This window comes from Azospirillum lipoferum (genome assembly GCF_024170005.1).
Classification (GTDB): domain Bacteria; phylum Pseudomonadota; class Alphaproteobacteria; order Azospirillales; family Azospirillaceae; genus Azospirillum; species Azospirillum lipoferum.
This window is the reverse complement of record NZ_JALJXJ010000009.1, coordinates 288,358-381,545: the sequence shown is the minus strand read 5'-3', so window position 1 is coordinate 381,545 and position 93,188 is coordinate 288,358. Positions and strand designations below refer to the sequence as shown.

89 protein-coding genes and 1 pseudogene (1 of these 90 running past the window's edge) are annotated in these 93,188 nt (G+C 67.9%); 43 read left to right on the top strand and 47 right to left on the bottom strand.

Annotation, left to right across the window (positions count from 1 at the left end):
* Window positions 1-734, bottom strand: a 734-nt coding sequence (locus tag J2848_RS21615) for a HAMP domain-containing protein (RefSeq protein WP_253568709.1), incomplete at its 3' end; no start/stop codon positions are given.
* 340 nt (window positions 735-1,074) lie between these two features.
* Between J2848_RS21615 and J2848_RS21610 the strand changes: the two genes are divergently transcribed.
* The 3 genes from J2848_RS21610 (at window position 1,075) to msrQ (ending at window position 3,207) form a co-directional block, all read left to right on the top strand.
* Window positions 1,075-1,398 (top strand): hypothetical protein, encoded by a 324-nt coding sequence (locus J2848_RS21610; protein WP_170307143.1) that lies wholly within the window; start codon window positions 1,075-1,077, stop codon window positions 1,396-1,398.
* Window positions 1,399-1,510: 112 nt separating this feature from the next.
* Entirely contained in the window at window positions 1,511-2,458 is a 948-nt protein-coding gene (msrP, locus tag J2848_RS21605) for a protein-methionine-sulfoxide reductase catalytic subunit MsrP (protein ID WP_149233282.1), read from the top strand.
* Window positions 2,459-2,460: 2 nt separating this feature from the next.
* Window positions 2,461-3,207 carry a protein-methionine-sulfoxide reductase heme-binding subunit MsrQ gene (gene msrQ, locus J2848_RS21600; protein ID WP_149233281.1) on the top strand — a complete coding sequence of 249 codons (747 nt, stop codon included), beginning with the start codon at window positions 2,461-2,463 and terminating at the stop codon, window positions 3,205-3,207.
* Here the strand turns inward: msrQ and J2848_RS21595 are convergent.
* The 3 genes from J2848_RS21595 to J2848_RS21585 form a co-directional block, all read right to left on the bottom strand.
* A complete protein-coding gene (locus tag J2848_RS21595) occupies window positions 3,119-3,796 on the bottom strand; it encodes a dienelactone hydrolase family protein (RefSeq protein ID WP_149233280.1) in 678 nt (225 codons plus the stop codon). The two genes, msrQ and J2848_RS21595, sit on opposite strands and share 89 nt — an antisense overlap.
* 156 nt (window positions 3,797-3,952) lie before the next feature.
* Window positions 3,953-5,956: a methyl-accepting chemotaxis protein gene (locus tag J2848_RS21590; RefSeq protein ID WP_246194057.1), complete on the bottom strand. Its 2,004-nt coding sequence runs from the start codon at window positions 5,954-5,956 to the stop codon at window positions 3,953-3,955.
* 201 nt (window positions 5,957-6,157) lie between these two features.
* Window positions 6,158-7,822 (bottom strand): FAD-dependent oxidoreductase, encoded by a 1,665-nt coding sequence (locus J2848_RS21585; protein WP_149233278.1) that lies wholly within the window; start codon window positions 7,820-7,822, stop codon window positions 6,158-6,160.
* A gap of 355 nt (window positions 7,823-8,177) precedes the next feature.
* On the opposite strand from J2848_RS21585, the gene J2848_RS21580 reads away from it, so the two are divergent.
* The 6 genes from J2848_RS21580 (at window position 8,178) to J2848_RS21555 (ending at window position 14,651) form a co-directional block, all read left to right on the top strand.
* A complete protein-coding gene (locus tag J2848_RS21580) occupies window positions 8,178-8,951 on the top strand; it encodes an amino acid ABC transporter substrate-binding protein (RefSeq protein WP_149233277.1) in 774 nt (257 codons plus the stop codon).
* A gap of 94 nt (window positions 8,952-9,045) precedes the next feature.
* Window positions 9,046-9,726 (top strand): amino acid ABC transporter permease, encoded by a 681-nt coding sequence (locus J2848_RS21575; RefSeq protein WP_149233276.1) that lies wholly within the window; start codon window positions 9,046-9,048, stop codon window positions 9,724-9,726.
* Entirely contained in the window at window positions 9,723-10,490 is a 768-nt protein-coding gene (locus tag J2848_RS21570; protein WP_149233275.1) for an amino acid ABC transporter ATP-binding protein, read from the top strand. The genes J2848_RS21575 and J2848_RS21570 overlap by 4 nt, the downstream gene beginning before the upstream one ends.
* Window positions 10,491-10,835: 345 nt before the next feature.
* A complete protein-coding gene (locus tag J2848_RS21565) occupies window positions 10,836-12,698 on the top strand; it encodes a right-handed parallel beta-helix repeat-containing protein (protein WP_149233274.1) in 1,863 nt (620 codons plus the stop codon).
* 236 nt (window positions 12,699-12,934) lie between these two features.
* A complete protein-coding gene (locus J2848_RS21560; protein ID WP_149233273.1) occupies window positions 12,935-13,354 on the top strand; it encodes a CopG family transcriptional regulator in 420 nt (139 codons plus the stop codon).
* Window positions 13,355-13,409: 55 nt separating this feature from the next.
* On the top strand, window positions 13,410-14,651 hold the full coding sequence (locus J2848_RS21555; RefSeq protein WP_149233272.1) for an extracellular catalytic domain type 1 short-chain-length polyhydroxyalkanoate depolymerase: 1,242 nt from the start codon (window positions 13,410-13,412) through the stop codon (window positions 14,649-14,651).
* 33 nt (window positions 14,652-14,684) lie between these two features.
* On the opposite strand, the gene J2848_RS21550 is transcribed toward J2848_RS21555, so the two are convergent.
* The 7 genes from J2848_RS21550 to J2848_RS21520 form a co-directional block, all read right to left on the bottom strand.
* Entirely contained in the window at window positions 14,685-15,434 is a 750-nt protein-coding gene (locus J2848_RS21550) for a TlyA family RNA methyltransferase (protein WP_149233271.1), read from the bottom strand.
* Between the two features lie 65 nt (window positions 15,435-15,499).
* Complete coding sequence (locus J2848_RS21545) at window positions 15,500-16,534, bottom strand: sensor histidine kinase (RefSeq protein ID WP_149233270.1); 1,035 nt, start codon at window positions 16,532-16,534, stop codon at window positions 15,500-15,502.
* 178 nt (window positions 16,535-16,712) lie between these two features.
* A complete protein-coding gene (gene dxs / locus J2848_RS21540) occupies window positions 16,713-18,626 on the bottom strand; it encodes a 1-deoxy-D-xylulose-5-phosphate synthase (RefSeq protein WP_149233269.1) in 1,914 nt (637 codons plus the stop codon).
* A 25-nt stretch (window positions 18,627-18,651) separates the two neighbouring features.
* Window positions 18,652-19,554, bottom strand: a complete 903-nt coding sequence (locus tag J2848_RS21535; protein ID WP_246194056.1) for a polyprenyl synthetase family protein — start codon at window positions 19,552-19,554, stop codon at window positions 18,652-18,654.
* Window position 19,555: 1 nt separating this feature from the next.
* Window positions 19,556-19,849 (bottom strand): exodeoxyribonuclease VII small subunit, encoded by a 294-nt coding sequence (locus tag J2848_RS21530; protein WP_149233268.1) that lies wholly within the window; start codon window positions 19,847-19,849, stop codon window positions 19,556-19,558.
* Window positions 19,850-20,024: 175 nt separating this feature from the next.
* Window positions 20,025-20,954 carry a histone deacetylase family protein gene (locus J2848_RS21525; protein ID WP_149233267.1) on the bottom strand — a complete coding sequence of 310 codons (930 nt, stop codon included), beginning with the start codon at window positions 20,952-20,954 and terminating at the stop codon, window positions 20,025-20,027.
* A gap of 208 nt (window positions 20,955-21,162) precedes the next feature.
* Window positions 21,163-21,390 (bottom strand): sulfurtransferase TusA family protein, encoded by a 228-nt coding sequence (locus J2848_RS21520; protein WP_149233266.1) that lies wholly within the window; start codon window positions 21,388-21,390, stop codon window positions 21,163-21,165.
* 334 nt (window positions 21,391-21,724) lie between these two features.
* On the opposite strand from J2848_RS21520, the gene J2848_RS21515 reads away from it, so the two are divergent.
* Window positions 21,725-22,102, top strand: coding sequence for an ArsR/SmtB family transcription factor (locus tag J2848_RS21515; protein WP_149233264.1), 378 nt, complete (start codon window positions 21,725-21,727; stop codon window positions 22,100-22,102).
* Between the two features lie 26 nt (window positions 22,103-22,128).
* Here J2848_RS21515 and J2848_RS21510 read toward each other — a convergent pair whose 3' ends face one another.
* Complete coding sequence (locus J2848_RS21510) at window positions 22,129-22,506, bottom strand: DUF423 domain-containing protein (protein WP_149233263.1); 378 nt, start codon at window positions 22,504-22,506, stop codon at window positions 22,129-22,131.
* Between the two features lie 115 nt (window positions 22,507-22,621).
* On the opposite strand from J2848_RS21510, the gene J2848_RS21505 reads away from it, so the two are divergent.
* Window positions 22,622-23,386, top strand: a complete 765-nt coding sequence (locus J2848_RS21505; RefSeq protein WP_149233262.1) for a glycosyltransferase family 2 protein — start codon at window positions 22,622-22,624, stop codon at window positions 23,384-23,386.
* On the opposite strand, the gene J2848_RS21500 is transcribed toward J2848_RS21505, so the two are convergent.
* Entirely contained in the window at window positions 23,377-23,604 is a 228-nt protein-coding gene (locus J2848_RS21500; RefSeq protein WP_149233261.1) for a hypothetical protein, read from the bottom strand. The genes J2848_RS21505 and J2848_RS21500 overlap by 10 nt on opposite strands.
* A 188-nt stretch (window positions 23,605-23,792) precedes the next feature.
* Here J2848_RS21500 and J2848_RS21495 point away from each other — a divergent pair, with 188 nt between their 5' ends.
* The 6 genes from J2848_RS21495 (at window position 23,793) to J2848_RS21470 (ending at window position 30,340) form a co-directional block, all read left to right on the top strand.
* Complete coding sequence (locus tag J2848_RS21495) at window positions 23,793-24,137, top strand: hypothetical protein (RefSeq protein WP_246194055.1); 345 nt, start codon at window positions 23,793-23,795, stop codon at window positions 24,135-24,137.
* Between the two features lie 128 nt (window positions 24,138-24,265).
* The gene (locus J2848_RS21490) at window positions 24,266-24,733 is read left to right on the top strand and encodes a hypothetical protein (RefSeq protein ID WP_246194054.1); all 468 of its coding nucleotides are present in this window, start codon (window positions 24,266-24,268) and stop codon (window positions 24,731-24,733) included.
* Window positions 24,734-24,861: 128 nt separating this feature from the next.
* Window positions 24,862-26,049: a phosphoserine transaminase gene (locus J2848_RS21485; RefSeq protein ID WP_149233260.1), complete on the top strand. Its 1,188-nt coding sequence runs from the start codon at window positions 24,862-24,864 to the stop codon at window positions 26,047-26,049.
* A gap of 483 nt (window positions 26,050-26,532) precedes the next feature.
* Entirely contained in the window at window positions 26,533-27,477 is a 945-nt protein-coding gene (locus tag J2848_RS21480) for an NAD-dependent epimerase/dehydratase family protein (RefSeq protein WP_149233258.1), read from the top strand.
* A 207-nt stretch (window positions 27,478-27,684) separates the two neighbouring features.
* On the top strand, window positions 27,685-28,455 hold the full coding sequence (locus J2848_RS21475; RefSeq protein WP_149233257.1) for an HNH endonuclease family protein: 771 nt from the start codon (window positions 27,685-27,687) through the stop codon (window positions 28,453-28,455).
* Between the two features lie 109 nt (window positions 28,456-28,564).
* Window positions 28,565-30,340 (top strand): ABC transporter ATP-binding protein/permease, encoded by a 1,776-nt coding sequence (locus tag J2848_RS21470; protein ID WP_149233256.1) that lies wholly within the window; start codon window positions 28,565-28,567, stop codon window positions 30,338-30,340.
* Window position 30,341: 1 nt separating this feature from the next.
* Here the strand turns inward: J2848_RS21470 and gcvA are convergent, their stop codons facing one another.
* On the bottom strand, window positions 30,342-31,247 hold the full coding sequence (gene gcvA / locus J2848_RS21465) for a transcriptional regulator GcvA (protein ID WP_149233255.1): 906 nt from the start codon (window positions 31,245-31,247) through the stop codon (window positions 30,342-30,344).
* Window positions 31,248-31,374: 127 nt separating this feature from the next.
* Between gcvA and J2848_RS21460 the strand changes: the two genes are divergently transcribed.
* Window positions 31,375-33,033, top strand: coding sequence for a thiamine pyrophosphate-binding protein (locus tag J2848_RS21460; protein ID WP_149233254.1), 1,659 nt, complete (start codon window positions 31,375-31,377; stop codon window positions 33,031-33,033).
* Window positions 33,034-33,218: 185 nt separating this feature from the next.
* Window positions 33,219-34,715 (top strand): L-piperidine-6-carboxylate dehydrogenase, encoded by a 1,497-nt coding sequence (gene amaB, locus J2848_RS21455; RefSeq protein ID WP_149233253.1) that lies wholly within the window; start codon window positions 33,219-33,221, stop codon window positions 34,713-34,715.
* Window positions 34,716-34,778: 63 nt separating this feature from the next.
* Here amaB and J2848_RS21450 read toward each other — a convergent pair whose 3' ends face one another.
* The 3 genes from J2848_RS21450 to J2848_RS21440 form a co-directional block, all read right to left on the bottom strand.
* Window positions 34,779-35,612, bottom strand: a complete 834-nt coding sequence (locus J2848_RS21450; RefSeq protein WP_149233252.1) for an anti-sigma factor family protein — start codon at window positions 35,610-35,612, stop codon at window positions 34,779-34,781.
* Window positions 35,609-36,082 (bottom strand): RNA polymerase sigma factor, encoded by a 474-nt coding sequence (locus J2848_RS21445; protein ID WP_211103243.1) that lies wholly within the window; start codon window positions 36,080-36,082, stop codon window positions 35,609-35,611. The genes J2848_RS21450 and J2848_RS21445 overlap by 4 nt, the downstream gene beginning before the upstream one ends.
* Window positions 36,083-36,307: 225 nt before the next feature.
* Window positions 36,308-36,853 carry a tetratricopeptide repeat protein gene (locus tag J2848_RS21440; RefSeq protein WP_149233250.1) on the bottom strand — a complete coding sequence of 182 codons (546 nt, stop codon included), beginning with the start codon at window positions 36,851-36,853 and terminating at the stop codon, window positions 36,308-36,310.
* Window positions 36,854-37,061: 208 nt separating this feature from the next.
* On the opposite strand from J2848_RS21440, the gene J2848_RS21435 reads away from it, so the two are divergent.
* The 11 genes from J2848_RS21435 to J2848_RS21385 all read left to right on the top strand — a co-directional run bounded on the left by J2848_RS21435 (window position 37,062) and on the right by J2848_RS21385 (window position 45,432).
* A complete protein-coding gene (locus tag J2848_RS21435; RefSeq protein WP_149233249.1) occupies window positions 37,062-38,123 on the top strand; it encodes a type III polyketide synthase in 1,062 nt (353 codons plus the stop codon).
* An 11-nt stretch (window positions 38,124-38,134) separates the two neighbouring features.
* The gene (locus tag J2848_RS21430; RefSeq protein ID WP_149233248.1) at window positions 38,135-38,695 is read left to right on the top strand and encodes an isoprenylcysteine carboxyl methyltransferase family protein; all 561 of its coding nucleotides are present in this window, start codon (window positions 38,135-38,137) and stop codon (window positions 38,693-38,695) included.
* Window positions 38,696-38,923: 228 nt separating this feature from the next.
* A complete protein-coding gene (atpD, locus tag J2848_RS21425; RefSeq protein WP_149233247.1) occupies window positions 38,924-40,381 on the top strand; it encodes a F0F1 ATP synthase subunit beta in 1,458 nt (485 codons plus the stop codon).
* On the top strand, window positions 40,378-40,836 hold the full coding sequence (locus J2848_RS21420; RefSeq protein ID WP_149233246.1) for a F0F1 ATP synthase subunit epsilon: 459 nt from the start codon (window positions 40,378-40,380) through the stop codon (window positions 40,834-40,836). Before atpD ends, J2848_RS21420 begins: the two co-directional genes overlap by 4 nt.
* Window positions 40,833-41,111, top strand: coding sequence for an AtpZ/AtpI family protein (locus J2848_RS21415; RefSeq protein WP_149233245.1), 279 nt, complete (start codon window positions 40,833-40,835; stop codon window positions 41,109-41,111). Before J2848_RS21420 ends, J2848_RS21415 begins: the two co-directional genes overlap by 4 nt.
* A 1-nt stretch (window position 41,112) precedes the next feature.
* Entirely contained in the window at window positions 41,113-41,400 is a 288-nt protein-coding gene (locus J2848_RS21410; protein WP_149233244.1) for an N-ATPase subunit AtpR, read from the top strand.
* Complete coding sequence (locus J2848_RS21405) at window positions 41,397-42,071, top strand: F0F1 ATP synthase subunit A (RefSeq protein ID WP_149233243.1); 675 nt, start codon at window positions 41,397-41,399, stop codon at window positions 42,069-42,071. Before J2848_RS21410 ends, J2848_RS21405 begins: the two co-directional genes overlap by 4 nt.
* 5 nt (window positions 42,072-42,076) lie before the next feature.
* Window positions 42,077-42,316: a F0F1 ATP synthase subunit C gene (locus J2848_RS21400; RefSeq protein WP_012977203.1), complete on the top strand. Its 240-nt coding sequence runs from the start codon at window positions 42,077-42,079 to the stop codon at window positions 42,314-42,316.
* 23 nt (window positions 42,317-42,339) lie between these two features.
* On the top strand, window positions 42,340-43,113 hold the full coding sequence (locus J2848_RS21395; protein WP_149233242.1) for a F0F1 ATP synthase subunit delta: 774 nt from the start codon (window positions 42,340-42,342) through the stop codon (window positions 43,111-43,113).
* Complete coding sequence (locus J2848_RS21390; protein WP_149233241.1) at window positions 43,076-44,596, top strand: F0F1 ATP synthase subunit alpha; 1,521 nt, start codon at window positions 43,076-43,078, stop codon at window positions 44,594-44,596. Before J2848_RS21395 ends, J2848_RS21390 begins: the two co-directional genes overlap by 38 nt.
* The gene (locus J2848_RS21385; RefSeq protein WP_149233240.1) at window positions 44,593-45,432 is read left to right on the top strand and encodes a F0F1 ATP synthase subunit gamma; all 840 of its coding nucleotides are present in this window, start codon (window positions 44,593-44,595) and stop codon (window positions 45,430-45,432) included. Before J2848_RS21390 ends, J2848_RS21385 begins: the two co-directional genes overlap by 4 nt.
* On the opposite strand, the gene xdhC is transcribed toward J2848_RS21385, so the two are convergent.
* The 9 genes from xdhC to J2848_RS21340 all read right to left on the bottom strand — a co-directional run bounded on the left by xdhC (window position 45,383) and on the right by J2848_RS21340 (window position 55,356).
* The gene (xdhC, locus tag J2848_RS21380) at window positions 45,383-46,240 is read right to left on the bottom strand and encodes a xanthine dehydrogenase accessory protein XdhC (protein WP_149233239.1); all 858 of its coding nucleotides are present in this window, start codon (window positions 46,238-46,240) and stop codon (window positions 45,383-45,385) included. The two genes, J2848_RS21385 and xdhC, sit on opposite strands and share 50 nt — an antisense overlap.
* Entirely contained in the window at window positions 46,237-48,660 is a 2,424-nt protein-coding gene (gene xdhB, locus J2848_RS21375; RefSeq protein ID WP_149233238.1) for a xanthine dehydrogenase molybdopterin binding subunit, read from the bottom strand. The genes xdhC and xdhB overlap by 4 nt, the downstream gene beginning before the upstream one ends.
* Entirely contained in the window at window positions 48,653-50,137 is a 1,485-nt protein-coding gene (gene xdhA, locus J2848_RS21370; protein WP_149233237.1) for a xanthine dehydrogenase small subunit, read from the bottom strand. The genes xdhB and xdhA overlap by 8 nt, the downstream gene beginning before the upstream one ends.
* Before the next feature lie 230 nt (window positions 50,138-50,367).
* Window positions 50,368-51,069, bottom strand: coding sequence for a hypothetical protein (locus J2848_RS21365; protein ID WP_149233236.1), 702 nt, complete (start codon window positions 51,067-51,069; stop codon window positions 50,368-50,370).
* A 106-nt stretch (window positions 51,070-51,175) separates the two neighbouring features.
* On the bottom strand, window positions 51,176-51,850 hold the full coding sequence (locus J2848_RS21360; RefSeq protein ID WP_149233235.1) for a hypothetical protein: 675 nt from the start codon (window positions 51,848-51,850) through the stop codon (window positions 51,176-51,178).
* Window positions 51,851-51,906: 56 nt separating this feature from the next.
* The gene (cydB, locus tag J2848_RS21355) at window positions 51,907-52,926 is read right to left on the bottom strand and encodes a cytochrome d ubiquinol oxidase subunit II (RefSeq protein ID WP_149233234.1); all 1,020 of its coding nucleotides are present in this window, start codon (window positions 52,924-52,926) and stop codon (window positions 51,907-51,909) included.
* A gap of 5 nt (window positions 52,927-52,931) precedes the next feature.
* Window positions 52,932-54,329, bottom strand: a complete 1,398-nt coding sequence (locus J2848_RS21350; protein ID WP_149233233.1) for a cytochrome ubiquinol oxidase subunit I — start codon at window positions 54,327-54,329, stop codon at window positions 52,932-52,934.
* Window positions 54,311-54,592 (bottom strand): oxidoreductase, encoded by a 282-nt coding sequence (locus tag J2848_RS36295; protein WP_211103242.1) that lies wholly within the window; start codon window positions 54,590-54,592, stop codon window positions 54,311-54,313. Before J2848_RS36295 ends, J2848_RS21350 begins: the two co-directional genes overlap by 19 nt.
* A gap of 41 nt (window positions 54,593-54,633) precedes the next feature.
* Window positions 54,634-55,356 carry a hypothetical protein gene (locus J2848_RS21340; protein WP_149233232.1) on the bottom strand — a complete coding sequence of 241 codons (723 nt, stop codon included), beginning with the start codon at window positions 55,354-55,356 and terminating at the stop codon, window positions 54,634-54,636.
* 121 nt (window positions 55,357-55,477) lie between these two features.
* Between J2848_RS21340 and J2848_RS21335 the strand changes: the two genes are divergently transcribed.
* A complete protein-coding gene (locus tag J2848_RS21335) occupies window positions 55,478-55,960 on the top strand; it encodes a winged helix-turn-helix transcriptional regulator (RefSeq protein WP_149233231.1) in 483 nt (160 codons plus the stop codon).
* A gap of 24 nt (window positions 55,961-55,984) precedes the next feature.
* On the opposite strand, the gene J2848_RS21330 is transcribed toward J2848_RS21335, so the two are convergent.
* The 6 genes and pseudogenes from J2848_RS21330 to J2848_RS21305 form a co-directional block, all read right to left on the bottom strand.
* The gene (locus tag J2848_RS21330; RefSeq protein WP_149233230.1) at window positions 55,985-56,611 is read right to left on the bottom strand and encodes a MarC family protein; all 627 of its coding nucleotides are present in this window, start codon (window positions 56,609-56,611) and stop codon (window positions 55,985-55,987) included.
* A 173-nt stretch (window positions 56,612-56,784) separates the two neighbouring features.
* A complete protein-coding gene (locus tag J2848_RS21325; protein ID WP_149233228.1) occupies window positions 56,785-57,522 on the bottom strand; it encodes a DUF2161 domain-containing phosphodiesterase in 738 nt (245 codons plus the stop codon).
* Window positions 57,523-57,789: 267 nt separating this feature from the next.
* Window positions 57,790-57,969 carry a type II toxin-antitoxin system CcdA family antitoxin gene (locus tag J2848_RS35970; protein ID WP_149233227.1) on the bottom strand — a complete coding sequence of 60 codons (180 nt, stop codon included), beginning with the start codon at window positions 57,967-57,969 and terminating at the stop codon, window positions 57,790-57,792.
* On the bottom strand, window positions 57,969-60,122 hold the full coding sequence (scpA, locus tag J2848_RS21315) for a methylmalonyl-CoA mutase (protein ID WP_149233226.1): 2,154 nt from the start codon (window positions 60,120-60,122) through the stop codon (window positions 57,969-57,971). The genes J2848_RS35970 and scpA overlap by 1 nt, the downstream gene beginning before the upstream one ends.
* A gap of 141 nt (window positions 60,123-60,263) precedes the next feature.
* Window positions 60,264-62,257: pseudogene (locus tag J2848_RS21310) on the bottom strand (acetyl-CoA carboxylase biotin carboxylase subunit).
* Between the two features lie 11 nt (window positions 62,258-62,268).
* The gene (locus J2848_RS21305; protein WP_149233225.1) at window positions 62,269-63,801 is read right to left on the bottom strand and encodes an acyl-CoA carboxylase subunit beta; all 1,533 of its coding nucleotides are present in this window, start codon (window positions 63,799-63,801) and stop codon (window positions 62,269-62,271) included.
* Window positions 63,802-64,031: 230 nt separating this feature from the next.
* Here J2848_RS21305 and J2848_RS21300 point away from each other — a divergent pair, with 230 nt between their 5' ends.
* The 6 genes from J2848_RS21300 (at window position 64,032) to J2848_RS21275 (ending at window position 72,515) form a co-directional block, all read left to right on the top strand.
* Window positions 64,032-65,483 (top strand): helix-turn-helix domain-containing protein, encoded by a 1,452-nt coding sequence (locus J2848_RS21300; protein WP_149233224.1) that lies wholly within the window; start codon window positions 64,032-64,034, stop codon window positions 65,481-65,483.
* A 134-nt stretch (window positions 65,484-65,617) separates the two neighbouring features.
* The gene (locus J2848_RS21295) at window positions 65,618-66,487 is read left to right on the top strand and encodes a response regulator (protein WP_149233223.1); all 870 of its coding nucleotides are present in this window, start codon (window positions 65,618-65,620) and stop codon (window positions 66,485-66,487) included.
* A 300-nt stretch (window positions 66,488-66,787) separates the two neighbouring features.
* Window positions 66,788-67,132, top strand: coding sequence for a hypothetical protein (locus tag J2848_RS21290; protein WP_149233222.1), 345 nt, complete (start codon window positions 66,788-66,790; stop codon window positions 67,130-67,132).
* A gap of 10 nt (window positions 67,133-67,142) precedes the next feature.
* Window positions 67,143-68,444 carry a hypothetical protein gene (locus J2848_RS21285; RefSeq protein ID WP_149233221.1) on the top strand — a complete coding sequence of 434 codons (1,302 nt, stop codon included), beginning with the start codon at window positions 67,143-67,145 and terminating at the stop codon, window positions 68,442-68,444.
* 85 nt (window positions 68,445-68,529) lie between these two features.
* Window positions 68,530-70,032, top strand: coding sequence for a hypothetical protein (locus J2848_RS21280; RefSeq protein ID WP_149233220.1), 1,503 nt, complete (start codon window positions 68,530-68,532; stop codon window positions 70,030-70,032).
* A complete protein-coding gene (locus J2848_RS21275; RefSeq protein WP_149233219.1) occupies window positions 70,029-72,515 on the top strand; it encodes a hypothetical protein in 2,487 nt (828 codons plus the stop codon). The genes J2848_RS21280 and J2848_RS21275 overlap by 4 nt, the downstream gene beginning before the upstream one ends.
* A 130-nt stretch (window positions 72,516-72,645) precedes the next feature.
* Here J2848_RS21275 and J2848_RS21270 read toward each other — a convergent pair whose 3' ends face one another.
* From J2848_RS21270 to petA, 4 genes are all read right to left on the bottom strand, one after another.
* On the bottom strand, window positions 72,646-73,197 hold the full coding sequence (locus J2848_RS21270; protein WP_149233218.1) for a DUF924 family protein: 552 nt from the start codon (window positions 73,195-73,197) through the stop codon (window positions 72,646-72,648).
* Window positions 73,198-73,311: 114 nt separating this feature from the next.
* The gene (locus tag J2848_RS21265) at window positions 73,312-74,073 is read right to left on the bottom strand and encodes a cytochrome c1 (RefSeq protein ID WP_149233217.1); all 762 of its coding nucleotides are present in this window, start codon (window positions 74,071-74,073) and stop codon (window positions 73,312-73,314) included.
* Window positions 74,073-75,341, bottom strand: coding sequence for a cytochrome b (locus J2848_RS21260; RefSeq protein ID WP_149233216.1), 1,269 nt, complete (start codon window positions 75,339-75,341; stop codon window positions 74,073-74,075). The genes J2848_RS21265 and J2848_RS21260 overlap by 1 nt, the downstream gene beginning before the upstream one ends.
* A 30-nt stretch (window positions 75,342-75,371) precedes the next feature.
* A complete protein-coding gene (gene petA, locus J2848_RS21255; RefSeq protein WP_109075514.1) occupies window positions 75,372-75,941 on the bottom strand; it encodes a ubiquinol-cytochrome c reductase iron-sulfur subunit in 570 nt (189 codons plus the stop codon).
* Window positions 75,942-76,214: 273 nt separating this feature from the next.
* On the opposite strand from petA, the gene J2848_RS21250 reads away from it, so the two are divergent.
* Both J2848_RS21250 and hemF read left to right on the top strand, forming a co-directional pair.
* Window positions 76,215-76,694, top strand: coding sequence for a tRNA (cytidine(34)-2'-O)-methyltransferase (locus J2848_RS21250; protein ID WP_149233329.1), 480 nt, complete (start codon window positions 76,215-76,217; stop codon window positions 76,692-76,694).
* On the top strand, window positions 76,691-77,578 hold the full coding sequence (gene hemF, locus J2848_RS21245; RefSeq protein ID WP_149233215.1) for an oxygen-dependent coproporphyrinogen oxidase: 888 nt from the start codon (window positions 76,691-76,693) through the stop codon (window positions 77,576-77,578). The genes J2848_RS21250 and hemF overlap by 4 nt, the downstream gene beginning before the upstream one ends.
* 15 nt (window positions 77,579-77,593) lie before the next feature.
* On the opposite strand, the gene J2848_RS21240 is transcribed toward hemF, so the two are convergent.
* Window positions 77,594-77,923, bottom strand: a complete 330-nt coding sequence (locus J2848_RS21240; protein ID WP_149233214.1) for a hypothetical protein — start codon at window positions 77,921-77,923, stop codon at window positions 77,594-77,596.
* A gap of 127 nt (window positions 77,924-78,050) precedes the next feature.
* Here J2848_RS21240 and J2848_RS21235 point away from each other — a divergent pair, with 127 nt between their 5' ends.
* Window positions 78,051-79,175 carry a DNA topoisomerase IB gene (locus tag J2848_RS21235; RefSeq protein WP_149233213.1) on the top strand — a complete coding sequence of 375 codons (1,125 nt, stop codon included), beginning with the start codon at window positions 78,051-78,053 and terminating at the stop codon, window positions 79,173-79,175.
* A gap of 25 nt (window positions 79,176-79,200) precedes the next feature.
* Here the strand turns inward: J2848_RS21235 and J2848_RS21230 are convergent, their stop codons facing one another.
* Window positions 79,201-81,207, bottom strand: coding sequence for a PP2C family protein-serine/threonine phosphatase (locus tag J2848_RS21230; RefSeq protein ID WP_149233212.1), 2,007 nt, complete (start codon window positions 81,205-81,207; stop codon window positions 79,201-79,203).
* A 247-nt stretch (window positions 81,208-81,454) separates the two neighbouring features.
* Between J2848_RS21230 and J2848_RS21225 the strand changes: the two genes are divergently transcribed.
* Window positions 81,455-81,829 (top strand): hypothetical protein, encoded by a 375-nt coding sequence (locus J2848_RS21225; RefSeq protein WP_149233211.1) that lies wholly within the window; start codon window positions 81,455-81,457, stop codon window positions 81,827-81,829.
* A 13-nt stretch (window positions 81,830-81,842) separates the two neighbouring features.
* On the opposite strand, the gene J2848_RS21220 is transcribed toward J2848_RS21225, so the two are convergent.
* The 3 genes from J2848_RS21220 to wrbA form a co-directional block, all read right to left on the bottom strand.
* Complete coding sequence (locus tag J2848_RS21220; RefSeq protein ID WP_149233210.1) at window positions 81,843-82,208, bottom strand: hypothetical protein; 366 nt, start codon at window positions 82,206-82,208, stop codon at window positions 81,843-81,845.
* A gap of 67 nt (window positions 82,209-82,275) precedes the next feature.
* Window positions 82,276-83,235, bottom strand: a complete 960-nt coding sequence (locus tag J2848_RS21215; RefSeq protein WP_149233209.1) for a glutathione S-transferase family protein — start codon at window positions 83,233-83,235, stop codon at window positions 82,276-82,278.
* A 33-nt stretch (window positions 83,236-83,268) separates the two neighbouring features.
* Window positions 83,269-83,871 (bottom strand): NAD(P)H:quinone oxidoreductase, encoded by a 603-nt coding sequence (gene wrbA, locus J2848_RS21210; protein ID WP_149233208.1) that lies wholly within the window; start codon window positions 83,869-83,871, stop codon window positions 83,269-83,271.
* A gap of 143 nt (window positions 83,872-84,014) precedes the next feature.
* Between wrbA and J2848_RS21205 the strand changes: the two genes are divergently transcribed.
* The gene (locus J2848_RS21205) at window positions 84,015-84,980 is read left to right on the top strand and encodes a LysR family transcriptional regulator (protein WP_149233207.1); all 966 of its coding nucleotides are present in this window, start codon (window positions 84,015-84,017) and stop codon (window positions 84,978-84,980) included.
* Between the two features lie 21 nt (window positions 84,981-85,001).
* On the opposite strand, the gene J2848_RS21200 is transcribed toward J2848_RS21205, so the two are convergent.
* The 4 genes from J2848_RS21200 to J2848_RS21185 all read right to left on the bottom strand — a co-directional run bounded on the left by J2848_RS21200 (window position 85,002) and on the right by J2848_RS21185 (window position 90,616).
* A complete protein-coding gene (locus J2848_RS21200; protein WP_149233206.1) occupies window positions 85,002-85,394 on the bottom strand; it encodes a hypothetical protein in 393 nt (130 codons plus the stop codon).
* A gap of 149 nt (window positions 85,395-85,543) precedes the next feature.
* On the bottom strand, window positions 85,544-86,344 hold the full coding sequence (locus J2848_RS21195) for a DUF4384 domain-containing protein (RefSeq protein ID WP_246194053.1): 801 nt from the start codon (window positions 86,342-86,344) through the stop codon (window positions 85,544-85,546).
* A 41-nt stretch (window positions 86,345-86,385) separates the two neighbouring features.
* Window positions 86,386-89,697, bottom strand: coding sequence for a caspase family protein (locus J2848_RS21190; RefSeq protein WP_253568706.1), 3,312 nt, complete (start codon window positions 89,695-89,697; stop codon window positions 86,386-86,388).
* 103 nt (window positions 89,698-89,800) lie between these two features.
* A complete protein-coding gene (locus tag J2848_RS21185) occupies window positions 89,801-90,616 on the bottom strand; it encodes a YMGG-like glycine zipper-containing protein (protein ID WP_149233204.1) in 816 nt (271 codons plus the stop codon).
* 244 nt (window positions 90,617-90,860) lie between these two features.
* Here J2848_RS21185 and J2848_RS21180 point away from each other — a divergent pair, with 244 nt between their 5' ends.
* Window positions 90,861-92,462 carry a caspase family protein gene (locus J2848_RS21180; protein ID WP_246194051.1) on the top strand — a complete coding sequence of 534 codons (1,602 nt, stop codon included), beginning with the start codon at window positions 90,861-90,863 and terminating at the stop codon, window positions 92,460-92,462.
* Window positions 92,463-92,477: 15 nt separating this feature from the next.
* Here the strand turns inward: J2848_RS21180 and J2848_RS21175 are convergent, their stop codons facing one another.
* Together J2848_RS21175 and J2848_RS21170 are read right to left on the bottom strand one after the other, a co-directional pair.
* Window positions 92,478-92,936 (bottom strand): GyrI-like domain-containing protein, encoded by a 459-nt coding sequence (locus J2848_RS21175; protein WP_149233202.1) that lies wholly within the window; start codon window positions 92,934-92,936, stop codon window positions 92,478-92,480.
* Window positions 92,937-92,957: 21 nt separating this feature from the next.
* A protein-coding gene (locus J2848_RS21170; protein ID WP_149233201.1) for an aminotransferase class IV crosses the window boundary here: on the bottom strand, window positions 92,958-93,188 show its end. 576 nt of this gene lie beyond the right edge of the window; the window shows 231 of its 807 coding nt (coding positions 577-807); the start codon falls outside the window, past its right edge; it ends in the stop codon at window positions 92,958-92,960.

Genomic DNA, 93,188 nt, shown 5'->3' with positions numbered 1-93,188 from the left:
GATTTCAGTTCCAGGATCTCGCCCTTCACATCGACGGTGATCTTCTTCGACAGGTCGCCCTTGGCGACGGCGGTGGTCACCTCGGCGATGTTGCGGACCTGACCGGTCAGGTTCGCCGCCATCACGTTGACGTTCTCGGTCAAATCCTTCCAGGTGCCGGCAACGCCCTTCACCTGCGCCTGACCGCCCAGCTTGCCCTCGATACCCACCTCGCGCGCCACGCGCGTCAGTTCGGTGGTGACGGTGACGAGCTGCTCCACCATGGTGTTGACGTTGCGGGCGGTACGCAGGAATTCACCTTGCAAGGGGCGGCCTTCAATTTCCAGCGCCATGGTCTTGGACAGGTCGCCCTTGGCGACGGCACCAATGACGCGGGCGATTTCCGTCGTCGGCTGGATCATATCGCCGACCAGCGTGTTGATGCTGTCGACGCAGGTTTCCCATCCGCCGGACGCATTGTTCAGCTTGGCGCGCTGGCTGATGCGGCCTTCCTTGCCGATGGCGACGCTGAGTCGGCTGACCTCGGTGGTCAGGTTCTGGTTCAGTTCGACCACGTCATTGAAGGCAGCGGCGATTTCGCCGTCGATTCCGGTGAGGTCCAGCGGCAGCCGCACCGAGAATTCACCCTTGCGCAGTTGCCGCAGGGCCATCAGCAGAACCTTCGGATCCAACGCGTCCGCCGTCTCGACCATCGCCGTCATGCTGTTCCCCAATCGCCGCGCCGTGCCCACCATGGACCGCGCTCCGCCCATCTGTAGGATCGCTCCAAGGACCGCCCCACTGCGCGGTCGAAGAAAACGCAAGCCACCACAACCGGGATTCCGAACGTCCGCACCAGCAGCGTGCGCACTCCATCCTCATCCGGAGCGTGACTGCGCAGTCCTACAGCCCCGCACGATGAAGTAAAGGCGATTCCGGTCAACTTGGCCTTTGGTAGGCACTCCGCCTTCCGGCGTAAGGATTATGCCTATGACTTAGGACGGAGGAGGCGTTTTCTTGAGCTTGGCGGGCTTTGTCACCGGCTTAACTCAGCCGGACGGCAGACGCACGAAGCCCAGGCTTCGGAACGATTCCATGGCCGCCATCGTTATGGATCCAGCCACGGCGGGCCCCTCCGGCACCGGCCGCCTCCCGCAGGGCAAAACGATCCGACACATCACAGCCCGAGGCTCGGCGATGAATCTTTGGACTTTTACCATGCAGGCTTCGATGTGCTGCATGCTCTCTTGGATGCGCGCCTGCCACCAGGGCGCTGCGCTTGCCCATTCCTTCACCGGGCTGCCGCTGCTCAGCCCGCCGCGTCCGCCCGCCGACGTGCTGCCCTTTCCCACACGCCGCGCAGTGCGTGGCGGCGGGTTCGGTGGACCGGCCGTGGTGATTCCGCTCGGCCGACGCTGATAATCCCCGGTTCACGCACCCGCTCACGCAATCGTGTAGACCCTGTGATTTGCCGACAGCCCGCCGCAGCCCTATGGTTAGTGGCAGGAATGGTCCGTTCGGGAGAGGGTCGATGCTGTTCAGGTTCCCTGCCGCGTCGCAGGCGCGCGAAGACGAGGTGACGCCGCGGGACTTGTTCCTGTCGCGCCGCAGCCTGATGGTTGGTGGTGCCACCGCCATGGCGCTGGGCAGCCTGCCGGTGTGGAGCGGCAATGCGCTGGCCGCTGCCTTCGAGGCGCAGACGACGATCAAGCCGGCCGATCCGAAGTTCGACCCGACGACTCCGATGAAGTCGGCAACCACCTACAACAACTTCTATGAATTCGGCACCGGCAAGAGCGACCCGGCCGAGAATGCCGGCACGCTGAAGACCCGCCCGTGGGAGATCGCCATCGGTGGCGAGGTCGCCAAGCCGATGACCATCGGCATCGAGGATCTGCTGAAGTTCCCGATGGAGGAGCGCATCTATCGCCTGCGCTGCGTCGAAGGCTGGTCGATGGTGATCCCCTGGGTCGGCTTCCCGCTGGCCGAGCTGCTGAAACGGGTGGAGCCGACCGGCAACGCCAAATATGTCGCCTTCCAGACCCTGAACGACCCGAAGCAGATGCCGGGCCTGCGTTCCTGGGTGCTGGACTGGCCCTATACCGAGGGGTTGCGGCTGGACGAGGCGATGCACCCCCTGGCCCTGCTGGCCGTTGGCATGTATGGCGAGGTGCTGCCCAACCAGAACGGCGCGCCGATCAGGCTGGTGGTGCCGTGGAAATACGGCTTCAAGTCGATCAAGTCGATCGTCAAGATCACGCTGACGAAGGACCAGCCGGCGACCGCCTGGAACAAGTCGCAGCCGCGCGAATACGGCTTCTATTCCAACGTCAATCCGGAGGTCGACCACCCGCGCTGGAGCCAGGCGACGGAACGGCGGGTCGGCGAATTCTCCCGCCGCAAGACCCTGCCCTTCAACGGCTATGGCGAGGAGGTCGCGTCGCTCTATGCCGGGATGGACCTGAAGGCGAATTACTGACCATGGCCACCCCGATCGCGTCCCCTAGCGGCGATTGGCGCGCCGCCGCCAACGCCGCCCTCACCTCGCACTGGGCCAAGCCCGCCGTCTTCACCCTCGCCCTCGTCCCGTTGGGCTGGACCGTCTGGCTCGCCTATACCGGCGAGCTGGGGGCGGAGCCGGTGCTGGAAAGCGTCAAGACCAGCGGGTTGTGGGCCCTGCGCTTCCTGCTGATCGCGCTGGCGCTGACCCCGTTGCGGATGCTGACGGGGGTGGCGGGGCTGGCGCGCTTCCGCCGGATGCTGGGGCTGTTCGCCTTCTTCTACGCCCTGGTCCATCTGTCCACCTATGTCGGGCTGGACCAGTTCTTCGACTGGCCGGCGATCTGGAAGGAGATCGTCAAGCGGCCCTACATCACCGTCGGCATGGGCGCCTTCCTGATCCTGACGGCACTGGCCGCCACCTCCACCGACGGCATGGTGAAGCGGCTGGGCGGCAAGCGCTGGCGCGCCCTGCACAAGGCGGTCTTCGTCGCCGGGCTGGCCGGCTGCCTGCACTTCGTCATGCTGGTGAAGGGCTGGCAGACGGCACCGCTGGTCTATGCGCTGATCTGCATCGGGCTGCTGGCCTTCCGCCGCTGGCCGATCCGGCTGGGGCGGAAGGAAGCTCGGCAGGCTCCGGTCAGAACACGGCCCGCAGCAGCCCGACGGTCCGGCGAAGCGCCAGAACCGCACTTTCCGGATGGAAGCTCCCCCGCTCGTCGCAGTTGAAGCCGTGGCCAGCCGGATAGACATGCACCGGCGCCCATGGATAACGTGATCGCACGCCCTCGGCGACCGACAGCGGGATGGCGTGGTCCTGTTCGCCGAAATGCAGCAGGGTCGGCACCCGCGGGGCGCTGTCCAGCGTCTTGCCGATATCGCCGCCGTAATAGCAGACGGCCGCCCGCACCGGCAGCACCGCCGCCGAGGCCCAGGCCATGCTGCCGCCCCAGCAATAGCCGACGATGGCCGCCGCCCCCTCACCGCCCAGGTGGGCCAGCGCTGCCGCAATGTCCTGCAAGGCGTCGGCGGTCGCCACCGCTCCCTTCAGGGCGATGCCCCGCTGGATGCCGGCATCGTCATAGGGCAGTTCCACGCCGCGTTCGGCCCGGTCGAACAGGTCCGGCGCCACGGCGGTGAAGCCCTGCTGGGCGAAGCCGTCGCAGACGCTGCGGATGTGATGGTTGATGCCGAAGATTTCCGGCGCCACGATCAGACGTCCGATCTCCTCGCCCTTGGCCGGCGCGCGATAGGCGCGCATCCGATGGCCGTCCGCCGCCGTCAGTTCGATCCAGCCGGCAGCCGTCGCGTCACTCATGTCCCGACCCCTCATCCTTGTCAGACCGCTCACGGACGTCCGGGCGGTCGTTGCAGACAATCATAAGGGTCTGAAACGTCAGGGCAACTGGTGACAGGGCGGCGCGCCGATTGGTCATATCGGCCTTGCCGTTCGTATTACGGCGCCGTCAGCGGTTCAGGCGGCGCGGATGCCGGACAGGAAGGTCTCGATCTCCCGACGCAGGTCCGACGCCTGACGGGTCAGGCCGGTGGAGGCGTCGAGAACCTGGGATGCCGCCTGCCCGGTCTGCGCGGCGGCCTCATGTACCTGCGCGATGTTGCCACTGACCTCGCCGGTGCCCTGGGCCGCCTGCTGGACGTTGCGGGAAATCTCCGCCGTGGTGGCGCTCTGTTCCTCGATGGCGGCAGCGATGGTCGCGGCGATTTCGTTCATCGTGCCGATGGTACCACCGATCCCCTCGATGGCGCTGACCGTGCCGTGGGTAGCGGTCTGGACGCTGTCGATCTGGGCGGAAATGTCCTCCGTCGCCTTGGCGGTCTGGTTGGCGAGCTGCTTCACCTCGCTCGCCACAACGGCGAAACCCTTGCCCGCCTCGCCAGCGCGGGCGGCCTCGATGGTGGCGTTGAGCGCCAGCAGGTTGGTCTGGCTGGCGATGTTCTGGATCAGCTTCACCACCTCGCCGATGCGCGCGACCTCTCCGGCCAGATTGCGGACGGACCCGGTAGTGTCCTGCGCTTCCCGCACCGCCCGGGCGGCGACGCTGTTGGAGCGGGAGACCTGTTCGCTGATCTCGCGGATCGACGCCGTCATCTCCTCGGTCGCGGAGGCCACGGTCTGCACGTTCATCGAGGTCTGCTCCGCCGCCGCGGTGGTGGCGGACGCCTGCCGGTTGGTCTCCTCCGCCAGCGTGGCCATGGAACCGGCGGTGTCGCTCAACTGGGCGGAGGCGCCGGAGACGCTGCTCAGGATGGCCGACACGGTGCGATCGAAGTCCTGCACCAGCCGTTCGACCGAAGCGGTACGCTTTTCGCGGGCGGCGCGCTGGGTTTCCTGTTCGGTCTCCAACCGAACGCGCTCCACAGCACTTTCCTTCAGCACCTGGATGGCCCGCGCCATCGCACCGATCTCGTCCGGCAGCTTTGAGTAGGCGATATCGACGCCGAGGTCGCCGTCGGCGAGCCGCACCACGGTTGAGGTCAGCGAGCCCAGGCGGCGCGTCACCTGCACCGACAGCATGATCAGCACGATGCCAAAGGTGATGCATACCGCGGCGAGAACCAGACCGGCGAGGATCAGCTGTGTCCAGGCTTCGGCAACGCTCTCGTCGTTGCGCTGATGGGCCACGGCAATGGCCGCATCGCGCATCACCAGGATGTTGTTCAGCATCGGCGTCACCCAGGGACGCCAGTCGGCCAGCGCGACCGGAGACGGCACGCCTTTCCGCGCCGCGTCGAGCACGCTCTGGAAACGCTGCTCCCCCTCCGTCATCATGGTGGAGCGCACATGGTCAAGCGCCTTTGTCAGTTCCGGCGGATTGCCGAGATTCAGCACCGCCTGCTGCATCATCTGCCACAGGACGGCGACCTTGCCGGTCATCTCCGTCGCGGCCTGCAAGCGGTCCGGTCCAAACGGCATGCCGGCAACGAACAACCCGACCGACGCTGAGCGGGTGCCGCCGATGTCGCGCATGTCCTGTGCCAGCCGCGCCAGATTGACGTGTCCGAACAGGTCGGAGCCGTTGACGATGGTGGACCGGTAGGTGTCGTCGATCGCCTTGCCGACACTCTGATTGGCTGCAGCGATGGCATCGATGGTGACCGCGGCGATGGTTGCCGGGCGGGCGGGCTTCGCCTGCTCCGCCGCCTGCCGGGCCGCCGTGCGGGCGGCCTTCATCTGGTTGGCGGCGTTCAGGATGGGGCCGGTAGACAGACCGGCGGCCTCGATCTGCACCCGCGCCTTTTCAATCGCTGCGTCGGTGACGGCGACGGCATCGTCCAGCGGCTTGGCCGCGGCAGCTTCCAGCGGCTTGTCATTGTCGAACGCCACCGCCCAGCGCCCGCGCTCGCTCGCCAGCAACGGGCCGATCTGCAACGTCGCCTCGAAGGCATAGAGCGAGCGTTCCGTCCGATGGCGCTGCTGCAAGGCGCCGACCGCATCCCATGCGAGGACGACCGCCATGCAGATCGGAAAAGCGGCAATCAGGATATTCGCGCACAGAATTTTCGTACGAATATTCATGCGACTCCCCCCAAGCGGCTGAATCCGGATTCTGCTGTGTCCGGTAACTGTCGGGAGTTTAAAGACACTTCGTCGGCCGGTCACTTAGGGGGCATCCTGACCCGGGACAAGCCGCTTGGAAGCCGGGAAGCGGTTCTGCGGTCAGCGGACCTGGGCAAGCACACCATGGATTTGCGAGACGACCGCCGCCCCTTCCCCCACAGCGGCAGCGACACGCTTGGTTGATCCGGCGCGGACGTCACCGACCGCGAATATGCCGGCCCGGCTGGTTTCCAGCGGCAGACGGGGGACAGCATCGCCGATCTCGGCGCCGGTCAGCACGAATCCCCTGCGGTCCAGCGTCACGCAGTCCTTCAGCCATGCGGTGTGCGGGTCGGCGCCGATGAACAGGAACAGATGGCCCACCGGCAGGCGATGTTGCGCGTTCGTTGTGCGGTCCCGCAAAGTGACGGCGCTCAAGCCCCCAGCGCTGTCTCCCTCCATCGCCGCCACTTCGGTTCCGGTGTGCAACACCACGTTGGGAAGCGCCATGATGCGGTCGATCAGATAGCGCGACATCGACAGCTCCAGACCGCCGCCGCGCACGATCAGGTGAAGCGTCTCGACATGAGGGGCAAGGAAGACCACCGCCTGCCCGGCCGAGTTGCCGCCGCCGATCAGGGCGACCGTCTGGCCGGCGCACAGCTTGGCTTCGATGGGCGAGGCCCAATAGGAGGCCCCCGCCCCCTCGAACCTCTCCACCCCCGGAATATCCGGCCGGCGATAGCGAGCGCCCGACGCCACCACCACGGTTCTCGCCTGGATCACCGAACCGCCGTCCTTGCCACCGTCGCAATGGATGCGGAAGGGACCGCCGTCACAGCAGTCGATCTCTCCGACTTCGACAGGAATCGCGATGTCGGCCCCGAACTTCTGCGCCTGGTTGAAGGCCCGTCCCGCCAGCGCCTGCCCGGAGATGCCGGTCGGAAAGCCCAGATAATTCTCGATGCGGGCCGACGCCCCGGCCTGCCCGCCGATGGCACGGCTGTCGAGGACGAGGACGGACAACCCCTCCGACGCGGCATAGACGGCGGTCGCCAGTCCGGCCGGCCCGGCGCCGACCACGGCGACGTCATACAGCTTGCCCAACTCCAACCCAGCGGTCATGCCGAGCGCGAATCCGGCCTGGGCGTTGGTGGGGCGGCGCAGCGTCGTACCGTCGGGGCAGATCATCAGCGGCAGGTCGTCCTCCCGGACCGCGGCACGCTCCACCAGCGCGCCGGCCTCGGCATCCCCGTCGGGGTCGAGGACGGAGCAGGGATGCCCGTTGCGAAGCAGAAAGCCCTGGAGCCGGACGACATCCGGCGCGTCCGCCCGCCCGACCAGCACCGATCCGGCATCCCCGGACTCCAGAAGGCCGACGCGCCGCAGGATCAGCGCCCGCATCACCATCTCGCCGATCTCAGCCGATCCGACCAGCAATGCGCGCAGATGGGCGGCATCACAGGGGAAGGCCATGCATCCATCGGGGCCGGCGGTTCCCGCAGCCAGTGACGGACGGTCGCCCAGTTGGCTGAGTTCCCCGGTGAACTGGCCGGGACCGACCGGGGCAATCGCCGTCTCATGCCCCAGCCCATTGCGATGGCTGGTCTCGATGCTGCCCTCCAGCACGAACCAGGCCGGTGGGTGACGGTCGCCAACCCCGTACACCGGCTCGCCCGGCGCGAAACGGCGCGACCCGGAACCGGCGAAGCGCCGGACGGTCTCCAGCTGTCCGACGCTGAGCGTCGGGAACATCTGCCGCCTGCGGGTGTCGATCAGGGACATGGAACCTCCATGGGAGAAGCTCTATGGGGCAACCTTGATGGTTTGGAGCCTACAAGCCCCGGCATCGCCCGACCCACTATACAAGGGTCTTGCACCGGGTAGACGGTGGCTCAGCCTGGGCCTCTCCACGCGGCAACACAGATTCTCCACTGCCTCCCGAATGCAGCAAACAATAAATACAGTTTATTTTCGCTAAATAAGTTCTATATTCCCTTGTTAGGATATATTCTTTCCTGTAGCGTAGCCACAGCCGCCCAACGCCATACAGAGCATCCGCTGGAAGGCTTCGGCCGGAACGCACCAAGGGCGGCGGACCAACCTAACCTCGCACGCAAGAAACATTGGGCATCAACCGATGAAATGGCTGAAATCGCTTCTCATCGCCGGCCTCCTTCAGGTCGCCGCCGTCTCCGCCGCTCACGCTCAGGCCGATTTGGACCGCATCAAGGCCGACGGCGTGCTGAAGATCGGCACCGAAGGGACCTACGCCCCCTTCACCTATCATGACGCCTCGGGCGCGCTCGTCGGCTTCGATGTGGAGATCGGGCGCGAGATCGCCAAGCGCATCGGCGTGAAGGCGGAGTTCCTGGAGGGCAAATGGGACGGGCTGATCGCCGGCCTGGACGCCCGCCGCTATGACGCCGTCATCAATCAGGTCGGCATCACCGAGGCGCGCAAGGCGAAGTATGATTTCTCCGACCCCTACATCACCAGCCGCGCCGTGCTGATCGTGAAGGGCGACAACAGCGCGATCAAGAGCTTCGCCGACCTGAAGGGCAAGAAGTCGGCCCAGTCGCTGACCAGCAACTTCGGCAAGCTGGCCGAGGCGTCGGGCGCGCAGCTGGTCGGTACCGACGGCTTCGACCAGTCGATCCAGTTGGTCCTGAACGGCCGGGCCGATGCGACGGTCAACGACAGCCTGTCCTTCCTCGACTTCAAGAAGCACAAGCCCGATGCCAATGTGAAGATCGCCGCGACCCAGGACAATGCCGACCAGTCCGGCATCATCGTCCGCAAGGGCGAGGCCAAGCTGGTCGCCGCCATCAACGAGGCGCTGACCGCCATGAAGGCCGACGGCACCTACACGGCGATTTCGCAGAAGTATTTCGGCGCCGACGTTTCCAAGTAACCTTCCCGCTTTATATCCAAGCCTTCCACGATGCCCCCTGCCCTCTCCGGGCCGGGGGCATTGTCGTTCCATCTTCATAAGAGGCACCTTCCCCGTGCTGCACTGGCTTACCCTGATGGCGGACTCGCTTCCGTCGCTGCTGTGGGCGGCGCTGGTCTTCACCGTTCCGCTGACGCTGGCCTCCTTCGCGCTGGGCCTGATTGTCGGGCTGGTCGCGGCGGTGGTCCGGCTGTTCGGGCCGGCTCCGCTGGCCGCCATCGTCCGCTTCTATGTCTGGATCATCCGCGGCACGCCGCTGCTGGTGCAGTTGTTCCTGATCTTCTACGGCCTGCCCAGCGCCGGCATCGTGCTGGACGCCTTCCCGGCGGCGCTCATCGGCTTCACGCTGAATGTCGGCGCCTACACCTCCGAGATCATCCGCGCCGTCATCGGCTCGGTGCCCAAGGGCCAGTGGGAGGCCGCCTATTCCATCGGCATGAGCTGGTCGCAGGCGATGCGCCGCACCATCCTGCCGCAGGCCGCTCGCGTCGCCGTTCCGCCGCTGTCCAACAGCTTCATCTCGCTGGTGAAGGACACCTCGCTTGCCGCCGCCATCACGGTGCCGGAGCTGTTCCAGGCCGCCCAGCGCATCGTCGCCACCACCTACGAGCCGCTGATCCTGTATGTGGAGGCGGCGCTGATCTATCTCGCGCTCAGTTCCGTCCTATCGGCGTTGCAGGTCCGCTTGGAAAAGCGGCTCAACCAGTATGGCGGTTTCCTGGAGGCCAAGTCGTGATCCGGCTGACGAACATCGAAAAGCGCTTCGGCGACCTGACCGTGCTGAAGGGCGTGTCGGTCACCGTGGCCGAAGGCCGCGTCACCGCCCTGATCGGCCCGTCCGGCGGCGGCAAGAGCACGCTGCTGCGCTGCATCAACCTGCTGGAGATCCCGACCTCCGGCACTGTCCGCATCGGCGAGGAGGAGCTGTCCTTCCAGCCCGGCGGCAAGCCCGGCTGGAGGGACATCCAGCGGCTGCGCGGCCAGACCGGCATGGTGTTCCAGAACTTCCAGCTCTTCCCGCACCGCACGGCGGTGGAGAATGTGATGGAAGGGTTGGTGACCGTGCAGAAATGGCCGGCGGAGAAGGCGCGCGACCGCGCCATGGCCCTGCTGCGCAAGGTCGGCATGGACCACAAGGCCGATGCCTGGCCGGCGACCCTGTCGGGCGGCCAGCAGCAGCGCGTCGCCATCGCCCGCGCGCTGGCCCCGTCACCGCGGGTGCTGCTGTGCGACGAGCCGACCTCCGCCCTCGATCCGGAACTGTCGGGCGAGGTGGTGGAGGTGCTGGGCACGCTGGCCGCAGAGGGCACCACCATGGTGATGGCAACCCACGACCTGCGCCTCGCCTCGCGCATCGCCCATGAGGTGGTGTTCCTCGATACCGGACAGGTCGTGGAATCCGGCCCGTCGCACACCCTGTTCACCCATCCCGCCCGCGAACGCACCCAACGCTTCATCGCCACCCTGACCCAGCAGGGACAGCAGGGCGAAGGAGTGTAGGGAGCGTTACCAGCCATTCTCGGCAGCCGGCGCCAAGCAGCATTAGACAGAGGAACACTGCTTCGCCGGCTTCCACAGAACGAATCGGCAAGCTCCCGCCCCATAGTCGCCGATCATCCCGTCGCCTCATTCAGAATAGAAAAAGCATCATACGGTCTACAGAGGTGCTACTTACCGATTCTATTCAGGACTATGCGTACTATACCCAAAGATAGTTTATGTTTAGTCGCAGAGTTATAACAGAATTTACCCCTTATTCGTCAAATCTACGGAAAATGCCTCACCATTGCCCCAGCCGTCTTGACCATCTTGGCGCCGCATCAAAACCGCTAAGGATACGGATCAATGGCCACGACCTCCGGGAACTCGACCATCACGGTGAGCGCGAAGGGCACTCTCGACGCGCATTTCAACCTGCTGGTCGACGGCAAGAAGATCGGTGAGGGCACCACGGATGCCACGGCCAAGGACTTCGTCTTCAAGACGGACATCGTTCAGGGCCAGGGCCATAAGGTGGAGGTTCAGTACGACAATGACGGAATCTTCCACGGGACCGACCGCAACCTGATCGTCAACGAGATCACCATCAACGGCAAGTCGGTCCTGCCGACTGCCGACCATGTCACCTATGACAAGGGCGCCCTGGACGGCCACGACGTCGCCGACGGTCAGGCCGGCCTGTGGTGGAACGGCACCCTGGTCGTCGATGCGGACAAGGGTTATTTCCCCGCATCCGGCGTGACGCCCCCCACCATCCCGCCGGTCAGCGAAGTGCCTCCGAGCGAGCCGACACCGTCCACGCCCGCGCCGTCCGTGCCGAAGCCGACCGAACCCGGCTTCTATGTCGCCACCAACGGCAACGACAGCTGGTCGGGGAAGCTGGCCGCTCCCAACGCCGACGGCACCGACGGTCCCTTCGCCTCGTTGCAGAAGGCGCAGCAGGCGATGCGCGCCGACCCGAACATCGACACCACATACATCCGCGGCGGCGACTATCACCAGAACGGGCTGTGGCTGGACGGCCAGGATTCCGGCGTCACCTTCACTAGCTACGGCAATGAGAAGGCGGTGATCCACGGCGGTTCCAACGCCACGGTGTCCTTCGGCCTCGGCGGCGCCAAGAACGTCACCATCGAAGGGCTGACCTTCGCCGACGGTGTCGTCGGCGGCCACTATGTCTTCGCCGACAATGCCTCCGGTCTCACTTTCGCGAACAACGCGGTGAAGGGTGGCGGTTACGGCATCACGGTGCAGAACAGCGCCAACAGCAAGGTCGTCGGCAACCAGTTCGACAGCACCGGCGCCGAGTCCATCTTCGTCAAGGCTGGTTCCAACGCCACAATCGTGTCGGACAACCACATCACGCACCCCAACGCCGCCGACCGCGGCGATGCCGGCATCTGGATCAACGGCAGCTCCGACGTCAAGGTCACCCACAATCTGGTCGAGGACTCACCGGAGAAGGCCATCGCCGTTGGTTCGGTCCAGACGGACGGCAGCGACGCCACCCACCGGGTCACCATCGCCAACAACAAGGTGGTCGACGCCAATCTGGAGTCCAACGACGGCGGCGGCATCTACCTGATCAACCGCCAGCAGGACCTGACCGACCACACCGTGGTCAACAACGAGGTGACCGGCACCACCGCGACAAACCCGTCGGGTGACGTCGCCAGCTGGGGCATCTATCTCGACGACTGGACCAGCGGCGCCACGGTGAAGGGCAACATCGTCCACGGCAATATCGGCGGCGTGTTCCTCCATGGCGGCTGGGACAACACGGTCACCGAGAACGTGATCGCCGACAACAGCGGCGCCCAGATCGGCCTTCAGCAGCCAGTCGCCTGGAGCGGCTGGCAGGGTCATCAGATGACCGGCAACGACATCTCCGGCAACGTCGTCGATGTCCGCGACGGCACCGCCGTTCACATCTACGGCCCGGCCAATGTCGGCAGCTTCCACAACAATTTCTACAGCAACCTGGACACGTCGAAGGACATGTTCGACGTCTGGCCGCAGGTATTGGCCGGCGGCGGCAAGGGCGATCTGGCGGAGTGGAAGGCCGCAGGCTACGACAACGGCTCGGTGCAACTGGATCCGGGCTTCGTCAATCCGGGGGCGCACGACTACAGCCTCGCATCGAACTCGCCGGTCTACGGGATGGGCTTTGACCACATCCCCACCCACGACATCGGGCTGATCGGCTGATCGGCGGCATTCGGTCCACCGATAACCCCGACCCGTTTGCCTTGCGGGCCGCCCGGTTGATCGTGGCGGGGCGAGACGAGCAGATCAGGCGCGGTCCTTGGGGGCCGCGCCTTTTCTATTGGCGCTCTGAACCCGCGCCGGACGCCCGTCCGCGGAAACCATGATGCCCACCCTTGAATGGGCCGGCCTTATCCTCCATATACCATCCAGCTGGATGGTTAATGGATGGAATAGCGATGGTCGAGACCGAGCAGACCCCGCGACCCAAGACGGGTGATACCGAGAAGATTACGATCAATCTCGGTTATGTCGATCTTGGCCATATCGACCTCCTGGTTGAGGAGGGGTTCTATTCCAACCGCACCGACTTCATCCGCACCGCCATCCGCAATCAGGTGGACCGGCACGCCGAAGTCGTCCGGCAGACCGTGGCGCGCAAAAGCGTCGATCTCGGCCTGCGCCATTTTACCCGCACGGATCTGGAAGCGGTTCAGGCGGCGGGACAGATGCTGGATATCCGTGTCCTCGGCCTCGCAACCATCGCCCAGGATGTCACCCCGGATCTGGCCCGCGCCACCATTGCCTCGCTGAGCGTGCTGGGCGCGCTGCATGCCCCGGCCGCCGTCAAGGCCGCCCTCGCCGACCGCATCCGCTGAACATTTCGGCCCCAGGCCGACGCCTGCGCCCGACCCGAACCAGGAAAGCATGGACATGCGCCACATCGTTCCGCCCGGCCTGCCCCCCAACCTGCCCACGGGCATGGCCGAAGCCGCCCGCCTGACCCGGGCTGGCAAGCTCACGGAGGCGACGACCCTCCTCCAGCGCCTCCTGCGGGGAGAGGGCAAGGCCGAGCCGCCGCCCGACACGGCTGCCCCAGGGGCCACCCTGGAGGGTGAATTCGTAAGGCTCGACCCGGCGCCGCCAGCAACGGAGGACGGTCCACGGCCCTCTCCCAAAAGCGGGAGGCAGAAGACCGCAGCCAGGCCGCGCACCGGACTGGGCGACACCCTTCGCGGCTTAGCCGCACGCTTCAAGCCGACCGGTCTTCATGGCGGCGCTCCACACCCCGCACCCGATCCGCTGCCGGACGGGGCGTCTTTCACGATGCTGTCGCACAGCGGGCCGGCCGGGACGCGGGCCTATAAGCTCTATGTGCCGGCTGCCCTGGGCGATGGGCTGCGTCCGCTGGTGGTGATGCTGCACGGCTGTACCCAGTCGCCCGACGATTTCGCCGCCGGCACCCGGATGAATGCCTTTGCCGAGCGGTACGGCATCCTCGTCGCCTACCCAGAACAGCCGGCTTCGGCCAACGCGCAACGCTGCTGGAACTGGTTCAAGCCGGAGGACCAGCGGCGCGACCAGGGGGAACCGGCGCTGCTCGCCGGCATCACCCGCCAGATCATGCGCGACCATCGCGTCGATCCGCAGCGGGTCTACATCGCCGGGCTGTCGGCCGGCGGGGCTGCGGCGTCGATCATGGCGGCAGCCTATCCAGACCTCTACGCTGCGGTCGGCGTGCATTCCGGTTTGCCCGCCGGCGCAGCACACGACCTCCCATCCGCCCTCACCGCGATGCGCCAGGGCGGCAGCCAAGGCCATCGGGGGACGACACGGAGCGTCCGTGCGGTGCCCACCATCGTCTTTCACGGCGACCGCGACCATGTCGTTCATCCCGGCAACGGCGACGGCGTCGCCGCTCAGGCCACCGGAGGATCCAGCCTGCGACGGGAGGTGCAGCAGGGCCGAATCCCCGGGGGGCACACCTACAGCCGCAACATCCTCCGCGACCGTGACGGTGGGGCCTTGTGCGAGCAATGGACGATCCATGGTGCCGGGCATGCCTGGGCCGGCGGGAGCCCGTCCGGTTCATACACAGACCCGCAAGGCCCGGACGCAACGGCGGAGATGCTGCGCTTTTTCTTTGAGCATCGGCTGGGGACGCCCCCGCGCTGAGCGGGCCGCGACCGACACCATTGCCGAACCCGGTTATGCTGAAGCCCGGTCCTTCACCGCGCCGATCAGGAACTCCTTGTTTCCTTCTGGCCCGGTGATCGGGCTTTCGGTGATGTCCAGCACCCGCCAGCCCGGCAATGCATCGAGCCACACGCGGATACGGTCGCAAACTTCCCTATGCAGTTCGGGTTCGCGCACCACCCCGCCCTTGCCGACGCGGCCCTTGCCGACCTCGAACTGCGGCTTGATCAGGGCGACCAGCCTGCCGCCCGGCCCCACCAGATCGAGCGCCGCCGGCAGCACGATCTCCAGCCCGATGAAGCTGGCGTCGCACACCACGAGGTCGATGGGGTCGGGGATCTCGGCCGTTGTCAGGTGGCGGGCGTTGGTCTTTTCCAGAACCACCACGCGTGGGTCGTTACGCAGCTTCCAGGCTAGCTGGCCATGGCCGACATCAACGGCATAGACCCTGGCGGCCCCGCGGGTCAGCAGTACGTCGGTAAAGCCACCGGTTGAGGCGCCGACGTCAACCGCGGTCAGGCCGGTGGGGTCGATGGCGAAGACGTCCAGGCCCTTCACCAGCTTCAAGCCGCCGCGCGACACCCAGGGATGGTCCTGCCCCTTGACCGCCAGCGGAGCCTCCGCCGCGATCTGGTCGCCGGCCTTGTCGATGCGCCTGGTGTCGGAATAGACCAGCCCGGCCAGGATCAGCGCCTGCGCCTTGGCACGGCTTTCCGCCAGCCCACGCTCCACCAGCGCCACGTCAACCCTCACCCGTGCCATGCCGTCGCCCTTCGCTCTCCCGCAATGGCGCATTCCTGACGCGGAACGGACGGAAGGGCAAGCCCTCAGGCGGGCGGGAACTCCACCACCACACGGGTGCCATAGGGGCTGCTGTCCGCCGTCAACTTACCGCGCAGCTGGCCGACGAAGGCCCGCACCACCTTCAGACCCAGCGTTGTCGCACGGGACAGGTCCAGGCCGGGCGGCAGGCCGATGCCGCGATCGATGACCTCCAGCCGGATGGCGCCCCCCTCCCCATGCCCCAGCCGCACGTCGATAGCCCCAGGCGCCCCGGCGGGGAAGGCATGGCGCGCCGCGTTGCCGACCAGTTCGCTGACAATCAGGCTGAAGGGAATCACAGTGTCCGTCGGCATCTCGGTGGCGTCGGCCGTGACCTGGATGCGGTGGGCGCCGGGCAGAGTCGCCTCAAGCTCCTGGCACAGCTCACGCAGATGAACCGCCATGTCGATGGTTCCGGCGCGCAGGGAGCCGTGGGTGCGCTGATGGGCCTGCGTGACGATGCCGACGCGGCCGCTGGCGCTCTGCAAGGCCCGCCGCACCTCCGGATCCTTGCTCGACAGAGTCTGCAAGGTCAGCAGGCTGGAGACCAGCTGCAAGGTGTTCTTCAAGCGGTGGCTGACGTCACGCAGGCGGCGCTCATGCTCGGCCACCGATTCCGGCGTTTCCTCCGCGGTGACGATCAGGGCCCGGACGACACCGTTGACGCCCAACATCGGGGTGACGCGCACATCCCAGAACCGCTCGCCCTCAGTCGAGCGATCACCGGTGGCACGGTTGCGCTGCAACTGGCCGGTCCGCCGCGCTTCGGCCAACATGGAGGGTGCCAGGGCCGGGAATCGCTCCGTCAGGCCGGCCCCCGCAACCACGCCCAATGCGCGGAAGGCGGCATTGGCGAAGGCACAGTGGTCACCCTCCCCCTCCACCAGGGCGGTGGGCGTCGGCATCTGGTCCAGCAGGCAGCGCAGCATCGCAGGATCGTCGATACCGACCGCAACATCGGTGCCAGCCGGCCAATCCGCTCCCGGATCGGTGCCGAACTCCGCGTTACGGAATGCCGTGACCGCCATGATATGCGCCATCGCCCCTGACCTCGTCGCCGCCCCCCCGCCGCCGGCCCTTCCCTCCGTTACCGGCGGGCTACCATTTCAGCTTGGACACAGTGTAAGGCGTGGCTCGCGCTCCGCACCAGTCCAACAACCCGAAACCTTGCTAGACAAATGGCATTACGACGTTCGGAAGGCTTAATCCGAACAGTGCTCACGCCCGGGCCGCAGCACTCTCGATTCCCAGCGCCTGGAGTGCGGTGTGGACGATGTGCTGGGCGGTCAGCCCGGCGGTTTCATACTGCTTGGCCGGCGAGTCGTGGTCGAGATAGGCATCGGGCAGAACCATCGGCCGGATCTTCAGCCCGCCATCGAGCAGCCCGGCCGTCGCCAGGAACTGCAGCACGAAGCTGCCGAACCCGCCGACCGACCCTTCCTCGATGGTGATCAGCACCTCATGCTCCAGCGCAAGGCGGCGGACCAGATCCTCGTCCAGCGGCTTGGCGAAGCGGGCGTCGGCCAGCGTCGTCGACAGGCCGCGCGCGGCCAGTTCCGCCGCCGCGCGCCGGGCCTCGCCCAGCCGGGTACCGTAGCTGAGGATGGCGATCTTGGTGCCTTCCTGGAGGATGCGGCCCTTGCCGATCGGCAGGATGCTACCGCGGTCCGGCAGTTCCAGCCCCACTCCCTCGCCGCGCGGATAGCGCAGGGCCGAGGCGCGGTCGTCGATGGCGGCCTGGGTCGCCACCATGTGCATCAGCTCCAGCTCGTCGCTGGCCGCCATCAGCACGATGTCGGGCAGGCAGCCGAGATAGGCGGTGTCGAAGGACCCGGCATGGGTCGCCCCGTCCGCCCCCACCAGACCGGCGCGGTCCAGCGCGAAGCGCACCGGCAGATGCTGCAGCACCACGTCATGGATGACCTGATCGTAGGCACGCTGCAGGAAGGTGGAGTAGATGGCGCAGAAGGGCTTGAAACCCTCCGTCGCCATGCCGGCGGCGAAGGTCACCGCATGCTGTTCGGCGATGCCGACATCGAAACAGCGGTCGGGAAAGCGCTCCCCGAACAGGTCCAGCCCGGTGCCCGACGGCATGGCGGCGGTGATGCCGACGATGGTCGGATCGGCCGCCGCCTCGGCGATCAGGCTCTGGGCAAAGACGCGGGTGTAGGTGGGAGCGTTGGATTTCGGCTTGGACTGGGTACCGGTCACCACGTCGAACTTGGCGACGGCGTGCAGCTTGTCGGCCGACTCCTCCGCCGGGCCGTAACCCTTGCCCTTCTTGGTGACGACATGGATCAGCACCGGCTTGTCGTCGTCGGCGTCGCGGACGTTCTGCAGCACCGGCAGCAAATGGTCCAGGTTATGCCCGTCGATCGGGCCGATGTAATAAAAGCCCAATTCCTCGAACAGCGTGCCGCCGGTGACCATGCCGCGGGCATATTCCTCCGCCCGGCGGGCGGCGTTGCGCAGCGGGCGCGGCAGCTGGTCGGCGATCTCCTTCGCCAGATGGCGCAGCGACAGGTAGGGCTTGGACGAGATCAGCCGCGACAGATAGGCGCTCATCGCACCCACCGGCGGGGCGATCGACATGTCGTTGTCGTTGAGGATGACGATCAGCCGCGACTTGGTCGAGGCGGCGTTGTTCATCGCCTCATATGCCATGCCGGCGCTCATCGAGCCGTCGCCAATCACGGCGATGACGTTGCGCCGCTCCCCCTTCATCTTGCTGGCGACCGCCATGCCAAGGCCGGCGGAGATGGAGGTGGAGCTGTGGCCGGCGCCGAACGGGTCGTATTCGCTCTCCGACCGCTTGGTGAAGCCACTCAGCCCGCCGCCCATGCGGAGCGTACGGATGCGGTCGCGTCGCCCGGTCAGGATCTTGTGCGGATAGCACTGATGTCCGACGTCCCAGATCAGCCGGTCAAAAGGCGTGTCGAACACGTAATGCAGCGCCACCGTCAGCTCGACCACCCCCAGCCCGGCGCCGAGATGGCCGCCGGTCACCGAAACGGCGTCCACCGTCTCGGTGCGCAACTCGTCTGCGAACTGGCGGAGCTGCTCGGGCTTCAGGGCCCGCAGCTTGGCTGGCGTCGGACAATGGTCGAGCAGCGGGGTCTTGGTGGCGGTCACGTCTTGATGGTCCTCAAAGCTCTGGTCAGGCGCGGCGCGCGACGACGAAGTCGGCGACGGCCTTCAACATATCGGCACGCCCATCGAAAATGTCCAAGTGCTGTGCCGCCTGATTGGCCAGCATTTCCGCCTGGGCACGGGCGCGGTCGCGCCCCAGGATCGACACGAAGGTCGCCTTGCCGGCCTGGGCGTCGCGGCCGACGGTCTTGCCGGTTTCCTCCGCCGTGCCTTCCACGTCCAGCAGATCGTCGACGATCTGGAAGGCTAGACCGAGGTCGTGGGCATAGGCGCGCAACGCCGTGCGCTGCGGCGGATTGGCCTTGCCCAGGATGCCGCCGGCCTCGCAGGAGAAGGCGATCATCTCGCCGGTCTTCATGCGTTGCAGCCGGGTGGTGGTGCCGAGATCGAAGGTCTCATGCTCCGCGATCAGGTCCAGCATCTGGCCGCCGACCATGCCGTGGCCGCCGGCCGCCTTGGCCAGCGCCGTCACCAGTTGGCAGCGGATGTTGGGGTCCTCGTGCGTCGCCGGATCGGCCAGCACCTCGAAGGCCAGCGTCAGCAGCCCGTCGCCGGCGAGGATGGCGGTCGCCTCGTCGAACTGGCGGTGGCAGGTCGGCCGGCCGCGCCGCAGCTCGCCGTCGTCCATCGCCGGCAGGTCGTCGTGGACCAGCGAATAGCTGTGGACCATCTCCACCGCTGCGGCGGCACGGATGGCGCAGTCCGGGTTGACACCGAACAGGGCGGCGGACTGCATCACCAGGAAGGGGCGCAGCCGCTTGCCGCCGTTCAGGCAGCCGTAGCGCATAGCGTCGAACACGCGCGCCTCCGCCAGCTCGGTGGTCGGCAGCAGGGCGCCGATCTTCACCTCGACGGCCTGCGCGATCTCGGCCATGGCGGACTTCAAATCGGATTGGGAAATGGTCTGCACGTCAGTCGATCCGGGCGGGTTCGGTGCCGAGGGAGCCGTCGGCGCTCACGGTGATGCGGTCGATCTTGGCCTGCGCTTCGCGCAGCTTCATCTCGCAATGGCGCTTCAGCGCCGTGCCCCGCTCGTAGGAGGAGATGGCGTCGTCGAGCTTGCCGCGGCCTTCCTCGAGTTGGCGGACGATCCGCTCCAGTTCGGCGAGCGCATCCTCGAAGCTGAGGGTGGCGATGTCGGGCGGAATGGGAATGCCGGGATTCGGAATGGAAGCGGCGGAAGGGGGCATGTCGGGCAGAACCATCGATGGAACCTCAAGCCCGCGAAGGTATGCCCCGCCCACGTCGGGCGCAAGGCCCGAGGCACTCCCGTACCCCGGCCCTTGCGGACTATGTGCCGCCGCTGTGCGGCCTATGCGTTCGGGCAGCCCCTCCCCCTTTCGGGAGAATGAAACCGCTTCCTCGCCGGGGGCGGCCCGATCAGCAGTACATCAGTTCCCGCACATGGGCCGCACTCGCCGACGCCAGGGCGCGAAGGTTGTAGCCGCCCTCCAGAACCGAGACGATCCGGGCGCCGCAATGGGTGCGGGCCAATTCGCCCAGCTTGCGTGTGGCCCAGACAAAATCGTCGTCGATCAGGTGCAGGCCGGCCAGTGGGTCGCGCGAATGGGCGTCGAAGCCGGCGGAGATGATCAGCAGATCCGGCTTGAAATGGTCGATGGCCGGCAGGATGACGTGCGTCATCGCGTGGCGGAACTCCGGCGACCCGGCCATGGCCGGCAGCGGCGCGTTGACGCAGTTGCCGTATTCCCCCTTCTCCCCCGCGTCGCCCGTCCCGGGATAGAGCGGCGACTGGTGGGTGGAGCAATAGAGCATGTCGGGGTCGAACTGCAGGATGTCCTGCGTGCCGTTGCCATGATGGACGTCGAAGTCCATCACCGCCACCCTTTGCAGCCCGTGGACTGCGCGGGCATGGAAGGCGCCGACGGCGGCATTGTTGAACAGGCAGAAACCCATCGCCTTCTCCCGCTCCGCATGGTGGCCGGGCGGACGGACGGCGCAGAAGGCATTGCGCGACTGGCCGGTCGCCACCGCGTCCACCGCGGCGCAGACCGCACCGGCCGCGCGCAGCGCCGCTTCCCCCGAACCGGGCGAGACGACGGTGTCGGCATCGACGCCCGCATGCTCCACCTCCGGGATCAGGGACAGCACACGGTCGATGTGCGACTGCGGATGCGCACGCAGAAGCTGTTCAACCGTGGCGCGCGGAGCCTCCTGCCGCTCCAGCATGTGGAACTCCTCCGTCTCCAGCGCGGCAAGCACGGCACGCAGGCGGTCGGAGCATTCGGGATGACCGAGACCCGTATCGTGCTCCAGGCACGCCGGGTGGGTGAACAGGGTGGTGAACATCGATTTTTCGGTCGTTATCGTTGGTTTTCGGGCGGTATCGGCGGCGTTTCCGAAAACCATTCTTCCCGCATCGCTAATGAAAGTACAGGCTGATTCCAGGACGATTCGTCACAGCCCACTTTCGGGGGCCGGGGCAATCCGTAACACGGCAGGATTGGGGTACGAACGAATGCGATGAGGGCGGATGCAATGCAGGTTGCGACCGGCGTCAGATCACCCGCTCAATGACGAAGCGCAGGACGCCGTCCTCCTCGGCGATGGACAGCAGGCGGTTGCCGGTCGCCTCGCAGAAGGCGGGGAAGTCCTTGCGGGCACCGGGGTCGGTCGCCTCCACGGTCAGCGTGTCGCCGATGGCAATCGCCTTGATCGCCTTGCGCGCGCGCAGGACAGGGAGCGGGCATTGCAAGCCCTTGGTATTCAATGGATGGTCTGTCATGGGGAAATGCTACCCGACCCGCAAACGACTGTCACGGCAGACGGTGGGCCGGGGGCACGCCCTATTGCGGATGATTATCGATCACAACCGGAAGCTGATATATCTCTGTCGGCTTTGCTTCGTGATGCGAGAAAAACCGGCGCCGGACGATGACGGCGACGCTCAAGCCGCCGCTTGGACCAAGCAGCGGCATGGTCCGAGCGGCGGATTCCCACAGGTGGACAATTCCCGCAATGTACGAATATACTAGGATACGAGCATTTTTCTTTGTCGGGCCGCGCAACGACGGCTCGGGCGCAAAACGAATCGGAACGGACAGGGCGACGGTAAAGCGATGAAGATCGAGGATTTGCAGGCTAACGCCCGCCGGGCGAGTGCGCTGTTGAAGGCGATGTGCAACGAGCGGCGTCTCCTGATCCTGTGCCATCTGAGCCAGGGCGAGCGGTCGGTGGGCGAACTGGAGGATCTGGTCGGCCTCAGCCAGTCGGCGCTGTCCCAGCATCTGGCCCGGCTGCGCAACGACAATCTGGTCCGCACGCGGCGCAGCGCCCAGAACATCTACTATTCGCTGAACGGCCATGAAGCGCAGACCATCATGACCACTCTGCATGGCCTCTACTGCACCCCGGCCGCCGAAGATGCTGACGGCGAGGAGCGCGGCGGCGACCAGACCACCGACCGCTCCGACCTGCGTGCCGCCGCGGCCGGCTGATTTCGCCACATCGAACGGCGCAAGCTTCAGCCGCGCGCCCTGAGCGCCGCGGCCGCCAGCGCCACCCAGCCCAGCATGAAGCTCCATCCCCCGGCCGGCGCCGTCATCGGCACCGGCAGCGGCCCAACGGTCGCCAGCGCATAGAGCGTACCGCAAAACAGCAGGATCCCGGCGACGAACAGCCAGCCTGCGATCCGCAAAGCGGCCCTGTCCATCCGGTCCCCTAATGCCACCAGCAGCATCAGCGCCAACGCATGCGCCATCTGATACTGCCCGGCGATGCGGAACCATTCCTGCGCCTGCGGTTGGGCGGCCAGCGCGTGGCTGGCATAGGCACCGGTGCCGACCGCTATGGCGCCGTTCAGCGCAGCGAAGACGATCCAGATGCGGTCGATCAGTCCCAAGGGGGCGTCCTTCCCTTATCCCAACGCCCTGCCGGCCCCTTGTGCAAGGCGGCAGCGCAGATGCTATCCTGCCGCCTGTCTACACGCAGGCCCTGCGCGCGAGCAAGAAAGCAGCATGACCTCTACCGCATCCGCCCCTCCGGCCAGCCCCCTGGTCAGTATCGTCACGCCCACCTGGCAGCGGGCGGAGTTCCTGCCCCGCCTGCACGCCTGCATCCAGGCGCAGACCCACGGCGAGATCGAGTGGCTGGTGTTCGACGACAGCCCGCGCCCCTCGTCCTACCTGAAGCCGCTGGCGAACCCGCGGCTGAAGTATTTCTACTCGCCCAGCCGCTACTCCATCGGCGAGAAGCGCAACATCCTGGCCGAGCATGCCAGGGGATCGGTGATCGTCCACATGGACGACGACGATTTCTATGCACCGACCTATGTGGAGCGCATGCTGGACTGGCTGGACCAGGGACACGACCTCGTGAAGCTGTCGGGCTGGTTCCTCTACAGCGTGCCGCACCGGCGGTTCGGCTATTGGGATACGGCGCGCGGCGGATCGCACCATCGCTGGGGCCGGCAGGGTTGCAGCTATGTCGAGGCGCCGGACGCCCCGTTCTCCTACGACAATCTCGACGGTTACGGCTTCTCCTATTCCTACCGCCGGTCGGTTTGGGAATCGGTGCGCTTTCCGGCGGTGAACGCCTGCGAGGACGCGCCCTTCGTCAAGGCCGCCCGCGAGCGCTTCCGCGTCGGCGCCTTTCCGGATGCGGAGGGACTGTGCCTGCACACGCTGCACGCCCGCAGCACCAGCCTGTGCCTGCCACAATACGAATTGCCGCCGCTGCTGATGGAGCGGCTGTTCGGCTCCAATGCGGCCGCCTACACCTGAACGTCGAGGAACATGCCGCGGCGATAGTTGCGCGGCAGCGTCAGCACCCCGTTGACCACCAGGGCGGCCAACTCGCGCAGGCTGGGCACCCGCTGCCGCCCCTGAGGGACGACGCCGTCCGCCCGGGCACGTGCACCGGACGCGGGAACCCGTCCGCCGCCGGAGTCTGGGCGGATCGGCTCGTTCGAACGGTCGCCGGTGCGTCGGGTCTCTACCATACCCAATCATTTACTATAAATGCCCGGACCGAAAAAGAGGGAGGCCCGGTGACAATCGGCATCCGCTCCTTACTATGACTAAAGTAGTAAGACGAAATCCTTTTCGAACAGGTGGAATGAAAGCCGGAGCGTCGACGTTCATCGGGTCATGAGGGGAAGAGATACCCCGACACCAGGAGGACGCCGGAATGACTGGCCGCTTTGGTTCTGGATTGAAAGCCGTGGTTCTGGGCGCTCTGGTCGCCGGATCGATGCTGGGAGCCACCGCCGGCACGGCCGCCGCCCATGATGGCTGGCGCGATGGCTGGCGGGGCGACTACGGCCGCGAATGGCGCGGCGGCTGGGACCGCCCGCATCACCGCCACTGGCGCGAGCGCGAGACCTTCTACGCCCCGCCGCGCGTGATCTACGCTCCGCCCCCGGTCGTCTATGCACCACCCCCGCCGCCGCGGGTGATCTACGCCCCGCCGCCCGTCGTCTATGCGCCGCAGCCGGTCGCTCCCGGCTTCGGCCTCAGCGTCAACATCCGCTGATCGGGCGCCGAGCCCTCTGCCTCGCCACCGGCGAAAAGGACGGCTTCCGGAGGGGCGCCCGCCGCATTATGGTGCCCCACGTTCGGTAAAGCCGCCCCGCCGGGGCGCAGCAGCCAGGGAGACGGGTTTTGCGGGTTATCAGTGTGTGCGCCGCGGTGGTGGGCAGCCTTTCGATCGCTTCCGGGATCGTGACCGCCGCCAGCGCGGCGGAGCCGCGCCTGATGGCGGCGCTCGGCAACACCGTGCTGACGATGACCGACATCGGGCCGAAGCACACCCAGGTGGCGGTGAATGACAAGCCGGTGTTCGAGGACAAGGAGAGCGACCTGCTGTCCTTCGTTGGCGCCTATTCGCTGAAGGACCGCTGGATTGCCCTGTTCCAGGCCGACACCGGCGCCAGGGACTGCCCGACCCGCTTCCGCATCCTGGAGGTTGGCGGACCGCAGCCGACGGTCTCCTACCCCTTCGGCTCGTGCAGCGACGCCGCCCAGGTCACCATCGACAACGACACCCTGACCGTCTCCATGCCCCAGCCGGGCGGCGGTGGCGATGCCGCCTGGACCTACCGCAACGGCAAGATCGGCCGCAGCAAGTAATCGGCACAGCTGGGTCCCGCGTCGCTCGCGACGCCCTCGATTGACGACGGCAGGCGCAGCTTTTAAGGTCCGGACCTCCGCACATTCCTGTTTCGGGACAGGAAGTTCGCCCCCAGGAAGTTCGCCCCATGACTGCCAGCAGCGCCAGCCGGCCCAGCCGCCGGCCCAACACTCCGCTCTTCTCCTCGGGTCCCTGCGCGAAGCGTCCGGGCTGGTCACTCGACGCGCTGGACGGCGCGCTGCTCGGCCGCTCCCACCGCTCCAAGCCGGGCAAGGCCAAGCTGAAGGAAGTCATCGACCTCACCCGTGCGGCGCTGGGCATCCCCGGCGACTACCGGATCGGCATCGTCCCGGCCTCCGACACCGGTGCGGTGGAGATGGCGCTGTGGTCGCTGCTGGGTGCCCGTGGCGTCGACATGCTGGCCTGGGAGAGCTTCGGCAAGGAATGGGTGACCGACGTCGCCAAGCAGCTGAAGCTGCCCGACGTCCGCAACCTGATCGCTCCCTATGGCGAGTTGCCGGACCTGTCGGCAGTCGATTTCAGTCGTGACGTCGTCTTCACCTGGAACGGCACCACCGCGGGCGTACGGGTGGCCGACGGCGACTGGATCGCCGACGACCGCGAAGGGCTGACCATCTGCGACGCCACCTCCGCCGCGTTCGCCATGGCGCTGCCCTGGCACAAGATCGACGTCGCCACCTGGTCCTGGCAGAAGGTGCTGGGTGGCGAGGCGGCGCACGGCATGCTGGTGCTGAGCCCGCGTGCGGTGGAACGGCTGGAGAGCTTCCAGCCCGACCGTCCGCTGCCGAAGATCTTCCGCATGACCAAGAACGGCAAGCTGATCGAAGGCATCTTCGAAGGCGACACCATCAACACCCCGTCGATGCTGTGCGTCGAGGACGCCATCGACGGCCTGCGCTGGGCCCTGTCGCTGGGCGGCCTGACCCAGCTGATCCGCCGGTCGGAGCAGAACCTGCGCATCGTCGCCGCATGGGTGGAGACCAGCCCCTGGGCCGGTTTCCTGGCCAAGGATCCGGCCAACCGCTCCTGCACCTCGATCTGCCTGCGCTTCACCGATCCCGAGGTGACCGCCCTGCCGGAAGAGGCCCAGGCCGCCTTCGCCAAGAAGTTGTCCGCCCTGCTGGAGAAGGAGGAGGCCGCCTTCGACGCCGGCTCCTACCGCGATGCACCTCCCGGCCTGCGGCTGTGGGGCGGCGCCACGGTGGAGAACGAGGATATGGAGACAGTGCTGCCCTGGCTCGACTGGGCCTTCGCCACCGTCAAGGCGGAGACCCTCGGTCCCAGGCAGAGCTGAGGCCGGGATAAGCGCGAGCCCGGCCGCAATCCACAGGCCTGTCCAGAGATCGCAAAAGGCCCCGCTGTGGCAGAACCGCCACAGCGGGGCCTTTTGCATGGACAGCTTTTGTGCTTTGCAGCAAAGGATCCGGTCGAGCAGCCGTTCGTACACAGCAGCATTTCTGCACCAGTGTGACCGGCCCGACGCGCGGAGAAGACCCACGAGCTTGACCATGGTTATCCACAGAACCGTGGACAAGGTGGTGGATAAGCCTGTTGAACCATCGGTCCCGCCTGTCCCAAAACCGTCATGGAGGAAGCGGGACCGATTCGCCCCCGTCATCGCCGGATGGGCAGAGTTGTCTCTCCGGTTGAGGCACCGCCCTATCCCGAAGATGGTCTGGCAAGCTGCCGGTTGTGTCCCGACTCTTGGAGGGGATTTCCGGCCACCCCGCTGCAGTGCGGCAAAGCCGGCGCAACGAAGGAAGGGCTTGGACGGACCATGGCGCACTACCTCATCACCGGCGGCTGCGGTTTCATCGGCTCGCATCTGGCCGACCGGCTGCTGGCCGACAGGCATCGGGTGACGATCCTCGACAACCTGTCGAGCGGCCGGCTGGAGAACAAGCCGGCCACCGCAAGGCTGGTGGTCGGCGACGTGGCCGATCCCGACGCGGTGCGCGAGGCGATGGCCGGCGACGATGGTGAAGGGGTCGACGGCGTCTTCCACCTTGCAGCCGTGGCGTCGGTGCAGAAGTCGCGGGAGCTGTGGGCCGAGACCCACCGCACCAACCTCCTGGGCACCGTCACAGTCTTCGAGGCGGCGCGCGACGCCAGGCGCGGCGGTCCGGTCCCGGTGGTCTACGCCTCCTCCGCTGCCATCTATGGCGACAACACCAACACCCCGCTGAAGGAGGACGAGTTGCCGCGCCCGCTGTCCGCCTATGGCGTCGACAAGCTGGGCTGCGAGATGCACGCCCGCGTCGCCTGGACAATCCAGGGGGTGCCGACGGTCGGCTTCCGCTTCTTCAACGTCTACGGCCCCCGCCAGGACCCGATGTCGCCTTATTCCGGCGTGATCTCCATCTTCGCCCGCCGGGTTGCCCGCGGCGAGGATGTGGAGATCCATGGCGACGGCCAGCAGGTCCGTGATTTCGTCTTCGTCGGCGACGTGGTGCGCATCCTGGCGCTGGCGATGGAGCGGCGTTTCGCCGGAGCGCAGGTCTACAATCTCTGCACCGGCCGCGCGACCTCGCTGGTCATGCTGCTGGAGGTGCTGCAGGAACTGTGCGGCAGCAAGGTTCGCCGCCGCCACACCGAACCGCGCGCCGGCGACATCCGCATGTCGATCGGCGACCCGTCGCTGCTGCGCTCTACCTTCGACACGATGTGTCAGGTCGGACTGCTCCAGGGGCTGAGTGCGACCCTCACTGGCCGCATGCCTTGAGGCAGCGACCATAGGCGGGTATGACGGGGGGCGGATTGGATCCAGGTGAGCGGGGCATGACGAAGACGTCGACGCAATCCTCCTCTCCCCCCCGGGGAGAGGGGCGGGGTGAGGGGGACGCGCTGCGGCATGCGTTCGGCCAACGGAACCCCCTCCCCCTAACCCTCTCCCCGGGGGGGAGAGGGGAATTGTTCCGGGGGGGTTGACATGGCCCGCCGCCGATCCCTCCCCCTGCGAGCCCTGTTCGTCATCCTTGCGATCCTTGCTGTCGTCGCGGTGGCAGAGCGGCTTCACGTGATCCCGCCCGGCACGCTCGACCGCCTGCTGGGGGAGGAGACACACCGTCCCCGCCAGCCGCGCAAGCAGGAGCCCACCGAACCGCCTCCTCCGGTCGTCGCCCGCGTCACCGACCGGATCGACTATGCCGACGTGTCCCGCCAGCTCGACAGCATCCGGGTGGAGCCGGAAAAGCGCCGCGGCTACCAGCGGGAGGAGTGGCCGCACTGGCTGGCGCTCGACGGCGGCTGCCTGAACGCGCGCGAGAAGGTGCTGATCCGCGATTCCCGCCGCCCGGCAACGCTCGACGCCAAGGATTGCGGCGTGAAGTCCGGCGATTGGATCGACCCCTATACCGGCGAACATTTCACCGATCCCCAGATGGTCGACATCGACCACCGGGTGCCGCTGGAGGAGGCCTATGCCAGCGGCGGCTACGACTGGAGCAGGGAGAAGCGTGCCGCCTACGCCAACGACACCAGCGATCCCCTGACCCTGCTGGTCTCCAGCCGCGAGGCCAACCGCGCCAAGGGCTCCAAGGGGCCGGAGGAGTGGCTGCCACCCAAGCGCGACGGCATCTGCCTCTATGTCGCCGACTGGGTCCTGGTGAAGGCACGCTGGAGCCTCAGCATGGACGAACGGGAGCGGGTGACGGTCGGCAACATCCTGAACGACTGCCGCGCTTCGGCAGGACAGCGCTGACGGCCAGTTGAGAGGTGATCGGCGCAAGTGACAGCGAATTCACTGCGCAGCCGCGGCAAAGGGTGGTAATCGGCAATCCTCGTCCCGACCGCTTGCGAGTGCCCGACCGATGCCCGCGCGTGCGTATCCCCAGCCTGTATCCACCGGACGCCTGTCCGCCGCCCGCCAATTCCTCGCCGATGTCTGGCGCCTGACCAAGCCCTACTGGTCGTCGGAGGAGAAATGGGCGGCGCGCGGCCTGCTGGCGGCGATCGTCGTCCTCAATCTGGCGGCGGTGTTCATGGAGGTCTGGTTCACCCAGATCAACGCCGACATCTTCAACGCACTTCAAGACAAGGACGAGAACGGCTTCATCCAGGCCCTGCTGGTGTTCGGCGGACTGGCGCTGGTCTTCATCGCGGTGGCGGTCTACCGCCTCTATCTGAACCAGATGCTGCAAATCCGCTGGCGCCGCTGGCTGACCGAGCGTTATCTCGGCGACTGGCTGGAGAACCAGACCTATTACCGCCTGCAATTCGCCGACACCGGCACCGACAACCCGGACCAGCGCATCGCCGAGGATCTGCGCAGCTTCGTCCAGCTGACGCTGAGCCTGTCGCTGGGCTTCATGACCAATCTGGTCTCGCTGGTCTCCTTCCTCGCCATCCTGTGGAGCCTGTCGGGGTCGGTCACCATTCCCTGGCTGGGCATCGACCTGCCCGGCTACATGGTGTGGGTGGCGCTGGTCTATGCCGTGGGCGGCACCTGGATCACCCACAGGATCGGCAAGCCGCTCGCCCGGCTCAGCTTCGACCAGCAGCGCTACGAAGCCGACTTCCGCTTCGCCCTGGTCCGCCTGCGCGAGAATGCGGAGAGCGTCGCCCTGCAACAGGGCGAGACGCAGGAGGCGCGCGGCTTCGGCGACCGCTTCGCCAACGTCGTCGCCAACTGGTGGTCGCTGATGCGCACGCAGAAGCGGCTGGTCTGGTTCACCTCCGCCTATGGGCAGATCGCCATCATCTTCCCGCTGCTGGTCGCCGCCCCGCGCTATTTCAGCGGTGCCCTGCCGCTGGGTTCGCTGATGCAAACCTCGCAGGCCTTCGGGCAGGTGCAGGGGGCAATGTCCTGGTTCATCGACGCTTATGTGAACCTCGCCGACTGGCACGCCACCACCAGCCGTCTGACCGGTTTCCACCATGCGGTGGATGCGGTCCGCGCCGACGCCCGCGATCATGCCGGGGTAGAGCGCGCGGCGGCGGCCGACGGCGCCCTGACGCTGGACGGGCTGGCGCTCACCCTGCCCCATGGCGGTACGCCGCTGGTCCGCGCCGACCTGACGGTGAAGCCGGGCGAGACGCTGCTGATCACTGGCCCGTCCGGTTCCGGCAAAAGCACCCTCCTGCGCGCCATCGCCGGCATCTGGCCCTTCGGCCGCGGCCGGATCGCGCTGCCAAACGGTACCACCGCGTCCAACGGCAGCATGATCCTGCCGCAGAAGCCCTACCTGCCGATCGGTAGTCTGCGCGCCGCCGTCACCTACCCCGCAGCCCCCGATTCCTTCCCGGACGAGGCGGTGCACGAGGCGCTGGACGCCGTCGGCATGGCCGGCTTCGCCGACCGTCTGGCGGAAGAGGACCACTGGTCGCAACGCCTGTCCGGCGGCGAGCAGCAGCGCATCGCCATCGCCCGCGCCCTGCTGCACAAGCCCGACTGGCTTTATCTGGACGAGGCGACTTCGGCCTGCGATCCGGAGACGGAGGAACGGCTCTACGGCCTGCTGCGCGCCCGCCTGCCTGGCACCACCCTGGTCAGCATCGGCCACCGCCCCAGCCTCGCCGCCTTCCACGACCGCCGGTTGGCGGTACGGCGCAATGGCGAGGGGGTCGGCGAACTGGCAGCGGTGTGATCTACGCCGGAGACCGTTCCCCCTGCGCCTCGACCAGTAGCCATTGGCGGAAGGCGGCGAAGGGCGGGTGGTTGGCCTTGCCGCGGGGGTGGACCAGGTAATAGGCCCGCGCGCTGCGGTGTGGCCGGTCGATGGCTGGGACCAGAGTGCCGTCATCCAGTTCGGCACGCACCAGCAGGGTCGGCAGCAAGGCGACACCCAGCCCGGCCTCGGCCGCCTGGGCGGTGGTGGCGAACTGTTCGAACACCATGCCGGCACCGGGGCGGGGAGGCAGACCCTGGGCCGTCAGCCAGTCGTTCCAGGCATCGGCGCGCGTGCTGGTGTGCAGCAGCGGCAGAGACAGCAGGTCCCCCGGCTCTGCGACCGGATGCGCCGCGAGGAAGGCAGGGGAACAGACCGGCAGCACTTCCTCGTCGAGCAGATGGTCGCAGACGGCGTCGGGCCAGTCGCCGAAGCCGTAATGGATCGCCGCGTCCAGGTCGTGCAGGCGGAAATCGAAGGGCGCCAGCTTGGTCGTGAAGTGGATCGTCACCTGCGGGTGGGCCGCCTGGAAGGCCGGTAGCCGCGGCACCAGCCAGCGCGTGCCGAAGGTCGGCAGGATGGCAAGGTTCAGCACGCCGCCCTTGGGTGCGGCGATGGTCCGCACGGTCGCCGCCGCGATCTGGCGCAGCGCGTCACGGATCGGGTCGGCATAGAGCGCGCCGGTCGGGGTCAGCGTCACCCGCTGCCCCTTGCGGATGAACAGCGCGGTGCCGATCTGATCCTCCAACGCCTTGATCTGCCGGCTGACCGCCCCTTGCGTCAGCGACAGCTCCGCCGCCGCGGCGGTGAAGCTGCCGGTACGGGCCGCCGCCTCGAAGGCGGTCAGCATGCTCATCGAGGGAAGGAGGCGGCGCTGCAAATCCATGACCGCTTCATTACCAAAGCTCATGACCTGTGGAAAGAAAGTCGTTTGCGCTCTGGCGCGCGGCGCGGCACGGTCGATATCCTGGAGATCCGGAAAATTCCCATAGTCAGGGCGGGGCGGGATCGCGATGAAGACCGGTGGTCAGTTGATCGTCGAAGCGCTGGAGGCGCAGGGCGTGCGGCGGGTGTTCGGCGTGCCGGGCGAGAGCTATCTCGCCGTGCTGGACGCCCTGCACGACAGCCCGATCGAGATGGTCGTCGCCCGCCACGAAGGCGGTGCGGCGATGATGGCGGAGGCGCAGGCCAAGCTGACCGGCCGCCCCGGCGTCTGCCTCGTCACCCGAGGCCCGGGTGCCACCAACGCCGCATCGGGCATCCACGTCGCCCAGCAGGATGAAACCCCGCTGGTCGTGCTGGTCGGTCAGATCGAGCGCGGAATGCGCGGTCGCGACGCCTTCCAGGAGGTCGAATACGGCAAGCTGTTCGGCGGCATGTGCAAATGGGTCGCCGAGATCGACAGCGCCGACCGCGTGCCGGAGATGATCTCCCGCGCCTTCCACACCGCGATGGCCGGCCGCCCCGGCCCGGTAGTGCTGGCCCTGCCGGAAGACACGCTGACCGAGACCGCCGATGTCGCAGCATCCGCGCGGGCGGAGCCGGTGGACAGCGCCCCCACCCCGGCGCAGATCGCGTCCTTCGGCGCGCTTCTGGCCAAGGCGGAACGGCCGATGCTGGTCGTCGGCGGCTCCCGCTGGACCGCGGAGTCGGTCGCAGCACTGCAAGGTTTCGCCGAGACGCTGTCGCTGCCGGTGGCGGTGACCTTCCGCCGCCAGATGCTGTTCGACCACTGCCACCCACTCTATGCCGGTGACATCGGGCTGGGCATCAACCCAAAGCTGGCGGCGCTGGTCAGGGACAGCGACCTGCTGATTCTGCTGGGTGACCGCTTCTCCGAAGTGCCGTCGCAAGCTTATGAATTGCTGGACATCCCTGACCCCGGTAAGGCAGTCGTGCATATCCACCCCGGTGCGGAGGAGATCGGCCGCGTCTATCGCCCGACGCTGGGCATGGTCGCCACGCCCGCCGCATTCCTGGAGGCGGTGGCCGGGCTGAACGTGACGGCCAAGCCCGGCTGGGCCGCCCGTGCCGAGGCAGCGCATGCCGCCTATGAAGCCTGGAGCACCCCGCCCGACGCCATCCCCGGCGACGTGCAGATGGGCCGCCTCATGGCCTGGCTGGACGAACGGCTGGAGCATGACGCCATCTTCACCAACGGCGCCGGCAATTACGCGACCTGGATCCATCGCTTCCATCGCTTCCGCCGCTTCGGCACCCAGGCGGCGCCGGTCTGCGGGTCCATGGGCTACGGCCTGCCCGCCGCCATCGCTGCCAAGCTTCAGCACCGCACCCGCGACGTGCTGTGTTTCGCCGGCGACGGCTGCTTCCAGATGACGGGGGTGGAGTTCGGCACCGCCGTGCAGGAGGGGGCCGCCGTGATTGTGCTGGTCGTCGACAACGGCATGTACGGCACCATCCGCATGCATCAGGAACGCGAGTATCCCGGCCGCGTGTCCGGCACCCGTTTGCAGAATCCCGACTTCGCCGCCTTCGCCCGCGCCTATGGTGGCCATGGCGAGACGGTGGAGACCACCGACCAGTTCGTCCCTGCCTTCGAGCGCGCCCGCGCGTCCGGCCTGCCGGCGATCATCCACATCAAGCTCGACCCCGAAGCCCTGACCCCGACCCGGACGCTGTCCGAGATCCGCGCGGCGGCAATGGGGAAGTGATTTAACCTTCCCGCCCTTAAGTCCCCTCTCCCCCGGGAGAGGGTTAAGGTGAGGGGGAAGCGCCGCAGGATTTTTGCAAAAGTCCCGCCACCTGTCCCCCTCACCCTGTCCCTCTCCCGGGGGGAGAGGGAGATCTCCGAGATCCTTTCAGTAACGCCTCGCTTTTGATCCAAGGAGCCACCCCGGTGCAGCACAGCGACATCCTCTCCCGTTTCGGCCTGACCTCCAGCGGAGCCGGGCTGACCGCCCGGTCGCCGGTCGACGGCGCCACGCTCGCCACGGTGGCGGAGACCGCGCCGTCGCAGGTGTCGGACATCGTCGCCAACGCCGCCCGCGCCTTCGAGGCGTGGCGCTCGGTTCCAGCCCCGCGCCGCGGCGAGCTGGTCCGCCTGCTGGGCGAGGAACTGCGCGCCGCCAAGGAGGATCTCGGCCGTCTGGTTTCGCTGGAAGCCGGCAAGATCTACCAGGAAGGCCTGGGCGAAGTGCAGGAGATGATCGACATCTGCGACTTCGCAGTCGGCCTGTCGCGCCAGCTCTACGGCCTGACCATCGCGTCGGAGCGTCCGGGCCACTCCATGCGCGAGACCTGGCACCCGGCCGGCCCCTGCCTCGTCATCTCCGCCTTCAACTTCCCGGTGGCGGTGTGGTCATGGAACGCGGCGCTTGCGCTGGTCTGCGGCGACCCGGTCGTGTGGAAGCCGTCGGAGAAGACCCCGCTGACCGCCGCCGCCTGCCAGGTGATCTTCGACCGCGCCGTCGCCCGATTCGGCGATGCGCCGGCCAATCTGTCCCAAATCGTCCAGGGCGGCCGTGAGGTCGGCGAGGCGCTGGTCGCCCACCCCGGCTTCCCGATCGTCTCGGCCACCGGTTCCACCCGCATGGGCCGTGAGGTCTCCAAGGTGGTGGCGGAGCGCTTCGGCCGCTCGATCCTCGAACTTGGCGGCAACAATGCCATGATCGTGGCACCGTCGGCCGATCTCGACATGGCTCTGCGCGCCATCCTCTTCTCCGCCGTCGGCACCTGCGGCCAGCGCTGCACCACGCTACGCCGGCTGATCGTCCACCGTTCGGTCAAGGACCAGTTGCTGCCGCGCCTGAAGGCGGCCTATGCCTCGGTTTCGATCGGCAGCCCACTGGAGTCCGGCGTGCTGATGGGACCGCTGGTCGATGCCGACGCCTTCAAGGCGATGCAGCGCGCCCTGGACTCTGCCAAGGCCGAGGGCGGCACGGTGACCGGCGGCGAGCGCACGCTGGCCGACCGCTTCCCGAATGCCTACTACGTCACCCCGGCCATCGTCGAGATGCCGGCCCAGACCGAGGTGGTCCGGCACGAGACCTTCGCGCCGATCCTCTATGTCCTGACATACGACACGCTGGACGAGGCCATCGCGCTTCAGAACGCGGTGCCGCAGGGCCTGTCCTCCTGCATCTTCTCCACCGACGTCCGTGAGACGGAGCGCTTCCTGTCGGCCGCCGGGTCCGACTGCGGCATCGCCAACGTCAACATCGGCCCCAGCGGTGCCGAGATCGGCGGCGCCTTCGGCGGCGAGAAAGAGACCGGCGGCGGCCGCGAGTCCGGGTCGGATTCCTGGAAGGCCTACATGCGCCGCCAGACCGCGACGGTGAACTACTCCTCCGCGCTGCCGCTCGCCCAGGGCATCAAGTTCGAGATCATGGGCTGAGGCGTTTCCGGCCGGAGCGGGGCCGCCGTTGGCGAGCCTGTCCCGGCCGGATCGGCCATAGCATCAGATCGCCAGCCGCTGCCGGACCGCTTCGGCCTTGGCCGTCAGGTCCGGCAGCGGCAGCCGTCCGATCAGCAGAGCGGCATGGTCCGGCCCGTTCCAATAGGCGATGGACAACCCGCCACGCATCTCCTGCTCCACCCCACGCACGGTGCCGGGACGGCGCAGAATGCAGAGTGCCAGCGGACCGTTGCGCGGGTCGAGATAGGTGATCTGGGCCAGCGGCATGTCGTCGTAGGCCAGGATCTGCGCGCGGCGGAACTCCGCTCCGGCGACCTCCACCGCCTCCGGCGTCAGGGACAGGTTGAGCGGCCGGTTCAGGGCGGCGAGCTGTGCCGACTGGGCGTCGCGGCCGGGCGTGGTCGCGCCCAGCGTTTCCCGCGTGTACAACCCCATATATTGCGCGACCACGCCATGCCAGTGGTGCTCCCGGTCCGGTCCGCCGTCATCGTCGGCCAGATCGTCGCTGTCGCCGGCTCCAAGCAGCCGGACCAGAACCCGGTCCCCCAGCACACCCGCCGCCACCGACGCGGCGATAGCGCCGAACAGGCGGCGGCGGGTCAGCGGAACGACCGCGTTGGCGGCAACCGGCGGCACGGACATCCCGTCAAGCATGCGTTGCAGCTCCGCCGTCGGGGCGGTGTCCAGCAAGGGCTGGAATGCCTCGCCGAAGGGTAGGCTGGCGCGGGAGAGATGCTCGACCCTCGCGGCGACCGCCGGCTCGCGCTCCATCAGGCCGAGTAGGCGGGCGCGATGCTCCTCCTCCAGTTCGCCGTCGATGAAGGCGGTCAGTTCCTCGTCGGAGGGGATCCGGGACTCGTCGCTCTCTCCGGTCATTTTGCCGCTCCGTCGCTCATCCTGTCCGCCAGCTTTGCCCGCGCCGCTGCCAGACGGCTCATCACCGTTCCGACCGGCACGCCGAGAACCGCCGCGACCTCGCGGTAGGTCAGGCCTTCCACATAGGCGAGGAACACCGCCGCCCGCTGCGCTTCCGGCAGGTCGCCGACCAATCTCATCACCTGCCCAGCCAGAACCTTCGCCTCAGCCTCACGCGCGCCGTCCACTTCCAGGCTCGTCTCCGCCTCGACGGTTCCCTGGCCGAAGCGGACCCGCCGCGCCCGGACCTCGTTCAGCCAGACCGAATTCAGGATGGTGAACAACCAATGGTCGATGCGGGAGCCGGGCTGGAACTGGCCGTGCCGCTCCAATGCCCGCAGGCAGGTCTGCTGCACCAGATCGTCCGCCCAGTCGCGCTGGCGCGACAGGACGAAGCCGTAACGCCAAAGGCGCGGCAAGGTGACGGACAAACCGTGCCTGACTTCCGCTTCGCTGGCGATCTCACCGCTCCCTCGCATGGCATCCCGGCCGATCCGGCTTTGACCGATCGGATCTGGCCGGCGCCCTGTCGGCTCCGCCCAACCATATGCCTCACGGCCACTCTCGACGATAGCCATCATCCGCCTTTCCGGTGACCGAACAAAGCGGCGGGAGCGCCTCCCGCATGCGGTGGGAAGCACACCCGCCGATACCCGTCAGCCCCTGGCCGGCGCGGTGATGGCCTCTTCCAGGTCGCGGTACTCCTCGCACCCGGTGCCGCAGATCGAGCGGATCGCCGCCAGTTGCTCCCGCGCCAGATCGGAACGCCCCTTGAGCATGTAGGCTTCCCCGAGATATTCCCGGACCTTGGCGTAGGACGGATCGGCCGCCACCGACTTCAGGTAATAGCCGATGCCCTCGTCGACGCGGCCCAGCTTGCGGGTGGCGTAGCCGCGGTAATTCAGCACGACCGGGCTGTCCTGGTTGCGCGCCGTCGCGAGGATGTCGAGCGCCTCCTGATAGCGCTCCGCCTTCGCCAACGAATAGGCGTAGTCAGCGATGTTGTCGTCAGTGAGGTTGGCGCCGCTCTGCTTGACACACTGCTTGGTCTTCTTGTCGTAGACCTCCCCCGGCTTGCAGGTCGGGGTCGTGTCGTCACCCATGGCGCGGGCGGAGACGGGGGCCAGCAGGCCGGTGCCGAGAACGGCGGCGCACAGCAGACCGGCAAGGACGCTGCTTCCGGCCTTGGAACGAGTGCTCATCATGACTTCTCCTGGATTTCGATGGGTGACGGTTCGGCCATATCGCGGCGCTGGCGGACAACACCCCACCCCCGGCGGCTATTCGGTCGCAGATCGATTTTTTCGGCCCCGTCGCGGCACCGAATAGAGGACCGCCCCGGCGTGTTCCCCACCCGCCGCGCCGCCAGCATCCCGCTTGCGGCCGTGATGTCCCGAATGGAGCCGCCCCTTGTTCCCACCCGTGGCTTTGCTTGGCTTGGGCCTTGGCCTGCCGCCCCATGTCCTGTCCCAGGAGGAGGCCGCCCTCCTCACCATCCGCATCTTCGGCGAGCGGCTTGCCGGCTTTCCCCAATTCGGACGGGTCTTCGCCAACACCGGCATTGCCCGGCGGCACTGTGCCCGGCCGGCGGACTGGTACGTCGCCCCCCATGGCTGGAGCGACCGCATGGGCGCCTACCGGCAGGCGGCCAAGGCTCTGTTCGTCCAGGCGGCGACCGCGGCTCTGGCGGATGCCGGCGTCGATCCCACGGAGGTCGATTGCGTGGTCGTCTCCTCCTCCTCCGGCTTCGCGGTGCCGAGCCTGGAAGCGCAGCTGGCCGAAGCCATGGGCTTCCGGCCGGACATCGAGCGGCTGCCGCTGTTCGGGCTCGGCTGCGCCGGCGGCGTGGCGGGGCTGGCAACCTCCTCGCGGCTGGCGGCGACGGCACCTGACCGTACCGTGCTGTTCGTGACCATGGAGCTGTGCAGCCTCGCCTTCCGGCAGGATGACGGCAGCCGCGCCAATCTGGTGGCGACCGCCCTCTTCGGCGATGGTGCCGCCGCCTGCGTGCTGCGCGGCGGTATGGACGAGCGCGCCTTCGCCGTCATCGACGGCGCCGGCCAGCATCTGTTCCCGCGATCGGAGGACATCATGGGCTGGCGCATCGATGATGCTGGCTTCGGCATCGTCCTGTCGGCGACACTGCCGCAATTCCTGCAAACCCGTCTCCGCCCCGCCCTTGGCCGGCTGCTCACCCAATGCGGCGTGGAGGAGGAGCGGATCGGCCGCTTCATCTGCCATCCCGGCGGCACCCGCGTGCTGGCGGCGCTGGAGGAGGTGCTGCGGCTGGAGACCGGCAGCCTCGACCATGAACGGGCGGTGCTGGCCGATCACGGCAACATGTCCGCCCCCACGGTGCTGTTCGTGCTGGACCGGGCGCGCCGGGCGGGATTGCCGGACCGCGCGGCGCTCCTGGCGCTTGGCCCCGGCTTTGCCGCCAACCTGATCACGGTGCGGCGGGGGCCGCGATGACGGCTCCGGCCATGACCGCGCCGATCGTCATCATGCTGCTGGTGACGGCGCAGCGCCTGAGCGAACTGCTCATCGACCGGCATAACCGTGCGGCACTACTGGCCCAAGGCGCGCGGGAATATGGGCGCGGCCATTACCCGTGGATGGTGCTGCTGCATGTCGGCTGGCTGGCGGGTCTCTGGGACGCCGTCTTGAAAGGTTCCCCGTGGAATCCGGGACCGGGGCCGGTCGAGCCGGTCTGGCTGGCGGTCCTGCTCGCCATGCAGGCGCTCCGCCTGTGGGTGCAGGTGACGCTGGGACGACGCTGGACCACCCGGATCATCGTGCTTGACGGAGCGCCGTTGGTCCGCACCGGCCCCTACCGCTTCACCGACCATCCCAATTATCTGGCGGTCGCAGTGGAGATCGCCGCTCTTCCGCTCGCCTTCGGCATGGTCGGCTACGCCATCGTCTTCTCCATCCTCAACGCAGCGATGCTCGCCGCGCGCATCCGGGCGGAGGACCGGGTGCTCGGCCGGCGGCGGGGGCCGTCCCCCGCTAAGGTCAAGACAATTCGTGGGGACAGGGTTTGATTTGACGCAATGCAGCGACCGGCGGATCGGGTCTATCGTCGGATCCGGTGGTCGAACTGGTTGACGCGTTGCCCTCCATCCCGACAGCGCCGCCTTCATCGGAGACATCCGGGAAGGATGCGGGCGCCCCCTCCCCCGCCCGCCGGGGGAGGGGCGGGTGGAGCTTCCTGTCCCGGCGATGCGGCGAGTGCCACCGCCCTGCACGGTTCCCAGCCGGCTGGAGTGAGCATGTCCGCGCCATCGCCCAACCCCCTTCCATCCTCCACTTCTTTCGGCCCGGCTGAAATTGTCGACGGGCAGGTGGTCGCCGTCCGCGGCTCCGTCATCGACCTCCGCTTTCCCGAAGCGGCCCTGCCGCCGCTGTTCGACGCCGTAGAGATCCTGTGGGATGGCCCGGAGCGGCTGGTGGCGGAGGTGCAGAGCCATCTCGACGCCCGCACTGCCCGCGCCATCGCGTTGCAGGGAACCTCCGGCCTGCGGCGCGGCACGCCGGCCCGTCCAACCGGCGGCCCGCTGACCGCACCGGTGGGCGAGGCGGTGCTGGGCCGGCTGCTTGACGTCATGGGTCTGGCGCGCGACGACGGGCCGGAACTGCCGCCCGACACGCCGCGGGCACCGATCCACCGCGCCCCGCCACCGCTCGCCCGCCGCAGCCCGCGCCGCGACCTGATGGAGACCGGTATCAAGGTGATCGACCTGCTGGCCCCGCTGGCTCGCGGCGGCAAGGCGGCGATGTTCGGCGGTGCCGGGGTCGGTAAGACCGTTCTGGTGATGGAACTGATCCGCAAGATGGTGGAGCGCCACACCGGCATCTCCGTCTTCGCCGGCATCGGCGAACGCTCCCGCGAGGGGCAGGAGCTGTGGGAAGAGATGAAGCGCTCCGGCGTGCTCGACCGCACCGCGCTCGTCTTCGGCCAGATGAACGAGCCGCCGGGCGCCCGCTGGCGCGTCGGCCTGACAGCACTCACCATCGCCGAGCATTTCCGCGACGAGGAAATGCTGGACGTGCTTCTGCTGATGGACAATGTCTTCCGCTTCGTCCAGGCCGGTGCCGAGGTGTCGGGGCTGCTGGGCCGCCTGCCGTCCCGTGTCGGCTACCAGCCCACGCTCGCCAGTGAGATCGCCGAGTTGGAGGAGCGCGTGGCCTCCACCCTCGGCGCGGTGGTGACGGCGATCCAGGCTGTCTATGTCCCGGCCGATGACTTCACCGACCCGGCGGTGGCGGAGTTGTTCAGCCATCTCGACAGCTCCATCGTGCTGTCGCGCGCCATGGCGGCAGAGGGCTTGTATCCGGCGGTCGACCCGCTGGCCTCCACCTCCAGCCTGCTCGACCCGCTGGTGGTGGGGGAGGCGCATTACCGGCTGGCGGAGGAGGTGCGCAAAACCATCGCCCATTACCGTGAACTCCAGGACGTCATCGCGCTGCTGGGCATGGAGGAGCTGAGCGCCGCCGACCGGCTGGCCGTGCGCCGCGCCCGCCGCCTGCAACGTTTCCTGACCCAGCCCTTCCTGGTGACGGAGGCCTTCACCGGCCAGGGCGGCGTCAGCGTGCCGCTGGCGGAGACGCTGAAGGGCTGCCGCGCCATCCTGGACGGGGACTGCGACGACTGGACCGAAAGCGCCTTCTTCATGACCGGCACCCTGGACCAGATCCGCGAGCGCGACCGCGCCGGGAGGGAAGCATGAGCGACCTCTCCCTCATCATCACCACTCCGACCACCGTCGCCGCGAAGCTCACCGGCATCCGCCATCTGCGGGCGGAGGACACCAGCGGCGCCTTCGGCATCTGGCCCGGCCATGCCGATCTGCTGACGGCGCTGGCAATTTCCGTCATCAGCTGGCGAACCGCCGACGGTTGCGAGGGGCATTGCGCCGTGCGCGGCGGCGTGCTGACCATCCGCGATGGCGCGCAGATCGCGGTGGCGACGCGCGAGGCGGTGACCGGCGGCGATCTGCACGCGCTGGAACGCGACGTGCTGGCCCGCTTCCGCCGCAACATGGAGGAGGAGGGGGAGGCCCGTAGCGGCGCCCGCCGCATGCATCTGGCGGCACTCCGCCACATCCTGACCTATCTGCGCCCGGATCGCCGCTCGCCCGGTCCTTTCGCACCCACGCCCGACGGAGGGGAGGACAGGCCATGACCGACGACAAGGATCCGCTTCCCCGCAGCGTCCGACGCCACCGCGAGCGGCGGGAACGGTGGCAGCGCGAAGGCGAACGGCCGATCGGCCGCAATCTCGCCCTGATTGGCGCCCTGGGCTGGCTGGTGATCGTGCCGACCCTGGCCGGCCTGTTCGCCGGGCGCTGGCTCGACGAGCGGGCCGGTGGCGGGATCTTCTGGACGGCGGCGCTGCTGTTCGGGGGTGTCGTGCTCGGCGGATGGCTCGCCTGGAACCGCATCGAACAGGAACGCTGACATGACGACCCTCTTTCTCCTCCCCCTCATCGCCGGGGCCCTGGCCGGATTGGCGCTCGGCACCCTGTTCTTCCGCGGGCTGGCGGCGACGGCGCGGCTCTATGTGCTGGGCGGGGTGCGCCGGGCGATGCCGCTCTACCTGATGCGGCTGACCGGCGCCACCGCCGGCTTCACCATCGCCGCGGTCTGGGGCGGAGCGGCACCGCTGCTGGCGATGCTGGCCGGCTTCCAGCTGGCGCGCAGTCTCGTGGTCAGGCGCGAACGGCGGACTCAGGACGGGACGCCATGACCGAGTCCCCGCTGACGACGCCGGTGGTCTTTCTGCTGGGTCCGGTCCCGGTCACCCTGCCGGTCGTCGTCACCTGGGGATTGATGGCGGCGATGACGCTGGGGTCCGCCCTGGCGGCCCGGCGCCTGCGGGTGGAGCGGCCCGGTGCGGTCCAGACCGTGCTGGAGTTGGTGGTGGAGACGCTGCGCCGGCAGATCGCCGAGACGATGCAGACCGACGCCACACCCTTCCTGCCGCTGCTGGGCACGCTGTTCCTCTATCTGGCCGTCGCCAACCTGTCGGGGCTGGTACCGGGCCTGAAGGCGCCGACCGCCTTTCTGGAGACGGCGGCGGCGCTGGCACTGGTGGTGGTGCTGGCGTCGCAAGCGCTGGGCATCCGCCGGCGCGGCCTGTGGCCCTATCTGAAGGGCTTCGCCCATCCGACCCCGCTGCTGCTGCCGCTGAACATCCTGTCGGAATTGACGCGGGCCTTCTCGCTGTCGATCCGCCTGTTCGGCAACGTGATGAGCGGGGAGTTCGTCATCGCCATCGTGCTGTCGCTGGCCGGCCTGTTCGTGCCGGTGCCGCTGATGGCGCTGGAGGCACTGCTGGGCCTCGTCCAGGCGTACATCTTCACCATTCTCGCCGCGGTCTTCATCGGCGGCGCTGTTGGAACCATCGAGAAGGGGTAGCAACCATGGACGTCCATGCCATCAGCATCCTGGGTGCGGCACTGGCGGTGTCGGTCGGCGCGATCGGCCCGGCGCTGGCCGAGGGCCGCGCCGTCGCCGCCGCGATGGAGGCGATCGCCCGCCAGCCGGAAGCCGCCAATACCCTGTCGCGCACCCTGTTCGTCGGTCTGGCGATGATCGAGACGATGGCGATCTATTGCCTCGTCGTGGCGCTGCTTCTGCTGTTCGCCAACCCGTTCGCCTGAGTGCCGCAACCCCGAGGTTCGTCATGCACATCGACGGTTGGACGCTTCTGCTCCAGGCGATCAATTTCCTGATCCTGGTCTGGCTGCTGCGCCGCTTCCTCTACCGCCCGGTCCTGGCGGTGATCGCCGAGCGGCAGGCCACCACCGAGCGTGTCCGCAGTGAGGCCGAGGCCGCGCGGCAGGCCGCCGAAGCCACGCGCCGCAGCCTGGAGGACCAGCGCACCGCCCTGCCCGCCGAGCGCGACCGCCTGATCGCCGCCGCCCGCGCCGAGGCGGAGACCGAGCGCGACGTCCTGCTGGAGAAGGCACGGGTCGAGGCCGACCATGCGCTGGAGGAGGCGCGCAAGCGGCTGAGCGACGAGCGGGCGCAGGCGCTGGAGGCATTGCAGCGCCATGCCGTCGATCTCGGCACCCAGCTGGCGACCCGGCTTCTGCGCGACGCCCCGGCCGGCTCCCTGACCCGCTCCCTGCTCGACGAGGCCTGCGCGGCGGTAGAGGCGTTGAGCGGCGACCAGCGCCACGCCCTGGTTGACGGGATCGACCCGGTGCCGGTGCGGCTTGCCATGGCCGCCCCGCTGCGGGAAAGCGACACCGCCCGGACGCGCGAACGGCTGGCGGCGGCGTTCGGCCGTCCGGTGGCCTTGGAGCCGGCCGAGGACCCGTCGCTGATCGCCGGGGTGGAGCTGCATTTTGCCCACAGCGTCGTCCGCCGCAGCTGGAAGCAGACGCTGGCCGAGGCGAGGGAGGAGATGACCCGTCATGACTCCGCTAGAAACACGGCCGACGCCGTCGCTTGAGGACGCGCTCGACGCCTGGATGCCGGGCACGTTGCGCCGGCTGGATCGGTTGGATATGGCCGCGCGGCTGGAATCGGTGGGACGGGTGGAGTCGGTGGGCGACGGCATCGCCCATGTCTCCGGCCTGCCCGACGTTAGAGTTGACGAACTGCTGCTGTTCCCCGGCGGCGTCGCCGGGCTGGCGACGGATCTGGACGACCGGATCGGCTGCGTCCTGCTCGGCGATTCCACGACGGTCACCGCCGGCGGCACCGTCCACGGCACCGGGACGGTCCTGCGGGTGCCGGTCGGCGATCACCTGATGGGCCGGGTGGTCGATCCGCTCGGCAACCCGCTGGATGACGGGCCGCCGGTGGAGGCCGAAGACTGGGAGCCGGTCGAACGCCCCGCCCCGACCATCGCCGAACGGGCGGCGGTGTCCGAACCGCTGCTGACCGGCACCGCCGTCATCGACGCCATGTTCCCGCTCGGCCGCGGCCAGCGCGAACTGCTGATCGGCGACCGCGCCACCGGCAAGACCGCCATCGCGGTGGATGCCATCCTCAACCAGACGGACGGCGACGTGTTCTGCGTCTATGTCGCCGTCGGCCAGAAGGCGTCCGGCGTGCGCGCGGCGATCGAGGCGGTGCGTCAGGGCGGGGCGGCGGAGCGCACCCTGTTCGTCATCGCCGCCGCCGATTCCGCTCCCGGCCTGCAATGGCTGGCCCCCTATGCCGGCTTCACCATGGCCGAGCATTTCCGCGACAGCGGCCGGCATGCCCTGGTCATCGTCGACGATCTGAGCAAGCATGCGGCGGTCCACCGCCAATTGTCGCTCCTGCTGCGCCGCCCGCCGGGACGCGAGGCCTTTCCGGGCGACGTCTTCTACCTGCACAGCCGCCTGCTGGAACGGGCGGCAAAGCTGAGCCCCGCCAGGGGTGGCGGATCACTGACGGCGCTGCCGATCGCCGAGACGCAGGGCGGCAACCTGTCGGCCTACATCCCGACCAACCTGATCTCGATCACCGACGGTCAGGTCTGCCTGGACGCCAAGCTGTTCTACGAGGGGCAGAAGCCGGCGGTCGACATCGGCCGCAGCGTGTCGCGCGTCGGCGGCAAGGCGCAGCCGCCGGTGCTGCGCACATTGGCCGAGCCGCTGCGTCTCGCCTATGCCCAGTTCCTGGAGCTGGAGGTCTTCACCCGCTTCGGCGGGTTGGTCGACGAACGGACGCGCAAGGCGGTGGAGCATGGCCGGCGCATGCGGGCCCTGCTGGCCCAGCGCCACCTGTCGCCCCGTCCGCTGGCGGTCCAGGCGGCGCAGCTGCTGGCGCTCGCCGACGGGACGCTGGACAGCCTGCCGCTGGAGGCGATCCCCCGCTTCCAGGCGGCGCTGGCCGGTCTGGCAGCAACCCGCCCGCCACGGATCGCCGGGACGCTGGACGACGCCACCAGAACGGCGCTGCGCGACCTGATCGCCCAGGCAATGGCCGGGGCCGGGCCATGACCGAACGGCTGACGGAGGTCGAAGCCCGGCGGGCCAGCGTGCAGGAGCTGGAGGCGGTGACCGACGTCATGCGCTCCCTCGCCGCAATGCGGCTGCAACAGGCGCTCGGCACGCTGGCCGGCACCAGCACCTATGCTGAGGTGATCGCCGGAGCCCTGGCCCAGGCGGCGGCGCTGCTGGACGACGCGCCGCTGCAGTGGCCGGCCAACGGGCAAGGTCCTTCGGCGCTGGTGCTGTTCGCACCGGAACATGGCTTCGTCGGCGCCTTTGCGGAAAAGCTGGCCGATGCGGCACTGGCCGCCCCGGACGATTGCGCGCTGTGGGTGGTTGGCCTGCGCGGCGCCGCTTTGCTGGAGGAGCGTGGCCGTCCGCCGGACTGGAGCACGGCGATGGCGACCAACACCGACGCCGTGACCGCCACCGCCCGGCGCATCGCCGACGCGCTCTATCACGCTGCGGCAGAGGGGCGGCTGGGCCGGGTGGAGCTGCTCTATGGCCGGACCAACGCGGGGGCGCCGCCGGAACTGGTGCACCGGCCGCTGCTGCCGCTCGGCCTGCCGCGGACCGGTGCCCGGCCGGCACCGCCACTGATCAACATGCCGCCGCGCGACCTGATCGCCCGGCTGGTGGACGAATATGTCTTCGCCCTGCTGGCCGACGCGGCAATGGAAAGCTTCGCCGCAGAGAATGCCGCGCGCTTGACCACCATGATGACCGCTCGCCACAACATCGAAGCCACGCTGGACGAGTTGACCGCCACGGCGCGCCACCTGCGCCAGGAACAGGTCACGAATGAACTGATCGAGCTGGTGTCGGGGGCCGAGGCGATGGGGTGAGAGGACGCGCGAACGCCACCAGCAGTTCCGCCGCCACCAGGGCCGCGATCACCTCCGGCCGCTTGTCGCCGGTCAGGGCGGCACCGATGGGGCAGGTCAGCCCCGCCAGCGCGTTCACCTCCCGCCCGCGCGCCCGGAACCAGCGCTCGAACTTCGCCCGCTTGGTCGCCGAGCCGATCATGCCGACATAGGCGGCATCGCCGCGGCGCAGAGCCGCCTCGGCGATTTCGAAGTCCAGGGCATGGCTGTGGGTCAGCACCAGATAGCCGGCCCCGGCGGGTGCTGCCGCCAGCGGGTCGAGCAGGCTGTCGGTCAGGATGCGCTCCACCCCGGCCGGGATCGTTTCGGGAAACTCCTGCGCGCGGCCGTCGATCCACAGAAGGCGTAGCGGCAGCGGGGCGAAGGCCGCCGCCATCGCGCGTCCGACATGGCCGGCACCGAACAGCAGCAGGGTGGGACGGGCATCGCGCGCCCGGCGTTCGCGCTCCTCCAAGGCAGCGAGGGTGCCAGGATCGGCCCGCTCCAGCCGCAGCACGACATGCCCGCCGCAGCACTGCCCGGTCGCCGGTCCCAGGGCCAAGTCGAGCGTCCCGGCGGCACTGCCGTCCTCCAGCATCCGCCTTGCGGTGGCGATGGCGGTCCATTCCAGCCGGCCGCCGCCGACGGTGCCGGCGCAGGCCTCCCGGCCTACCAGCATGCCGGCGCCCTCCTCCCGCGGGGTGGAGCCGCGCGCCTCGGCGACGGTGACGAGGATGGCCGGCCGGTCTTGAAGCAGCCAGTCGGAGAGGGTGGTGGAAAGCGGGGTCATGGTTGGGGAGACGCCGCCACCCGCTCCCGCCCCTCACGCTCGCACCCATCACGCTCCCGCAACGCCGTCATACAGGCCAGCACCCGCTCCGGCGTCGCCGGCGCGTCCAGCCTCGGACAGACCCGGTGCCCGGCGACGCTCGCCACCGCGTCGGACAGGGCGTGGAAGACCGACATGCCCAGCATGAAGGGCGGCTCGCCCACCGCCTTGGAGCGGAAGATGCTGTCCTCGCGGTTCGGCGCATTCTCCAGCAGCGCCACGTTGAAGATGCGCGGACGGTCCGAACAGGCCGGGATCTTGTAGGTGCTGGGGGCGTGGGTGCGCAGGCGGCCCTGGGCATCCCACCACAGCTCCTCCATGGTCAGCCAGCCCATGCCCTGGACGAAGCCGCCCTCGATCTGCCCCTTGTCGATGGCTGGGTTCAGCGACCGGCCGCAATCATGCAGGATGTCCACCCGGTCGACGACATATTCGCCGGTCAGCGTGTCCACCGTCACCTCGGCACAGGCCGCACCATAGGCGAAATAATAGAAGGGCGTGCCGCGCCCGGCGGCGCGGTCCCAATGGATCTTCGGCGTCTTGTAGAAGCCGGTGGCCGACAGCTGCACCCGCGCCATATAGGCGGCGCGCACCAGATCGGCGAAGCTCATCTCGCGGTCGCCGACCAGCACCCGGTTGCGCTCGAACCGCACCGCGTCGGGTGCCACGTTCCAGTTCTCCGCCGCGAAGGCCACCAGCCGCTCTTTGATGGTGCGGGCCGCCGCCTGCGCCGCCTTGCCGTTCAGGTCGGCCCCCGACGACGCCGCGGTGGCCGAGGTGTTGGGCACCTTGCCGGTGTTGGTGGCGGTCGGGCGGATGGTGGAGATGTCGACCTGGAACTCCTCCGCCACCACCTGGGCGACCTTGGTGTGGAGCCCCTGCCCCATCTCGGTGCCGCCATGGTTCAGCTGGATGCTGCCGTCGGTGTAGACATGGACCAGGGCGCCGGCCTGGTTGTAATGGGTGGCGGTGAAGGAGATGCCGAACTTCACCGGCGTCAGCGCCAGCCCCTTGCGCAGGATGCGGCTTGTGGCGTTGAAGGCGCGGATGTCCTCCCGGCGCTGCCAATAGCCGGACGTCTCCTCCAGCTGCGCCACCAGTTCCGGCAGGATGTTGTCGGTGACGGTCTGGTGGTAGGGCGTCAGGTTGCGGCCGTCCGTCTCGGGATCGCTCCCGTAGAAGTTCCGCTTGCGGACCTCCAGCGGGTCCTTGCCCAGTGCGAAGGCGATCTCATCGATAACCCGCTCCGCCGCCACCATGCCCTGCGGGCCGCCGAAGCCGCGGAAGGCGGTGTTGGATACCGTGTTGGTCTTCAGCGGCAGCGATTCCAGCCGCGCCGCCGGATAGAAATAGCCGTTGTCGGCATGGAACAGCGCGCGGTCGGTCACCGGACCGGACAGGTCGGCGGCATAGCCGGCGCGCGCCGCGAACAGCATCTCGACGCCCTGGATCAGCCCGCTGCCGTCGAAGCCGACGCGATAGTCGATCTCGAAATCATGGCGCTTGCCGGTGATCTGGAAATCGTCGTCGCGGTCGGGGCGCAGCTTGGCGGCGCGGCCGGTGCGTCTGGCGACCAGCGCGGTGCAGGCGGCGAACAGGTTCGACTGCGTCTCCTTGCCGCCGAAGCCGCCGCCCATGCGGCGCACCTCGACCGTCACCGCGGCGCCGGGCAGGTCCAGCACATGGGCGACAATGTGCTGGACCTCCGTCGGGTGCTGGGTGGAGACATGGATCAGCAGCTCGCCATCCTCGCCCGGCACCGCCATGGCGATCTGGCTTTCCAGGTAGAAATGCTCCTGCCCGCCGATGGCAAGCCGGCCCTCCACGCGGTGCGGTGCGGCAGCCAGCGCCGCGCCGGCATCGCCGACCTGCAGCGTCATCGGCGCGGTGACCAGGGTCCGCTCGCCATCGCGGGCGGCGGCGATGGTCAGGACGGCCGGCAGATCCTCATACTCGATCACCGCCAGCCGGGCGGCGCGGCGGGCCTGATCGCGGGTTTCGGCGGCGACGGCGAAGATCGGCTGGCCGACATGCTGGACCAGGGTCGAGGCGAACAGCGGCTCGTCATGCTTGGCCATGCAGCCGATGTCGTTCACCCCTGGCACATCGTCGGCGGTGAAGACCCCCACCACGCCGGGCGCCTGGCGGACCGGCGACAGGTCGATGGAGCGGATGCGGGCATGCGCCCGGCTGCTGAGGCCGAGATAGACATGCAGCAAGCCGGCCGGCTCGGCGATGTCGTCGACATAGACCGCCTCGCCGCTGACATGCTTGTGGGCGCTCTCGTGCCGGCGGGAGTCATGGACGGCGCCCTCGATGCGGTCCGGGGCGGGGGCTGGAGCGATGGGGGTCGTCACGTCAGGCCCCAGTGCATCAGGCATGAGCAAGCCTCCGGTCGCCGACCAGACGGGTCTCCGCCGCCGGGTCGCTGGTCTCGACATACAGCTTCATCAGCAAATTCGCGGCCACCGTGGAGCGGTAGCCGGCGCTGGCCCGCCAGTCCGACAGCGGCGTGTAGTCTCCCGCCAGCGCTTCCATTCCCCGGCGGACGCTTTCCTCGGTCCAGGGACGGCCCAGCAGCACGGCCTCGGCTCCGGCGGCCCGTTTCGGCGTGCCGGCCATGCCGCCGAAGGCGACGCGGATGTCGGCGACGCGGCCGTCGCCGTCGAGCGTCAGGCGGAAGGCGCCGCAGACGGCGGAGATGTCCTGGTCGAAGCGCTTGGCGATCTTGTAGGCACGGAACCGCTCGCCCGCCGCCGGTTTGGGCAGCACCACCGCCTCGACGAATTCACCCTCGCGGCGATCCTGCCTGCCGTATTCGAGGAAGAAGTCCTCCAGCGGCAGCTCGCGCGTCTCGTCGCCGCGCCGCAGCCGCAGGGTGGCGCTGCAGGCGATCAGGGCCGGCGGCGTGTCGCCGATGGGGGAACCGTTGGCGATGTTGCCGCCGATGGTCCCCATGTTGCGCACCTGCTCCGCGCCGATGCGGCGGATCAGCTCGCCGAAATCGGGGTAGAGTGCGGCGATCCGCTCGCCCGCGTCGCTGTAGGTGACGCCGGCGCCGATCACCAGCGCGTCGCCGCGATCCTCGATCCGCCGCAGGGCGCGGACACGGCCGGTGTAGAGGACGGTCGCCAGCACGCGCTGGAACTTGGTCACCCACAATCCGACATCGGTCGCCCCCGCCACGAGGGTGGCGCCGGGATTGTCGAGCAGAAGCTGCGCCAGCTGCGGCACGGTGGCAGGGGCCAGGAAGCGGCGTCCAGCGGCGCCGACGCTGAGGATCTCCTCGTCGCGCAGGGCCTTCAGTTTTTCCGCCATGGCGGCGCGGTCGGCGAAGCGATCGCCCGTCCGGTCACCGCCCTGGCCGCCGATGTCGTACATGGCATGGGCGGCCTGGACGATCGGCTCGTAGCCGGTGCAGCGGCACAGGTTTCCGGCCAAGGCATCGTCGATCCTCTGCCCGTCCGGCCGCTCCTCGTTCAGGTAGAGCGCCAGCAGCGACATGACGAAGCCCGGCGTGCAGAAGCCGCACTGCGAGCCGTGGCAATCGACCATCGCCTGCTGCACCGGGTGCAGCGCGCCGTCCGGTCCCTTCAGATGCTCCACCGTCAGCAGGCGGCAGCCGTCCAGCGTGGCGAGGAAGCGGATGCAGGCGTTCACCGCCTCGTAGCGCAGGGTGTCGCCGTCCAGCCGTCCGACCACCACGGTGCAGGCGCCGCAATCGCCCTCCGCACACCCTTCCTTGGTGCCGACCCGCCGTTCCGACAGCCGCAGCCAGTCGAGCACCGTCAGGGTCGGGTCGACCGCGTCGATCTCCCGAAGCTCGTCGCCGAGATAGAAGCGGAGGCGCTGGCGCATGGCTGCTCCCGATGAACTGGGGACGATATGACGCAGTATTTCACTGACGTTGACTCTGTCACCAGATCGGCAGCGGGGGAAAGAGTTTCAAACGATTTGCAAAAGAGCGGCGTTGCGCGGGCCTCCTTGGCGACGATGCCAACCGCATCCGGCGGGGGATGGAACAGCGTGGAACGGTTTCCGGCGGATGTTCCATCCTGGCCGCCGGTCCATTTGACAGCCCGCCCGCCTTACCGCTTGCCGAAGGCGCCCTTCCCGCCCTGCCGTTCCAGCGCCGAGCCGAGATTGGGATAGGGATCGTCGGGGTTGAAGGTAAAGGGGTAAACACCCTTCGGCCCCTCCGATTCCGGGCGGGCGAGGATGGCGGCGACGGCGCGCGGGTTGGGCGGGGTGCGTTCGCGGAAGGCGCCGGGGATGCTGTCATCGTCGAGTTCTGGGACGACTTCGGCGGACGGGTCTTCCGACGGCTGCGGAGAAACGGAGTCGGCCGGCTGCCGGGTTTGCGGCTGTTGCGCCGGTCGTTGAGCCGGGTGAACGCCTAGCCCGTCGAGAAGGCCGAGCCGTTCGGCCAGCCAGCGCACGGTCGACGGATCGCCGGAGGAGACCAGCCGTTCGATCTGTTCGACGACCAGACTGCGCAGAGAGGACAGGCGCAGGTCGGCCTCGCGGTTCAGCGCCTGCCTTTCCCACCAGACCCTGTGACGAAAATCCTTGGATCCGTAATAGGCCCGCCAGAGAGTCGTCCGGCTGCATCCCATGGCGCGGGCGACATAGAGGAAGCTGCTGCCGCGGGCCAGCATGCCGGCGGCCATGATCCATTGCTCCTCATGGAACTGCGATCCGGGAACTAGCGAGCCTTCGGACGGCACCGGAGGCTCTTCGGCCCAGAGGGGGAAGTAGTCGTTCTGGAAGGTACGGCTGTCGAGGGGCATGGCGTCGCTCCGCAAGGTGGTGGGACCATTTGCGGAGAGATTATGGGATTTTGTTCCTTGATTGGTGGATTTTGTGCAAAACGGGAGAAAGGCGCTCTCAACGCATTTACGCATTCCCCTCCGGTGTCATCCCGGCCAGTCCTCCAGCAGCGCCGCCAGCGGCGCGCACCGACGCCAGCGTCAGCGCATGCCAGTAGAGGTCCAGCAGCGCCGCCGGCATGCCGCCTTCCTCATGGCCCTTCATCGGCAGGATGGCGGCGGCATGGGCCAGCGCCGCGGTGGCGGCGTTGGGGCTGCGCGACACCGCATCGCCAAGCAGCCCCAACGTCTGGCCCAGCGCCGCGGCGTCGAAGCGCAGCAGGGCGGGCGGCACGGTGATCTGCGCCTCGCCGCCGCGCAGGCGACCGACGGCGATGTAGACATGCAGCAGGTCGGACCGCTCCTCCGGCCGCAGCAGGGCGGCGACGATGCGGTTGCCGGTCAGCGGGCCGGTGCCGTCGAACTCGTACATGGCGGCGCGCTCGCCCTGGCGGGTGGCGGCGAGGCCGGCGAGGCGGGCGGTCAGCGGTTCCGCCGCCCGGCGGTTGGCCTCGTCGAACAAAGCGGGGTGGCTGCCGCCCTCGCTCAGCACCACCAGCGGCGCGTCGGTCGCCGCGGCGGCGGCCAGCAGACGGGCCAGCACGGCGAAGGGATCGTCGGTGTCCGCCGCACCCGCTTCGGCTTCCAGCAGGCCGGCGCCACGGCGCAGCATGGCCTCGGCGAAGCTGATGTCGATGTCCATGGCGGATCCCTTTCCCGTCTGAAGGCGCCCTTTTTAGGCCGGGGCGCCCCGTCCGCTCAATGGTAACCGAAGGCGCCCGTCACCTTTCCGCGGAAGATCCAGTAGGAATAGGCGGTGTAGCCCAGGATCGCCGGGATCAGGAAGGCCATGCCGACCAGCAGGAACACCTGGGTCTTGGGCGGCGCCGCCGCTTCCCACACGGTGACGCCGGGCGGGATCAGGTGCGGCCACAGGCTGATGGCGAGGCCGAGATAGGAAAGGGCGAACAGCGCCATCGACAGCACGAAGGGCGCCACCTCCCGGCTGTTGTCGATGGCCCGCCACAGGGCGAAGGCCAGCACGGCGGTGACGATGGGCACCGGCGACAGGAAGATCAGGTTGGGCAGGGAGAACCAGCGCTCGGCGATCTGCGGCAGCAGGAAGGGCGTCCACAGGCTGACCGCCGCAACCCCGGCCAGCACCACCAGCATCAGCCGCCGCGCCATGCGGAAGCACCAGTCCTGCAACGGTCCGATGGTCCGCCAGATCAGCCACGTCGCCCCCAGCAGAGCATAGCCGACCACCAGAGCCACCCCGCAGAACAGGCTGAAGGGCGACAGCCAGTGCAGCATGCCGCCGATGAACTGCCTCTCGTACACCGGGATACCCTGGATGAAGGAGCCCAGCACCACCCCCTGCGCGAAGGTCGCCAGCAGCGAGCCGAGGAAGAAGGAGCGGTTCCACCAGGGACGGCCCGCCCGCGCCTTGAAGCGGAATTCGAAGGCGACGCCGCGGAAGATCAGGGCGATCAGCATGACCAGCAGCGGCAGATACATCGCCGGCAGGACCACGGCATAGGCGATGGGAAAGGCGGCGAACAGCCCCGCCCCACCCAGCACCAGCCAAGTCTCGTTGAAGTCCCAGACCGGCGCCACCGTGTTCATCATGGTGTCGCGGTCCTCCTCCGTCGGGGCGAAGGGATAGAGGATGCCGATGCCGAGGTCGAAGCCGTCCATCAGCACATACATGAACACCGCGAAGCCGACGATCCCGACCCAGATCAGGGTCAGCAGGCTTCCTTCCGCAATTTCCTGCATGGGGGTTACTCCGCGGCTTCGATGGACTGGTCGGCAGCCGACAGCGGCCGCTTGGGCCGCTGCGCCTCCGGCGGCTGCTTCGCATCGTGGATGTGCGTCGGACCAGTGCGCAGCAGGCGGATCAGGTAATAGGTGCCGGCGCCGTAGATGATGGCGTAGGCGACGACGAAGGAGATCAGCGAGACCAGCGCCGCCTCCACCGTCAGCGACGGCGTCACCGCGTCGGCGGTGCGCAGATGGCCGTAGACGACCCAGGGCTGGCGTCCGATCTCGGTGGTGAACCAGCCGGCCAGGATGGCGACAAAGCCGATGGGCATGCAGCCGACCAGGATGCGGTGGAACCAGTCGCTGCTGTAGAGCCGGCCGCGGAAACGCAGCACCAGATGCACCACCGCCACCGTCAGCATCAACATGCCGATGCCGACCATCAGACGGAAGGTCCAGAAGATGATGCGCGGATCGGGGCGCTGATCGGCCGGGAACTGCTTCAGGCCGGGGACCGTGCCGTTGAAGTCGTGGGTCAGGATCAGGCTGGACAGGGCAGGGATGCCGATCTCCAGATGGTTGGTCTCCGCCTTCACGTCAGGGATGGCGAACAGCACCAGCGGCGCACGCGGGCCGCCTTCCCAGTTGCCTTCCATCGCGGCGATCTTGGCCGGCTGATGCTCCAGCGTGTTCAGCCCATGCTGGTCGCCGAGGAAAATCTGCAAGGGCGCCAGCACGGTGATGAGGCCGAGCGCCATGCCGAGCCCCAGCTTCGCATGGTCGGAATGGCGGCGCTTCAGCAGGTAGAAGGCGCTGATGCCGGCGACGACGAAGCTGGTGGTCAGGAACATCGCCGTCACCATGTGGGTCAGGCGATAGGGGAAGGACGGGTTGAACACCACCTGCCACCAATCGGTGACGAAGTAACGTCCGTCCTGGATCTCGAAGCCGGCCGGGGTGTGCATCCAGCTGTTGGCCGACAGGATCCAGAAGGACGACAGCAGCGTGCCCAGCGCCACCAGACAGGCCGCCATCAGGTGGATGCCACGCGGCACCCGGTCGCGCCCGAACAGCAGGATGCCGAGGAAGGCGGCCTCCAGGAAGAAGGCGGTCACCACCTCGTACTGGATCAGCGGACCAAGGACGTTGCCCACCGTGTCGGACCAGCGGCTCCAGTTGGTGCCGAACTGGTAGGACATGACGATGCCCGACACCACGCCCAGCCCGAAGGACAGGGCGAAGATGCGGGTCCAGAACTCCGACAGGCTGCGGTAGATGCCCTTGCCGGTGCCGACCCACAGCGCTTCGAGCAGCGCGATCCAACAGGCAAGTCCCACGGTAAAGCTGGGAAACAGGATGTGGAAGGAGATCGTGAACGCGAACTGGATTCGCGACAGGATCAATGGATCGAGTTCCATGGCCGCCGCCTCTTTTGTTGGGCGCGATGATACGCCGGCACCGGAACAATAGCCGGCGCCGGCGTGGCAGGAGGCGATGTAGGGTGGGCGACTGCCGCGGAAAGGGGGACTAGTCTTTCAGTCTTAAACCCGACAGAACAAGGTATTATCGAGCCGCCATAGCAATCCGTCCGTTGATTCGTGTTCGACCGCAGGACCTGGTCGATGAGGCAGCCGTTCGCCCCGTGAAGCTCGACATCGTCGAACCCGGCGCCGAGCTTCAAAGGTGAAAAGGGAGCTGATCAGGCCATCGACAGATCCCCTCTCACACCACGTCGACGGTGAGGAAGTCGATGGCAACCGCCACGCGCTCACGCAGGGGCAGGTTGTTCTCGCCGATCGCATATACGCGCCGCCTGGTCGGGAAGACGAAACCGCCGAACGTCCTGTGTTCCGTCGCGTAATTGGCGCTCGACGTCCCGCCCAGGACATCCGCGCTGTAGTCATGACGCTGAAGAATCCCCGAGGCGTCGAAATAGAAGGTCTGCTCGGTCGAGTGCGTCTCGATGCCCGACGGGAACGTCACCTTCAGACGGCGCCACGTCTCTCCCTCTTCCGTCACCCAGGGTTCGACTTCCTCGCTCTCGACCCCCGGGAGCTTGAAGAGAAAGGGCGTGGTCAGGTAGGTCCACATGGCGTAGCCGGTGAAGTAGATCAGATGCTGGGCATCCCACGGCGTCGTCAGGGTATGGCCCGCGAACGCCTTCCTCGCTTCCTCACGCTGCTCGACGACCTCCCCTTCATCGGTCACGACCGCCGTGCGCCCGGCGTCGAACAGCGTGCGCCGGCCAGCCTGGACGAAGGGCGAATACTCGGTGTGCTGCCTGTGAGGGTCGATCGAGACCCGAGCGTCCCTGAACACGTCCGGCCAGCCCTTGAGATGCCAGACGCCGCCGCCGATCGAGACATGCGCGCTCACCGTCCTGACCCTCTGCCAGCGGTCCCAACCGCCATGCGCCGAAACAGCAAGTTCCAACAGGTCACTCATTCCATGCCTCCGTTTCCGGCACGGGCATCCGCGCCGAATGGTTTAACTTTGCAACCTCTCGACATCTGACCGAAATGGTTTAACTTTGCAACCCTATTGATCGCGGCGAACGGAGAACCGAATGAAGGGCAAGCGCAAGGACCTGGGGCAGGCGAACTGCGGGATCGCGCGTGCCCTTCAGGTCATCGGCGATTGGTGGTCGCTGCTGATCGTGCGCGAATCCTTCGGAGGAAAGCAGAGATTCGGCGAATTTCAGAAGAGCTTGGGGCTTGCGAAAAATATCCTTTCAAGCCGCCTCAAGAAGCTGGTCGACAATGGAATATTCGTCATCGAGCCGGACCCGGACTCCGCGCTCAGTCACCTTTACGTGCTCACCCCGAAGGGGGAGCAACTCCATGTCATCCTCATTGCGCTCTGGCAATGGGGTGAGGAAAACTGCTTCGAGCCCGGTGAACTTGACATCGCGGTGGTCGACAAACCAAGCGGACTGCCGCTCGCCAAATTGCGGCTGCTGGCCCAGGACGGTCGCGCTCTCGGCTCCCGCGAGTTCCGGCTTGCCCCAAGGCAGGAGCCTGGACTGTCTGCGCGGCCTGCCCGACGGTAGTCTCAGCCCTTAGGCGCCCGGCGATCAGTGGGGCGGATAGACCGCGGTGATGCCGGAAATCACCGTCTGCGCCGCCAGCGCCGCCAGTACGATGCCCAGCACCCGGCTGACCGTGTGGATCACCGTGCGGCCCAGCAGACGGCCCACCCGGTCGGCGCCCAGCAGGATCAGCGTCACCCCGCCGATCACCGTCGCCGCCGCACCCAGGACGCTGACCTGTCCCGCCGCCGTGGTGCCGACGCGGTCCATCAGCAGCAGGATCGAGGTGATGGCGCCCGGCCCGGCGATCAGCGGCACCGCCAGCGGGAAGACGGCGACGTCGTGGGCGTCCTCGTCGGTCATCGCCTCGCCGGTATCGCGCTCCTTGCGTTCGGAGCGTTTGGCGAACAGCATCTCGAAGGCGATCCAGAACAGGAGCGCCCCGCCGGCGATGCGGAAGGCCGGCATCTCGATGGACAGCGTTTCCAGCACGACCTTGCCGAAATAGGCGAAGAAGACCAGGACGACAAAGGCGATGGCGGTGCCGCGCAACGCGATGATCCGCTTGTGCCGGTCGTCGAAGCCGCGGGTCAACGCGATGAACAGCGGCACCAGCCCCGGCGGATCGACGACGACGAAAAAGACGACGAGATTGCTGATGTAGTCCGACAAAGCGGGCTCCAGCTTGGTGTGATTGTGGATTGGGAACACTAATCATAGGCTTGGCTGTGCGGGGTGTCACGCCCTGGCCGGGTATATCCCCCTCTTCCCCCCGGGAGAGGGTCGGGGTAAGGGGGATGCACCGCGTGGATTTCCCAAAGGTCCCGCAACGCGTCCCCCTCACCCTAACCCTCTCCCCGGGGGGGAGAGGGGACTATAACGGATTGGGAACTGTCTTCCGCCAGCGCATGGGCGAAGGCCTCGACCCCCTGCACGCCCGCCGGGGTCAGCGCGTAGGTGCCGCGCCCGACCCGCTCGAACCAGCCATAGACGTTGCGCAGCAGCATCGGTCCGACATCCTTCGGCGCCCCCGCCTTGCGCAGGGCCGCGACGGTCAGCGGCCCGTCGCGCAGCATACGGGCGATGCGCAGCGCGTCCTGGCGATAGGCGGTGACGATGGCGACACGGGTGGAGCCACCCCGGTTGGGATCGCCGACCCGGCGGGCATGCTCCCCCAGCAGGCGGTGGGCGCGCTTTTTGTCCTTGCGCGGGGTGTAAGGAATAGGGTCGAGCAGCACGGTGACCTGCCGCCCCTCCGCCAGCCCCGGATCGACCATCAGCAGGCCGAGCCCCAGCCGCCGGCAGAGCTTCTTCACGTCACCGTCCAGGGGAGAGGCCCCGGTGGCCTTGCGCCCCGGCTGCGGCACGGCGAGATAGACGCTGTCGCTGACCGCCAGCCGGTCAACGCCCTGGAGCACGAGGTCGAGGGTGAAGCGCTTCTTCAGTTCGACGATCACCGGTGGCTCGCCGCCGCGCGTGGCGACGAGATCGCAGCCGCGGATCTCCGCCTTCACGTCGTAGCCCTGGGCTTCGAGAAAGGCTTTGACGGGGGCGTAGAGGTCGGTTTCGGCGGTGACGGTCATCCACCGAAGGTCCGCAAATCCGCCTCTCCCCCCCGCTCACGCGCAAACTTCGTTTGCGCTGATGCGACAGGCGGATCGAAGAACCGCCGAAAGTGGGGAGAGGTCGGCCGGCTGTGCCGGCCGGGTGAGGGGGGCCGACCCTCGCCCGCTTGCGGGAGAGGGTGACTGCGCAGCAGCCGGGTGAGGGACTGCGCGATGGTTGAAGAATCCTCGAAGCGGATCCCCCTCACCCCGACCCTCTCCCCGGGGGGGAGAGGGAGACGGCCTTTAGAACAGGCGCTTACCGTTGCCGAAAAGGCCGTATTTGTCGACCAACTCATCGTAAGCCTTGAAGGCTCCACGGTTTTCCTCAGTCCAGCGTTGCTTCTCGGCTTCGGTCATACGCGCTCGCTCGCGGTGTGTGCAAGCCTCCGAAGCCGAGGGGTCATGCCGATCCTTGGACGACATCACGCCGCCGCCTTCTGCTTGCGCAGGATGCCCAGGATGTCCGACGCCGCCTTCGGGATGTTGGTGCCCGGCCCGTAGATCGCCGCGGCCCCCGCCTTGTAGAGATAGTCGTAATCCTGCGGCGGGATCACGCCGCCGCACACCACCAGGATGTCGCCGGCGCCCTGGCGGCGCAGCTCCTCGATCAACTGCGGCACCAGCGTCTTGTGGCCGGCGGCCTGGGACGACACGCCGATGACATGCACGTCGTTCTCCACCGCCTGCCGTGCCGCCTCGTCCGGGGTCTGGAACAGCGGCCCGATGTCGACGTCGAAGCCGATGTCGGCGAAGCTGGTGGCGATCACCTTGGCGCCGCGGTCGTGGCCGTCCTGGCCCATCTTCACCACCAGGATGCGCGGCCGGCGGCCTTCCTCGGCGGCGAAGGCCGCCACCTCCTCCTGGATGCGCCTGAAGCCCTCGTCGCCCTCATAGGCCGAGCCGTAGACGCCCGACACCGAACGGATGACGGCGACATGGCGGGTGAAGGCCTTTTCCAGCGCGTCGGAGATCTCGCCGACGGTGGCGCGGGCGCGGGTGGCCTCGACAGCCAGGGCCAGCAGGTTGCCGGTCTTCTCCGCCGCCGCCTTGCTCAGTGCGGCGAGCGCCTCCTGGCACTTGGCCTCGTCGCGGCTGGCGCGGATCTGCTTCAGGCGAGCGATCTGCGCCTCGCGGACGGCGGTGTTGTCGATGTCCAGCACGTCCACCCCCTCGGGGTTCTCCGGACGGTACTTGTTGACGCCGACGATCACCTCCTCGCCGCGGTCGATGGCGGCCTGACGGCGGGCGGCGGCCTCCTCGATCAGCAGCTTGGGCATGCCGCTCTCGACCGCCTTGGTCATGCCGCCCATCTCCTCGACCCGGCCGATCAGCTCCAGGGCGGCATTGGCGAGGCTGTGGGTCAGGTGCTCGATGTAGTAGGAACCGCCGAGCGGGTCGACCACCTTGGTCACGCCGGTCTCTTCCGCGACGATCAGCTGGGTGTTGCGGGCGATGCGGGCGGAGAATTTGGTCGGCAGGCCCAGCGCCTCGTCGAAGGCGTTGGTGTGCAGCGACTGGGTGCCGCCCAGCACCGCGGCCATCGCCTCGATGGTGGTGCGGATGACGTTGTTGTAGGGGTCCTGCTCGGTCAGCGAGACGCCGGAGGTCTGGCAATGGGTGCGCAGCGCCAGCGAGCGCGCGTCCTTCGGCTGGAACTTCTCCTGCATCAGGGACGACCACAGCAGGCGCGCGGCGCGCAGCTTGGCGATCTCCATGAAGAAATTCATGCCGATGGAGAAGAAGAAGGACAGGCGCGGCGCGAACTTGTCGACCGGCAGACCCTTCGACATCGCGGCGCGGACATACTCAAGGCCATCGGCGATGGTGAAGGCCAGCTCCTGCACCGCCGTCGCCCCCGCCTCCTGCATGTGGTAGCCGGAGATCGAGATCGAGTTGAACTTCGGCATGTGCTGGGAGGTGTACTCGATGATGTCGGCGATGATCCGCATCGAGGGTTCGGGCGGGTAGATGTAGGTGTTGCGGACCATGAACTCCTTGAGGATGTCGTTCTGGATGGTGCCGCTCAGCTTGTCCTGGCTGACGCCCTGCTCCTCCGCCGCGACGATGTAGCCGGCCAGGATCGGCAGCACGGCGCCGTTCATCGTCATCGACACCGACATCTTGTCGAGCGGGATGTCGGCGAACAGGATCTTCATGTCCTCGACGCTGTCGATGGCGACGCCGGCCTTGCCGACGTCGCCGACGACGCGGGGATGGTCGCTGTCATAGCCGCGGTGGGTGGCGAGGTCGAAGGCCACCGACAGGCCCATCTGGCCGGCCTTGAGGTTGGCCTTGTAGAAGGCGTTCGACTCCTCGGCGGTGGAGAAGCCGGCATATTGCCGGATGGTCCAGGGCTTCACCGCATACATCGTGGCGCGCGGGCCACGGGTGAAGGGGGGGAAGCCGGGCAGCGTGTCCAGCTCCAGCCCTTCCAGGTCGGCGGCGGTGTAGAGCGCCTTGACGTCCAGCCCTTCCGGGGTCTTCCAGACCAGCCTGGAAATGTCGCCGTCGGCGCCGAGATCCTTGGCGGCCAGCTTGTCCCAATCGGCAAGGGTCTTCTGCGGGAACTCGGTCATCGACGCCTCCTGATGGCTTCTTATGGGCGCAGGGTGTTGGCAGTGCGTTTCCCCCCGATGCCCCCTTCCGCCGGACGGACGGCCGGTGGAAGGGGGCAGGGGCGACGCTTCCTCTCGATTGCGTTTCTTATTGTTATACGGTTACGCGAATTCCACGATCTTCTGATCGACCGCCAGGCTGCTGCCCGGAGCTGCGTGGATTTTCGCGACCGTTCCGTCCTGCGCGGCGCGCAGAATGTTCTCCATCTTCATCGCCTCGACCACGGCCAGCACCTCGCCGGCCTTGACCTCCTGGCCTTCCGACACCGCCAGCGACACCAGCAGGCCCGGCATCGGCGACAGCAGGAACTTCGACATGTCCGGCGGCGCCTTGACCGGCATCAGGGCGTCCAGCTTGGCCGCCTTCGGCGTCAGCACCTTGACCACCGCCTGCGAGCCGCTGTGGTGCAGGCGGTAGCCGATGCCGACCCGGTCGATCTGCACGCAGACGGCCGTGCCGTTCACCGTGCCGCGGAACAGCGGCTCGCCGATCCGCCAGTCGCTCAGCACCGTATGGCGCGTGCCGTCGACCTCGACGGTGTAGCCGATGCGCTGCGCATTGCCATCCGCCGGATGCAGGTGCACCGGATGCTGGGTGCCGTCCAGCACCACCACCCAGTCGTCGCGCACGGTCACCTTGTTGCCGGCCATCTTGCCGGAGATCTGGATGTCGCGGTCGTTCAGGCTGCGGTGGATCACCGCCGCCACTGCGATCAGCACCGCCGGGTCTTCCGGCGGCAGGTCGGAGGCGTGGAAGCCGGTCGGATATTCCTCGGCGATGAAGTTGGTGGTCAGCCGCCCGTCGACGAAACGCTGGTTCGCCATCAGCGAGGCCAGGAACGGGATGTTGTGGCTGACGCCGCGGATGTAATACTGGTCCAGCGCCTCGCGCATCTCGGCGATGGCCTCGTCGCGCGTCTGCCCCCAGCTGCAGAGCTTGGCGATCATCGGGTCGTAATACATCGAGATCTCGCCGCCCTCGAACACACCGGTGTCGACGCGGACATGGCTACCGGCGGCCGGTAATGAGTCAGGCGGCCGGTCGAGGGCAGGAAGTTGCGGAAGGGGTCCTCGGCATAGACGCGGGCCTCGACGGCCCAGCCGTTCAGCTGCACATCCTCCTGGCGGAGCGTCAGCTTCTCGCCGGCGGCGACGCGGATCATCAGTTCGACGAGGTCGAGGCCGGTGATCAGCTCGGTGACCGGATGCTCGACCTGAAGGCGGGTGTTCATCTCCAGGAAGTAGAAGTTGCGGTCGGCATCGACGATGAATTCGACCGTGCCGGCCGACTTGTACTGAACCGCGTTGGCGAGTGCCACCGCCTGCTCGCCCATCGCCTTGCGGGTGGCGGCGTCGAGGAAGGGCGACGGCGCCTCCTCGATGACCTTCTGGTGGCGGCGCTGGATCGAGCATTCGCGCTCGTGCAGGTACAGACAGGTGCCCTGCCCGTCGGCCAGCAGCTGGATTTCGATGTGGCGCGGCTGCTGGATGTACTTCTCGACGAAGACGCGGTCGTCGGCGAAGCTGGAGCGCGCCTCGTTGGTGGCCGAGCGGAAGCCCTCGCGCGCCTCCTCGTCGTTCCAGGCGACGCGCATGCCCTTGCCGCCGCCACCGGCCGAGGCCTTGATCATCACCGGATAGCCGATGTCGCGGGCGATGGTCACCGCCTCGCTGTCGTCGGCGATGACGCCGAGATAGCCGGGGACGGTGGAGACGCCGGCCGCCTTCGCCAGCTTCTTGGATTCGATCTTGTCGCCCATCGCCTGGATGGCATGGGCGTCCGGGCCGATGAAGGCGATGCCGGCAGCCGCCAGCGCCTCCTGGAACTCGCGCTTTTCCGACAGGAAGCCGTAGCCGGGATGGACGGCCTGGGCGCCGGTCTGCTTGCAGGCCTCCACGATCTTCTCGATCAGCAGATAGCTCTGGGCCGACGGGGCGGCGCCGATATGGACGGCCTCGTCGGCCATCTCGACATGGAGCGCGTTCCTGTCGGCGTCGGAATAGACCGCGACGGTCTTGATGCCCATGCGGCGTGCCGTGCGGATGACGCGGCAGGCGATCTCGCCACGGTTGGCGATGAGGATCTTCTCGAACATGCTGCCGGCCCTCACAGCGGAATGTTGTCGTGCTTGCGCCAGGGGTTCTGGAGCTGCTTGTTCTTCAGCATGGACAGCGCCTTCGTGATGCGGCGGCGGGTTCCGTGCGGCATGATGACGTCGTCGATGTAACCGCGCGACGCGGCGACGAAGGGATTGGCGAACTTCTGCCTGTACTCTTCCGTACGTGCCTCGATCTTCTCGGCGTCGCCGATGTCGCCGCGGAAGATGATCTCGACGGCGCCCTTGGCGCCCATCACCGCGATTTCCGCCGAGGGCCAGGCATAGTTGACGTCGCCGCGCAGATGCTTGGACGACATCACGTCGTACGCGCCGCCGTACGCCTTGCGGGTGATGACCGTCACCTTCGGTACGGTGGCTTCGGCGTACGCGTACAGCAGCTTGGCGCCATGCTTGATGATGCCGCCATATTCCTGCGACGTGCCGGGCATGAAGCCGGGGACGTCGACCAGGGTCAGGATCGGGATTTCGAAGGCGTCGCAGAAGCGGACGAAGCGCGCCGCCTTCTTGGAGCTGTCGATATCCAGGCAGCCGGCCAGAACCATCGGCTGGTTGGCGACGATGCCGACCGTCGAGCCGTTCATGCGGGCGAAGCCGATCAGGATGTTCTTGGCGTATTCCGGCTGGAGTTCGAAGAAGTCGCCCTCGTCGACGATCTTGAGGATCAGCTCCTTCATGTCGTAGGGCTTGTTCGGGTTCTCCGGCACCAGCGTGTCGAGCGAGAAGTCCTCGCGGTCGAGCGGGTCGGCGCAGGGACGGACCGGCGCCTTCTCGCGGTTCGACGACGGCAGGAAATCGATGAAGCGGCGCAGTTGCAGCAGGGCCTCGACATCGTTTTCGAAGGCCAGATCGGCCACGCCCGACTTGGTGGAGTGGGTGACGGCGCCGCCCAGTTCTTCCGCGGTCACCACCTCGTGGGTGACGGTCTTCACCACGTCGGGGCCGGTGACGAACATGTAGGAGCTGTCCTTCACCATGAAGATGAAGTCGGTCATGGCCGGCGAATAGACGGCACCGCCGGCGCACGGCCCCATGATCAGCGAAATCTGCGGGATGACGCCCGAGGCGTCGACGTTGCGCTGGAACACCTCGGCGTAGCCGCCGAGCGAGGCGACGCCCTCCTGGATGCGGGCGCCGCCGCTGTCGTTCAGGCCGATGACGGGGGCGCCGACCTTCAGCGCCTGATCCATGATCTTGCAGATCTTCTCGGCATGCGCTTCCGACAGCGCGCCGCCGAAGACCGTGAAGTCCTGGCTGAAGACGAAGACGAGGCGGCCGTTGACGGTGCCGTGGCCGGTGACCACCCCGTCGCCCGGAACCTTCTGGTTTTCCATGCCGAAGTCGATGCAGCGATGTTCGACGAACATGTCGAACTCCTCGAACGACCCTTCGTCGAGGAACAGCTCGATCCGCTCGCGCGCGGTCAGCTTGCCTTTGGCGTGCTGGCCGGCGATGCGCTTCTCACCGCCGCCCAGCCGCGCCGCGGCGCGCTTGGACTCCAACTTGGCCAGAATGTCTTGCATCGGGCGTTCCCATTCCTTGTCGTCTCAGTGACGGTCCCCGTTCCGGCGGCAGGCGACGCTATGGTTCACCGGAACGACGCGGATTATTCACAAACTTCGCAGCGCTTCAAACAGCCTCTTCGCAAAAACGTGCGAAGTTGCGAAGCCCTTTGCAAAGGCCGATTTGCGCTTGCTAAGATTGCGAAGAACGGCTGATTTCCAGGGCCGGCGCCGGGCAGGATTTTATACGCATGCAAAAGAAGCTGTTCCTTGGCTACAAGCTGCGCCGCCTGCGCGAGCAGCGCGGCCTGACCCAGGCGTCGCTGGCCAAGACGCTGGAGCTTTCTCCCAGCTATCTCAACCAGTTGGAGAACAACCAGCGCCCGTTGACCCTGCCGGTGCTGATGCGGATCGCCGCCACCTTCGAGCTGGAGCTGTCCGCCTTCCTGGAGGATGAGGACAGCCGGCTGGTCTCCGACCTGCGCGAGGCGCTGGCCGACCCGCTGTTCGCCGGCGCCCCGCTGACCGCGGCGGAACTGCGCAGCGTGGTGGGGTCCAGCCCGGAACTGGCCCGCCGGGTGCTCAGCCTGCATCAGGCCTATCAGAAGCTGCATGAGCGGGTGCAGTCGCTGACCGACAGCCTGTCCAACAGCGAACAACAGGGCGACAGCTTTGCCGGCCCGCAGTTCCCCTATGAGGAGGTGCGGGACTATTTCCATTACTGCAACAACTACATCGGCCCGCTGGACGAGGCGGCGGAACGGCTGTGGGATGCCGAGAAGATCCATTCCGGGTCGCTGCTGAACGAACTGGCCGCCTATCTGAAGCGGCGCCACGACGTGCGGGTGAAGATCGTCGCCGACGAGGCCGGCGACACCGCCATGCGCAGCTATGACGCCACCACCGGCACGCTGCGGCTGTCGGCCCTGCTGACCAGTTCCAGCCGCGCCTTCCACATGGCGAACCAGATCGCCCTGCTGGAGTTCGGCGACCAGATCGACGAGCTGGTGGATCAGGCGAAATTCTCCAGCGAGGACGCCCGGTCGATCTGCCGGGTCGGGCTCGCCAACTATTTCGCCGGGGCGCTGGTGCTGCCCTACCGCGCCTTCGCGGCCCAGGCCCGCGCGCTGCGCCACGATGTGGAGCAGCTGCAAAGCCGCTTTTCCGCCAGCTTCGAGCAGGTCTGCCACCGGCTGTCGACCTTGCAGCGGCCGGGGGCGCGCGGCCTGCCCTTCTATTTCGTCCGGGTCGACATGGCCGGCAACATCACCAAGCGCCATTCCGCCACCCGCTTCCATTTCGCCCGCTTCGGCGGCGCCTGTCCGCTGTGGAACGTGCACGAGGCCTTCGCCCAGCCCGGCAAGATCCTGGTGCAGTTCGCCCAGATGCCGGACCGCACCGCCTACATCAGCATCGCCCGCACGGTGACCAAGCGCGGCGGCGCCTATCTGAAGCCGTCGCGGCAATTCGCCGTCGGGCTGGGCTGCGAGGCGAGCCACGCGCCGGAACTGGTCTATGCCGCCGGCATCGACATCACCGACCTGAAGGCGGCGGTCCCCATCGGCGTCAACTGCCGCCTGTGCGAGCGCACCGACTGCCAGCAGCGCGCCTTCCCGCCGATCGGCAGCGAATTGCGGGTGAACGAGCATCACCGCAGCTTCGTCCCCTACCTCTTCAACCCGCCGGACGCGCCGCCCCGCTGACCACACCACCGCAACGGGCACCCGGTTGGCCCGCGACTTGCTGAGAACAGGTCGCAAGATCGGAAAGGCTGTGCCTTCGGGCATTTCCAAACCCGGTCGCTGCAAGCTGCGTTGCATTTTGCCAATGGCGGGTCATGAACGGTGACAATCTGCATCACGCTCCCGGCGGGAGGGTGACGGCCTTCGCTCCCGAAGCGCTGGCCCGCATGCTGTCGGTATCGAGCGCGGCGCTGGCGCAGGGACGGGGTATCGCGCTGGACGTGAGCGTGCTGACCGGCACGCCGCCACGGCTGCTGGGCGATGCGGAGACCGCGGGCGCGCTGTGCAACGCGCTGACCGCCAGCGCCATCGCCACTGCCGACCCCGGCCGGCTCGCCATCCGCCTGTCGGCCCTGCCGGCGGGGGAGGAGCGGGTGACGCTGCGGACCGAGCTGAGCGGCCGCTTCGACACGACCGGCGAGGATGGGTTCGGTCAGGAACTCGCCCGCCGGCTGCTGGCGGCGCTGGGTGCCCAGATGAGCGTGGAACATGGAGCGGACGGGATGCGGCGGGCGATCCTCGACCTGCCGGTCGCCCTGCCGTCGCGCACCACCGATGCCGAGCGGCTGATGAGCTGGGCGCGCTCGCGCGGCGGCCGGCTGCTGGTGGTGGACGACAGCGCCACCAACCGCATGGTGGTCGCCGGACTGCTCGCCAAGGCCGGCTTCTCGGTCGAGACCGCCACCGGCGGAGCGGAGGCGGTGGAGGCCGTCGCCCAGGCGCCGGTCCCGCCCGAAGCGGTGCTGATGGACGTCGCCATGCCGGACATGGACGGGGTGGCGGCCACCACCACCATCCGCTCGCTCGGCGACGAGCGCGCCCGAATCCCGATCATCGCCGTCACCGCCAACGCCCAGCCCGAGGACCGCCTCCGCTGCCTCTCCGCCGGCATGAACGATTATCTGACCAAGCCGGTGCGGCGCGCCGATCTGCTGGGCGCCCTGGAACGCTGGCTGGCGCCCTGATCCGGCGCGGTCCCGGCCCGGACGGCCGCCAAGCTGCGGCAGTCTGCCGACGGCGACGGCAGCAATGCCGAGGAAAACACCCCGCCGCCGCCCTATAGCCGTGCATCCAGGTCTCCGCCGCCTCCGATGCGGTATTCCATCATTGGAATTGTACTCGCTGGTTGCGCCCCGCCACGCGCCACGCTATGATTTTTTCAAAACATCCCTGGATCGGCAACGCCGAAGACGAGGCAACGAAGAGCCGAAGACGAGGCAACGGAGACGAAGGCAAGCGTCATAAGCGGCGATGGGAGGGGAGCCATGAACGAACCGGCGTTTCAGCATGTCCTGTCGGTGGATCCCGGCATATCCGTCGATGAGGTGCAGGCCCTTATCCAGGCGGTGTGGGAGGACTTCCGCGACGATCCCGAATATCGGCAGGAAAGTGTCGGCGACGACGCGGTGCTCGCGGGACTGGAGCAGGAAGCCGCCGCCCCCCTCCAGGCGAAGCCGAATGCGGAAGGCACGGGGTTGGTGACGACGATCCTGATCGCCGCCGCCGGCGGAATCTCGGCCCAATATGGCGTCCGCGCCTTGGACACACTATGGAACCGCGTCATCCTGCCGCGGCTCCAGAAGAAATTCGGCGATCGCATCAAAGGCTAGTCCGACGGGAATGATCAGCCTCCTGACGTCCAGAGACCGGGATGTGTACCTGGATTTCGCGGAACTCAAGGTGCTGGTCGCGCGCATACTCGTCACACTGCATTTGGACGCTCCGCTGCCGTCCACAGGGACAAGGTTGCTACATCAGCACCATAGCGTGCGTTCGGCCGGAATCCAGCGGGCCTGCAGCGTGCGGAACGTCCGGAACAACGAGCTTCGCCTTGATGCCCACCTGCGCGCAGTGCTGACCGCGCTGGAAGGAGAAATGGCTCCGGGCGCCGCCGCCACGTCCGAGGGCGACAGCGAGGTCCAGACTGGGGATGACGAACTCAAGGCCCGCATCGAACGGCTGAAAGCGGAAATCGGCAGGATCGACTGCGAGACTTGCGCGGGCAAAGCGTCACGTCGGCCGTGCAATGGCCGCTGGCAGGACGGCAAGATACAGCGTGGCAACGCGCGCTGCCTCGACCATCTGCGCGGATTGTTCGAGTTCGCCGTGGCCGTGGGCAACCGGGCCTACGCGGCCGTCCCCCATAGCGGCGGAGACAAGGCCATCACCGTAGGCCTCAAAACCCTGCCGGGGCGCGACCTCAAGGTCAACGCCGCGACGCACTTCCCGCCGGACGACCATGCCGCCGCGCGCGCCGCCGACGTGAGCATCTGGCTGCCCGCCGAGAAGTTCGAGATCGCGAACTACTACCAGACCCTCTATGGGCTGCTGCATGAGGTGATCGTGCACGCACCGCAGACCCTGGGTATTGCCGGTTCGCGCGTACCGCAAGGCGACGACTGTCCATTCAGCGAAGGCTTCATCGACAGCGCCGCCGTGCAGGCGTTCCTCGCCGCGATCGACGATGCGGCGTCCCTGCCGGAGCCGCAACGCGAGCAGGTCGGGCATCTGGACCATGTCGGCCTGACCGCGCGCCTCCGCGACGGCGTGATGAAGGAACACGGCGACCGCACGGACCCGGACAGGATTCCGCCGACCATGCCGTTCGACCCGACCGCCGAACGGGAACGCACCATTCTGGGACAGCGCTGGAGCGGCAGGCAGACCTTCCAGAAGCTCGGGGGATTTGCAGGGTTGGTGGATGAAGCGATATCCGACGCGGCCACCCGCCTTGCCTTGGCTATCAACCTGCTCGACCTCGACCGCGACAAGCGGCTGCAGTTCATCAGGATGCTCGAACAGGCACTCACCCGTGACGCCGAACGGCTCACCCGGAAGGATCTGGAACGCAAAAGAGCGGTCCAGCGCTTTTGTAGGTACGGCGACCTGGACAGCGTGCTGACCGCGTTCAACTTGACATGATTGATTTTTCGTGCGATTGAATGGAAATTAAATCCGGCCGTCCGCGTGACGTCCGGTGCTCCGCGGTACAAGGGGGCGGTTCACCGTGGCCAGCCAAGATTACAGCATCCTCAGCGGTATCCTTGTTCTCGAACGATTCACCGTATCGACGCTGGCCCGCTATGCTGGCCTGTCCGCCAACACCGTCTCCTCCTGGCTGAACCGGCACAAGGAGTGGTTCGTGCTGGAAAGCAGGAGCGAGACCGGCAAACGCGGCCGCCCGCAGAAGATCTGGCGCCTGGCCGACGACCGCAGCGCCCTGGTGAAGCGAGAGTTCGAGGAGCTGTATCCGAAGGTTGCCGCCGCGGTCGCCGAAAGCGAACTGAAGGGGCTGGGTCCGCAGGCCATCTGGCCCGACAGCCTCAAGACGTCGTGGGAAAGCCTCGCCGCGGCCGATCTTGCGCGGCAGGACGACGACGTCGAACTGGTCCGCCTGCACGAACGCAATGCACGCTCCTGGCTCACCCTCGCCTGGGAGGACGTCGAGGATTACGCCGCCTCCGGCGTGGCGATTCCGGACCGGCAGCTCGAAACCATCGTCGACGTCGACATGAGGATCGGCAAGCGCCATCCGCCTCCCTTCCATTCGGTGACGGAAGCCGCCGCCTGGATCACGGGGTGCTGCCGCGAGCGGGGCGAGCCCCGCCTGCCGGACGCCTTCGTCGCCGCTCTGATGGCCGCGCAGGCACGCAGGCTCACCGACAGCCAAAGCGGCTACCTGAGCGGCGGCCTGCTCGTGGCGCTGGCGCGGGCGAGCTGTGCGAATGAACAGCCGGTGGTCCGCGTGGCGACGGCGGTCATGGCGGCGCTCGGGGTGCAGGACATTGCCAGGCCGCTCCGCCTTCTGCAGATCGAGGACGGTATCCTCTACCGCAACCCCGATGAGCTGCTTGCCGTCATCCTCGGCGTCAAGCAACACCCGACGCTGCCGCGGGAGAGCGTCATCATCGACTGGTTGCAGTCGCTGCCGCATTCCAGCAACTGGCAGCCCCGGCTTGCGCCGATCGTCCTCACCATGCTGGCCGAAGCGCCGGCCATGGTGATGCATCGTCTCGTCGCATGGTTCAATGCCGATCTGGACAGGGTGCTCCATGCACCACCCGACATTCCCGACTGGAGCCGGCAGATCTATGAGCAATGCGCCGACTATGCCAGACGGGCGGTCAAATTCACCCGCCCGCTGCCCTGCTTCGGCGTGCTTCCCCTGACGCCGGACAATGCGGCGGCGCCACCGGCGGACGCATGGGCAGACGCATGGGCGGTCGCGGCCTGGTCGGCCCGACAGGCATACGAACTCGCCCCCGACGGCACCGACCTGATGCAACCGAACTCGCTTGCGGCAGCGATCCTGTCCGTGGTGAGGCAGCACGCACACGCCACCTTCGAAGGCGACGACCGGGATCTCCAAGGCGGCGGTCGGGGAGGCGCGCAAGCCGGCAGGACGCCGGCACCCGGCCAGACGGCACCGGAACGGCTGATGGACCAGCCGCGCCTGAGGGCGCTGGCAGATGCCTATACCGTCCCCCTCCGCATGGGCACGGCAGCATGACCAGCTTGCCTCCCCCGCAGAACGAGGACAACTCGCGATATTTCCGCGACGCCGCCGAGTTGCGATTCAATGTCCAGATGAGCAAGGATGACTACGAATTCGCCAAGGAGGGCAACCGCATCGTCTATCTGGTCGATGCCAATGTGGTCAACCTGTTCCTCAATCCGACGAAGCAGGCGCGGCATGTGACGCCGTTCGTTTCGGACAGCCGGTCCGACCATCTGGCCGGGACGGCATTGATCACGGCGGAGTTCCTGTTCTCACGCATGCTGGCGGGGCAGCAGAACACACCGGTCTTCATCACGCCCGCCCATTTTCACGAGGTGGTCGACTTCGTGAACGACCAGGACAGCGAGCCGGAGATGCCGGAACCTGACGAAAGCGTCGGTTCGCGCAAGCGCCTCGCGCTCCAGGATCTGGTCGACAGGCTGCGGGTCGGCGCCGTTACGCGCGAGGCGGTGATCGACCACCTGCGCCGGGACGTGCCCGTCCTGCTGAACCATCTGCTGCACGGCCGGCTCGGCATCGCCAACCAGTTGCTCCGCCTCTATGAAACGGATCTGCTGCGGCCGCTCGACCTGCATCCCGCGGCCACCGCCGGCATCCTCGACCCGCCGCAATCCGAGATCAACGACTGGGTGAATCTGATCAACGAGGAACGCAGGCTGACCGAACGGCGCCGGTTGTTGCAGAAGCAGGCGGCGGCCGAGGCCGCGAACGCGCCGCAGCGCCCGGCCGCCTCCAGAAAGGGCAAGGAGGACACGGACCTCCATCGGCTTCGCGACAATATGACGCGCGACGCCGTATCGATCGTGCAGTTGCTACTGCTCAACAAGGCAGCGGCCGACACCGATCTCGTTCCCCGCACGCGCTACGTCCTGATCACCGCCGATCGTTCCCTGTTCCGCGCCTATGCCTTCTGGTTCTGGACGCAGAACGCGGAAAACCCGGAACCGGCGCATTTCGCCCTCCGGCTTCCGACACAGTATGTGCCCGTGCTCAAAATCGAAGAGATGCCGAACTGCGTCGAGAACTCTGACATCATCAAGCGCACGAGCGAGGCACTCGACGGTCTCCTGAAGAATATCCACACCGTGGACCGGAACAAGTATCCCTACACGTTGCCGTACCACATCGGCCTGGATTTCCGCGACCATGTCCGCAAGCAGATGGGTGACGGAGCGACGCGGCGGGAAACCTTCCGGCAGTTCTTCAATCTCGATCTTTACCGAATCCACGGCGATCCCGAAGTCTTCCGTGGCATCAAGAATGACTGGGCGGCGGCCTACCGCAATGCGGAGGTTCTGAATGCGGAGCTGATGGCGAACCGGGCACGGGCCGAGTTCGAACCTTTGGCGACGCTGCTGAAGGAGAATGCCAGCCTGCGGGACGCCCTGGTCGCCCAGCAGCGCAAGCTGCTGCAGAGCGTGGAAGCACGGCACACGCAATTCAGCATCTTCAACAATTACTTCCGCATGCTGCCGCAGGCGGCCCATCGCGCCGGACGCGGCCCGATGGCCATCCGCGTCGATTTCACCGCATTGACCGGGGCGGTTTCGTTCAACGCCTTCGTCTCGATCCTGGACCGGGAGCCCAAAGAGGAGGGCATCGCGCGGATCACCCGGGTGGCGGAGACCCTGCGCGCCAACTTCAACCATGAAGCAATGCTGTTCGCGGCCTGCGCCGCCTACCGGTGCGAAGACTGGCCCGCCGCCCGCCATTATGCCGAGCGCGCGATCGCCCTTCTCTCCTCGCTCGACGGCATGACCCGGCCCGGCTGCGCCGCCGACCGCCACGAAGCGGAGCACCTGATTGCCTGTACCCTGCGCTTCGCGCTGTCGCTGGACAGCGACTTGGCACAGATCCACCAGTTCACCCAGGAAGCGAAGCGGCTGCTGGAGGCCGGATTGCGCTATTTCGAGCGCATGGACGACGCGCTCGGCTGCTATCGTGCGCAATCCGAGTTGGGCGCACTCAATCTCACGGCCGCCTATGCGATCAGGATGAGGGCGCGCAACCCGTCCGAAACGGCTGCGGACGCGGCGGACCACATCCGTCATACCGTCCGGCAGATCGAAGACGCGGCGACCTCCCGCGCCGGGATCCCGACGGACGCGGCCGACGACATTCTGAAGGTCGTCGATACGCAGTTCTACGCCAACATCATCAGCCTGGAAGCATATCTCCGGCATGTCGGGCCGGAGGACGGGATCCGCGGACTGCCGGTCGGTATGGTCGAGCGTGCGCTGGCGGAGATGGAGCCCCGCGTGACCTCCGGCGGCTATCCCACCGTGCTCGCCGTCGAGCATGCGGTGGTCCGCTGGAGTCTGGAGAGCGACCAGCGCACGCGCCGGATGCTGCATGACCGCTTCTGCGCCCTTTGCGAGGAATCGCTCAAGGCGGGCACGGTGCTCACCGAACTTGACCGCGATGAAGTCGAGTGGCTCCATGCCCGCTGCCAGGGCCTGTCAACGTCACACTGAAGCATCCGGCAGACTCCGGTTTCTTGAGACTCCGGTTTCCTGATTTTCCGCAGGTTTCATGGGTCAAGCAGGCCCGCTTGACCGATCGCGCCCCGGTGGGCCGTCCCGGTGCCTGCATCGGCGCCAAGCGTCAGAACGACGAGTCCGGCTCCTTCAGGAAGGCGTCCTCCTCCACCGTGCCAGGGCGGCCGAGAACCGCGTTGCGGTGGGGAAAGCGGCCGAAGCGCTCGATGATCTCGCGGTGGCGCCGGGCATAGCGCAGCGTGTCCTCATCGCCCACCCGCTCGGTGAACAGGGCGACGGAGCGCTCCTGGCTCGCCATGTCCTCATGATGCTCGTAGGGCAGATAGAGGAAGATCCGCTCGTCGGTCGTGCATTCCAGGTCGAAGCCGTTGGCGACGGCATGGTCGCTCACGCTCCGTGCCTTGTCGTCGGTGGCGAAGGCCCGCGCGTCGTCGCGGAACATGTTACGCGGCACCTGATCCAGCAGCACGCACAGCGCGATGCAGCCGTCGACGTCGTCCATCCAGTGATCGTAGTCGCCACGGGCCGCCGCCTCGTAATGCGGTCCCAGCGTGTCGGCGACCGCCCGGTCGAAGCTGGCCGACTTGCGGAACCAGTAGGGCTTCATCGCCTCGTCGAACCAGAAATCGACGATCTCGTCGATCAGCTTGTCCACCATCATCCTCTCCACACCAATGTCCGACGCCCGACGACCCGTTCCCCCAAACAGGAACAGGGCGCCCGATGGGGCGCCCTGTCCATGTCCTAAATCACTTTACCGAACCCATTAGGCTCAGTGCAGCGTGCTCCACAGCTTGCGCTTGGCGGCGTACATCAGGCCGGCCAGCACCAGCAGGAACAGGATCACCTTGACGCCCATCTGCTTGCGGGCATCCAGGTGCGGTTCCGCGACGAAGGTCAGGAAGGTCGCCACGTCGTGCGCCTGCTGCTCCACCGTCGCCTTGGTGCCGTCGGCGAAGGTGACGCCGTCGGGCTGCAGGATGTTCGGCATGCCGACCTGATGGCCGGGGAACACCTTGTTGTAGTTCATGCCGTCCATCAGCTTGACGTCGGCCGGCGGCTCCTCGAACCCGGTGAGGAAGGCGTAGATGTAATCCTCGCCACCGACGCGGGCCTTCGCCATCAGCGACAGGTCCGGCGGCAGGGCGCCATTGTTCGACGCGCGGGCCGCCTGGTCGTTGGCGAAGGGCGACGGGAAGCGGTCGGCCGGAAGGCCCGGACGCTTGAACATCTCGCCCGCATCGTTCGGACCGGCCGTCATCTCGTAGCCGGCGGCGATGCCCTTCAGCTCGTCTTCCTTGAAGCCGATGCCGGCCAGCGTGCGGATCGGCACCAGACGCATGGAATGGCAGGCCGAACAGACTTCCTTGTAGACCTGGAAGCCGCGCTGCGCCGACGACTTGTCGATGGTGCCGAAGATGCCGGCATGCGGCCAGTTCTGCTTGGGGATGTGCACGCCTTCGGAGGCCTGCGCGGCCCCGGCGATGCCGAGAGCCAGCGCCGCCGAAAGGATTGCAGTCTTCAACGCGCGCATCAGGCCTTCTCCATCGGCTTGGCATGGGCGCCGGCGGCGATGCCACCCCCGCCCTTCAGAACGGACTCGGAGATGCTGTTGGGAAGCGGACGCGTGCGTTCCAGCTTGCCCAGCACCGGCAGCAGGACCAGGAAGTGGAAGAAGTAGTAGAAGGTGCCGATGCGCGCGATCAGCAGCCAGGAGCCCTCGGCCGGCTGCGAACCGGCATAGCCCAGGATCAGGGCGTCGATCGCCAGGATCCAGAAGAACTGGCGGTAGACCGGGCGGAACTTGCAGCTGCGGACCTTGGAGCGGTCGAGCCACGGCAGGAAGGCCAAGAGCGCGATCGAGCCGAACATCGCCAGAACGCCGCCCAGCTTGTCCGGGATGGCGCGCAGCATGGCGTAGAAGGGCAGGAAGTACCATTCCGGCACGATGTGCGCCGGGGTCACCAGCGGGTTGGCCGGGATGTAGTTGTCCGGGTGGCCCATGTAGTTCGGCATGAAGAACACGAACACCGCGAAGACGATCAGGAAGATCACCACCGCGAAGCCGTCCTTGACCGTGACGTACGGGTTGAACGGAACGGTGTCCTGCGGGCCCTTCGGGTCGATGCCGAGCGGGTTGTTCGAGCCGCAGACATGCAGCGCCGCCGTGTGCAGGATCACCAGACCCAGCAGGACGAAGGGCAGCAGGAAGTGCAGCGCGAAGAAGCGGTTCAGCGTCGGGTTGTCGACCGAGAAGCCGCCCCACAGCAGCGTGACGATCGGGTCGCCGACGATCGGGAAGGCCGAGAACAGGTTGGTGATGACGGTGGCGCCCCAGAAGCTCATCTGGCCCCAGGGCAGCACATAGCCCATGAAGGCGGTGCCCATCATGACGAGGAAGATGATGACGCCGAGGATCCACAGGATCTCGCGCGGCGCCTTGTAGGAGCCGTAATAGAGCGCGCGGAACATGTGGATGTAGACGGCGATGAAGAACATCGACGCGCCGTTGGCGTGCACGTAGCGGATCAGCCAGCCGTAATTCACGTCGCGCATGATGCGCTCGACCGAATCGAAGGCCAGCGAGGTGTGCGACGAGTACTGCATCGCCAGGAACAGGCCGGTGGCGATCATGATGACCAGCATGATGCCGGCGATGGCACCGAACGCCCACAGATAGTTGACGTTCCGCGGCATCGGGTAGTGGTTGTACTCGTGATCCAGCATCGTGAAGATCGGCAGGCGGCTGTCGATCCAGTTCACGACCGGATTCTTGAACTTGGTGGCTTGAACCTGAGCCATCTCGGGGGTCTCCAGAACCGTTGGGCCGCGTTAACCGAGCCGGATCTTGGTATCGCCGGTGAAGGCGTACGTCGGAAGGACAAGGTTGGCGGGGGCCGGGCCCTTGCGGATGCGCCCAGCGGTGTCGTAGTGCGAGCCGTGGCAGGGGCAGAACCACCCGCCATAGTCGCCGCGCGGATCGGTGACCTTCTGCCCGAGCGGCACGCAGCCCAGATGCGTGCAGATGCCGATGACGATCAGCCATTCAGGCTTCTTCACGCGGGCATCGTCGGCAACCGGATCGCGCAGGTCGCCCAGATTGACGGTCTTGGCGGACTCGATCTCCTCGGCGGTGCGGTGGCGGACAAAGACAGGCTTTCCGCGCCAGGTGACCGTGATCGCCTGACCGACGGCCACGGGGGCCAGATCGACGTCGATGGAGGCAAGCGCCAGGGTGTCGGCCGCCGGGTTCAGGCTGTCGATGAAGGGCCAGGCCGCCGAGGCCGCCCCGACGACGCCGACCGCACCGGTGGCAAGATACAGAAAATCGCGGCGGGAACCCCCCTCGCCGCCGGAGGCCGCGTGGCCACCCGTCCCGGGCGGATGCGTGGTCTGAGCCATAAGCCTGTTTCTCCTCAAGGCATGCCCGACGCCCTTTGCCCGCGCCGGACGACCGATGGACCGTATCTATTCTATGACGCGGCAAGCCCGCCCGCCGGAAGAAAACCCCCGAGGCACGCCGCGTCCGTCCGGAGTGGGTATCTCCAGTTTCGAACCTGCGGTATACCGTCGCGTCGGCATCTTGGAAAGTCCTTGGCCGGGAGACAATTTGTCGCGTGTGCGAAGGGCAAGAACATTTGTATGCAAAACAAACACTTCGAGGCAAGGCCCACGTTGCGCCTTGTGCTGTTCGAACCCGACATTCCGCAGAACGCCGGGACCCTGATGCGACTCGCAGCGGGGCTGGGCGTGGCACTGGACCTGATCGAACCCTGCGGCTTCGTGCTGGATGACCGCCGGTTGCGCCGCGCCGGCATGGACTATCTCGACCATCTCGACTGGGTCCGGCACAGCTCGTGGGCCGCGTACCGGGCGGCCCCGCAGGCGGGCCGGCTGGTGCTGCTGACCACGCGGGCGGCGATCCCCTATACAGACTTCCGCTTCTCCCCCGGCGACCGCATCCTGGTCGGGCGGGAGAGCGCCGGCGTGCCCGACGAGGTGCATGAGGCCGCCGACGCCCGGCTGGTCATCCCGATGGTGCCGCCCGCCCGGTCGTTGAACGTTGCGGTCAGCGCGGCGATGGTGTTGGGTGAGGCCTTGCGGCAGACTGCCGCATTCGCCTCTTATTCTTGCGCACAGCCGGATACGCCATGACTGCCGCCACGCCCGCAGACGCCAGCATCATCGAAAGCCGCAAGGTCCGCGCCGCCGCCTGGTTCCAGGAACTGCGCGACCGCATCTGCGCCGCCTTCGAGGCGCTGGAGGACGAGCTGACCGGCACCCATGCCGACCTGTCCCCCGGCCGGTTCGAGCGCAAGAGCTGGACCCGCCCGGATCACGGCGGCGGCGAGGGCGGCGGCGGCACCATGTCGGTGATGAAGGGCCGGGTGTTCGAGAAGGTCGGGGTCAACATCTCGACCGTCCACGGCACCTTCAGCCCGGAATTCCGCGGCAACATCCCCGGTGCTGCGGAAACCGGCGCGTTCTGGGCGGCGGGGATCAGTCTGGTGGCGCACATGCGCTCGCCGCTGGTGCCGGCGACGCACATGAACACCCGCCACATCGTGACCACCCAGGGCTGGTTCGGCGGCGGCGCCGACCTGACGCCGATGGTGCCGGACGACCAGGACACCGCCGACTTCCACGCCGGCCTGCGCGCCGCCTGCGACCGGCACGACCCGGATTATTACCCGCGCTACAAGGAATGGTGCGACCGCTATTTCTTCCTGCCCCACCGGGGAGAGACGCGCGGCGTCGGCGGCATCTTCTACGACCAGCTCGATTCGGGCGACTGGGAGGCGGATTTCGCCTTCACCCGCGACGTCGGCACCACTTTCCTCGACACCTACGCCGCCCTGGTGCGCCGGCACATGAACCGGCCCTGGACCGCCGAGCAGCGCGAGCACCAGCTGATCCGCCGCGGCCGCTATGTGGAGTTCAACCTGCTCTACGACCGCGGCACCACCTTCGGCCTGAAGACCGGCGGCAACACCGAGGCGATCCTGATGAGCCTGCCGCCCGAGGTGAAGTGGCCCTGATTTGACCAGGCTGACTTAGCGGCGCTGCCCCATCTGGAGCCAGGGCGCCCAGGCCTGCCGCACCATCTCGCCCCACAGCCGCATCGGTGCCATCCACAGCTCCGCCATCCCGGCGGCGGACGCCATCGGGTTGGCACCGGGCTTCCCTGCGGCGGGACCGGCCAGCAGCAGCGGGTTCATCAGACCGGGGGCGAGCAGCTTTGCGACCGCATCGAAGGACGGGGTGGCGCGGAACTGGATGGCGATCACCTCCGCGCCATCGTCGCCGGCCTCGCGGTGGCGGATCTGGATTTCCAGGTTCGGCAGATGGGCGGTCAGAATCGTCTCGTCCGGCTTGCGGTCCATGGTCAGGCGCTCCAATCGGAAACGGGGCGGATTTGCCCGATCGAGGATAGGGTTTTTGCAACTGCGAAGAAACCCTCTCCGTAAGGGGTAGCGGCAACCAAACCCCGTGCCGGCCGTTGATGGCCGTATGGACAGCACCCTCCCCTCCCCAGAAGCCGACAGCCCCTCGCCCGAACAGGAGGCCGCCTGTGCCGGGCTGACCTACAGCTCCGACGAGATGCCGGGCATCCGGCGACGACGCTACGGCAAGGGCTTCCGTTTCCTCTGGCCCGACGGCAGTCAGGTGACGGAGGAGGAGACGCTGGACCGCATCCGCAAGCTGGCGATCCCGCCAGCCTACCGCGACGTCTGGATCTGCCCCGATCCCGATGGCCATCTCCAGGCGACCGGCCGCGATGCCAAGGGGCGCAAGCAGTACCGCTACCACCGCCGCTGGACCGAGCTGCGCGAGGGCACCAAGTTCGGCCGCATGCTCGATTTCTGCCGCGCCCTTCCCCATCTGCGCGAGCGGGTGAATGCCGACCTCGGCCATCGCGGCCTGCCGCGGGAGAAGGTGCTGGGCGCCGTGGTAAGGCTGCTGGAAACCACGCTGATCCGCGTCGGCAACGAGACCTACGCCCGCGAGAACCAGAGCTACGGCCTGACCACCCTGCGCGACGACCACACCGAGATCGAGGGATCGGAGGTCCGCTTCTCCTTCAAGGGCAAGTCGGGCAAGGAATGGAACGTCGCGTTGAAGGACCGCCGTCTGGCCCGCGTCGTCGCCGCCTGCCGCGATGTGCCGGGGGACGAGCTGTTCCAGTATCTCGACCGCGACGGCCAGCGCCATGCCGTGACCTCGGGCGACGTGAATGCCTATCTGCGCGAGGCCACCGGAGCCGATTTCACCGCCAAGGACTTCCGCACCTGGGCCGGCACCGTGCTGGCCGCCATGGCGCTGCGGGAGTTCGAGAGCTTCGACAGCGCCAGCGCCGCCAAGCGCAACGTCACCCGCGCCATCGAACAGGTCGCCACCCGCCTGGGCAACACCCCCAGCGTCTGCCGCAAGAGCTACGTCCACCCCGAAGTGCTGGACGCCTATCTGGAGGGCGGCCTGCTGGACTCGCTGAAGCGCGAGGTGGAGGCGGAACTGCGCGACGAGCTGGCCGGCCTCAGCGGCGAGGAGGCCGCGGTGCTGGCCTTCCTGCGCGAAAGGCTGGAGCGGGAGACGGCGGCGCGGGCGCGGGAGGGCGCGCGGCGGAAGAAGACGTAGGGGCGCCGTCGGGACGCCCCCCTCCTCAAACCGCCTCCGCCGTTTCCGTCACCGGCAGCAGGCGGCGCATGACCAGACAGACCAGATCGCCGGCAAGAACCCCGTGGGTGCCGACATGCGCCTGCACGGTGCGCAGAACCATCTCGGTGCGGTCGCGGACGGACATGCCGCGGCTGTGGGCGAGGGCCGCGGCAAGGCGGGCCTCGCCGAAGGGCTCGCGATGGCCGTCGACGGACTGGAGCACGCCGTCGGTGCACAGGAACAGCGTCTCGTCCTGGGCCAGCACCGTCGTCGCCTCGGTGTAGGGGGCGCCGCGGCGCACGCCCAGAGGCTGACCGGGCGGCTGGCCGCCGGCCTCGGAAAGATACTGCACCGCGCCGTCCGTCGCGATGCGGGCGGCGCCGCGATGGCCGGCGGAGGCATGGACCAGCGTGCCGGTGACGCGGTCATAGACGGCGACGAAGGCGGTGGCGAAGCCGTTGAAGGGGCTTTCGCCGCACAGACGCTCGTTTGCATGGGTCAGGATCGCCGCCGGGCCGGTGCCGGGACGGGCGGCCTCGCGGATGGCGCCGCGCACCATCAGCATCAGGAAGGCCGCGGGCACGCCGCCGCCCGACACGCCGGCGGCGACCAGCAGGCTGTGCCGCTCGTCCAGCTCGATCACGTCGTAGAAGTCGCCGCTGACCGCATGGCCGGGCACCAGGATGCCGTAGAACTGGCTGTCGCGGCCGACCGGCAGCTGGCGCGGCAGCAGGCCGGACTGCACGTCGCGGGCGGCGCGCTGCTCCTCCTCGATCAGCTGTTCGGCGGCGGCCAGCTTCTCGCTCTTGGTTTCCAGCTCCGCCCCGCGCATGACCAGCTGGGCGTCGAGGGTTTCCTCGCGCGCCGTCGCCTCCATCGCCATGCGGCGGAAAACGCGGGACAGGCGGCCGAACTCGTCGTCGCGGTCGGCGGCCTCGTTCAGGGTGAAGGGGTTGAAGCGTCCGGCCTCCACCGCCTTGACCGCCTCGCTCAGCCGCTCCACCGGGGCCATCTGGTCGCGGGCGAAGCGCAGGCAGGCATAGACGCCGAGCGCCAGCGCGAAGATGCCGACCAGCCCGCCGATCTTCAGCTGGCGGCTCAGCATCGCGCCCGGCTCGCTATAGGGAACGCGGACCACGGCCACCGCCGGCACGCCTGTCGCCGAAGCGGCGGCCGCGGTGAGGCCGGCATATTTGATCGGCGCCAGCGCCAGCAGGCTGCCGCCCGACAGGCGGACGGAAACCTCGGAACCGGGCAGCACCGCCTTGGCGGCGGCGGTGTCGGCGTCGGACAGCGGATTGCCGGCGCCATCGGCCATCACGGCACCGCGGGCCAGCACCCGGCCGTCGCGGTCGAGCAGCCATGCCGCCTCCACCGCGCGGGTGGCGAGCAGCCCGTCGATCAGCCCGTCGGTCCCCGACTTGCGCACGATGTCGCCGAGGCGGCGCATGTCGGCGCCGACCTGGACGATGCGCGGCTTGTCGACGCCGGCCACCCCGGCGAACTTCATCAGCTTGCCGTTCTCCATCGCCGGTTCGGAGGCCAGCGAGGCGGGGGAACGGTTCAGCAAACCGCTATAGGCGCTGTGGCGCGGACCGCCCTTGGCATCCTGGCCGAACAGCGGGTCGGGTCCGGGCAGATTGTGCAGATAGGCCCGGCCGCGGTTGTCGGTGATCCACATCTCGTCCGGGCCGCCGGCCTCGGCGATCTGCTTCAGCCGGTCGTTGATGGCGCGCGGCGCCAGCTTCGCGGTTTCCGCCAGCGCCACCAGATGGGCGGTCAGCGTCGCTTCCGACAGCAGCCGTTCCGACAGCAGGGCGTCGACCTCCTGCGGGATGTCGCGGGCCTGGGCGGCGCCGCGGGCGAGCAGGCCGGCGGCCAGCCGCGCCTCCGTCCCGATCCGCTCGGTCAGGACGGCGCGCGTGGTGAAGGCCATCGCCGTGGTGACCGCCACCACCGCCAGCAGCACCAGACCGGTGACCAGCAGGATCAAACGCTGTTGGAACGTCATGGGATTGCGCCCGCCCCCTGTCGCGGAAGTAGATGGCTGTTGCCACCGCTTCTACCGGTCCGGGGCGCGCAAGTCCAGGCGCGGGGGCGTTGCACCGATCATGTCACGGCGGCGGATGGCCGCAGCCGCCCCTGCGCCCATCCCGAAGGCAATCCACGCAAGATTCGACCGCGGGCGCGACATTATCTCTTTCGTAACCACATGGTCGGTAAGAGGGAAAGACCCGCCTTCCTGCCGGTGCACGCCGATGCCGATGAATGTCCTGGAAATCGCCATCTATGCCATGGTCCTCACCGCCAGCCAGCCGCACCCCTACGAATGCGTCGCGGTGAAGCCGGAGGGGGTGAACTGCACCAACGGCCTGTCGGCGAAACCCGACGGCCCGAACCTGCTGTTCAACACCGGCATCCAGGTCATGAAGGACCGTCAGGGCCGCGTGCAGCTGAGCAACGGGCTGCAAACCCGCTTCGACAGTTCCGCCTGGGTGGAATTCCAGGATGCGGGGAAGAAGCCGGTGGTCAGCGTCCGCAAGACCGGTCCGCTGCGCTTCAAGTTCTCCAACGGCTTCCAGTGCGAGGCGATGGGCAACCCGGAAGACATGGCCCGCTGCTACAAGCCCTGACGGTTGGTTATCGTCAGCGGTTGATGCCGCGGCGGTCCATCTCGTCCTCGATGGCGCGGCGGTTCTGCCGGATCTGGCGCTGTTCCTCGCCCAGCCGGTCGTACTGGCTGCGCAGGTCGCGGTCGGAATAGTCGCTGTAGGCGCTGTTGCGGCGGTTGCCGGAGGAGCCTTCGTAGCGGCGGCCGTCGCGGTTCAGGTCGCGGTCTTCGGCCGCCCGGTCGTTGCGGTCCTGCGGATAGGCGTTGGGGTTGACCGCGCGGTTCAGCTGGTCGAGCGCCCCGCCCCATCCCCCCTGGCCGTTCTGGGATTGGGCGGTCTGGGCCAGCGCCGGCGACGAGAGGGCCAGGACGGCCGCGGCAGCCAGGATGAGTGTACGCATTGGACGAACTCCCTCATGCGGTTGTCGTTTCCTTCTGACAACCGCCGGGGAGCCGATCCGTCACGCCTCACACGGGGTCGGGTCCCAGCCCGCCACGGCCGTGCGGCGCGTCGAGGTCGAGCGCCGGCCCCTTCGGCACGATGCCGGTGGGGTTGATGGTGGCGTGGCTGCCGTAGTAATGGCGCTTGATGTGGTCGAAATTCACCGTCCCGGCCACGCCCGGCACCTGATACAGGTCGCGCAGATAGCCGGACAGGTGCGGATAGTCGGCGATCCGCCGCTGGTTGCACTTGAAATGCCCGACATAGACGGCGTCGAAGCGCACCAGCGTGGTGAACAGCCGCCAGTCCGCCTCGGTCAGGCGGTTGCCGACCAGCCAGCGCCGGGTCGCCAGCCTGGCGTCGAGGTCGTCCAACGCCGCGAACAGCGCGTCGAAGGCGGCCTCATACTTGTCCTGGGAGGTGGCGAAGCCGGCCTTGTAGACGCCGTTGTTGACGGCGTCATAGACGAAGGCGTTGACGCGGTCGATCTCCTCCGCCAGATCCGCCGGGTAGAAATCGGTGCGCACGTCGGTGAAGGCGTCGAACTCGCGGTTGAGCATGCGGATGATCTCCGCCGACTCGTTGTTGACGATGCTGTTGGTCTTCCTGTCCCACAGCACCGGAACGGTCACCCGGCCGCTGTAGCCGGGCTTCGCCTTCAGGTAGACCTCATAGAGCCGCCGGGCGCCGGTGACCGGCTCCGGTTCGGCGAAGGTCCAGCCGTCCGCCAGCATCAGCGGATCGACCACACTGACACCGATCACCCCGTCCAGCCGCTTCAGCTTGCGGAGGATCAGCGTGCGGTGCGCCCAGGGGCAGGCCAGCGACACCATTAGGTGATAGCGCCCGGCCTCCGCCGGGTAGGGGGTGGAGCCGTCGGCCGACACCCGGTCGCGGAACTGCGCCTCCGTCCTGACGAACGCACCGCCGGTCTTCCTGGTGTCGTACCACTGGTCTTGCCACTGTCCATCGATCAGCAGGCCCACGGCTCCCTCCCCTTCTCTACTGCCTACCCGGCATCAACCGTGCAGCTTGGTCGCGATCTCGGCGACATGGCGGCCCTGGAAACGGGCGCCGTCCAGCTCGACGGCACTCGGCCGGCGCGAACCGTCGCCGCCGGCGATGGTGCTGGCGCCATAGGGCGAATTGCCCATCACTTCCGAAAGGCCCATCTGGCCCTGGAAGGAATAGGGCAGCCCGACAATCACCATGCCCAGATGCAGCAGCACGGTGTGGGTGCTGAGGATGGTGCTCTCCTGCCCGCCATGCTGGGTGGCGGTGGAGGTGAAGGCGGCACCGACCTTGCCGTTCAGCGCACCCTTGGCCCACAGCCCGCCGGTCTGGTCGAGGAAGTTCTTCATCTGCGAGGCCATGTTGCCGTAGCGCGTCGGCGTACCGATGACGATCGCATCATATTGGGCCAGCTCGTCGACCGTGGCGACGGGGATGTTGCTCTCGTCCTTGTAGTGGGCGGACTGGCGGACGGCTTCCGGCACCAGTTCGGGCACGCGCTTCACCGCCACCTCGGTCCCGGCGACGGAGCGGGCGCCTTCGGCCACCGCCTGCGCCATCTCCGACACATGGCCCCAGCTGCTGTAATAGAGGACCAGAACCTTCGCCATCGCCATCACTCCCTGTTTGGTTGCATGGATCGCGTCACCGCGGCCGGTGCCGGCGCGGCGGTGACACCAGAAATAGGGCGCGGCGACGCTTCCGGTAATACCGGATCTTGGCACCTCATTGTTTCCGGGTGTAGAACAATGCCATGGATCGCCTCGACGACATGCTCGCCTTCATCAAGGTGGTGGACACCAAAAGCTTCACCGCCGCCGCCGACCGGCTCAACCTGTCGAAATCGGTGGTCTCCCGCCGCATCGGCGAGCTGGAGAACAGGCTCGGCGCGCGGCTGCTCAACCGCACCACCCGCAAGCTCAGCCTGACCGAGGTGGGGCAGGCCTATTACGAGCGCTGCACCCGCATCCTCGCCGACCTGGAGGAGGCGGAGCAGGCGGTGGCCGACCTGCATGCCGCCCCGCGCGGCCGGCTGCGGCTGAACGCGCCGGTCAGCTTCGGCATCCTGCATCTGGCCCCGGCGGTGGCGGAGTTCCTGGAGCGCTACCCAGCCATCGAGATCGACATGGACCTGAACGACCGCACGGTCGATCTGGTCGACGAAGGATACGATCTGGCGGTGCGCATCGGCCGGCTGCGCGACAGCTCGCTGATCGCCCGGCGGCTGGCCCCGGCGCGGATGGCGCTGTGCGCCAGCCCGGCCTATCTGCAAAAGCATGGCGTGCCGCAGACACCGGACGAGCTGAGTGACCACGCCTGCCTGATCTACACCAACGTCCCCACCCCCGATCTGTGGCAGTTCATCGTCGACGGGGAGACGCGCAGCGTCCGGGTCTCCGGCCCGATCCGCAGCAACAACGGCGATTTGCTGCGCGAGGCGGCGGCGTCCGGCGTCGGCTTCATCATGTCGCCGACTTTCCTGTGCGGACAGGCGCTGTCGCGCGGCGAGCTGGTCAGCATCCTGCACCGCCACGTCCCGACCGAGGTGAGCGTCAACGCGGTCTATCCGCAGAACCGCCACCTGTCGCCGAAGGTGCGGGTGTTCGTCGATTTCCTGGTGCAGCGCTTCGGCCCGCGCCCCTATTGGGACTGCGCGCTGCTCGACACGCTGCCGGAGGAAGCCTGGCCGGAAAGTGGAAGGCCGCAAAAGGCCGGCTGAACCGGCTTAGGCACCCGAATTTCAGGTGGGCGAGTTCGGCCGGCGGCGGGAACGCAGGTTCAGCGCGGTGATGAAGTTCGGCTGCTGGCCGACCACCGGACCCTGGGGGACCGGCTTCTTCGGGGCGGTGGACAGGAAGCCGCCGACCCGGCTGCGCAGCTCGACCGAATGGTGCGCCGCCTCGTCCGCGGTTTCCGCCACCTGACGGCGGACTGACGGCTCCAGCGTGTTGAAGGCGCGGGAGGCGAATTCGAAGGCCGGCTGCGATTTGGTGGCGATCACCTGACGCAGCGCCTTGGACACCAGCACCGTGTCCAGACCGCCCGGCCCCTCGACACCGTCCAGCACGTCGGCAAGGATGCCGATGGCCTGAAGCGTACGGCTGTCGTCCAGCGAAAGGTCGTGAGCGTCCATACGGGTCTTCCGATCGTCTCTAGCGGTACCGGGGCCAGCCCTTGCGGACACCCGGGTTGCACCAGCTGAATCATAGTGTTTGCGCCGGCATCTGGCAATGGACGCCATGATGGGCCGGTGGTGGAATCGTCGGGAGTGCGGCGCCCGTGCTACTCCGCGACGGTGGTGAAGAAGGCGGACCGGGCGACCGCGCCGCCATCGGCCTCCGGGTTGGCTCCAGATTCCACCTTCGCCAGCGCCGCGCGCAGGCTGGCCAGATAAGGTCCGGCGGGCTCCACCTCCTCGCGATCGGCGGGGAACAGCGGGGCGCGGGTCACCAGCGCCAGGATCATCGCCGGGCCATAGGGCGGGGTGATGGTATAGACGCGGTCGGCCGCCGATTTCCCTCCACCCAGCGTGACGGGCCGGCCGGCCTCCAGCCGGTCGTCGCGGCGCAGACGCATCGGCACCATGTGGATCACGCTGCCGTCGGTGTCGATGTAATCGACGGTCAGATGGCCCGACGTCCCGGCACTGACCGTGACCTCCAGCTTCTCGTCCTTGCGGTAGACCATCGACGGCCGGTTGAAGGCGAGATCCAGCGTACCGGCTCCCTGTCTGTCCAGCGGCCCGGCGACGCCCAGCGCCTCGCACAGCGGCCAGGGCCGCAAGGCCACCCGGGCATCGACATCGATGCCCGGCGGCAGTCCTGTGAGCGCCGCCTTCAGGGCGGCGGCATCCTCCCCGGTCCCGACATAGCCGCCGACCCGCAGCCCCTTGCCGGTCTCCGCCACCGTGACGCCGGCACAGGTGAAGCCGCCCGCCGTCGCCGACACCAGCCTGACCGCCTCGGCCGGCGTGGTTGCCGTATCCGGCTGCGACTGTGCCAGGGTTTGGCCGGACAGCAGGAAGGCGGCGATGCCGGCTGCCGCCAGACGGGCACCGCCGAGGCACCGGACGAACCGCGCCATGCCAGTCGGGAAAAGGGTGAAGGATATCCGCGGCATCGGGGTCACGGCTTGGCCGCCTGCGGCGCGGCCAGCGGGAAGGGGTTCAGTTCGTTGCCGCCGGTCTTGAAGATGGCGGACTGCTGCCACTGCTTCTCCCGCGCCAGACGCGGCACGGCGCGGTTGACGTACTGGCCGAGCGTCAGGTTGTAGACCGCCTCGTCCCCCGGCAGCAGCGCCTTGCCCTTCAGCCCCTCCAGCACCGCGTGGGCGAAGATGCCGTTGCGGCCGTCATAGCTGTCCAGCGCCTGCTCCTGCTCCGAGGAGGCGGCCAGCAGGTAGCGTTGCCCCATGTCCTGGTACAGCTTGTCCACCGTGCCGGCGGACACCGCGCCCGAATGGCAGGTGTCGAGCAGAACCAGCACGTTGCGGGCGGAAATGGCGCTGACCAGCCGGTTCAGCTCCTTCTCCGACAGGCCCTCGCGGACGATCGCCGCCGGCGTGGCGGCGGTCACGTCCTGGGTGATGAAATGGTACAGCTTGACCGACGGGTCCTTCGGCGACGGCACGATCACGCCATGGCCGGCGAGGTAGAGCACGACGGTGTCCTGCTCCCGCGCGTTGGCGGCCAGCGCCTCCAGCCCGGCGACGATGGCGTCGCGGCTCGCCTGCTCGTCATAGAGCGTCCTGGACAAGGCCAGCGACTGCTCGCGGTCGTAAGCAGCGGGGATGCGGTCGCGCAGCGCGTCGGCGAAGGAGGTCGCATCGGCACGGGCGAAGCGCAGCTGCGTGCCGGCCGGCCGGTACTTGTCGATGCCGACGACGAAGGTGATCAGCCGCGGCCGCTCCGGAACCTCCCGCCCGGTCTTGCCGTCGTCCACCGGTGCAACCGGCTTCGGCAGCACGAAATCGACCAGCGCCGAGCGCTCGTAGATGGCGTCGGAGCCGTTGTAGGCGCGGATCTGCACACGGTTGCTGCCGGGATCCAGCCGGACGGTGCTGACACGCTCCTCCGGTGCCGGGCCGCCGGCAGCCTGATCCTTGGGTCCGTCCGCCACGCCCTGCTGCGACGACTGGGGCGCCGGCTGCGGCACCGGCTGTTGCGGGGCGGGATCCTTGGCGCGGGCGAAGGCACGGGACTTGTCCTGGCCGCTGACATTGCGGCCGTTGCGGAACAGGTCGACCGTCCCGATGCCGCCGCCGGTGTCGGCCAGACGGTATCGCAGGCGGACCGCACCGATTCCCTCCGGCAGCGTGACGGTCAGGCGCGGCTCCTCCGTCACGGTGTCCGCCTCCACCGCCTGCAATCCGCTCTGAGCCCCGTTCTGCGGCGAGGCCTTCGCCGGGGCCGGTGCCGCCGCGGCCGGCTCCTTGGCACGGGCGAAGGCGCGGCTGACCGGCGTCATGTCCAGCGGATGGCAGGTTTCGGCATCCGCCGCCGCGGTCGGGGCCGGGGGTGGGGGTGGGGGTGGGGTTGGGGCCGGGGTCGCAGTCGCCCCCTCGTTCGCACCGGTGCCGAGCAAAAGGCCGCGGGAGGCGGCGGGCACGGTGCAGTAATCCAGCAGGGTCACCTGCGGACGGCGCTGGGTCAGCAGGCGGATATCACCGATGGCGGACAGGCGGGCCGCGATCTCCGCCTGCCCGGTCTGGCGCAGCCTGGCGCGCACCAGTTCGGGGGCGTCGAACACGCGGTAGACCTGCTTGAACTCGACCCACTGAAGCCCTTTCTTCTTCGGATCGTTCAGGTGGAAGCCGACCAGCGTCTCGCCGCCGCTTTCGGAATGGTCGAAAAAGGCTTCCGGCGTCCACAGCACCCAGCGGCGGCCGTCGCGGTGCGGGAAAAGCGCCGCCAGCTCCTCCAGCGGGCGGGCGCCGCCGGACAGCGCGTACCAGCGCAGCGTGCCGTCGCCCAGGGCCGCCACGGCGACCCGGCCGTCGGCCGTCGCGACGACGCCCCAGACGGCGGCCGGCACCTCGGCACGGGCAAGCTCGGCCCCGGCGGAATCGAGCAGGCGCAGGCTGAACTCCCCGCCCAGCAGCACCCGGCGCTGCGTTCCCAGCACGGTGACGCTGCGCGCCCACTCGCCGCTGTCCAGCTTCACCGGCTGGCCGTTGACCTTGGGCGTGCGGCTGTTGCGCCAGTCGGCGACGCCGATCCCCGGCCCCTCGGCGGTCGGGCGGTTCAGGCCCGGCGTTGCATCCGGCGCCGGGGTCAGGCTGCGCGCCAGCACGTCGAAACGCATCGGCCGCCGGCCGCCCTGCTCCATCCCGAATTCCAGAACCAGCCCGTCGTCCGACAGGCCGAAGCGGCCGAGATGGATGTCGCGGTAATCGGCCACATCGCCGGTGCGGGCGAACTGCAGCCGGCCGGTCCGGTCGATCACGCCCCATGCCGGATCGGCGGCGGCGAAGGCCACCCCACCGCCGGGCAGCGCCAGCAGATGGGTCACCGAATCACGCGCCGCCGCGACGTCGGCGAAGGCACCCTTCCCGGCATCGGCCCAGCGGCGCACCACGTTGCGCTTGCCGTCCTGGGTGGCGGTACCGGCCGCGACCAGTGTCGTGCCGTCCCAGGCGACGGCGGCGAAGCTGCCGCCGGTGATGCCGGTGGTCTTGGGCGACTGGCGGGACTTCAGGTCGGCGGCGGCCAGCACGTCGACCCGCGTCTGGTCGGCATAACCAACGGCCAGCAGCGACCCGTCGGGCGAGAAGGCCACCGAATAGGGCATCCCGTTGCCCGGCTTGCGCTTGGCCTTCTGCTTGAAGTTGAGGTCATAGACACGGATGTTGCCGTCGAAGGAGGCGGTGGCGAGCCGCCCGTCGGGGGCGAAGGCCAGCGCCGAGACCCGCGCCTCGTAGCCCGCATCCTCGGCGACCAGCTTGAAGCCGGCGCTGTCCCACACGCGGATCCCGGCGGTGCCGCCGAAGGCCCCGGCGACGAACCGCCCGTCGGGCGAGAAGGCCAGATCGTTAAGCACCTGCGGCTGGCCGGGAAGCCGGGCCTTCAGCCGCTGCGCCTTCACGTCGAACAGGTAGAGCGTGATGCCGTCGCCCCAGCTTCCGCCGGTGTTCCCCGCCGCCACCGCCAGCGAACCGTCGGCGGACAGGGCGACGGCATAGAGCGCCCCCTCGTCCCCCGCCTCCATCGGCACGCGCAGCACGCCCAGCGGCTCGCCGTCGCGGCTCCACAGGCGCAGGCTCTTGTCGTTGGACACGGTGGCGATCAGCCGGCCCTGCGCGTCCGTGGCCAGCCGGTTGATCCGGGCGGTGTGGCCGCCAGTCTCGATCCGCAGGAATGCACCCGTCGACGCATCGCCGGCCAGCGCGGAGCCGGCCGCGAGCCACCCCAGCAGGATGCCGAGGAAAGCCCGCAGCAAGGTGCCGGCACGGAGGCCGCACCGAAGACGCGTGATCGGGGGAGAGAGACTGCCGGCCATCATCCGTTCCGCTTACAAGTCCGCTCGCAGGTCAGACAGCACCTCAGACCGCGTCCAGGGTCGCTTCCTTCTGGGCGATCTGCTGGATGCTGTTGGTGGCGGCGTTGATACGCTCCGACGTCTCGAAGGCGGTGTTGGTGCGCTGGACCACCTGCGACGAAGACGCGGTGGTGGTCTGCTTGACCGGCTTCTTCTTGGTCTGCGCCTTGGCCACGCTCTTGGTGCGGATCCTCTCGGCGGCGCCCGGTTCGATGTTGTCGGCAGCGATCAGATACTCGTCGCGGCGCTTGACGATGTTCTGGTTGATGCCGCTGGCGATGGCGTAATCCTTGTCCAGCTGGCCGCGGATCAGGGCGAGGCGCTGCTCGGCCTCGGGCTTGCCGATGCGCTGGGCCTTATAGTCGGCCTTGACGCGCGCGATCTCGGCACGGCGGCAGTTCACCAGCTGGTCGAGCGCGACCTGGGTGCGGTCGAGATTCTGGTTCTCGGTGTCGAGGTCGTTCGCCACGCCGAGGATCGCCTGATCGCGGCCCTGCTGCATCCGGGAGTTCCAGTAACCGCCGAGCGTGCCCACGGCGGCGCCGGCCGCGGCGCCGATCAGCGCGCTCTTCAGGTTGCCGCCGGCCAGCGCACCGGTCAGCGCGCCAGCGCCAGCGCCAATGGCCGCGCCCTTCAGCATGTCCTCGGCATAGTAGTTGCCGGTCGAGTCGAGCGCGACGCGGTACTGATAGCAGGCGTCGGACCCGTCATTGGCGCCGATGCGGTCCTGCTGCGTGGTCACGCAGCCGCTGAGCGCCATGGCGACGATGGTGACGGAGAGGAGGCTGGCCCTGGCGCGCTTGGCACGGTTGCTTCGCATGACCTGAATTCCCGTTTACTTTTCTGTTTAAGATGGCTTTCGTTTCAGTCCAGAATTCCAGGCGGTCCACACCACCCCCACAGTGGATGAGGCTCCCCGCCAATCAGGACCGGCTGCAACGCTGCCACAGCAACAACTGTAACGGAAGGGGTCATTACTACGAATTCGCGCGGGTTTTTATGTACCTTTGCGTATACCCGGCTTTTGTCATAGGTTATATTTGGGGACTATGATGTTCGTAGGAATGCAGCGCTGCCGAGCGGCGGCGATCATTGTGGCTGGCTTCGCCGCCGGCATGGGGCTGGCCGCAAGCCCGGCGCGGGCGGAAATCGCGGCTCTCGTCATCGGCATCGACAATTACAGCCGAATCAATCCGTTGCAGGGGGCGGTCAACGACGCCCGCGACATCGCCGATTCCCTGAAGGGTCTGGGCGTGCGGAAACTGCGCCTGTTCATCGACGGCGAGGCGGAGCGCAGCCGGATCATCGCGGCGTGGCGGCAGCTGATCGCCGACACGCCGCCCGACTCGACACTGATCATGACCTTTGCCGGCCATGGCGCGCAGCAGCCGGAACGCGTCCGCGGCAGCGAGGCCGACGGGCTGGACGAGTTCCTGGTGCTGGCCGATTTCGCCCCGCGCGGACCGGGCACCGCCCAGCGCCTGACCGACGACGAGATCGCCGTCCTGTTCAAGGAGGCGGCCCCCCGCCGGGTGATCTTCGTCTCCGATTCCTGCCATTCCGGCACGATGACCCGCGCCTTCGACGACCGCGCCGGCATGCTGGGCACGCGGGCGGCGACCATCGACGGCGTGCCGGTCGACCATATCGAGGACGACGCCCTGCCCCCGCCCACCCGCGCCGCCTTGCAGGCGGAGGCGGAGGAGCAGCCCAACGTCACCTTCTTCGCCGCGGTGGCCGACCACGAGCTGGCGCCGGAGGTGATGATCGACCGCAGGCCGCGCGGCGCGCTGAGCTGGGCCTTCGCCAATGCGCTGCGCGGGCAGGCCGACCGCGACGGCGACGGCGTCGTCACCAAGGGGGAACTGGAGGCCCACATCCGCGGCGCCGTCCGCATGGCGCTGGAAGGGCGGCAGCATCCGCAGGTCCAGCCGCGCGGCCGCGGCGAGCTTCCGCTGATCGACCCGGTGGCCGGCCGGCCGAAGCCCCCCTCCCTGCTGCCGGCCGCCGGCCCGATCCCGCTGCGCATCCTGGGCAAGCCGGCGGCGGTCAAGAAGCTGGCGGCGGGTTTCACCGGCGTCGAGATGGCCGGGAAGGAGGACGCCGCCCTGGTCTGGGACAGCGCCACCGGCGAGGTGATCAGTTCCACCGGCGACGTGCTGGCCAGCATTCCCGGCGATCCGTCGGCCCCGGAAACCCGGCAAAGGGTGCAGGGGGTGATCGACAAATGGTCGCTGGTGGGGCGGGTGAAGGCGGCGGCGCAGGATCGCTCGCTCTCCCTGGCGGTGGAGCCGGGCGACCGCGATTACCACAAGGGGGAGACGGTCTCGCTCGACATCGGCGGCAACAGCGGCACCTATTTCACCCTGATCAACCTCGCCGCCGACGGCACGGTCAACTATCTCTATCCGCTGGCGGACCGCAAGGACCCGCCGCAGATCCCGCGCGGCGGCCCCTACCGGCTGGCGCTGACGGTGGAGCCGCCCTTCGGCGCCGACCATTTCATCGCCATCGCTTCGCCCAAGCCGATGGCGGCGCTGCAACGGGACCTCGCGGCGCTCGATGGCAAGCCGGCCGCCGCGGAGGTCGCCAGCCTGCTGAACCGGCATCTGGCCGGGCAGCCAGTGGAGTTCGGCATCCACGGAGTCTACAGCACGGCGCGGTGACCTGCCTCTAAGGCGTCAGCCGAGAGCCGGCAGTTGCGGGGCCAGCGCCAGATGCAGTTCGTGGCGCCCGCCTGCCTGTCCCGGATGCGGCTGCCTCGGCCGGTAGCCGAAATCCAGCGCGATGCCCGACAGCTTCATCCCGTTCGCCGCGGCATGGGCGTGGAGCCGGGCGAAGCCGTCGGCGATCGCCGCCTGCGGGCCGTCCTGCGCGGTGCGCAGATAGCGGCCGGCGTCCAGATCGACGCGGACCATGCCGTCCGGGATCTCGCTGGCCCTGGCCGCCATGAAGCCGACCAGCCGGCGCTCCTGCCCATTCTCCTCCGGCAGCGACACCGCGGCGAAGGCGGCGGTTCCGACATCGGCGGCGAACACGCGCTCCCACGCCGCGGCGACCGCAGCGGGCAAGTCCTCGCGGCTCGCTTCCACCATGCAGCCGATGACGGTCAGTTCGGGGAAGGTCACGGTGTCGATCATCTCGATCCCTTGAATGGCGGATTACAGGTCAAGGTCGGCCAGCAGGCGGGCCAGAACCGGACCGGGGGAGCCGGCGCCGACCGGGTGGCCGTCCACCGCCACCAGCGAGCGCAGGCCCAGGCTGTTGGTCAGGATAGCCTCGTCGGCGCGGGCGAGGTCGTCGGGGGTGAGCGGCGCCTCCTCGGCGCCATGGCGCTCCAGGATCAGGGCGCGGCGGATGCCGGGAAGGGCGCCGTCGGCCAGCGGCGGAGT

What these genes read in the sequence shown, in the direction of transcription:
- J2848_RS21350 (WP_149233233.1), bottom strand. Translation starts at nt 54,329, where the DNA reads ATGGAACTCGATCCATTGATCCTGTCGCGAATCCAGTTCGCGTTCACG.
- J2848_RS21525 (WP_149233267.1), bottom strand. Translation starts at nt 20,954, where the DNA reads ATGTTCACCACCCTGTTCACCCACCCGGCGTGCCTGGAGCACGATACG.
- J2848_RS21545 (WP_149233270.1), bottom strand. Translation starts at nt 16,534, where the DNA reads ATGGCGCATATCATGGCGGTCACGGCATTCCGTAACGCGGAGTTCGGC.
- J2848_RS21500 (WP_149233261.1), bottom strand. Translation starts at nt 23,604, where the DNA reads ATGGTAGAGACCCGACGCACCGGCGACCGTTCGAACGAGCCGATCCGC.
- hemF (WP_149233215.1), top strand. Translation starts at nt 76,691, where the DNA reads ATGACTGCCGCCACGCCCGCAGACGCCAGCATCATCGAAAGCCGCAAG.
- wrbA (WP_149233208.1), bottom strand. Translation starts at nt 83,871, where the DNA reads ATGGCGAAGGTTCTGGTCCTCTATTACAGCAGCTGGGGCCATGTGTCG.
- J2848_RS21610 (WP_170307143.1), top strand. Translation starts at nt 1,075, where the DNA reads ATGGCCGCCATCGTTATGGATCCAGCCACGGCGGGCCCCTCCGGCACC.
- J2848_RS21300 (WP_149233224.1), top strand. Translation starts at nt 64,032, where the DNA reads ATGCAAAAGAAGCTGTTCCTTGGCTACAAGCTGCGCCGCCTGCGCGAG.
- J2848_RS21295 (WP_149233223.1), top strand. Translation starts at nt 65,618, where the DNA reads ATGAACGGTGACAATCTGCATCACGCTCCCGGCGGGAGGGTGACGGCC.
- xdhC (WP_149233239.1), bottom strand. Translation starts at nt 46,240, where the DNA reads ATGACCCCGCTTTCCACCACCCTCTCCGACTGGCTGCTTCAAGACCGG.
- J2848_RS21590 (WP_246194057.1), bottom strand. Translation starts at nt 5,956, where the DNA reads ATGGCGGTCGTCCTCGCATGGGATGCGGTCGGCGCCTTGCAGCAGCGC.
- J2848_RS21405 (WP_149233243.1), top strand. Translation starts at nt 41,397, where the DNA reads ATGACCGAGTCCCCGCTGACGACGCCGGTGGTCTTTCTGCTGGGTCCG.
- J2848_RS21550 (WP_149233271.1), bottom strand. Translation starts at nt 15,434, where the DNA reads ATGGCACGGGTGAGGGTTGACGTGGCGCTGGTGGAGCGTGGGCTGGCG.
- J2848_RS21200 (WP_149233206.1), bottom strand. Translation starts at nt 85,394, where the DNA reads ATGGACGCTCACGACCTTTCGCTGGACGACAGCCGTACGCTTCAGGCC.
- J2848_RS21470 (WP_149233256.1), top strand. Translation starts at nt 28,565, where the DNA reads ATGCCCGCGCGTGCGTATCCCCAGCCTGTATCCACCGGACGCCTGTCC.
- J2848_RS21240 (WP_149233214.1), bottom strand. Translation starts at nt 77,923, where the DNA reads ATGGACCGCAAGCCGGACGAGACGATTCTGACCGCCCATCTGCCGAAC.
- J2848_RS35970 (WP_149233227.1), bottom strand. Translation starts at nt 57,969, where the DNA reads ATGTCGTCCAAGGATCGGCATGACCCCTCGGCTTCGGAGGCTTGCACA.
- J2848_RS21580 (WP_149233277.1), top strand. Translation starts at nt 8,178, where the DNA reads ATGAAATGGCTGAAATCGCTTCTCATCGCCGGCCTCCTTCAGGTCGCC.
- J2848_RS21235 (WP_149233213.1), top strand. Translation starts at nt 78,051, where the DNA reads ATGGACAGCACCCTCCCCTCCCCAGAAGCCGACAGCCCCTCGCCCGAA.
- msrQ (WP_149233281.1), top strand. Translation starts at nt 2,461, where the DNA reads ATGGCCACCCCGATCGCGTCCCCTAGCGGCGATTGGCGCGCCGCCGCC.
- J2848_RS21385 (WP_149233240.1), top strand. Translation starts at nt 44,593, where the DNA reads ATGACCGAACGGCTGACGGAGGTCGAAGCCCGGCGGGCCAGCGTGCAG.
- J2848_RS21555 (WP_149233272.1), top strand. Translation starts at nt 13,410, where the DNA reads ATGCGCCACATCGTTCCGCCCGGCCTGCCCCCCAACCTGCCCACGGGC.
- J2848_RS21400 (WP_012977203.1), top strand. Translation starts at nt 42,077, where the DNA reads ATGGACGTCCATGCCATCAGCATCCTGGGTGCGGCACTGGCGGTGTCG.
- J2848_RS21220 (WP_149233210.1), bottom strand. Translation starts at nt 82,208, where the DNA reads ATGCGTACACTCATCCTGGCTGCCGCGGCCGTCCTGGCCCTCTCGTCG.
- J2848_RS21285 (WP_149233221.1), top strand. Translation starts at nt 67,143, where the DNA reads ATGATCAGCCTCCTGACGTCCAGAGACCGGGATGTGTACCTGGATTTC.
- J2848_RS21460 (WP_149233254.1), top strand. Translation starts at nt 31,375, where the DNA reads ATGAAGACCGGTGGTCAGTTGATCGTCGAAGCGCTGGAGGCGCAGGGC.
- J2848_RS21585 (WP_149233278.1), bottom strand. Translation starts at nt 7,822, where the DNA reads ATGTCCCTGATCGACACCCGCAGGCGGCAGATGTTCCCGACGCTCAGC.
- J2848_RS21410 (WP_149233244.1), top strand. Translation starts at nt 41,113, where the DNA reads ATGACGACCCTCTTTCTCCTCCCCCTCATCGCCGGGGCCCTGGCCGGA.
- J2848_RS21230 (WP_149233212.1), bottom strand. Translation starts at nt 81,207, where the DNA reads ATGACGTTCCAACAGCGTTTGATCCTGCTGGTCACCGGTCTGGTGCTG.
- J2848_RS21475 (WP_149233257.1), top strand. Translation starts at nt 27,685, where the DNA reads ATGGCCCGCCGCCGATCCCTCCCCCTGCGAGCCCTGTTCGTCATCCTT.
- J2848_RS21290 (WP_149233222.1), top strand. Translation starts at nt 66,788, where the DNA reads ATGAACGAACCGGCGTTTCAGCATGTCCTGTCGGTGGATCCCGGCATA.
- J2848_RS21565 (WP_149233274.1), top strand. Translation starts at nt 10,836, where the DNA reads ATGGCCACGACCTCCGGGAACTCGACCATCACGGTGAGCGCGAAGGGC.
- J2848_RS21480 (WP_149233258.1), top strand. Translation starts at nt 26,533, where the DNA reads ATGGCGCACTACCTCATCACCGGCGGCTGCGGTTTCATCGGCTCGCAT.
- J2848_RS21415 (WP_149233245.1), top strand. Translation starts at nt 40,833, where the DNA reads ATGACCGACGACAAGGATCCGCTTCCCCGCAGCGTCCGACGCCACCGC.
- J2848_RS21485 (WP_149233260.1), top strand. Translation starts at nt 24,862, where the DNA reads ATGACTGCCAGCAGCGCCAGCCGGCCCAGCCGCCGGCCCAACACTCCG.
- cydB (WP_149233234.1), bottom strand. Translation starts at nt 52,926, where the DNA reads ATGCAGGAAATTGCGGAAGGAAGCCTGCTGACCCTGATCTGGGTCGGG.
- msrP (WP_149233282.1), top strand. Translation starts at nt 1,511, where the DNA reads ATGCTGTTCAGGTTCCCTGCCGCGTCGCAGGCGCGCGAAGACGAGGTG.
- atpD (WP_149233247.1), top strand. Translation starts at nt 38,924, where the DNA reads ATGTCCGCGCCATCGCCCAACCCCCTTCCATCCTCCACTTCTTTCGGC.
- xdhB (WP_149233238.1), bottom strand. Translation starts at nt 48,660, where the DNA reads ATGCCTGATGCACTGGGGCCTGACGTGACGACCCCCATCGCTCCAGCC.
- J2848_RS21185 (WP_149233204.1), bottom strand. Translation starts at nt 90,616, where the DNA reads ATGCGAAGCAACCGTGCCAAGCGCGCCAGGGCCAGCCTCCTCTCCGTC.
- J2848_RS21595 (WP_149233280.1), bottom strand. Translation starts at nt 3,796, where the DNA reads ATGAGTGACGCGACGGCTGCCGGCTGGATCGAACTGACGGCGGCGGAC.
- J2848_RS21195 (WP_246194053.1), bottom strand. Translation starts at nt 86,344, where the DNA reads ATGGCGCGGTTCGTCCGGTGCCTCGGCGGTGCCCGTCTGGCGGCAGCC.
- J2848_RS21270 (WP_149233218.1), bottom strand. Translation starts at nt 73,197, where the DNA reads ATGGTGGACAAGCTGATCGACGAGATCGTCGATTTCTGGTTCGACGAG.
- J2848_RS21175 (WP_149233202.1), bottom strand. Translation starts at nt 92,936, where the DNA reads ATGATCGACACCGTGACCTTCCCCGAACTGACCGTCATCGGCTGCATG.
- J2848_RS21440 (WP_149233250.1), bottom strand. Translation starts at nt 36,853, where the DNA reads ATGAGCACTCGTTCCAAGGCCGGAAGCAGCGTCCTTGCCGGTCTGCTG.
- J2848_RS21335 (WP_149233231.1), top strand. Translation starts at nt 55,478, where the DNA reads ATGAAGGGCAAGCGCAAGGACCTGGGGCAGGCGAACTGCGGGATCGCG.
- J2848_RS21225 (WP_149233211.1), top strand. Translation starts at nt 81,455, where the DNA reads ATGCCGATGAATGTCCTGGAAATCGCCATCTATGCCATGGTCCTCACC.
- J2848_RS21520 (WP_149233266.1), bottom strand. Translation starts at nt 21,390, where the DNA reads ATGACAGACCATCCATTGAATACCAAGGGCTTGCAATGCCCGCTCCCT.
- J2848_RS21530 (WP_149233268.1), bottom strand. Translation starts at nt 19,849, where the DNA reads ATGGTTCTGCCCGACATGCCCCCTTCCGCCGCTTCCATTCCGAATCCC.
- J2848_RS21495 (WP_246194055.1), top strand. Translation starts at nt 23,793, where the DNA reads ATGACTGGCCGCTTTGGTTCTGGATTGAAAGCCGTGGTTCTGGGCGCT.
- J2848_RS21505 (WP_149233262.1), top strand. Translation starts at nt 22,622, where the DNA reads ATGACCTCTACCGCATCCGCCCCTCCGGCCAGCCCCCTGGTCAGTATC.
- scpA (WP_149233226.1), bottom strand. Translation starts at nt 60,122, where the DNA reads ATGACCGAGTTCCCGCAGAAGACCCTTGCCGATTGGGACAAGCTGGCC.
- J2848_RS21180 (WP_246194051.1), top strand. Translation starts at nt 90,861, where the DNA reads ATGCAGCGCTGCCGAGCGGCGGCGATCATTGTGGCTGGCTTCGCCGCC.
- J2848_RS21395 (WP_149233242.1), top strand. Translation starts at nt 42,340, where the DNA reads ATGCACATCGACGGTTGGACGCTTCTGCTCCAGGCGATCAATTTCCTG.
- J2848_RS21450 (WP_149233252.1), bottom strand. Translation starts at nt 35,612, where the DNA reads ATGACCGGAGAGAGCGACGAGTCCCGGATCCCCTCCGACGAGGAACTG.
- petA (WP_109075514.1), bottom strand. Translation starts at nt 75,941, where the DNA reads ATGGCTCAGACCACGCATCCGCCCGGGACGGGTGGCCACGCGGCCTCC.
- xdhA (WP_149233237.1), bottom strand. Translation starts at nt 50,137, where the DNA reads ATGCGCCAGCGCCTCCGCTTCTATCTCGGCGACGAGCTTCGGGAGATC.
- gcvA (WP_149233255.1), bottom strand. Translation starts at nt 31,247, where the DNA reads ATGGATTTGCAGCGCCGCCTCCTTCCCTCGATGAGCATGCTGACCGCC.
- J2848_RS21430 (WP_149233248.1), top strand. Translation starts at nt 38,135, where the DNA reads ATGACCGCGCCGATCGTCATCATGCTGCTGGTGACGGCGCAGCGCCTG.
- J2848_RS21390 (WP_149233241.1), top strand. Translation starts at nt 43,076, where the DNA reads ATGACTCCGCTAGAAACACGGCCGACGCCGTCGCTTGAGGACGCGCTC.
- J2848_RS21360 (WP_149233235.1), bottom strand. Translation starts at nt 51,850, where the DNA reads ATGGACATCGACATCAGCTTCGCCGAGGCCATGCTGCGCCGTGGCGCC.
- J2848_RS21205 (WP_149233207.1), top strand. Translation starts at nt 84,015, where the DNA reads ATGGATCGCCTCGACGACATGCTCGCCTTCATCAAGGTGGTGGACACC.
- J2848_RS21275 (WP_149233219.1), top strand. Translation starts at nt 70,029, where the DNA reads ATGACCAGCTTGCCTCCCCCGCAGAACGAGGACAACTCGCGATATTTC.
- J2848_RS21305 (WP_149233225.1), bottom strand. Translation starts at nt 63,801, where the DNA reads ATGCAAGACATTCTGGCCAAGTTGGAGTCCAAGCGCGCCGCGGCGCGG.
- J2848_RS21420 (WP_149233246.1), top strand. Translation starts at nt 40,378, where the DNA reads ATGAGCGACCTCTCCCTCATCATCACCACTCCGACCACCGTCGCCGCG.
- J2848_RS21265 (WP_149233217.1), bottom strand. Translation starts at nt 74,073, where the DNA reads ATGCGCGCGTTGAAGACTGCAATCCTTTCGGCGGCGCTGGCTCTCGGC.
- J2848_RS21260 (WP_149233216.1), bottom strand. Translation starts at nt 75,341, where the DNA reads ATGGCTCAGGTTCAAGCCACCAAGTTCAAGAATCCGGTCGTGAACTGG.
- J2848_RS21325 (WP_149233228.1), bottom strand. Translation starts at nt 57,522, where the DNA reads ATGACCGTCACCGCCGAAACCGACCTCTACGCCCCCGTCAAAGCCTTT.
- J2848_RS21365 (WP_149233236.1), bottom strand. Translation starts at nt 51,069, where the DNA reads ATGCCCCTCGACAGCCGTACCTTCCAGAACGACTACTTCCCCCTCTGG.
- J2848_RS21560 (WP_149233273.1), top strand. Translation starts at nt 12,935, where the DNA reads ATGGTCGAGACCGAGCAGACCCCGCGACCCAAGACGGGTGATACCGAG.
- J2848_RS21340 (WP_149233232.1), bottom strand. Translation starts at nt 55,356, where the DNA reads ATGAGTGACCTGTTGGAACTTGCTGTTTCGGCGCATGGCGGTTGGGAC.
- J2848_RS21515 (WP_149233264.1), top strand. Translation starts at nt 21,725, where the DNA reads ATGAAGATCGAGGATTTGCAGGCTAACGCCCGCCGGGCGAGTGCGCTG.